This window comes from Pseudomonas corni (assembly GCF_057128765.1).
Genome location: NZ_JBSKHW010000023.1, coordinates 1 through 87,140, shown reverse-complemented (window position 1 = coordinate 87,140; position 87,140 = coordinate 1). Strand labels below are relative to the sequence as shown.

The window sequence follows — 87,140 nt, the reverse complement described above, 5'->3', positions numbered from 1 at the left end:
TTCAAGGTGACCGAGCCACCTTTCAGTGTCGCGTTATCCACGTCAGCCAGCGTGACTTTGCCATCCAGCGAAACGCCGGTCTGGCCTTCGGTGAAGGAAAACGGGCCTTCAATGGTAGCGGTTGGCGCGTCGTTGACCGGAACCACACTCACAACCGCATTGACCGGCACAGAATTGTTCTGGCCATCGTTCACGGTGATCGTGATGTTGCGATCAATCGCGCTTGGGTCTTGGCTGTTGTTGCTGAAGGTGATCGATTTGATCACGGCTTCGTATTCTGCCGCGCTCGCAGCGCCGCTCAGTGTCACGACCAGCGCGCCATTGACGGTAGAGGTGGTAACTGTGATCGCAGGGTTGCTGCTGCCGACCACCAGGCTGTCGCCGGTTTGCGGGTTGCCGAGGCTAACGGTCGCTCCGGTCAGGGTTGGGCTATCGACGTCGGTGATGCGCAGATCGCCAACGACCGGCACGCCGTTGTCACCTTCAGTGAAGGTCGTGGCGAAGTTGGTGCCGTTGGTGTTGTTGTCCAGATCCACCACGGGCAACGCGTCGTTGTCGATAATGGTCGTGGTGACGCTGCCTTGGGTTGGGCTGACTACGATTTGCTCGAAGTTGCCGCCGCTGATCGTGCCAATGGCGACGGTCAGGTTTTCAACGCCTTCGGGAATGGTGTCGTTGATCGTGCCGATGTCGAAGGTCACGCTGCTGGCATTGGCTGGCACTTTGACGCTGACTACTTGGGTGTAATCGCTGCCATCGGCCGCTGTGCCACTGTAGGTCAGGTTAATGGTGACTTCGGTCTGCGCCGGGTTGCTCAGCGTGATGGTGTATGTCGCGCTTTGACCTTCGATCACGGACGCGCTGCCGGTGATGCTGGCAGTCGTGGTGTCGATGGAGTCTGTAATGCCAACAACAGCAGGCGCCGGGTTCGGCACCAGGTTTTCGAAATTGCCGCCAGTCGCGCCAGTGATCGTGGTGCTGATGGTGGTGTTGGTGTTGTACACATCATTAGCTGGAGCAGGAACGCTGATGCTGCCAGTCGATTCACCGGCTTTGATAACGATGGTCGAACCGTCGGACAGGGTGACGGTGACCGGCGTTTGCGCCGGGTTAGTCAATGTCGCGGTGTAAGTGATCGACGTACCTTCAGTGCTGGTTGCGCTGCCCGCCGTCAGGGTGACGGTGGTGGTGTCTGGCGAGTCGGTGATGTTCACGACTGCTGCTGCCGGGTTCGGCACCAGGTTTTCGAAGTTGCCGCCGGTTGCACCGGTGATCGTGGTGCTGATCGTGGTGTTGGTGTTGTACACGTCGTTGGCCGGAGCAGGAACGCTGATGCTGCCGGTCGACTCGCCCGCACGGATAACGATGGTCGAACCGTCGGACAGGGTTACCGTGACCGGCGTTTGGGCCGGGTTAGTCAGTGTCGCGGTGTAGGTGATCGACGTGCCTTCGGTGCTGGTAGCGCTGCCAGCCGTTAGGGTGACAGTGGTGGTATCGACGGAATCAGTAATCCCAACCACAGCAGGCGCTGGATTGGGCACAAGGTTCTCGAAGTTGCCGCCGGTTGCGCCAGTGATGGTGGTGCTAACCGTGGTGTTGGTGTTGTACACGTCGTTAGCTGGAGCCGGAACGCTGATGCTGCCAGTCGATTCACCGGCTTTGATAACGATAGTCGAGCCATCGGACAGGGTTACCGTGACCGGCGTTTGGGCCGGGTTAGTCAGTGTCGCGGTGTAGGTGATCGACGTGCCTTCGGTGCTGGTAGCGCTGCCAGCCGTTAGGGTGACAGTGGTGGTATCGACGGAATCAGTAATCCCAACCACAGCAGGCGCTGGATTGGGCACAAGGTTCTCGAAGTTGCCGCCGGTTGCGCCAGTGATCGTGGTGCTGATGGTGGTGTTGGTGTTGTAGACGTCATTAGCCGGAGCAGGAACGCTGATGCTGCCGGTCGATTCGCCCGCACGAATGACGATAGTCGAGCCATCGGACAGCGTGACCGTCACTGGCGTTTGTGCCGGATTGGTCAGTGTCGCGGTGTAAGTGATCGACGTGCCTTCAGTGCTGGTAGCGCTGCCAGCCGTCAACGTGACGGTGGTGGTATCAGTCGAATCAGTAATGCCAACCACAGCAGGCGCTGGATTCGGCACCAGGTTCTCGAAGTTGCCACCAGTCGCACCGGTGATCGTGGTGCTGATGGTGGTGTTGGTGTTGTACACATCATTAGCTGGAGCAGGAACGCTGATGCTGCCAGTCGATTCACCGGCTTTGATAACAATGGTCGAACCGTCGGACAGCGTGACCGTCACTGGCGTTTGGGCCGGATTAGTCAGTGTCGCGGTGTAAGTGATCGACGTGCCTTCAGTGCTGGTAGCGCTGCCTGCGGTCAGAGTGACGGTGGTGGTATCCGGCGAGTCGGTGATGTTCACGACTGCTGCTGCCGGATTCGGCACCAGGTTTTCAAAGTTGCCGCCGGTTGCGCCAGTGATCGTGGTGCTGATGGTGGTGTTGGTGTTGTAGACGTCATTAGCCGGAGCAGGAACGCTGATGCTGCCGGTCGATTCGCCCGCACGAATGACGATAGTCGAGCCATCGGACAGAGTGACCGTCACTGGCGTTTGCGCCGGATTGGTCAGTGTCGCGGTGTAGGTGATCGATGTGCCTTCAGTGCTGGTAGCGCTGCCAGCCGTCAACGTGACAGTGGTGGTGTCAGTCGAATCAGTAATGCCAACCACAGCAGGCGCTGGATTCGGCACCAGGTTCTCGAAGTTGCCGCCCGTTGCGCCAGTGATGGTGGCGCTAACCGTGGTGTTGGTATTGTACACGTCGTTAGCTGGAGCCGGAACGCTGATGCTGCCAGTCGATTCACCGGCTTTGATAACGATGGTCGAACCGTCGGACAGGGTGACGGTGACCGGCGTTTGCGCCGGGTTAGTCAATGTCGCGGTGTAAGTGATCGACGTACCTTCGGTGCTGGTAGAGCTGCCAGCAGTCAACGTGACGGTCGTGGTGTCAGGCGAATCAGTAATCCCAACAACAGCAGGCGCCGGGTTCGGGACCAGGTTTTCAAAGTTGCCACCAGTCGCACCAGTGATCGTCGTAGAGATCGTGGTGTTGGTGTTGTAAACGTCATTAGCCGGAGCGGGGACGCTGATGCTGCCAGTCGATTCGCCCGCACGGATAACGATGGTCGAACCGTCGGACAGGGTGACGGTTACCGGCGTTTGCGCCGGGTTAGTCAGTGTCGCGGTGTAGGTGATCGACGTGCCTTCAGTGCTCGTCGCGCTGCCAGCCGTCAGGGTAACAGTGGTGGTATCGACGGAATCAGTAATCCCAACCACAGCAGGCGCTGGATTAGGGACAAGGTTTTCGAAGTTGCCACCCGTTGCGCCAGTGATGGTGGTGCTAACCGTGGTGTTGGTGTTGTAAACGTCGTTGGCTGGAGCCGGGACGGTAACCGTAGCAGCGGACTCGCCCGCACCAATGACGATAGTCGAGCCATCAGACAAAGTGACAGTCACTGGCGTTTGCGCAGGATTAGTCAGCGTCGCGGTGTAAGTGATCGACGTGCCTTCAGTGCTCGTCGCGCTGCCAGCGGTCAGGGTGACGGTCGTGGTGTCGACAGAATCAGTAATGCCAACCACAGCAGGCGCGGGGTTCGGAACCAGGTTCTCGAAATTGCCACCAGTTGCGCCAGTGATGGTGGTGCTAACCGTTGTGTTGGTGTTGTAAACGTCGTTGGCTGGAGCCGGGACGGTAACCGTACCAGCGGACTCGCCCGCACGAATGACGATAGTCGAGCCATCAGACAAAGTGACAGTCACTGGCGTTTGCGCCGGATTAGTCAGCGTCGCGGTGTAAGTGATCGACGTACCTTCGGTGCTGGTAGAGCTGCCAGCCGTCAGAGTGACAGTGGTGGTGTCGATGGTGTCGGTGATCTGGGTCACCGCAGGCGTCGGATCAGTCGTGACCACAATGCCGGCGCCGCCGGTGGTACCGGTGACGGTTGTAGAAATCTGGGTTGGATCAATGTACGGCGAATTGTTGCCCGGAATCTGAACCGAAACCGTCCCCGTAGTCTGGCCGCCAGCGATAACGATGGTCTGGCCGTTAGACAGGGTGATGGTCAGGTCGGTCGTTGGCGCCTGAGTGACGGTGGCGGTGTAGACCAGCGTGCCGCCTTCTTCGGTCAGCGTTGGCGTCGCCGTAACGCTAAGGGTCGAAGCGGTTGCCGGCGTGGTTGTATCGAGAATGCCAGCATCTTGCTGGACCGTAGCCGCGCGTTGATTGTCCGGGCCTGCAGTCTGAAAGCCGATGGTTGGATCAACCACGCCAGCCGTTTCGTTAAGCATGACGAAGCTGTGTCCGCCCCCGGCATCGCCGCCGCCAGTGCCAGCCTGACCTGCAGCAGTGGCTTCGAGGTCTTTGGTAGGGTCAGCGCCCGCAGCGATGGCTTGCTGCAATTCGGCAACCGATGGTGCGGCCTGCGCGGTGGCTTCCGACAGATTGACCGTAGATGTCGGGGTTTCCGAACTCCACTGGCTGTCACGGCCCATGTCCAGGGTGCGGCCATCAGGCAGTTCGAGCGTGACCGCTCCTGCCGGGCCAGTCAGCACCTGTTCCCCGGCAAACAACCGGTCCCCCTCGATCAGTACACGGCGAATCCCTTCCGGGGAGACTGCGACTACTTGGCCAACAATGCTTTTGACGATGGCAACAACACTGCTCATTGGGGGAACTCTCCGCGTTTACCGTTCAGTTGGTATCCATGATGCCGTCCGGCTTTTCTATGCGCCGCTTCATACTGGAGTACGTATTTTTTACACTATTATTTGACGTCAAATAATTAACTGATTGTTTTAATTATTATTTAAGTTTTGACGCCAATTTATTAACGCTGGGTTTACAGTTTGGGAATTAACTTTTAGCCAAACTATTGACCTATTCGGCGACATCCTAAACAATCGCTTCCGTAATGTCACATTGATATTCAATGGAATCGCGTCTTTCTGCTGTGTGATCCCAAGTCCCATTCAGAACACTCCGACAACGGTCCCATTCAATTGCCATTTTTATGATGCGGCGGCTGTACTGCTGCGTTTTGAACAAGAACGTTCTCGGGATCAAAAAACATGCGTGCGCACTTCCTTACCGTAATTCCATTCGCTCTTACCGCCACTCTGGCCCATGCAGAAAGCCTGCCACAGGCCATGCAGAAGGCGATGGACGTGCATCCCGAGGTTCAGGCAGGCGTTAACGCACGTATCGCTCAGGACTACGCCGTTCGTGCCGCCAAAGGTGGATACCTGCCGCGCGTTGACCTCACGGGAGGTTATGGTCGTGCAGGTTCTGACACCCCGAGCACGCGCGCGACCACCGGTAACAATGACTGGCAAACGCTCAATCGCGGCGAGTCGGCCATCCGCTTGCAACAAATGCTTTTCGACGGTTTTCAGACATCCAACGAAGTAGGGCGTCAACAAGCCACCGCCAATTCCCGTGGCTACTCGTTGTTGAACACAACTGAACGTACTGCACTGACAGTTGCGCAAGTTTATCTAGACGTAATGACCCAGCGTGAAATGGTCCGCCTGGCAGAAGAGAACTTGAAAAGCCACGAACGCATTTACGACCAGATCAAGTTGCGTACCAGTCGCGGCGTAGGCCGTATGGCCGACATGGATCAGGCCGATGCGCGTTTGGCTCAAGCGCAAAACAACTTGCTCACCGAAAAAACCAATCTTGCCGATGCGCAAACTAACTACTTGAGCGCAGTGGGTGTGTTTCCCGATCAACTGGAAGCGCCAGCGCCAGTCATGGCAATGATGCCGGCCACCCTTGATGAAGCGCGTAAGCAAATGCTGGAAAACAGCCCCGTGCTGCGTTCGGCCGAGTCCGACATCGCTGCGGCTGAAAAGCAGTACCAGTCTGCCAAATCGACGTTCTATCCACGTTTTGACGCTGAGCTTGGCCGTAACGCCGACAACAACATAGGTGGCGACGAAGGTCACAACAACGGCTGGGAAGCGATGGTACGCATGCGCTTCAACCTGTACTCCGGCGGCAGCAACAAGGCTGACCTTGAGTCCAAGTCGTATCTGGCCTCGCAGGCGCTGGACATCCGCAACAACGCGCTGCGTCAGTTGAACGAAGAACTGGGCCTGGCCTGGAACGCCTACAACAACGCCACCTCACAGATCCCGATTGCGCAGCAGTACGTTGATCGCACTGCCAGCGTTCGTACTTCGTACCAGCAGCAATTCGGCCTGGGCGAACGTACTCTGCTCGATCTGCTCGACTCCGAAAACGAGCTGTTCACGTCGCAGCAACGTCTGGTGCAGTTGAAGAACCTGCAGCAGTACACCCAGTACCGCATCAAGGCTGATATGGGCGTTTTGTTGAAAAGTCAGGGCGTCATGGCGCCAATGGCATCAGTTGTGCAGAACGATATAAAACCGACAGTTCAACTGCCGGGTATGAACTGATTTTTGACGCAATCGGTTTCTCCAACAGTTAGCGATATAAAGAGAGTGTCAGCGTGGATTTGGAATTACCTTCGGTTCAACTAGGCCATGATCCCCGCAGCCAGCACGATGATCCGTTACTGGATGGCCTGCTGACGCTCTGCGCGCTGCACCACAAACCCGCCAGTCGGGCGATGCTGACCACCGGTTTGCCATTGCCCGATCAACGACTGAGCGCCGATTTATTGCCGCGAGCGGCTGCCCGTGCCGGTTTGCAGGGGCGTTTGCTGCAACGCAAGCTCGATCAGATCCCTTCCATCGCACTGCCTGCGCTGTTGCTGCTCAAAGACGGCCGAAGCGCTGTGCTGTTGAGCTGGAACGATGACAGTGCACGTTTGCTGCTGAGCGAAAGCGATGGCGGCGAAGTTGAAGTGGCCCGTGAAGTGCTGGCCAAGGATTACAGCGGGCGGGTGTTCTTCGCCCAGCCGCAACATAAATTTGACGTGACCAAGGGTTCGCTCATTCCACGGGCGAAATCCTGGTTCAAAGACACCCTCAAGCGCTCGCGCTGGCTGTACGCCGATGCGATCGCTGCAAGCCTGGTGATCAACCTGATCGCCTTGGCTGCACCGCTGTTCGTGATGAACGTTTACGACCGCGTGGTTCCGAACCAGGCCACCGCCACACTGTGGGTACTGGCCGCCGGCATCTGTGGCGCCTACCTGTTCGACCTGCTGCTCAAGGGCCTGCGCAGTCTGTGCCTGGACCTGGCTGGCAAGAAAACCGACCTGATCATCTCCGCCACGCTGTTCGAACGCATCGTCGGCATGGCCATGAAAAACCGGCCTGCCCGGGTCGGCAGCTTTGCCCAGAACATCCATGAGTTTCAGGGGATGCGCGACTTCTTGACGTCGCTCACCCTGACCAGTCTCATCGATTTGCCGTTCACTCTGATCATCCTCTTGGTGATCGCGCTGCTGGGCGGCAATCTGGTATGGATCCCGATCATCGCCTTCCCGTTGGCGCTGGGTATCGGCCACTTCCTGCAAAAGCCGCTGACCGCCACCCTCGAACGCACTATGGCGCTGGGTGCCGAGCGTCAATCCAGCTTGATCGAAACCCTCGCTGGCCTTGATGCAGTGAAGGTCAACAACGCTGAAAGCGAACGTCAGTACCAGTGGGAACAGACCATCGGCACCCTGAGCCGGCTGGAGCTGCGGGTCAAGATTCTGTCCGGTCTGGCGATGAACATCACGTTGCTCATCCAGCAGCTGGCTGGCGTGGCGATGATCTGCTTCGGCGTTTACCAGATCATTGACGGCAACCTCAGCATGGGCGGCCTGGTGGCGTGTTACATGCTCAGTGGCCGCGCGCTCGGCCCGTTGGCTCAGTTGTCCGGTTTGTTGACCCGTTATCAGCAAGCCAAAGTGACGATGGTTTCCGTAGACCAGATGATGGAGCTGCCGCAGGAGCGCAACTTCGACGAGCGCCCGCTCAGCCGTCAGGTGCTGCAGGGCGCGATGGAGTTTCGTGGCCTGGATTTCACCTATCCCAATCAGCAAACCCTTGCGCTCAAAGGCATCAGTCTGGTGGTTCGGCCGGGCGAGAAGATCGGCATCATCGGCCGCAGTGGCTCGGGCAAAAGCTCGCTCGCCAAATTGCTGGTCGGTCTTTATCAGCCCGACGCCGGTTCTTTGCTGGTGGACGGCGTGGACATCCGCCAGATCGACGTCAGCGAACTGCGCCATAACATCGGCTACGTAGCTCAAGACATCCAGCTGCTGGCAGGCACCTTGCGCGACAACCTGGTTTCCGGCGCTCGCTATGTCGATGACGAAATGGTCCTTCAGGCCGCCGAACTGGCTGGCGTGCATGAATTCGCCCGGTTGCACCCCCAAGGTTATGAGCTGCAAGTGGGGGAGCGTGGACAGAATCTTTCCGGCGGACAGCGGCAGAACGTTGCACTGGCCCGCGCCTTGTTGCTTAACCCGCCGATCCTGCTGCTGGACGAACCGACCAGCGCCATGGACAACACCGGTGAAGAGCGCCTGAAACAACGCCTGCAGGCAGTCGTCGAGAGTAAGACCGTGATCCTTGTTACTCACCGAGCATCGCTGCTCAGTCTGGTTGATCGTTTGATCGTCATCGACCGTGGTCAGATTCTCGCCGACGGCCCGAAAGCCGCCGTCATGGAAGCGTTGAAGAAGGGGCAGATCAGTGTTGCTTAAGTCAGGTCCGGGACAATCCGGCGGCGGGATCTTTCGCTATTTCCGTGGCACTTCTTCGCTTGAAGGGCAGCCGCTGCCCGAAGTCGAAAAGGCGCTGGTCGACGACGCGCCGCGCATTGTGCGTCTGACCATCTGGGCGGTGATTCTGTTTTTCATGTTCTTGGTGCTGTGGGCCAATTACGCGGTCATCGATGAAGTGACCAAGGGCGAGGGCAAGGCCATTCCTTCGACCAAGGTGCAGAAAATCCAGAACCTTGAGGGCGGCATCGTCGCCCAGATCTACGTCAATGACGGCCAGATCGTCGAGGCCGGCGCTCCGTTGATCCGTCTGGACGACACGCGTTTTGCTTCTAATGTGGGCGAGACCGAAGCTGATCGGGTATCGATGGAGTTGCGCGTTGAGCGTCTGAGCGCTGAAGTCGATAACCGTCCACTGAACCTTTCCGCGGAAGCGCGCAAAACTGCGCCGAATCAGGCCGCCAACGAAGAGTCGCTGTACCAGAGCCGTCGTCAGCAACTGGCTGATGAACTCGGTGGCTTGCAGCAGCAATTGATTCAGCGTCAGCAAGAGCTGCGCGAGTTTGCGTCCAAGCAGGAGCAATACCGCAACAGCCTGGGTTTGCTGCGCCAGGAAATCGGGATGTCTGAGCCGCTGGTCAAGCAGGGCGCCGTATCCCCGGTTGAAGTGCTGCGCCTGAAGCGTTCGGAAGTGGAAACGCGCGGTCAACTCGACGGCACCACCCTGGCGATTCCTCGTGCGCAGGCAGCGATCAACGAAGTGCAGCGCAAGATCGACGAAACCCGTGGCAAGTTCCGCAGTGACGCGCTGACGCAGTTGAATGAGGCGCGGACCAACCTGAGCAAAGCGCAGTCCACCGCCAAGGGGCTGGAGGATCGGGTCAACCGTACGATGGTGACATCGCCGGTGCGCGGTATCGTCAAGCAGATGCTGGTCAACACCGTGGGCGGTGTGATTCAGCCCGGCAGCGACATCGCCGAAATCGTTCCGCTGGACGACACGTTGCTGGTGGAAGCACGCATTCGCCCGCAGGACATTGCGTTCCTGCATCCGGGGCAGGAAGCGATGATCAAGTTCTCGGCCTACGACTACACCATTTACGGTGGGCTGAAAGGCAAGCTGGAACAGATCGGCGCGGACACTATCCAGGACGAAGAAAAGAAGAACACGTTCTACGTCATCAAACTGCGCACCGACCGCAGCCACCTGGGCACCGATGAGCATCCGCTGCTGATCATCCCCGGCATGGTCGCCACCGTCGACATCATCACCGGCAAGAAAAGCGTGCTGAGCTACCTGCTTAAACCAGTGCTAAAAGCACGGGCCGAAGCGCTGCACGAGCGTTGATCCTGTCCGTCAACGCTCGCAAAAAAACAGCAGCGTGTTAACACGCTGCTGTTTTTTTTGGTTTGAAAAAGACGGTAGGGCCGATTGCGAAGCTATTGAGGCGAGTCAGCGCGGTACTCGGCATTGCGCATCATCATAGGCTGCTTCGCCTTCTCTTTTCCCGATAGCCACGACGAACACGATGATTTCGCTGTCCTGCACCTAGTAAATAAGCCGATAGCCTGAACTGCGGAGCTTGATTTTGTAGCAGTCGGGCAACCTGTAAAGGCGGTTTGCTTCGATGCGGGGGTTTAACAGCACGTCAGCCAACTTCTTTTTGAACTGCTGGCGCAGTGTATCGCCTAGCTTGTTCCATTCTTTCAAAGCACGCCGGTCGAATTCAAGGTTATAAGTCATCCAGACTCACTTTGACTCGCTGTGGATGGGCCAGACGCTTTGCTGCTTCAGCTAGGAGCGCTTCGTCTTCATCGGTGACAAGCATTGGCTTGAACGGCAACTTTCCACGTTCTGCAACGTATTGAAGCGTTTGTCGCAGTAGTTCGGACGGGGTGACGCCGAGCTTCTCCAGTTCAGCGAATGAACGCGTTTTGAGATCGTCGTCGATGCGGATATTAATAGAAGCCATGAGGCAGTCCTGTAATGACGTTTGCCGTTACGGTATAGCGCTTCTCCAGGGGTCGCAATCGGATTTTCCTGATTTCACGTGCTTTCGATCAATGGCAGATTTGATTGAATTGTCCTTGGCTGGCGCCACCGCAGATACGCTACTGACCCAAATCCTTCACCAACCCCGGCGTCAAATAATGCGGGCCGTCGAACAGGTACAGGGAGTAGCCGTCATAGGCGGCGATCTGGGGTTTTAGCTCGGCCGCTGTGGCTGAGCGGAAGCCGCCCCCGACTTTGGGGCGGAAGGCTTCGACGATGATTTTCACGCGTTTTTTGCCCAGTCTCTTGCTCAGCGCGTCAGCGTAGTTTCGAGCGACGGGGGCGGTGCGGGTGTAGACGCCGACGCCGTCCTGGAAGAACACGCCGATGTCGCTCGGCAACCAGCTTTTCAGCCAGTCGGCCGTCGCGTCAGGCCCGATGTTGGCGCCGTCGTAGACGCTGATCCACAACGGTCTCGGCAATTTTGCCAGTAATGCGGGCAACTCTTTGGCCCGACTCCAGCTTGGGTCTACTTCCGCCGGAAAGTACCAGCCAGTGACATTCAGCGGCGTTTTCACTTTCGCCAGCCGCGCCGACATCACGGCCAGCTCTTCAATGTTGTCCCGGGATTTGGTTTCGCTGAAAAATCCTGCCAGCCCCAGAATCACATCCTGCGCCCAAGGCGCTTTGGCAATCCTGCTCCAATCAGGCAGCACCGGTACCGTCGGCATCCCACTGTTGGGGACGAATGACTGGCCATCTACTGCCGTCCATTGCACCAACAACTCACGCGCGCCGAGCTTTTGCCATTCGCCGTTGATGCCGACGGTGGCGTTGTCCGGCTGCCAGACGATGCCAACCACACCAGGCCCTTTGGGCTGGGTCAGCTGATAAATACCCGTGGACGCCAGCCCGAGCACGCCAACGACCACCGCCGTCAGCGAGGCTTTCGCCAGCGTCGTGCGCGCGAGCAGACGGGTCAAAATGCTCAATGCACCTCCCGTCGCAAAACGCACTCAATCAGCATCACCACGAAAAAGTCATCCGCGCGAACACGCCTTCAGCGCTGTCATCGCCGAACACCTTCGCTCGGTATTGCACGGAAAAGTCCACGTAAGACTGCGGCGCCTTGTACTTGTCCTCGCGGAACCAGTAGCGCACGCCGGTGCCGACACCCACGCCGCCCGCATTGTCAGATGAGGTGTGGTTGCGACCGAGCGCGTCCACTTCGCTGTGCATCTTGGAGTCATAGTCCACGGCCGCCACCACATGCGGGAACACCACCAGCTTGGGGCTGATGCTGTCCAGTCGAAAGCTGCGCCCGACCTGCCATTCGCTGTTGAAGTAGTTGCGCTTGTCCTGCAGATAACGCCCGCCTTCGGCATACAACTGCGAGGTCCACCAGCTCGGCACATCCACCCGCAGATCAGTGCCGATGCTGGAACCATAGCCCAACCGGACCAGCCAATCGCCATCGACATTGGAATTGCCCAGGGGGAAGGTGCGCTCCAGTGCGCCTATGACATTCAGCCCGGTGAACGGCTTGATCCGCGCGCCGACAGCGCCTTGCAAGGCATCGGCGCCAGTGTCGGTGCTGCTTTCCTTGCTCCACAGCGTATCCGTGATGCGGCCGTACAGCTCGACGAAGCGCGCATCGCGATAGCCAAATGGACGCCAGAACACTTCCGTGCTGTTTTGCACACTGTCGTTATTGCTGCTCGGCGCGCCGTTCAATCCGCTGCTGGTGGCGGCGCCTCGATACGTGGTGGTGTTGGTCACACCCCATACGCGGGACAGGTCCGACACCGCGCGCCGGGTATCGAACACTTGCTGATCCGGCATCTTCAAATCGCCGGTCTGCTGATAGTCGAGCACGCGGCGGAAGTAAGCGATGGCTTGCACATCGTCTGGTGTGCGCATGGCGCTGTAGGCCGCGTCCTGAACTTCTGTCGGCTTGAGACCTTTCGTTCGGTCGATATGCTTGAATTCGGCCAATGCGCCTTTATCGTCACCGGCCTGACTCAAAAAGTAGGCGATCTGCACTTCGTCACCCGGTTGCAATTCCCCGGCGGCGCGAGCTTTTTGCAGGGTTTGCAGTGCTTCTTTGGGCTGTCCCATCGCCGCATGCAGCGACGCCTGTTCCCGCAGCGGCAGGTTGCCAACGGCCAGGGCCTGGGCGAAATCCTGCTGCGCGCCACTCTTGTCGCCCAGGCGCTGACGCATCTGGCCGCGCTGGACGAGCAACGTGGCGTCATTGCCGTTAAGCGCCAAGGCCTCGGTAGCGGCGGAACGTGCCGACGCGTATTGACCCTGCGCAATCAAGGCACTGACCAACAACTTGCGATAAGCCATTTCCTGGGGGAATTGACGGATCGCTTCCTTCGCATCACCCACCGCTGTTTCACTGTCGCCACGCGCCAGTGCTTCATAACCCTTGGCTGCGGTGTTGACCGCGACTTGTTCATGAATCGCTTGCAGACGTCGGGTTAATGCAGGCTGAGGACCGACGATCTGCACGGCGTCGTTGATCGCCATTTCTGCTTCCGGAAGGCGCTGCTGACGTTGCAGCGCCTCAATCAGCATCATTCGGTAATCGAGATTTTTCGGCGCTTGGCTGATGGCTTTGCGCGCGTAAATCGCTGAACTGTCGTAGTCACGATTGGCATAAGCACGCAGCGCGCGATTGCCCTCCAGATACCCAGGTTTTGTAGGAGCAACAGGGTAACGCCGAGGGTGATCGCGGCGCTCTTTGTCGCGCTCGGCCAGGGCGATCAATTTGCGCAACTGATCGGCATCGGCCCGTTGGCGCAGCGCCTCGTTGGCCTTGGCGATGGCCTCGTCGTAATCCCTGCGGTTGTAGGCGCTGTACGCCTCGTTGGCGATGGAATACGCAGGGCCGGTCAGCGGTAATGGAAGGATTTCTGCCCAAGCGAATGTGGAAGAAAAGCTTAAGCCAGTCGCCAGAAGCGGCAGGATGAAGGGGCGCTTCATAGTGGCTGCTCCGTGTGATCGTCTGATCGGTAATGGCTGTGCTGACGCGCCACTGCCTGTTCGATGGTTTCCCGTGGCAGCACGCCTATGTCCACCAGGTAATCGCCGATGCGGCCATGCAATTGCGGTCGATAGCCCAGCATCGCCTGACGGAAGACTTCGCGGTCGAGCAAGCCTTGCTCGATCAGCAAATCCCCCAGCAGCGGCGCCGAGGCGGGCAACGGCTGACCCTCGACGATCTGCAATTGACGCAGCTGCGCAACGATCTCGCTTTCACGGGCAATCAGTTGCACCGGTTCGGCGCCCATCTGCTCGGTGATCTGCCGCATGCCGTCGTCCGGCAGCGGGCTTGCGACCGCGAGTTGCGGGCGCCCTTGAACATCCATTGCCAAGGGCACAACACGCCAGCGCAGGCAGAACTCATCGGCCAGCGGGGAGTGCGGGTCAGCCTTGGCGGCTACATCGAATGCCCGCGGCAGATCATTTTGAAAGGCGATGGCTTCGGCCAGGGTTTCATCGTCGAGCCAGCCGTGGCTGAGCAGAATCCGCCCCAGCGGCAACGGACGGGTCTGCTGCTCGGTCAATGCGGCCTGCAGGTTTTCATCGTTGATCGCCTGCCAAGAGAGCAGAACGCTACCCAGGCGGCGCGGTGCAGCGGCGACCAGATCAGTCGAGGGAAAGTCGTGCATGGTCTTGTCCCAGACCAGTTTGCGGTTGAGCAACTTGCCCACCAGAAACATGCGCCAGGCCCGTGCAGCGGCCATGAAATTCACGAAATTACCGACGATCATGCGCGGCATCGACAGCAAACCGTGCTGCCAGCCGTACAACACGGTGGTGAAGTAACAGCGATGGGCGATGCGCCACAGCAGCGCGACACCGTTTGCCAGCAGCAGGTAACGGATGTACCCGTTGTTATCGAACGGCGCCGGAAAACTGGTGTTCCACAACCCACTGGCGCGCAACACAATCAGCGCCAGTAGCTGCGCGAGAATAACGTAGGCAATGATGCTGACGAACGACGTCACCACGCTTTTGCGGTCGCGAAACAGCAGATAGCGGTTGGCCAGCGAACCAGTCCAGCCCATTTGCTCCCAGCCTTGCAGGCCGATGCCCAGCGTCCAGCGGGCTTTCTGCCGGAACGCGGTACGAAAGGTGTCCGGGAAAAACTCACGCACGCACAACGGCATTTCCAGGGTCGATTCGTACTGTTTGCGAAACCAGGATTTGCGCAGCACGCGAAACTGCACCGGGAAACGCACGAAGATCGCGTTCATGCCGTATTTGGCCAGGCGCGCGCCTACGTCGTAGTCCTCGGTCAGGCTTTCGGTGTTGAACGGCTGGTTCTGGTTTTCTTCTGCCAGGACCATCAAGGCGCGGCGCGAGAAACAGGTGCCGACACCTGCTGACGGCACGGTATCGGTCATGCTTTCACGCACGACCAGGTCCTTGCCGTGCCATTCGGCGAACTCGTCCATGTACGTGCCCGCCACCCACTCGTACCAGTTGCGTTCCAGCGATACGACTGGCAGCTGAATCATGTCCTTGCGCGGCAGCAGGTAGTTGAACAGGCGCAGTTCCAGCGGGTGCAGCACGTCCTCGCTGTCGTGCAGCACCGTGCCGGCAAATTGCACGGCGTGGGTCTGCTCGTACAGAAAGATCGCCTGGATTATCCAGTTCAGGCAGTCGGCCTTGCAGGTCGGGCCGGCATGCGGCACTTCCACGCGGTGCAACTGCTTGTAGCGGCGGCGCATGCGCTCAACTTCATCGATGGTGCGCTGGTCGTTGATGTAGGTGCCGACGAACACTACGTAGTTCTGGTAATCGAGGGTCGTGACCATGTTCTCGATCATCGGCGCAATGACGTCGTATTCCAGCCACGCCGGTACCATGATCGCCAGCGGTTGCTCGTCGCGGGCCATCAACTGCTCGACGGTGAGCGGCCGATACCGGCGCTCGGCGGTGAACTTGCGGTAGATCCGGCGCGCCCAGTACCAGACGTCGATGATCAGGTCATCGACGCTGGAAATCAGGATCACCACCGCGACGACGATCGTCGCTACTTCCAGCACGCTGTAGTAATGGGCCAGCCAATACGGCCAATAAAGCGACGTCATCGAGGCTTCCCGTTACGAGCGATTGCGGCGAGCACGACGGCCAGCCAGCAACAGCAGAAGGAAGACGATGATCACGCCGGGAATCAGCCACAGCAGCGACGGTTGGCGCCAGGCATCGACGCCTTTGACTTCATCGTCATCGATCATCTGGCTGCCGGTTGGGTCCTTGGCATCGAAGGTGGTCAGCGCGCCGTCGTCACCCAGGATGGTCACATTGCCGCGTTCCAGCAGCACCGGCTTGGCGAACACCGGCGTTTGCCCGCCGAGGGTGCGATAGAGCACGCCGCGCTGGGTGCCGGACTCGACCACTTGCAGCGACGCCAGGTGGTTGAGGGTCTTGAGATCGAGCAGCGTCTGTTCTTTGTGATTGATCAGCAAGTGGCCGTCATTGCTGACGCTGACCGATTCGCTGCTGTCTTTGATCGGGACTTCGAACGCAAGAAACGACTTGTCGGGCGCCATCACGGTTTTAGGGTCAGCACTGACGCTCAGATTCGCGCGCAGCGGCGACACACCGGAGGTAGCCGCGATACGAATGACTTGGGGCAGACTGGCCGCCGGATGATCGAGGTAGCTCTGCGGTACCAGCAACTGTGTGCTGGTAGCAAAGCGCGCCGCCATGCCGGAGAAGTCGTCGTCCAGCGTCGATTTATCGAGAACAACATGGCTGGTCGGCAGCACGGAAATCGGGAACGCTTGGGGCGTCTCCAGACATTCGTTGCTCACCGGCTGACGCTGGAACGACACCCGCAGAGTGTTCTGCGCGGCCAGTGCGTAGCGCGGAATGCGCGCTTCGATACGCTCTTTCTGGCCGTTGGCGTCGAGCTGCTTAGCGCCGATCAGGTAGTCATTGAGAAACAAGGTCGCCACCGGCGGAGTGCCCGAGGCGCCTGGTGCCGCAGCGATGTCGATCACCGCTGTGACCGGCACGCGGCCGTCGTAGGCCACAGCGCCGAGCGGGAACGATGCGCTCCAATCGGTCTTGGCCAGCACATCCACGGTGCCCGGTTTGCCGCCCAGTCGGGTCAGCGCCACACGACCGTCTTCGCTGAGCGGCATGTTGGCTTCTTCGCCGATGGTCAGCTGACGATTGCGCGCCAGTTTGTTCCAGGCAGAGCTGAACAGACCAATGGCTTTGCCGGCCGATTCTGGCTTGATCATCAGCATCGGACGGGCGCCGAGCAATGCCAGGCGTACATCGTCAGTCCCGGTTTCAATGGCCGATTTGATGTGGGTTTCGCGCCACTGGGTCATGGCGCTGCCAGCACTGGCGTCCAGCCCTTGAGCCTGAGCTTGCAGGGCGTCGAGCGATTCATTGATCGCCTTGAGCAAGGCTGCGTCGCCCACCGCCAGGTCCGCCTGCAGCGACGGCGTCTGGCCGAGCAGCAGCAAAGCGCCGATCTCGGCCGGGTTAGCCAGTGTGTGCTGGCCCTGACCGTCGAGGGCCGCGAATGCCGGGATCTGCTTGAGTTCGGCCGGAATACGCAGGCCGCTCAGGTCGATGCTGTCTTGCAGCGAGGGGAAGGGCAGGATGCGCGCTTGTTTGCCGATGCGTTCCAGTGCAACGCCCAGACGCCAAGCAGCGTCGTAGCTGGCGCTGGACAAGGCGCCCGGCGCGACCAGAATGGCTGGCTTGCCAGGCAAGGCATTCCACGCTGCGCCCACGTCTTTCAGCTCGTTGGCGTTGTAGCTATAGGTCAGACGGGTGTGGGGATCGATGCGCAGCACATTACCGATGGCGCGTTCGTCTTCACACAGGACTTTGGAAATCACCGAGGACCAGGCGATGCCCAAGCGCAGTGAACCGCTTTCACGGGCAGCCTTGTCGACGCCCAACACTGTACTGGCGTTGCCTTCGGCTTCGTTGAGGCCCAAAGCGCGCACCGGGTAGCCGTCCAGCGATAATAGCAATGTGTTCCGACCTGCCTCACCGTTCAGGTAGCTGGCGTCGAAATTCAGCGTTGCATCGGTCAGCGGCACGTCCGCCGGGACCGGCAGGTACAGCTCACGGCGAGCGTCACTGGCATTGAGAATGATCGGTCGATCAATCCCCAGATCCTTGAGCTCGATGACACGCTCCTGGCGGGTGTCGGCATTGAGGCGGCTGATGGCCTGACTCAACGGCGTTTCTGCGGCGAAGGCCAAAGCAGGTGTCAGCGCGAGCAAGCTCATGCCGCAGGCAACGGCATTCAGCGCGCCCGCGTTTACGGAAACGGAAAACTTCATTCAGGTCGATCTCGGTCAAGGCTCAAGGCCAGTGGGGTCTTGATGTGCAAGAGGACGCCGCGAATGCCGAACTCAGAAGACTCATGAGTGCTGAGCGTTCTGATGCATTCGCGAGCATGTCCACTGCTACAGGGCGTTATTTCCCGTCGCTGCGGGGGTTCAAGCAGATAGCGTCACTATCGAGCAACTGCGCGCAGTGCCGCGGGCTGAGGCTTGACGTCGGCAGGTTCGAGCCGTCGACGCGGTGTTTGGGGGACAAATTCATCGACAGGCCGGCCCATCAACGCATCGACGATGCGTGCGCTGGCATTGCCGTCGCCATAGGGATTGGCTGCGCGGGATGCACTGCGCCACAGGTGTTCATCGTCGAACAACGCGCACACGCCGCGAACAATGGCGTTGGGCTCGGTGCCAACCAGGCGCACGGTGCCTGCTTCCACCGCTTCAGGCCGTTCGGTCACATCGCGCATCACCAGCACCGGTTTGCCCAGAGACGGGGCTTCTTCCTGCACGCCGCCGGAGTCAGTAAGGATCACGTGAGCGCGCTGCATCAACCGCACGAACGACAGGTAATCCAGCGGCTGGATCAGGTGCACGTTGGGCAAATCACCCAAATGCTCGGTCACCGGCCCTAGTACGTTGGGGTTCAGATGCACCGGGTAGACAATCTGCACGTCGTCGCGTTGAGCAAGCGTGCGCAGTGCTTTGCAGATGTTGAGGAAGCCGTCGCCGAAGTTCTCACGGCGATGTCCTGTCACCAGCAGCATTTTGCGTTCGGGCACCAGAAAACTGAATTGGCGATCAAGCGCCGTGCGCAGTTGGAGATTGCTGTCGATCCGTTGCGCGGTCATTTGCAGTGCATCGATAACCGTGTTGCCCGTGACGAACGAGATGCCTTGAAGGCGCTCGCCCAACACATTGCGACGTGATTGCGCGGTGGGGGTAAACAAATGATCCGACACCAGATCGATGCTGCGTCGGTTCATTTCTTCAGGCCACGGCTGATGGATGTCACCCGTGCGCAGACCTGCTTCTACGTGGCCGACCGGGATGCGTCGATGAAACGCCGACATGGCAGCGACCATCGCTGAGGTGGTATCGCCATGCACCAGCACCTTATCGGGCTGCATCTGCTCCAGGATCGGATCGATGGCCGCGTACAAGGCGGCGGTCAGGGAATTAAGCGTTTGCCCGGGCCGCATGACGTCGAGGCTGTAATCAGCTTTCAGGTCGAACATATCCAGCACTTGCTGGAGCATGCTCTGGTGTTGTCCGGTGATGCAGATACGCGAGTCGATGCCCGGTTCTTGCGCCAGCGCTCTGACCAGCGGCGCCATTTTGATAGCTTCAGGTCGGGTACCAAAAATTGACAGGATTTTGATTCTGGAGTCACGTTCAACCATGGATTTCCTCCCGCGCTAGAATAAGCGCCGCACAGCAGTTATTAAGAAAGCTATATGCCATCAGGTAACTAGCAAGTTGGTTTCTTTGTCGGGTAGGAGAGATCGGAATGGAGATTCGATGTTCACTTCAATGTGAGATGGCGCTATGACTTGTAACCCGAGCAGGTGCCGATTATTAGCGCAATAAACGGTCAATGCAAAAGTTTTGTATAACTTTTTTTAATTTGAAAAGTTTGAAACTTTTAAAATTTGAATCGGTCGGGGTTTGATTTTTTAGCTTGGGTATGTCGCATCCAGAGCTGCACGCTGACCAGTTAAAGAGGGTAGATAATGCGCTCAAGCCCAATGATTTCAAGGCTCTTGGGGCTTTTACAAATGCGTCACAATTTACTGTTAATTGTTTGCTCGTAGCTCGCGGGTTATTTTTTTGACGTTATTAAGTTGTCGCTGGTATATGGCTTTGCCATGAAAATGACGTTAGCTAAATGACGCTTTCGGCAGCTGGGGAAACTCGTTGCGTGAACTATTTCACACTTTTTAAATGAAATGGAACTGTAGTTGGGGGGTGAAGGTCCGGGCCGATACTAACAAAGATCATACGATGTCTACAGTCTTTCTCTTGGCAATCAATACTTCATGGGCACGTGCTATGTGTACCGCAAAGTTGGCTCCAGTGACTTACCGGGTGTTTCATTTGTGTAACACCCACGGGTTTTGAGGGTCTGGACTGAAGGCTCCATGGGCATTGTCCCTCGTAAAATCTGGCTCCTTTTAGACAAGAAAAGGTAATCTCATGCCGGGCCTAATCTTCACATTGATACTAAAAATACTATCCTGACACCCGGCTTCTCCAGGTCGCAGTGCGCCAGGCGGCGTCGGGTCCGATCCGTGCCACCGCTTTCTATTCATGCTACCAATCACAACGATCAGAACAAGGCATACGTGTAGGAATGAATATCGCGTCCAATGCGCTTCTCCACGCCCCCCGACAGCATGTGTCGCCCTATGGCTGGCTTTTACGGCTGGGTTCGGTGGCGATCACGCTCATCATCTTTCTGATCGACTGGCTGAGTACCCTCGACGTCGCGATTGCCGTGTTGTACGTGGTGGTCATTTTGATCTCCGGAGACTTGTTCACCCGCAAAGGTCTTCTGGTGGTGTCGCTGACCTGTGGGCTCCTGACACTGGCGGCGTACCTGCTGTCCCACGGCACGCAGTGGCTGACGCCAGCCTTCGCCCGTTGCATGGTCAGCCTGGCAGCCATCGTGATCACCTCCTTTCTGGCGCTGAAAAGCAAGGCCGCGAAAGACGCCCTGCAGGCGCAGGTCCATCTGCTGCATCGCAGCGAAGCGTTTCTGAGCGAAGCCCAGCGACTGAGCCTGACCGGCAGCATCGGTCTGAAGATGCCCAGCGCCGATATGTACTGGTCTGACGAAGCCAAGCGCATTTTTGAATTCGAGCACTTGCATCCAACGCTTGAATGCATGATTGGTCGGACCCACCCTGACGACACCGGCGTGCTCAAGTCAGTCATCGACATGGCGTACGCCCAGCACGCCAACCTGGAATCCGAATTTCGCCTGCTGATGCCCGATGGCAGCGTCAAATGCCTGCGCATGCTGGCCTGTCAGGTGCGCGACGCGGCCGGGGAGTGCGAATACATTGGTGCGCTGATGGACGTGACGGCGACCAAAAATGCCGAGGAAGCGCTGCATCGATCGCAGATGCAACTGGCCCACATCACGCGCGTTACTACGCTGGGTGAACTGGCCGCCTCTATTGCCCATGAGGTCAATCAGCCGCTGGCTGCCGTCACTACCAATGCCGAGGCCGGTTTGCGCTGGCTCAATCGCCCTGTACCTGATCTTGAGGAGGTGCGCGGCGCTACCGAGCGAATCATGAGTGAGGCGCACCGGGCCAGCGAAGTCATCCGCCGGATTCGCGCGCTATCACGCAAGACCAACCCCCAGCACCTGGAGGTTGATCTGCGGCAAGTGCTGCAGGAGTCGGTTGAACTGGTCCGGCGTGAGATTCAGCGCCATCGCGTCACACTTGAATTAAGGGTGGGTGATCGTCCGCTGTACGCCAGTGGTGATCGGGTTCAGTTGCAGCAGGTGGTCATTAATCTGCTGATCAATGCGATGCAGGCGATGTCGGGCATGCAGGGTAAAAGCCGAAAGTTGACCGTTCGGCTTTTTTCGACGCCTGCTGGCGCAGTGCAGCTTGACGTCCAAGACAATGGTCCGGGAGTAGCCGAGCAGAATCTGCCGAGCCTGTTCAATCCGTTTTTCACTACTAAGCCTGAGGGGATGGGCATGGGGCTGTCGATTTGCCGTTCGATCATTGAGGCCCACGGTGGGCGAATCTGGGTAGAAAGTCAGTTGGGGCATGGCGCGTTGTTGAGCTTTTCCCTCCCAGCCTGTGGGGAGATGCAGCCATGACCTCATCAGCACTTTTCCCAACGGTATTTGTGGTCGACGATGATTCTGCGCTACGCACGGCACTCGATAGCCTGCTGCGTTCGGAGGGCATGCGAGTGTTCACCTATGCCTCGGGTGATGAATTTTTGCAGCATCCCTTCGACGACGCCCCGGCATGTCTGGTTCTGGATGTACGCCTGCGGGGTGAAAGCGGGCTGGATTTCCAGGTGCGTCTGAGCGATCAGAAAGTCTCGATGCCGATTATTTTCGTCAGCGGCCACGGCGACATCGCGATGTCAGTCAAAGCGATGAAGGCCGGCGCGCTGGATTTCCTGGTCAAGCCGTTTCGCGATCAAGATCTACTGGACGCGGTGTCCGTGGCGCTGCAGCAGGACATCAAGCGCCGGGAGAACGGCAAGTCCGCCGCCAACCTGCAAGCCCGCTACCAGACCCTCACCCCTCGGGAGCAGGAAGTCATGGCCTTTGCGGTGACTGGTCTGATGAACAAGCAAATCGCAGGAGAAATGGGCCTTAGTGAAATCACCGTCAAAATCCATCGCGGCCATGCGATGAAGAAGATGCAGGCCAAAACCTTCGCCGATCTGGTGAAGATGTCGCAAGCGCTCACGTCGAGTTGAAGGAGGACGCGAAATCCCGCTGGTCGTCAGCTTTTACAGTTTTGCGATGAACGAGGCTTTGGTTGGTCTGTCCATGCGGTCAGGAAACGCTCCGTTGGTCGGTAATGGCCTTTAGTCATACGCCTGTATAGTTCTTTGTTGGTGGACAGCCCGGTACGGTGTCGGCAGCAGTCGTGTGCATCTGCGCGCATGTTTCTTTTGCCTGTAACGCTGAAGGTGTTCCGCTTGCCCAGACTCCCCCTGATCGCAGTCGTCGATGACGACACTGCGGTACGCGCCAGTATCGATAGCTTGATCCGTTCGCTTGGTTTCGTGGCTTGCCTGTTTGCGTCGGCGGAGGAGTTTTTGCTGTCCGAGGATCGTAATTACGCCGATTGCCTGATCACGGACGTGCAGATGCCCAACATGAGCGGAGTGGAGTTGCATGAACACCTGACGGCCCACGGATACAGTATTCCGACGATCTTCATCACGGCTTTCCCCGAAGACGTTATTCGTAAACGCGCGATGACGGGCAGTGCAGTGGGGTTTCTCGGCAAACCGTTTCAGGGTCAGGCGCTGATCGATTGCATCGAATCCACACTGAGCTGATTCGCGCGGCCCTTGATCGTTGCTCGCCCAACAGCAGCTGCAATCGCTGAATCAGCTATCTGTGGGTGATCGTGGACATCGCAATTATTCGATGCTGATTAAACTTGTATGCAGGTACGGATCGCATAGGCACTGGTACTTCGATATACGCCGGTTTATATCAAGCTGTGGCGACTCTAAATCCGTTATCAAGTCAAATCAGCGAAGGCTATGTGGATATATTGAATCATGCGGGAGTGTTGAAGGGTTTAGGTATGGCCTGAAGTAGCCATGTCGTGGCTACTTTAGATCATCCCTAAGCGCTTTGAATATGGGGTTTATGGAGCGCTTACTTTTAAACGCGTTACGCAGTGAGGCTGGAAAGTGCCCAGAAAAATCGAGACGATTTAAGCTTGTTGTTTTTTCAAATGGAATCTTTGCCCACCTAACAGCAATGTTGTACCTACGCCAAATAAACCAACAAAACACGTGACTGCCACTATGATCAAAGTCAACGAAAAACCGTATACATCTAATAGTCCACCGAAAACAGTATAGGAGATGCCGATAATAACTGAGTTAATTAGGTTTGCCACAGAGAGGCAAGAGGCACGGATACGTGACTCAACATTATCATGGATATAGGTTTCATAGGAGGTCTCGTAGATAGCAGGGAGCGACATGATTAGTAGAAATGTTACGACTGAGGTGATGGTTCCAATATTCAATGACAAGATGAACAGAAGAAAGGTAACAATAAGAGTGGTCGTGAAAGCAATGATGCCGAGCGAGAACCTAGTACAAATAAATCCAGCAGCCACGAACATGCCTGCTGAGATAGCTTCAACGGCAGCGTAAATGCCAGCAATGATAGGGATCTCTAAGCCTTGCATGGAGAAAAATGGCTGACCATAGATAAACAAAGGGATCGTTGAAAGTTCGAATAAAGCATATCCAACAAATAAAGGCATAAGAAAAGCGCCTTTTTTAGATCGGAAAAAATCAATTAATAAAATGAAAACACTGTCTGTTTTGTCGCTCATAGCACTGATTTTATGGGCATTGAGTGACATGGACGGGAGCTTGATTTCGGGAATGAGTGTTACAGCAATAGCGCCAACAAGCTTTGATATTGCAAAGAAAATATAGACACAGTTCCAAGACCAAGTGTCTTGTAATACGCCACCCAGCAGCATAGAGAAACCCAATGATACTGCACCAATGGCGCGGGCGCGCCCTAATATTTTAGGGTACTCTTCAGCGCGATTTTCAGCCAATAAGTTATCATACAATAATGCCCTGTCTGAACCGGAGCCCATAGCAATACTCGCACCGAAGAGGCAAAATATAAGGGCGAAAGGGATAAAGTCTGAAAACAGCAAAAAACCAATACCGCTTATAAATAACCCTAAAAAGCCGAGGATAAGAGAAATTTTACGACCGTATCGATCGGCGAGTAGACCAGACGGAATTTCCAACGCTACGGAAGAAAAGAATAAAAAAGATTGTAGAATGCCTATCTCTCCTTGTGTGATGCCAAGTTGCAGCAGGTAAAGCACGAATAAACTTCTCTGAACATCCAGGTTCATAAAGATCGACAAGGAATAATATAAATTATCGTTTTTGTTTTTGAAAAGATTCAATGCGCCCATTTTTATTTGAATACCTGTTTTTTTGTAAGTTCAAAAGAGTTGAAGTTCAAGTTCAAGGTGCACGCGTCTGCTTTTGAAGGCCCCATGTTTGCCAAATGCTGAAAAGCTTCCCACGCGATAAGGTTAGCAACAATCGAATTCGTTATTCCATTGGACGGAAAACGTGCAGGCACAATTGTTTTTTTACAAACGCTGCGTACCTTTCTAATCCAGCGTAGATAGGCCTGAAATGAAGATTTCTCTTTGAGAAGCGGCCCGAGTATCCCGTTGTTAATACCCACCGCCCCGAACAGCGCTGATGTGCCTGCTTTTACTGCGGCGTTAGCGACGTAGCTCTGAATAGCTCCTTTCGGTTCGTCAGCACAACAGATTATTAAATCCGCGCCCTTCGCTAGCGTCGCTAACTGCCTACTGGACGTTATCTCTGCGACGATGGGTTTAGCGTCGACTACTTTTTGATTTTCCATCAATCGTTGAGCAAGTATGTCTGCTTTATAATGACCAATATCGTGCGCACCAAAAACAAATTGACGATTAAGATTATTCATACTGACTTTATCGAAATCAATCAAAACAAAAGACCCTACACCTGAACCTGCAAGGCTTTGTGCAACTAACGCCCCTGTACCACCGCATCCAACAACTACGATTGATGAGTTTTTTAACTGCTGACTCATTTCTTGATTTGGTGCAACCGCTTCATTCCACGACCAATGCATAGCCTGTAACGGCGTCGTCCCATAAGGCGGGGCAGTGTGAATGAGATTAGCATCCTTTAGTTTTCGAAGAAGGCTTCCTTCTGGCTCATTCTCCAATTCTACCGCTACGCCTACGGTGCTCAGTAGACGAAGCAGTTTAGCAGTGTCCGAATTGGGTGACTTGATGCTTTTTATGCCATTCTCTGTGATCAATTTAAGTTGATTGTCATCACTAAGAATAACAACATCCCCGCGTAATACCCATTGGATTTCGTTTCTAAGCAAGGCGAGAATCCCCTGTTATATTCGTACCACTTATATTCTTAACAAACATAGCCATGGGTCTATAAACCGTTTCAGCCAACATCATGGGTAAAACGTCGTTGCTGGATTTTGCGTAAAGTTTTAGAAAAATAGATTTAATAAAACGTATCGACTCAGCGGAGGTGTCCAAGCCACATATTTTTCTTTGAAATAGCGCCAGACGCAAACTTTTCTCAATGGCGGCATCAACAATGAGCGTCTTCAACGTTTTCTTTTCTTCATCGGTGAGTTCTTGCCAGATGTGATTGCACTCCATCATGAGGTGAAGTGATTTTTTTTTGTTTTTTTGTCGTGGCTCAACAAATGCTTGAAGCAAGGTCTCTGCATGGCTCATGGTTTCAAATGGACTGTTTAAGCGTTGATAGCTTGCAAGAATAGGGAAGGCGTAATATGAAGAAAATGCAGACCATGATAATAGTATTTTGGTATTGGCATTAGGAATGACATCCAATTCCTTGGTCAGTCCAATGCCACGGTACTGTGGATGTACAATGACACGGAATGATTGCAATACATATTTATTGATGTCTGAAAACTCAGAAAATATGTCAAATGCTTTTGGCCACGGGCGAATACACAAATTAACACCCACCAATTCTCCGTTGGAGTAGGCAGTGACAACATGATCAACCAGAGGTGCTAACATATCAACGTCATTCGGGTTGTCATTTTCATAATGATAACGAGAAAGTTTTTTATAGTCGTCTATCGTGCCTTTTTTGATTTGTATTTCCAGGCTTTTTAGTAGGTTCGTGCTTTTAGGATTTTTATTGATAATACGGTGTTTGCCATTAGAGCAAAGTTCAATATGAAGATCAGGATTTAAGAAGTCGATAATGTCATCGTGGCAACTTGCGATAAAAGCACTTTGTTTGTTGGAGCGAAGGGTTTTCCCTACATTCATGGCGACAATTAGAGCAGTTCGCCTGTCCAGTCGTGTAGTAAATTCGTCAAGGATAAGGGGGCCGACTCCTTGGCGTAAAGCTAACGCAATAAGGAAGCGTTCTTTTTGTCCATCCGACAGGTGAGAAAAAGGACCAATCAAGATACGTGGTTCTCCCAACCCAAATTTTGAAAGATAGCGGATGACTTCGCCGGCATCTCCACACGGTATGATTTCCGCGATAGATTTCTCTTTGTCAATATTACTTGGTATTTCTCTCGTGTCTGGAAAGTGCCGAGAAATATCTTTTAATAGTAAACTTTTACCAACGCCACTTGCCCCCGTAATTAGAACAATCCCGTCTGCAGGGATATCTATATTTGATAGCGACTCCATCCACCCTTCTTCGGACAAGCCAAATGTTTTAATGATGTCTTCGCAAACCTTGCTGGAGCTATTTAGCGGAGGGATATGTATATCTACTTTTGTATGTATCATATTCATAGCAGGGTCCTCATTAGCTTATGAGTTGCAATGGGTGTGTCAGTTTTTAAAATTAACATTGCTCAAGCAAACGCTTGGAATGGCACCGATTATCACGCATGGACATAAGTCATCTAATAGATCATCAAGCAGCTGCCTGTGCTGATTGCTGAATATCGATGACTTTAATGTGTTGACATATAATTGTTGTGCTTGTGGTTCACTTCGCCAGACTGGGCATAATATGAGTGATGCATATCTGCCCCAGGCATCATTAGTCGGCCCGGAAACTATCATTAGTCGCATAGTTGCTTTAACTTTAGGCGCTGAATAGCTGTCAGAAATGGGCGTGCACGGTATGCCATGTTGGTGAAGAGTCGTCGCAATAGACCACGCGACTGTAGCATTGGGATAGTAGTCTGAATACGCTAAAGTAAGACCCTCTCTCGATGCTATAGGCGACCACTCTAAATGTATTAAATTTTTTAGCGGCACTGGATCATCAGACAGTGTAGAGGCTCTTGCCCAACCTACGTGCTCTCCGCAATTGGATTTTTCTAAAATTTTTTTAATTTCTTTGCGAAATAGTTTTTTGTCATCGCCAATAAGCTCATCTGTGAAAACTAGAACTGCTCTAAGCGATGTTTTTTTAACGACACGCTGTCCATTTGTTGATGGGGTTGAGTTGAATGGAGTCGCGGTGTCTGCGGTCTGATTAATAATGCCTTGTTCGAATAGCGTGATATTCTCTTCAGGGTTACGAACAACTTCTACAAGTACAGGTGGGATTCTGTCGTGAAGGCACGAAGCCTCCCACCGATTAGGGGCGATTTCACAGACTTGTCGGGCCCCTGGCCATTTATCAGTACGAAACGGTATCCAAGCAGGGGAGGATAGCAGTCCTTCAAAGGCGGGAACCTTTTCCTGAAAACTGATAACAGCACTGCCAGCGTGTGTTAACCCTAAAGTAGCTTTACTCATAATTAAATGACGGACAATGACGTCCTGACTGGCTAGATGATTGAGTCCATTTAAATAATCTTTTCCTGAAATATTTTCCAGGTTACGGCTACTGTTAGCGTTGGGAGAGAGAATGTAGGTATGCCCCTCATCTTTAATGTTTATATCACAGCCACCTTCTATGCTTATGTTTGGAAGCGGCGTGGACAATGGCGATCGTGGAGGAAGCGCTCCCAAACTCGCTAGTTGTAATGCTCCATAGTTGCGAGGAGACCTTAATGATCCAGGAGGTGCATCCACAGCAATTCTAATTGATTTTTCTTTTTTCGTCACACCGCATCCTTACGTAGTGTCAGCTTGCCAGGGATTTTTAATTATTATTTTTTTATGGGCCGTATCATTTGAACATAGCCTGGATAAGCGTTACTGAAAAATAGCGCGCAAATAATTATTTAGTCAATGTGTTCTCCGTTGTGGTCTGATGAAACCATTGTTTCTCAAGCACTGGAATTTTGCTGATGATAACCACTTAGGTAATCTTCGGATTTTTTGGCTGACTTTTTAAGAAATATAATATAGTTTTTTTCATGCTCAACAAACTCCCCGATCTTATGAGACAAGGGCGGGGGCAGTGTTTTTTCTACTTTAAATAATTCTTCCCTGGCCTCCCTTCCTAAGTCTTCGATTTTACTTAGCAGGGGTAGAACAAATCCACGCATCTGCTGTTCGAAAAGTGGAAATCTATAAGTATCTACATGCAAATTTTGAACGGCGATGGTGAATCCACAGTTGATTACGTTATGCCACCAACCAGGGGGAATATATAAGGCATCGCCCGCCGATATTGTGCCTTCAAAGATATCGGCACCGTGCCTGAATACTTCACCAGCAATGTCAGGATTAAATAAATCTTGTCCGTTCGAAACTGCGAACGTGTGATCTGGCGATACCAAGCGTGCTTTTTTTTCACCCACAATCATGGTTAATACAGAATTAACAAAAAAAGAATCTGTATGGAGAGGGCTTGATACTTGTTGATAGCCGATAAGCAAATTTGTTGGTGGTATTGAAATCGAAGAGGGTAATTTGTATAGCCAGTTATCAGGAAAGCAAGGTAAGCTCATGTCTATATCATTAAGTAGCTCAGGAAACTCTTTATGATAGATCCATCCACCCAGATAGGGTAGCTCAGCGTCATTATCAAAAGCGCTATTATTTTCTGCTAAATGTATATATTCTTCCAGTGGCATTTTAATTTGGTCTTCATACGCTTCCTGCCGTTTTGTCTTGTAGTAACAGACAGGTACTTTAATGTGCCCATAAGTATTTATGAAAAAGTCTGCAGACCAACGCTTAATGGCAGGCCAATCCTTACCCATCCCTTTTAGAATGACGGGCTTTTCATTCATGAGATAATTTTTTCGGAATAACACTACGTGGCTGGCATCAATGCTCTCAAGAAGAATTATATTTTTATTTTCCAAAGGAATAATCCCAACTCAATTAACTGCTGCTGGTTTTTTTAAAAAAGGTCAAACATAATGAATGACCTTTTTTTGTCATAGCCCTTGCGAGCTATTAACAGCGACTGAAAACAGCTTGAAGCATTAGCTCATCATCGGTTAAATCCATGAATAAAGAGACGTCTTCATTTTCACTCGCAGCAGAGAAAGCATTAGGGGTATCTGATTCTAATACGCATTCAATCACTTCTTCATTTTTCATTTTGTATTCTCATTGGTTAAAGGATGAGGTAGTACAATGATGGATGTAGCCGCCACTTATTAGTATTGCTTTTCGCTCAGGAATCAAACGGGAGGCCCTGTTCAATTCGGGCAGAACCGCATAATTTCAGAACCGGTCGGCTACTTTCTTAATAAAGACCATGTTCCAATATTACGCAAATGTACGCTTTGTAAATTTATGTGTCAGTTCATCCGTGACAGGAGAAACAGCTGCTGCAATACGCTTGCCGCGGTAAACATATGGCGGCCGCACAGACTGAGTAAAGTACCTGAAGTTTCCGATACGGTGCTGCACCCGTTCTCATCACGAAATGAGCACCGAAGAGCGCTCCTTCCGTTAAATCGGTGATGTCCAGCGCCCCAGCGTCGGATTGTAGGGATCGACCATCAACCGGGAGTTGCGCTGCAACCGAGAGGTCTTTGGTCGCTACTTGGTTTTCGGGGAGGGGGCAGGAAGTGGCGAGTATTTGTTTGGCCAATCTAAATAGACTGAACAACTGCGGCGCATTCTTTTCCAATCCGTGGTAACCAACGTTGCGGTGATTGAAGCGTGCCTCGTCACCTCGAAGAGATGCTCTACCCTGAATCGAGCAGAGCGCTGAGCTGAGCAATCTGTTGCTGCCACTCGCGCTTTATAATTCAGGTTTCTGGTGCTTGACCTTACGCGCTAGTTCCTCCTCCAGTTTACGTTCCAGATCCAACAGAGTTCCCAGTAGGAGCCTTTTTGTTTCTGGCAATACTAACGATCGTTCATCCTGTCCCGGCGCGGGTAACGTGGCGAGTACATGGGCATTTGCCAGAGTGGCATAGACTGGCGTTAGGGAACCTTTGAAGTACGCATCGGTTTTTGATGCCCTCGTGGTATGAGGTTCAAAAAACCTCGCCCGATCAGATCAGCAGATTTTTCTCGCTTTTAACTCATCGATTTCCTTTCAAACGGCAACTTTCTAAGACGTTTTTCCGCATTACAGGCGCACCTCTCCTATCGCAAGCAGCCGTTTTCGCACCATCCAATGGTTCGACAAGGCAAATAGGGTGGCCTGTTGCGCTATGCGCTGCTTGATAGCCGATGTCGTGAGCACCGTATTGGCTCATTCGGGCAATAACGCGGCAGGGCAGCTGCACTTTTTTATGGCTGTTCATGACGGTACATTCTCGTATTACCCCTGTGGGCATTGATCCGACTCAGGTGGTTAAAACAGTAAATGAGAGCACGGGCAATCTCAGTCCTACAGCCATGCACCGCAGTACTATTTGGGTTTGCCCATTTATATTTGTGTATATCCGGCCGCTCTTCGCGTATCTGTTGGGTAAGCCGAGGTTGCAAAGTAAAAAACAGATTTCAATCCGAATGCGCATGCCGACAGCTAGATAACTTTTGACGCCATAAAACAGGCACTTCTCTGCGCGCGGGCCTTTATCAGCGTGGACTTCAATGTGCAAATATGCCCTTTTGAATGGGTTCATCCCTGAGCACAAATATTGCATACAGAGCTGCATCGATACATTGAGGGGAAGAAATGACCCAATGTAGCTGGTTGATATAGATCTGAAAGATTTATCTGCGATGATCGCGCGAGGTATGTCGCACTTGCATGAATTGAACCGATACGTCGGGCTATGCCTGAAACTCTTTTGCAGTGAGAAAGTAAGCAATGCCCATGATTCCCCTGTTGATTTGCGACGATTCCAATATGGCGCGCAAACAGCTGATACGGGCTTTACCCGCAGATTGGGGCGTGTCAGTCACTACCGCAACCAACGGCCGCGAAGGGCTTGAAGCCATTCGCCAAGGCCTGGGACACGTCGTACTGCTGGACCTGACCATGCCCGATATGGACGGTTATCAGGCTTTGGCGGCAATCCGTGCCGAGAACCTGCATGCCAATGTCATCGTGGTCTCAGGCGATGTTCAGGAAGAAGCGGTGCGCCGGGTCATGGAATTGGGAGCGCTGGCGTTTCTCAAAAAACCGGCCGATCCGCTTGAGCTGCAACAAACTCTGGAGCGTCTGGGTTTGCTCGGCGAGCCCAACAAGGGTGTCGCTGTAGCGCCGAAAGCCGCGCACGCCGCTATTACCTTTCAGGACGCCTTTCGCGAAACCGTCAACGTTGCCATGGGCCGGGCTGCGGCGTTGCTGGCGCGAGTGCTGGGCGTGTTCGTTCAATTGCCGGTGCCTAACGTCAATATGCTGGAGGTCGGCGAGTTGCATATGGCGCTGGCCGATGCCCAGAGCAGCGATCGGTTGACGGCGGTGTGTCAGGGTTATATCGGCGGCGGCATCGCGGGCGAAGCGCTGCTGTTGTTTCACGATTCAGAAATCGCCGACATGGCGCAGTTGATGAAGCTCGATTCCGCTGGCGGGGCAGCGATTGAATGCTCTGACATGGAAATGCTGCTGGATCTGTCGTCCATTTTGATCGGCGCCTGCCTGAGTGGTATCGCCGAGCAGATCGATATCGCCTTCTCGCAAAGTCACCCGCAAGTGCTCGGCACCCAGGGCGGCATTGATGAACTGATCCTTATCAACCAGTTACGCTGGAAGAAAACCCTGGCCGTAGAGATCAGCTACAGCCTGGAAGGCCATAACATCCACTTCGATCTGCTGCTGTTGTTCACCGAAGATTCGGTCGAGCGGCTGTCGCGCAAACTCGCCTACCTGATGAGCTGATGGATGAACGATCGTATTGATGTGCGCGAACTGCATTGGCTGCTGACCATCACTCAGAGCATTGATGTGGGCGTGGTAGTGCTGGACCAGCAGTATTGCGTGCAGGTCTGGAATACCTTTATGGAAAATCGGTCTGGCGTGCTGCCTTACGAAGCGGCGAACCAGTCGTTTTTCGAGCTGTTTCCGGAGGTCAATCAGGCGTGGCTCAAGAGGAAGATCGACAACGTCATCACCCTCGGTACTCCCGCATTTACGATCTGGGAACAACGACCTTATCTGGTGCGCTTCAAGAGCTATCAGCCGATCACCGGGCAAGAAGATTTCATGTACCAGAACACCACGATGTTCCCGCTGCGCTCCACTACGGGCGAGGTAACACACGTGTGTCTGGTGATCTATGACGTCACCGATGTGGCGACCAACCGCCTGCAACTCCAGGCCGCGAATCTGCAATTGCAGAAACTCTCCAGCACCGATCGGTTGACCGGGCTTTATAACCGCGGGCATTGGGAAGAAGCGCTGCGTCTGGAGTACGCGCGGCATGTGCGCTATGGCACGTCGGCGGCGCTGGTGATGTTCGACATCGATCACTTCAAGCGGGTCAATGACACTTATGGTCACCAGTGCGGGGATCGCGTGATCCAGCGCGTGGCCGATGTAGTGCGCGAGCATATTCGCGATTCGGACCTTGCCGGTCGCTACGGCGGCGAAGAATTCGCCATCCTGCTGCCCGATACCGATAAATATGGCGCCGGTAAATTTGCCGAGCGTTTGCGCATCGCTATCGAAGCCGAGGAAATTGCCCATGAAGGCCAGGCGGTTCGTTGCACCGTTAGCCTCGGCGTTGCCGATCTGACGCTCCCGCTGGACGACCATAAAACCCTGATCGAATGGGCCGACCAGGCGCTTTATGCGTCGAAAAAGAATGGCCGCAATCAGATGTCGGTGTACGAGCCGGTGTAGCAATTTCGCGGGGATCTTTGGCTAGCCTCCAATCCGCAGTTGAGCAGCGCCGCGGGCCCCATGTGGGAGCGAACCTGTTCGCGAAGGCTCTTTATCGGACGCTAGATATCTGCTGTTTGTACGGGCCTTTTCGCGGACAGGTCCGCTCCCACGGGATCGTCGTTCGCCGCGCGACAGCACGGTGCAAAATCATTCCGGCAGGCGAATCAAGACAACTCCGCAAAATCGCTCAACACATCATCGCGCAGCGCAATGAACCGAGCATCGCTGCGGTTTCTGGGGCGGGGTAGGTCGATGTCGACGATGCGCCGGATACGCCCCGGATTGGGCTGCATCACCACCACCCGATCACCCAGATACACCGCTTCATCCACATCATGAGTTACATGGACCATGGTGATTTTTTCGTGCTGCCAGATGTGTTGCAGCTCACGTTGCAGGCGAGTGCGGGTCAGGGCATCCAGCGCGCCGAAGGGCTCATCGAGCAGCAACACGCTGGGGCGATTGACCAGCCCGCGTGCGATGGCTACACGTTGCGCCATGCCGCCGGAAATCTGATGCGGGTACGACGCCACAAAGTCCTGCAATCCCACCAGCTTGATGTGTTCAGCCACCGCTTCGCGTTTTTGGGCAGTGCTCAAGGGAGCGTTCTTCAAGCCGACGGCGACGTTCTGTTCCACGGTAAGCCAAGGGAATAAACGGTGGTCCTGGAACACAATGCCGCGCTCAAGCCCGGTGCCATGAATCGGCGTGTCACCCAGCAATATGCGGCCTTCGTAATCCTCGTCCAGCCCCAGGATCAGCCGCAGCAGCGTCGATTTCCCGCAGCCGCTGGCGCCGACGATAGTGATGAATTCGCCGGGCTCTATGTCCAGTTGTACGTTGTCGAGCACCTGCAATTGCGTGTCGTCGCCCGATGTGGACTGAAACCGCTTGCTGATGTTTTCCAGTCGAAGGCCATTCTTATTAGGTAAAGCACTGCTGAAAGAGCCGGCCGAGAGATTAAGTGCGTTGGACATGTTGTCGATCCTGTCTGAAAGCGATTAGCGCGGCGTGATGCCGTAGAGGTGCTGAATGCGGCGTTCGACCTTGCGTGCCAGTGTGTTCAACGCCCACCCCACCAGGCCGATGACCACCATCCCGAACAACACCAGGTCCATCATGAAATGCTCGCTGCCATCGATCAGCGTGTTGCCGATGCCATCGCCCGAGACCAATAAATATTCCGCGCCGATGGTGGCCAGCCACGAATACACCAGCCCCAGATAAATGCCGGTAAAGATCGAGGGAAGGGCGGCGGGCAACATCACGCCGATAACGGTTTGCCAGCGCGTGAAGCGATACACCCGCGCGACTTCCAGCAGATTGCCCGGCACGTTACGAATGCCGTCGCAGGTGTTGACCACCACCGGCACCAGCGCCGCTAGCGACAGAAACACCACTTTGGCGACGTCTCCCAGGCCAAACCACACCGAAATGAGCGGAATCCACGCGAACAGAGAGATCTGTTTGAAGGTATTGAAACTCGGCCCGACCAGACGCTCGAACAACCGGGAGAAGCCCAGCAGACCGCCCAATATCAGGCCCAATCCAGTGCCGATGAAAAAGCCGCTGAGATTGCGCACCAGACTCGCTGAAATCGCCCGCCAGAATTGCCCGGATGCCACCTGCGACCAGGCCGTTTCAGCGACCTTCTGCGGCGAAACCAGCAGCCCGGAAGTGCTCCAGCCCTGATTCGACGCCAGCCACCAGATGGCCAAACCAAGAATTGGCAGCACCCAGCCCCGGTAGCGTGTATTACTGTCTTTATGAGTCGAAGCCAAAGCGCTCATTGCAGCCTCCCGAGTGTTGCCGGACGGCCTTTGTTCAACCGTCGCTCCACTGCCTCGAAGCCGCGATCAATCAGCAAGCCCACTGCGCCGACTACCACGACAGCGGCCATCACCAGGTCCAGTTGAAACAACTGGCGCCCATACGCGATCAAGTAACCAAGACCTTCGCTCGACGCCAGCAATTCGACCACCACCAACGACAACCAGGCTTTGGTGAAGCCCAGGCGCAAGCCGGTAAAAATGGGCGGGATCGCGGAAGGGATCACGATGTCGGTGACGATCTGTCGCCGGCTGAAACCATAAGCCGCCCCCACTTCCAGCAGCCCTTTGGGCGCCTGTCGAAACGCTTGCAGCGTGCACAACGTGACCGGGATCAATGCGGCGTGAGCGATCAATACATATTTGAGCGGCTCACCAATGCCGAATAGCAGAAGCGCAAAGGGTAGCCATCCCAGCACTGGAATCTGTACCAGTGCGTTGAAGGTCGGAAACAGATAATCCTCGATGGTTTTTGAAAGCCCCATTGCCAAGCCCAATGTCATACCCAAACCCGCGCCGAGTACAAATCCGATCAGCACCCGTTGCAGGCTGGCAGACGCGTTCATCCACAAGTCGCCACTGGTGATCAGATCGGTGAGGGTTTGGTAGACGAATGCCGGGGGTGGCAGTACCTGCTCCGACAACCATCCGCGTTCGGTGCCCAGGTACCACAAGCCCAGCAACGTCAGCGGCAACAGCCACGGCAATGCGCTGTAGCTCAGCCAGGCGTGCCATTTTCCGGATGTGCCCGGTTTCGCCTTGATGCGACGCGCAGGTCGGGCAGGGAAGGTAGGCAAGCGCTCGATGGATGCGCTCGATTGCGGTACATCCTTATGCAGTTGGCGGGCGGTGGCGTGGGCTCGGGACATTGTTTCAGCCTCCGCTTGCTGGCGTTGCTGGTGGCGTGGTCGACGCTGTAGCAGTGTTCGCCGGCTGCTTGCCATCGGGGCCATACGGTGTCCAGTAGTGCTCCAGGCCTTTGTTTTTCAGCGCCGTTTCCAGGTAGCGGGTTTCAAACCAGCCGTCGACTGAAACCGGGCGACGAATCATTTTCTCTTCCTTGGCCTGGTCGGCTACGGCCTGATACCGCGAGCGCAAAAACTCATCCACCAGCGGCGAGGCACTGTCGCGCAGAGTCAGGTTGGCGAAGTCGGCCTTCAGAGAGTCGAGCGGCTCGTTGGTCTTGGCCCATTCATTCAGCACAGCGTCGCGGTTGTGATCGTCGGACTCCCACTTGGCCGCATCGACCAGCGTGTCGACGACCTTTTGCACGTTCTCGGGATGTTCTTTTTCATACGGTCCGCGCACCACTAACGCCAACTGGCGGGTGTAGCGCACGTCGTTGGTGGGGTTATCGAAGATGATGTCGATCAGGCCCTGGTCGCGCAGCTTGAACAGCTCGCGGCCGCCGAATGCGGCATCTACGCCCTTCGAGGCCAGCGCCGCCTGACTGCTGCCGCTGTCCAGATTGATGACCTTCAGGTCGCGCTCGGTCAGCCCGTGGTCCGCCAGAAGATTGATCGAAACCAGATGGGCGTTGGTGCCGCGAAAGACTGCGACTTTCTTGCCTTTGAGGTCTTCGATGCTTTTGATGTCCGAACCTTTTGGTACGGCCAGATAAACGTTCGCACGCACACCGATTGCTGCGAGCAGCTTGGTGTCCAGCCCGTTTGAGCGTGCGACCACTTGCGGCAGATCCCCTTCGTAGGCGAAGTCCAGTTGCTGATTGGACAGGGCCTCATTCACGGCCGGGCCTGCGCCTTTGAAGAAGAACCACTGAATCTCGGTGCCGGTGCCCGCGAAGGCTTTTTCCAGCAGTTGCTGGTTGCGCACGATGCTCAGTGGCGAACCGCTGAACGTGACGGGATCTCCGCCGCCTGCGTTCGCCACGCCGATGCGCAGGACGTCGGCCTGGGCCAAGGGAATCATCAGCAGCGCCGCCAGTGCGGTAGCTACGCTTTTTTTGCTGAACAACGATTGACGCTTGGCCTGTGCCATGACGGTTCCATCCTGTGAAAAGTGAAAAAGAGGGTCAGGCCGCCAGGTGTTTCTTGTCGGCTTCGGTCTTGGGCGAGAGGGTTTCAGGCGTGGGTTTGATAGCCTGGCTCAAGCGTCCGTCAACGCCGTACGGCACGTCGCCTGCAACAGTGGTGCGACGCACGATGCGCTCGGCGTCACCATAGTCGTTGATCGCGATATGTTGGGTGGCGCGGTTGTCCCAGATCACTACGTCACCGGCCTGCCAGCGCCAGCGCACGGTGTTGTCGACGTGGGTGATGCGATCGTGGAACAGGCGAATCAGCTGTTTCGAATCGTTGCTGCTGACACCCTGAATCTGCTTAACGAAGTGCCCAAGCAACAGGCTGCGCTCGCCGGTTTCCGGATGAACGCGCACCAGCGGGTGCTCGGTTTCGTAGACTTCGGCGGTGAACTGTTCGCGGTAGCGTTTCAGGCCCGCATCGCTGGTGTTGCGCGGGGCGGCGTAGTCGTAAAGGTTGGTGTGCAATGCGCGCAGGTTATCTGCCAGTTGTTTAAGCGGCTCAGGCAGATCGGCATAGGCGGAAGCGGTATTGGCCCACACCGTGTCGCCACCGTACGGAGGAATGACTACGCCGCGAAGAATGGAAAGCTTGGGGTAATTGGCGACGAACGTGACGTCGGTGTGCCAAGAATTGGCGCGCGTTTCTTTGGCATCTAGATGCAGGATGGCGCTGCTTTTTTCGGCGGAGCGCACGGTCGGGTGTGGCACTTGATCGCCAAAGCGGCGGGAGAAACTCTCGTGTTGCTCGTCGCTCAGAAACTGCTCGCGAAAGAACAGTACTTTGTATTTCAACAGCGCCGCGTTGATGAAATCAAAATCTTCGGCAGAAATGTCACCGGACAGTTGAACGCCACTCAACTGAGCACCGATCCTGCCAGCCACAGGGTTGATCTGAATCGCCATGTCTGAGCTCCTGGTTCAGGTTGTTGTGGCTCAGATCATAAAGATATAAATACGCGATTAGATAATCACATTTCGTTCTAAATATAGAAGCGTCTGTATGCGAGGGATTTATGAAGATAACCCAGAGATATAACGTTATGCGCAAACTCTGTAGGAGCGAACTTGTTCGCGAGACTGCTTTGAATTCAGTCGCATCTCAAGAGCCTTCTCGCGAACAAGTTCGCTCGTACAGGACGTGGTGCTTCAGGTATGGGTCGCATCAACAGGTGTCTGCGCCGGTTTGAAACCGTTCAACGACCGCCTTACCCGGCTGGCGAGCGAGCTGCTGCCGTGAACGTTGTGATAGTGAAACACTGCCGTGGCGCGTAACGCATCAGGGGCAACCGGCAGATTTGTGTGCAGCGAGCGGTAGCCCCAGAACAGATAAAGATTGCCTGGGAACATGCGAATCCGCGTAAACGCTTCGGCTTTATTGGCGAAACGCTTGGCCAGGCGACGCTGCATCCAGCGGTTATCCACCAAAAGTTTGTCCAGCAGGTTCAAGGCGTAGTTACGACGCAATGGACGGCGGCTGGGCAACATCAGAAGGTCGCCGCTTTCGCCTTCGTCGGGCATACACACCGGCATGATCGTGGTCAGCACAAATGAGTCGTAGTGAAAGATCAGCGATTCGCGGCGGCCGCCATCGCCCGTCAGGCAGCGCAGGGTTTGTTGCAATCCCGAGTCTTTGGATTGCTGCCCGGTTGCACCGGCAACGATGCGCCGACACAAATCGATGAACTCGCGTGAGTTACCCCACTCCTGGAGGGGGGTTCCGGCAACTGCTTCGTTGCCCGCCAGCGCCACGTAATTATTGCCCGCCGCGGTTACTGCGCTGACGACCAGATTTTGCAGTTGTTCGAGCTGTTCGCGGCTTGCCCAGTCGGGCAAGACCGCATAGCCGAATTGGTCAATGGTCTCGATCAGACTCTTGATCTGCGCCTCGGAAAAAGTCGTATAAGGCATAGCGCCTCCTCGGTAAAAACCACTGGTCAAGCATCCTTGCACTCACATTTGGTTAGCCCGGTACGACAGTGCCTGCGTGCAACCTTCCAGAGACTTGGAGGCGTGCGTACAACAACAAATGCCGGGTATGTAATCGATGTCATTCAAAGGTGTTCCATGGGAAGTAGGCCGTCCCGTTTCATGGTCCTGTTTCACAGACAACCGCTCAGGCAGCGGTGGAAAACCGGACTATCCAGATCACTCATCGCGGCCAGCGACGGAGCAGCAGATCGATGGGTTTCACCGTAATCACCGACGCCGAACGCGGTTTGTTACAGACTGTTTCAACGGCGGCAAGGCGAGATACTAGCAGCTAGCACAGCGTTCGCCCGTTGTTGAATGAAAATATTTCAAACTATTTCTCTTTGCGCTTTTTTCTTAAGAAAGTGTCCGATTCCGTTACAGATCGGGAAGTTTTCGCCGCATTTACTGGCTTCTTTTCTGTAACAGTGATGTGTCACTTTTTATTGCAGTGCGCGCTTTCCTAGCCTCGGATTGCGCTCTTTACGACACGGCAACGCAAAAAAAACCGCCCGGAACAGGGCGGTTGGTTTGTCGAAATAAAGCTTGGTGATTACAGCACCAGACTTGGCAGCCAGAGCGAGATCGCCGGGATGTAAGTCACTGCCATCAATACGGCGAATAGCGCCACGTAAAACGGCAGCAGCGCTTTGACGGTGGCTTCGATAGTGACCTTGCCCACGGCTGCGCCAACAAACAGCACCGCACCCACCGGCGGGGTAATGAGTCCGATGCCCAGGTTTACCAGCATGATCATGCCGAAATGCACCGGGTCGACGCCGATGCCGATAATCACCGGCAACAGGATCGGCGTCAGAATCAGAATCAGCGGCGCCATGTCCATGACCGTACCCAGCAGCAGCAACATGACGTTGATGCACATCAGGATCACGTAGCGGTTGTCCGACAGCGTCAGGAAGGCCGTGGTTATCTTCATCGGGATCTCCATCAGCGTCAGGATGTAACCGAAGCTGGCAGCGAAACCGATCAGGATCATCACGATGGAAATGGTGCGTACCGCCCGGTGCATCAGCTTGGGCAGGTCGCGCCATTTGTAATCGCGGTAGATGAACATGGTCACGAAGAACGACCACAGTACGGCGATGGCCGCCGATTCGGTGGCGGTGAAAATGCCCGACAGGATGCCGCCCAGGATGATCACCATCGCCATCAGGCCCCACAGCGCTTCCCCGGCGATTTTCAGCGCCTGGCGCAGGGGGATGACCTCACCTTTGGGGTAGTTGCGACGCCGGGCGAAGATCATGCACAGGCCCATCATCACTGCGCTGAGCAGCAAGCCCGGCATGATCCCGGCCATGAACAGCGAGGCAATCGAAACGGTGCCGCCCGCCGCCAGTGAATACAGCACTGAGTTGTGGCTGGGCGGCGTCAGCAAAGCCTGAACCGAACCGCTGACTGTAACCGCCGTTGAGAAATCGCGGGGATAGCCGTTGCGCTCCATTTCCGGAATCAGCACCGAACCTACTGATGCCGTGTCGGCCACAGATGAGCCCGAAATAGCGCCGAAGAACGTCGAGGCCACGATGTTCACCAGCGACAGGCCGCCACGTACGAACCCCACCAGCACCCCGGCAAACGCCACCAGTCTGCGAGACATGCCGCCTTCGGCCATGATCGCGCCCGCCAGCACGAAAAACGGAATCGCCAGCAGCGAAAACTTGTTCACGCCGCCTGCCACTTGAATCATCAGCGCGTCGAACGGAATCTCGATCCACCAAGCGCCGACCAATGCCGACAACCCCAGCGCGTACGCCACCGGCATGCCCAGCAGGATCAGCGCAATGAAGCTGCCCAACAAGATAAATGCGTCCATTTATGCGGCTCCTTCGCTTTCTTCGATGACGTCAAAACGCAGCACCCGGCGGTGGCTTTGATCGCCCAGAAACAGTTTTTCCAGCACGAAGATCAGGGTCAGAACGCCGCCCACCGGGATCGGCAGATACGAGATTCCTACCCGCAGCCCGGGCATTTCTCCAAGGAACTGATTCCAGGTGTTGAAGCACAGTTTGAAACCCTTGGAGATCATGAACACGCAGACCACGGCCATCAGCACCTGAACCAGAACGGCCGCGGCCTTGCGCACCGGGTCGGGCATACGGTCAACCGCCATGGCGACGGCCATGTGGGCACCGGCTCTGTAGCTGGCGGCGGCGCCGAAGAAGGTAAAAACCACCATCAGCAAAATGGCGGTGGGTTCTGGCCAGCTGGAGCCGCTGCCCAGGACGTAGCGGGCGAAGATGCCCCAAGGGATGATCAGCGTCATGGTCAGCACGGAGAGGCCCGCGATGCCGATGCACAGCTGGTAAATCCTGTCGTTGATGCGCAGCACGGTGTTTTTCATGGGAATCACCACGACGGCGGCGGCGAGCAGGTTTGCACCTGTCACCGCGGCGTTATCAGACAAAAGGGCTTACTGAACGGCTTCGATGCGGCTGATCAGCTCTTTGTACGGCGCACCGTATTTGTCGCGCACCGGCTGTGTGGCGTCGAAGAAGGCCTTTTTCTGCGCGGGGCTAAGCGTGATGAACTCAACGCCTGCCGCTTTGAGTTTGGTCTCGGCCTCAGCGGACTTTTTGTCCCACAGCACCCGTTCTTCAGCTTGTGCCTCACGCGCCAGGGTCTGCACCAGCTTCTGTTGTTCCGGGCTGAGTTTGCTCCAGGTGGCTTTAGACATCACCACCGGCTCCGGCAGGATCAAATGCTCGGTCAGGGTGTAGAACTTGGCGCTTTGGTAGTGGTTGTGCTCAAGCAGGGTGGGTGGGTTGTTCTCGGCGCCATCGATCACACCGGTCTGCAGGGCGCTGAAGATTTCGCCTGTGGCCATGGCGATGCCGTTGCCGCCCATGTCGTTGATGGTGTCGATGAACACCGGGTTGCCTTGTACGCGGATCTTCATGCCCTTGAGGTCGGCGATGTCGCGCACTGGTTTCTTGGTGTACAGGTTGCGCGTGCCGCCATCCATCCAGGCCAGTGCGACCAGGTTGAATTCGGAGTTGGTGATCTTATCGAGGATCTCCTGGCCAATTTCTCCGTCGATGATCTTGCGCATGTGCGCCTGATCGCGAAATACGAACGGCAGGTTGAACACGTTGACGTCCGGTACCACAGGGCCAACGATGCCGAGGCTGACCCGGGTCATTTGTACGGCGTTGCTCTGGACCTGTTCGACCACCTCTTTCTCGGAACCCAGCACGCCGCCCGCGAACATCTTGAAGGTGATCTCACCTTTGCTTTGTTCTTCGAGTTTCTTGCCCATTTGCTGTTCGGCCACCACCGGCGGGTAACCGGCTGGGTGGACCTCGGCAAACTTGATCTTGATTTCCGCCTGAGCCATGCCCGTGAGACCAAAGGCCAAGGGGAGAGCGACGACGAGCAACCTGCGTTTGAAGTCCATGGAGTTCTCCAGTGTTGTTATTTTTATGTTCCAGATGCAGCAGTGTGGTGACAGTGCAGGGCGTCAGCCCTTGAATTCAGGTTCTTCGAGCCCTTTTACCCCCGGTTGCAAGGCGAACACGCCGCCAGCCAAGGGCTGGTCGCTAATGTCGCCGCCAGGACGAATCGAGGTCACGAACAGTGTGTCGAGGTCTTTGCCGCCGAACGCGCACATGGCCGGTTTTTTCACCGGTACGGCCAGGGAGCGATCCAGTTTGCCCGCGGGAGTAAAGCGATGAATCAACCCCGCGTCGTTGCCGCAGATCCAGTAGCAACCCTCGGCATCGACCGCGCCGCCATCGGGGCGACCGGGGAACTGATTCATGTCGACGAACAGGCGGCGGTTGTGCGGCGTTCCGCTGTCGATGTCGTAATCGAAGGCCCAGATTTTCTGAACGGTGGGGTGAGAGTCCGAGAGGTACATGATCGTGCCGTCCGGGCTGAAGCCCAGGCCATTAGGCACGATGAAGTCGGTCAGTTGCGGTTGCAGCGCAGCGGTTTGCCCGGCGCTGTAGCGGTACATCGAGCCGACCACCGCATTGGCGGCCATGTCCATGAACATGGTCCCGGCCCAAAAGCGACCTTGCCGATCACAGCGCCCGTCGTTGAAACGCATGTCGCTGCGGGGGTGATCCACATCGATCAGGGGCACGGTATCAAGTGTCCCGTCGTCCTTGGGCCTGACTCGATACAGCCCGCTTTGCATCCCGGCGATCCAGCTGCCGTCGCCGTAGCGAGCGATGCAGGCGATCATCTCCGGCGCTTCCCAACTTTGTGCCACATTGTCCAGCGGGCTCCAGCGGTGCAGACGCCGCGCCGGGATATCGACCCAGTACAGCGCCTGCTCCTGCGGGTCCCATACCGGGCTTTCACCGGTGGCATTGCGTGCGTCGAGTATCAATTGAGCATGCATGGCGAATCATTCCGTGATTTTTCAGTTCCCCGGCCACTTGAGCCGAGGTTGTCGCGAGCTGCGATGGATTCACTCGTCGCCGAAGGGCCCGGACTCAACGAATGCGCCGCCCTGGTAAACCATCGCCGGGTCATTAGCGGCCGGCATCGGCTGAGCTTCGACTTTGGCGCGGAAAACTTCTGAGCTGTCCTTTGGCGCGTAGCCCAAGTGTTTGGCGAGCCGGTTGTCCCACCACAGATCACGGTTGTCGGAGGCGCCATACACAATCGTATGACCGACATTTGGCGTGGTCAGCCCTTTGTAGATCAGCTGGGTGAGGTCGTCGTAACTAAGCCAGGTGCTGAGCATTCGGCGGTTTTGCGGTTCAGGGAATGAGGAGCCGATGCGGATGCTGACGGTCTCGATGCCGTAGCGATCGAAGTAGAAGCTCGCCATGTCCTCGCCATACGACTTGGACAGACCGTAATAGCTGTCCGGACGGCGTGCCGAGCTGGCGTCGATGGTTTCATCCTGACGATAGAAGCCGATGACGTGGTTGGAACTGGCGAAGATCACGCGCTTGACGCCATGGCGGCGTGCGGCTTCGTAGATATGGAAGATACCGCTGATGTTGGCGCCGAGAATCTCTTCGAACGGCCGCTCAACCGACACGCCGCCAAAATGCACGATGGCATCGACGCCTTCTACCAGTTGGTGAACGGCGTGCTTGTCGGCGAGATCGCAGGGCTGAATTTCTTCATGGCTGCCGGTGGCGGGGGCCATTTCCGAGATATCGGACAGACGGAGAATGTTGGTGTAAGGGCGCAGGGTTTCGCGCAAGACTTTACCCAAACCACCTGCGGCGCCGGTCAGCAGCAGCCGATTGAAGGGAGTCTGGGCAGGCGTGGTATTGGTCATGAGGAGCCCTGATTCAGGTGTTGTTGTTATTGGCGTCATCTGTCGTCGTATGACATGCGCGGAATTATCGACAGGGCATGGAGGAAATGTCAACGCGACGAATGGCTGGGCCGTGAAGAGTCACGGTTACAAGCGAAACCGATGCATGCACTGCCGAGTTAAGTCTTGACGGGACACAGTTCTTCTCTCTGGTCAAAGTGCTCTGGTTGCTCGCGGTCCGGTAGGTTGTCCCTTTGCTGATCCTTAGACGCGAACCACTCATCCCAAACTTCCCCTGATCGTTCAGTGTTGGGACTATTAGTCATCTTTGCTCCATGAATTGATGAACAGTAAGGTCAAGAGAGTACATGGTCGGTCACCGTCGTAGCTCTCCCCTAGATATGCCCGTTGGATAATGGAACATAGTCCTCAGTGCCAGCATATTGCGAACCCCAAAATTCTCTGCTAGCTTTCAAAATGTTAACGATGACATTTCCGCTTTAACAATAAAAACAACGGGATTTTTCGCTATGACAACTCGCCCCAAAAAAGGCTTCTCCAAGGTCGTGTGCTCGCTTGCTTTTGCAATTGCGTGTGGCGGCGCAGTGACCGCTCAGGCCGCCGATGCAGCCAAGACCGGCCCGCTGAAAATCGGCGCCTCGTTCCAGGAAATCAACAACCCCTATTTCGTGACCATGAAGGCCGCCCTTGAGGACGCCACCAAAAGCATTGGCGCGACCTTGCTGGTGACCGACGCCCGTCACGACGTCTCCAAGCAGCTCAGCGATATCGAAGACATGCTGCAAAAGGGCATCGATATTCTGATCATCAACCCGACCGACTCAGTGGGTGTGCAGTCTGCCGTCAAGCAGGCCCATGACAAGGGCGTCGTCGTAGTGGCTGTTGACGCTCAGGCCGATGGTCCGCTGGATTCATTCGTCGGCTCGAAAAACTACGATGCGGGCGTTCAGGCCTGTGAGTACCTGGCCAAGAACATCGGCGGCAAAGGCGACGTTGGTATTCTCGATGGCATCGCTGTGGTGCCGATCCTTGAGCGCGTGCGCGGTTGCAAAGACGCTTTCGCTAAACACCCCGACATCAAGATCGTCAGCATCCAGAACGGCAAGCAGGAGCGCGATCAAGCGCTCAGCGTGACCGAGAACATGCTGCAGGCGCAGCCGAACCTGAAAGGTCTGTTCAGCGTCAACGACAACGGCTCGCTCGGCGCTCTGGCTGCTATCGAATCCAGCGGCATGGACGTCAAGCTGACCAGCGTCGACGGCGCGCCGGAAGCCATCAAGGAAATCCAGAAACCGGGCAGCAAATTCATCGCCACCTCCGCGCAATATCCGCGCGATCAGGTGCGTCTGGCGCTGGGCATTGCACTGGCCAAGAAGTGGGGCTCCCAAGTGCCCAAAGCCATTCCCGTCGACATCCTGCTGGTGGATCAGGCCCAGGCGAAAACCTTCTCCTGGTGATCCGCGTGTGAGCATCCGTCAGGCAGCTATTCTGCGTGACGGGGGTTCACTGTCCGAGCAAGCTCTGGTTTGACGAGGTGCGCATGAGCAGCCTTCTGCAATTGGAAAACATCTGTAAAAGCTACCCCGGCGTGCATGCGCTCAAATCGATCAATCTGCAGGTCGAACGCGGCGAGATTCACGCGCTGTTGGGTGAAAACGGCGCGGGCAAATCGACGCTGATGAAGATCCTCGCAGGGGTCGAGCATCAGGATCAGGGCAGCATCCGGATCGATGGCGCCGAGCAGCATTTCGCCACTTATAACGAAGCGATCGCGGCTGGCATCGGCATCGTGTTTCAAGAGTTCAGCCTGATCCCGTACCTCAACGCCGTGGAGAATATTTTCCTCGGCCACGAGATCGTCAACGGCTTCGGCCTGCTGCGTAAAAGCGAGATGCGCGAGAAAGCCATCGCGCTGTTCGATCGCCTGGGTGTGAGCATCAATCTGGATTGCTCGGTGCAGCATTTGAGCGTGGCCGAACAGCAGTTCGTCGAGATCGCCAAGGCACTGGCCCTTGAAGCGCGCTTGCTGATCCTTGATGAACCCACCGCAACTCTGACGCCGTCCGAGGCCGAGCTGCTGTTCGACATCATGCGCGAGCTGAAAAACCAGGGCGTGGCGGTGATCTTTATCTCGCATCATCTGGAGGAGATTTTCCAGGTGTGCGACCGCATTAGCGTATTACGCGACGGCAGCAATGTCGGCGCGTTGACCGTGGCCGACAGCGACATCGACACCTTGGTGGAGATGATGGTCGGGCGACGTCTGGAGTCCAGCTTTCCGGCCAAAACTTCCACGCCCACCAGCGAAGTGCTGCTGGAAGTGCGCGATATCCAACTGATCAAAAACGGTCCGCACAACAGCTTCAAGCTGCACAAGGGCGAGATTCTTGGCTTCGCCGGGTTAGTCGGTTCGGGGCGCACGGAGCTGGCGCTTGGCGTGATCGGCGCGTTGTCGGTGGTGAGCAAAGACGTGTTGCTGCGCGGCCAATCGGTCAGCCTGAGCGACCCTGCGGACTCGTTGGCCAACGGCATCGGCTTGCTGCCGGAAAGCCGCAAGAGCGAAGGGCTGATCGTGGATTTCAGCATCCGCGAAAACATTTCCCTGAACAACCTGGGCAAGTACGAAGGGCACGGGCACCTGCTTGATCGTCGCAAGGAAAACGACACCACGGCCGATCTGATGAAGCAGCTTTCGATCAAGGCGCCGACCTGTGAAAGCCGGGTGCTGAACCTCAGCGGCGGCAATCAACAGAAAGTGGTGATCGCGCGCTGGATCAACCACCACTGCGACATCCTGATCTTCGACGAACCGACCCGAGGTATCGACGTCGGTGCCAAGGCCGAAATTTATACCCTGATGCGCAAACTCACTGAGCAAGGCTTCGCGATCATCATGATCTCCTCGGAACTGCCGGAAATCATCGGCATGTGCGATCGCGTGGCGGTGTTTCACAAGGGGGCCATCGTCAACGTGCTGGAGGCGGCGAACGTCAACCCGCAAGAGGTGATGCGCCACGCCACCGGGAGTCTGAACAGTGAATACGTCCATTAAAACCATGACCACTCAACCCAGCCGAATGAAGCTCAACTTCGCCCAATTGATCCGCTCGCCTGCGTTTTACCCGTTCGTGGGGCTGGTGGTGGTGACGATTTTCATGATCTTCGCCAGTGACAAATTCCTCACCGGCGCCAACCTGGAAAACATCGCCCGGCAAGTGTCGATCAACGCGATCATCGCGGTCGGCATGACCTGCGTGATCCTCACCGGCGGTATCGATTTGTCGGTGGGGCCAGTGATGGCGCTGTCTGGCACCTTGACCACAGGGCTGATGGTGGCGGGGGTTCCGGCACCGATTGCGATCCTCATTGGTTTATTGATCGGCGTAGGTTTCGGCGTCGGCAACGGCATCTTCGTGGCGTACCTGAAAATGCCGCCGATCATCGTCACCCTGGCGACCATGGGCATCGCTCGCGGCTTGGGGCTGATGTACACCGATGGCTACCCGATTTCCGGCATGCCGGACTGGTTCTCCTGGTTTGGTCGCGGAACGCTGTTCGGCATTCAGGTACCGATTCTGATCATGCTCGCCACTTACTTTGTCGCTTGGGTGTTGCTGCAACACACCCGCGTTGGGCGGTACGTTTATGCGATTGGCGGCAATGAAGAAGCGGTGCGTCTGTCGGGTGTTCGTGCATCGCGTTTCAAGTTGCTGGTGTATTCGATCAGCGGCCTGACAGCGGCGATTGCCGGACTGGTGTTGTCCTCGCGCTTGATGAGCGGGCAGCCCAATGCCGGTGTCGGGTTTGAGCTGGATGCCATTGCGGCTGTGGTGCTGGGCGGCGCGTCGATTGCCGGTGGTCGCGGGGTCATTGTCGGGACGCTGGTCGGTGCCATGCTTTTGGGTGTGCTCAACAACGGCCTGAACATGCTCGGCGTCTCGCCGTACGTGCAGAGCGTGATCAAGGGCGGGATCATTTTGCTGGCGATCTTCATCAGTCGGCAGCGGCATAAATAGGGATTGAACAAACTCCTGTAGGAGCGCGCTTGCCCGCGATTGGGGTGTATCAGACGCCATCGCACTCTCTGGTCAATTGCATCGCGGGCAAGCGCGCTCCTACAAATCATCCAAGAACTTCACACAGGTAAATAGTCATGGAACAAAACACACAAAACACCATGCAAGCCGTCGTCTGCCATGCGCCAAAGGACTACCGTCTGGAGCGCGTCAGCATGCCTCAAGCCCGTGCCAATGAGTTGGTGATCCGCATCGGCGCCTGCGGCATCTGCGCCAGTGACTGCAAATGCCATTCGGGCGCCGCGATGTTCTGGGGTGGCGAAAGCCCGTGGGTCAAGGCGCCGGTCATTCCGGGCCACGAGTTCTTCGGTTACGTTGAACAAGTGGGCGAGGGCGCTGAAGAGCATTTCGGCGTGAAGGTCGGTGACAAAGTCATCGCCGAGCAAATCGTGCCCTGCGAGAAGTGCAAATTCTGCAAAACCGGCAAGTACTGGATGTGCGAAGTGCACAACATTTTCGGCTTCCAGAAAGACGTTGCCGAGGGCGGCATGTCGCAGTACATGCGCATCCCGAAAACCGCCATCGTGCACAAGATTCCTGAATCCGTTTCCCTGGAAGACTCGGCGCTGATCGAGCCGATGGCCTGCTCCATTCACACCGTCAACCGCGGCGACGTGCAACTCGATGACGTGCTGGTGATTGCCGGCGCTGGCACCCTGGGCCTGTGCATGGTGCAAGTTGCCGCACTGAAAACGCCCAAAAAACTGGTGGTCATCGACATGGTCGATGAGCGTCTGGAACTGGCGAAGAAATATGGCGCGGACGTGGTGATCAACCCTAGCCGCGACGATGCCAAAGCAATCATCAACGGCCTGACTGACGGCTACGGCTGTGACGTCTACATCGAAACCACCGGCGTGCCGATTGGCGTGACTCAAGGTCTGGATTTGATTCGCAAGCTGGGTCGTTTCGTTGAATTCAGCGTGTTCGGCGCAGAAACCAGTGCCGACTGGTCGATCATCGGCGACCGCAAAGAACTGGACGTTCGCGGCGCGCACCTTGGCCCCTATTGCTACCCGGTGGCCATCGACCTGTTCGAGCGCGGGCTGGTCACGTCCAAAGGCATCGTCACCCATGACTTCGGTCTGGACGACTACGCCGAAGCCTTCGCCCTGGCCGATTCCACCAAGTCGATCAAGGTATTGCTAAAACCGGTGACCGGCGCCTGATTTTGCGGCGTCGTTAATGGCCTCTTCGCGGGCAGGTCCGCTCCCACGGTTGAATCTCGTTTTACCTGTGGAAGCGGACCTGTCCGCGAAGACGTCAGTTGAGGCACCGCATGCCTGTAACAAGACTAATAACAAGAGAGACCACCCAGATGGACTACGTCATCGGCGTCGACATCGGCACCCAGAGTACCAAAGCCCTATTGGTGGACGCCGAGGGACGCATCGTCGCTCAGCACAGCCACAGCTATAAAGTCGATACCCCGAAACCCCGCTGGGCCGAGCAATGGCCGCAGGTCTGGCTGGACGCTGTAGAAATCTGCGTCGCCAACTGCGTGCGTAAAGCCGGTGTGCCCAAAGAAAGCATCAAATCCCTGTGCATCAGCAGCCTGTATGGCGGCTCCGGCATTGCGGTCGATGCGCAGATCAAACCGCTTTACCCGTGCCTGATCTGGATGGACCGTCGGGCGGGCGAACAAGTCGACTGGGTCAATCAACACATCGATCTTGAGCGCCTGTATGACATCACCGGTAACTCGGTGGACAGCTATTACGGCTTCACCAAGATGCTCTGGCTCAAGCAAAAACAACCGCAGGTCTGGGAGCAAACCCGCTATCTGCTGCCCCCCAATAGCTACATCAACTATTGCCTGACGGGCGAAGTGGCGGTGGACCACAGTTCAGCGGGCAATATCGGCGGTGTGTACGACGTGGCCGAGCGGCAATGGTCGGTCGAGATGCTCGATGCGCTGGGCATACCGCGATCAATGATGCCCGAGCGATTGGTGCATTCTGGCGATGTGGTCGGGGGCTTGCTTGCAGAATGGGCCGACAAGCTCGGGTTGGTGGCGGGCATTCCGCTGCTCGGCGGTGGCGTCGATGCTGCCATGGCAACCTTCGCTGCAGGCGTCACCCAGGCGGGCAATCACGTGGCCATGATCGGCACCAGCATGTGCTGGGGCTACCTGAATCAACAGGTCGATGCTCGCCACGGATTGGTCAGTTTTCCCCACGTCTACAACGGCGCCAAAGACCTCTACATCTTCGGCGGCGCGATCACGGCGGGCGCCTCGGTCAGTTGGTTTCGCGAGCAGTTCTGTCAGGGCGAAGAGCAACAGGCCCGCGAGACCGGCGAAGACAGTCACGCCATTCTCGAACGCGCCGCGAACAAGCTGCCCGCCGGTAGCGACGGCCTGGTGTTTCTGCCGTACCTGATGGGTGAACGCAGCCCGGTCTGGGACGCCAAGGCCAGCGGCAGTTTCGTCGGGCTCAATCTTTATCACACCCGCACCCATCTTTATCGCGCGGTACTGGAAGGGGTGACATTCGCCCTGCGCCACAACATCGAAGCCGGCACCCGAGGTGCGCAATCCCTCGATCCACGACTGATCGTCGTAGGCGGCGCGAGCCATTCGGATCTGTGGATGCAGATCATCGCCGACGTCACCGGCTACCCGGTCTACACCATCGTTCAGGAAGTAGAAGCAGCCCTGGGCGCTGCGTTGTTGGCAGCCCACGCGGTGGGTCTGGTGGACGACGAGCAAGTGCGAAAAGGCTGGGTGGAGCTTGAAATGCGCGCAGAGCCCAATGCTGAAAATGTCGCGCTGTATTCCACGGTGTTCGCCGAATACGTCGCGCTATACCCGGCGCTGAAACCGATCATGCATCGCCTGCAAGGAGTGTCATCATGATTGTTCACCAACAGCCGAACGCCAGATTCGATTTCAGCGGTCAGCGTGTGCTGGTGACCGGTGCCAGCAGCGGTATCGGTTGGGAGGTGGCGCAGCATTTGCTCCGCAGCGGCGCCGCAGTCTACGCCATGGGCCGGGATGCGTCGGCTCTGGAGAAACTGGCCGGCCAGGGTTGCCACGTATTGCAGGTAGATATGGGCGACAGTGCGCAACTCGCGGCCGCGTTGGAGGCGTTACCGGTGATGCAGGGGCTGGTCAATTGCGCGGGTGTTTCGGTACTGGAATCAGCGACCAACGTGAGCGTTGCGGCATTCGATCAGGTGATGGCGGTCAACGTGCGCGCAGCGGCCCTGGTAGCCGGGTCAGTGGCAAAGGGCATGATCGAATCAGGCGAGGGTGGCAGCATCGTCAACGTGTCGAGCCAGGCCTCGTTAGTGGCGCTGGATGATCATTTGATCTACTGCGCATCTAAAGGCGCAATGGACGCCATGACCCGCGTGCAGTGCGCTGAATGGGGCAAATTCGGGATCAGGGTTAATAGCGTCAACCCCACAGTGACCCTGACGCCCATGGCGATCATGGCCTGGAGCGAGCCGAGCAAACGCGACCCGGCACTGGCGGCGATTCCCTTGGGGCGCTTTGCCGAAACCGCAGAAGTGGCGGCGCCGATTTTGTTTCTGCTGAGCAGCGCGGCGTCGATGATCAGCGGCGTGTCGTTGCCGATTGATGGGGGGTATACCAGCCGATAACACCACTGTCTCATTCTGCCTGATTGATATTTTGTGGAAGGGAGCTTGCTCGCGATGAAAGTGTTCGCCGTCAAATGTGTGTCGGCTGAACTGGCCCTTCGCGAGCAAGCTCCCTCCCACATGATGCGTGGTTTATGAGTCTCGCGCCGATTTAAGCAATCCCCATCCGCCGCTTCGCACGATGAATCGACGCATTGCGCACGGCCCAGCGCAGCACCGGCGCGCTGCGATTGATGCCCGCTCGGATCATTTTGCGTTTGAGTGTCGTCTGGCGGATACCAAACATCACGCTTGCCCACGCAGGTAGCAACTCGATCCCGGCCTGCATCATCAGGTTGCCCATGGGTTTGGCCATGCGGCTGGGCGCGGGCGCGTCCTTGAGTACACGCATGACTTCAAGCGTTCTTTCGCCACATTCCAGTTGCGGGCGCATGCGGTGGAGATAATCTTCGATGGCTTGCCGGGATGTAGGCACGTTTACAGCGCCCAGACGCTCAGCGACCATGGCCGTTTCGGCGTAGTACTTGTCTTGATCTGCGAGCGATAGCTGCGGGTTGAGATAGCGCAGATGCGCGGCCATGAAGCTGCTGACTTCCGCCACATGCACCCACGTCAGTAGGTCCGGGTCGCTGGCGGCGTAGTGAGTGCCATCGGGCGCAGTACCGGTGACTTGCAGGTGAATGGTGCGAACTTTGTCGATAAGCCAGTTGGCGTCCTTGGTAGAGCCAAAGGTCGTGCCGGAAATGAACTGCCCGGTCCGACGTAGCCGACCGAGCATGTCTTCGCGAAAATTGGAATGGTCCCACACGCCCGCCAGTACGCGAGGGTGCAGCATCTGCAGCATGAGGGCGCAGATGCCGCCGATGAGCATGCTGGGGAAGTCGCCGTGCACCCGCCAGCAGATCGCCTCAGGCCCGAACAGACCTGGGTCGCCTTTGGGGTTTTCCATGTCCAACTGACCCAAGGCCAGTCCGGTCATGCTCATGACTTGGGTTTCGATGCGCGTGCGGATGAATTCCATGGAGGCCTGCGGCTGGGGCTGATCGGAGTGTACGAATCGGCGGGCCAGCGTTGTAGGAGCGCGCTTGCCCGCGAAGGCAATCTACCAGACGCCGGAGATAAAAGACTTCCGATGGCCGCGGGAGGGAGCTTGCTCGCGAAAGAAAGGTCTGGCACTAGAGATGCGCGGTATGTCCCGGCCCTTTCGCGGGCAAGCTCGCTCCTACAAGACATGCGACGGTTTCGGCTTACCGATTCAGCCGCTTCTCGATCAACCCCTCCACCACGCTTGAGTCCGCCAGCGTCGAGATGTCCCCCAGGCTGTCCAGCTCGTTGCAGGCGATCTTGCGCAGAATACGGCGCATGATCTTGCCCGAGCGGGTTTTTGGCAGCGCAGGTGCCCACTGGATCAGCTCCGGTTTGGCGAAGCTGCCTATTTCTTTGCTGACGTGGGCGAGCAATTCTTTCTTCAGCGCTTCACTTGGCTCAACGCCGTCCATGACCGTCACGAATGCATAAATGCCAACACCCTTCACATCATGGGGGTAACCCACCACGGCGGCCTCCGCGATGCTGTTGTGCAGCACCAGTGCGCTTTCAACCTCAGCCGTGCCGATCCGGTGTCCGGAGACGTTGATAACGTCGTCCACCCGCCCGGTTATCCAGTAATGACCATCCTGATCGCGGCGCGCGCCATCGCCGGTGAAGTAATAACCGGGGTAGGGTTTGAAATACGTATCGACCATCCGTTGCGGGTCGCCATACACGCCGCGGATCTGTCCTGGCCAACTGGCCTTGATCGCCAGCAAACCGCTGGTGGCGCCTTCGAGTTCTGCGCCTTTGTCATCCAGCAACACCGGCTGCACGCCGAACATCGGCTGCGTCGCGCAGCCGGGCTTCAGCGGATTTGTGCTGACCAACGGCGTCAGCATGATCCCGCCGGTTTCGGTCTGCCACCAGGTGTCAACGATAGGGCAGCGCTCTTTGCCTACCTGATGGAAATACCATTCCCACGCCTCGGGGTTAATGGGCTCACCCACCGAACCAAGCAGTCGCAGGCTTTCGCGCGACGTAGACTGTAGTGGCGTCGATCCTTCGCGCATCAGCGCACGCAAGGCGGTCGGCGCGGTATAGAAGATATTGACGTGGTGTTTGTCGATCACCTTCCAGAAGCGCGAGCTGTCCGGGTAATTGGGCACGCCTTCGAAGATCAGCGTGGTGGCGCCGTTGGCCAACGGGCCATAAACGATGTAGCTGTGGCCGGTGACCCAACCCACATCGGCCGTACACCAATAGATTTCGCCATCGCGATAATCGAACACGTACTTATGGGTCATGGCCGCTTGCAGCAAATAACCACCGGTGGTGTGCAGCACGCCTTTGGGTTTGCCAGTGCTGCCGGAGGTGTAGAGGATGAACAACGGGTCCTCGGCATCCATCGGCTCTGGCGGGCAGTCGGCGTTCATGCCATGGAGCGCTTCGTGGTACCAGATGTCACGCCCTTCGAGCCAATCCACCTCGCCCTGAGTCCGCTCGACGACCAAAACAGTGCTGACGTCAGGGCAGCTTTGCAGCGCCTTGTCGACATTCTGTTTGAGCGGTATGTACTTGCCGCCTCGTACGCCTTCGTCTGCGGTGATCACTGTTTGGCAGCCAGCGTCGAGAATCCGGTCGCGCAGCGAGTCCGGCGAAAAGCCGCCGAACACCACTGAATGCACTGCGCCAATCCGTGCGCAGGCCAGCATCGCGTAGGCCGCTTCGGGCACCATCGGCATGTAGATGCACACCCGGTCGCCCTTCTTCACGCCGCGACCTTTCAATACGTTGGCGAGGCGCGAGACGTTGTGATGGAGTTTTTTGTAGGTGATTTCAGCAGATTCGGAAGGATTATCGCCCTCCCAGATGATCGCCACTTGCTCGCCGCGATCCTTCAGATGGCGGTCGATGCAGTTGTAACTGACATTGAGCGTGCCACCCTTGAACCATTGGGCCTGGCCTGTCTTCATGTCCGAACGTTGAACCTGATCCCAAGGTGAAAACCACTCCAGAAACTTATTGGCTTGGTCGGCCCAGAACTCGTCGGGTTGTTCAACAGATTGGCGGTAGAGACGGGTGTAGTCATCAGCGCTGAGTTGAGCCGCTTTGCGCACTGCATCGGCTTGTGGGAAATCGCTGAGATTGAACATGGCCTCTCCTTATTCTTTTGAGCAAAACATCCCATCAGAGTAGTAGGAAACGACGGGGGGCAGATGCACAAAACCCGCCGGCTCTTGCGAGACGGCGGGTTTGTGGGCAACGCTTAAAGCTGGATCAGCCGCGGTGACGACCACGGAAATAATTGATCAGGCCCTGAGTCGATGGGTCTTCTGCCACTTCCTCGTTGGTGCCGGTGAGACGCGAGTACACGCCTTTACCCAACTCCTTGCCCAGCTCCACACCCCATTGGTCGAAGGCGTTAGTGCCCCAGACCACGCTTTGCACAAACACTTTGTGCTCATACATAGCCACCAGCGCGCCAAGACGACGCGGGCTGATGCGTTCGACCACAATCGTGTTGCTCGGACGGTTGCCCGGAATGACTTTGTGCGGCGCAACACGCTGAACTTCTGCCTCGGGAACGCCCTTGGCACGTAGCTCGGCTTCGGCCTCAGTGCGTGTCTTGCCCAGCATCAGCGCCTGGCTTTGCGACAGGCAGTTGGCGTACAGCCACTGATGGTGGTCGGAAACCGGGTTGAAGCTGACGATTGGCACGATGAAGTCAGCCGGGATCAACTGGGTGCCTTGGTGCAGCAATTGGTGGTACGCATGCTGCCCGTTGCAGCCCACACCACCCCAGATAACCGGGCCGGTGTCGGTATTGACCGGCGTGCCGTCCTGGCGAACGCTTTTGCCGTTGGACTCCATGTCCAGTTGTTGCAAGTGCTTGGTGATGTTGCGCAGGTAGTGGTCGTACGGCAGGATCGCGTGGCTTTGCGCGCCCCAGAAGTTGCCATACCAGACACCGAGCAAGGCCAGCAGCACCGGCATGTTCTGCTCGAACGGAGCATTTTGGAAATGCTGGTCCATGGTGTAGGCGCCGGACAGCAACTCCTTGAAGTTGGACATGCCGATGGCCAGCGCGATAGGCAAGCCGATGGCCGACCACAGCGAGTAACGACCGCCGACCCAGTCCCACATCGGGAAGATGTTCTCTTCACGGATGCCGAAAGCCACGGCGGCAGCGTTATTGCTCGATACCGCGATGAAGTGGCGATACAGCTCAGCCTCGGAACCACCCTGAGCCAAGTACCAGGCGCGTGCCGCGGTGGCGTTCTTGAGGGTTTCCAGCGTAGTGAAAGTCTTGGACGAGACGATGAACAGCGTGGTCTCGGCGCGCAGCTTCATGGTCAGCTCGTGGAACTCACTGCCGTCGATGTTCGCCAGATAGTGACAGCGAACGCCTTTCTGCGCGTAGGACAGTAGCGCTTCGGACACCAGCTCCGGCCCCAGAAACGAACCGCCGATGCCGATGTTGACGATGTCAGTGATCGGCTTCTCGGTGTAGCCGCGCCACAGACCGTCGTGGATGCGTCCAACCAGATCAGTGATCTGATTCAGCACTTTATGCACGTCGGGCATGATGTTGGTGCCGTTGACCAACAGCTTGTCGCCGACCGGGCGACGCAGCGCGGTGTGCAGGGCCGGGCGATTTTCGGATGAGTTCACCAATTCGCCGTCGTACTGCGCCTTGATCGCGTCTTTGAGGCCCACTTCATTGGCCAGATCGATCAGCAGCGCACGGGTTTCTTTGGTGATTAGGTTTTTTGAGTAATCGAGAAACAGCCCGGCGCTGCTGAGAGTGAAATCACTGAAACGCTGCGGGTCTTCATTGAACGCCTCGCGCATGCTGAAATCTTGCATGGCTTGGCGGTGTTGATCGAGTGCCTGCCAAGCGGGCAGGGTAGTCACGTCTTTAGGATTGCGGTAGTACGCCATCGCTGCGGGTTTCCTTGTACTTGAACTGCCTTTTGGACACAAAAGCCAGGTTGAACACAGACTCGAATACTTGCAACGGAGGTTACGCCCCCGGACGCACTGCTGTCTGCGCCTCGCTTCACCTTTACTCGGTACTATTTTTCACCGGTACGGCCACCATCAAGGCGAACTGTACCGATATGGCATTGCCGGTGTGGCTTAGTTCACTGGTTGGCCCGCTCACTCTGCACCCGGCGCGAAGCCTGCGAGCTGAAACTGAGGCTTGAGCATAGATATTTATTCGCGATTGAGATGCAGGTTATCGATCAGGCGTGTGGTGCCCAAGAAGGCTGCGCCAAGAACAACCAGATCGCGATCCTCCGCCGTGGCAGGTCGCAGCGTCACGGCCTGACGGATTTCCAGGTAATCAGGCCGGAACCCTGCGGCCTCCAGATCACGTTTGCCGCTAACCAGTAACTGCTCAAAGTTGCTGTCACCGCTGCGTACCGCGTCGGCTATCACATTGATCACCCGGTAGAGCGCAGGGGCCGCAGCACGCTGGGTTTCGTTCAAGTAGCCGTTGCGCGATGACAGCGCGAGGCCATCTGCAGCCCGAACGGTAGGCTCGCCAATGATCTGGATCGGCATGTTCAAGTCACGCACCAGCGCGCTGACTACGGCCAGTTGCTGGAAATCTTTCTGGCCGAACACCGCGATGTCTGGCTGGACCATGTTGAAAAGCTTGCTGACCACCGTTGAAACACCGTCGAAGTGCCCAGGGCGACTGCCACCGCACAGGCCCTCGGACACCACTGGCACTCGGACGATGGTCTGATCGGCCATACCGTGGGGGTACATTTCCTCTACGGTCGGTGTGAACAATAGATGACAACCGGCTTGCAGGAGTTTTTCCTGATCGGCAGCCAATGTGCGGGGGTAGCTGGCAAGATCTTCGTTGGGGCCGAACTGCAGTGGATTGACGAAGATGCTGGCGACCACGAAGTCGGCCCGTTGAGCAGCTTTCGTCACCAGCGCAATATGGCCGCTGTGCAGATTGCCCATGGTGGGGACCAGCGCGATGCGTTTGCCTTCAGAGCGGGCGCGGGCGAGGGCAGCACGCAGATCACGAACGGCTTTTACTGTATTCATGCCGAAAATCCGTGTTCGGTGGCTGGAAAACTCACGTCTTTGACGGCGGCGACATAGGACTGGATCGCTGACTGAATGTCGGGCTGGCCGGTCATAAAGTTCTTCACGAACTTGGGCACGCGGCCCGTGATCGACAAGCCGAGCATGTCGTGCAGCACCAATACCTGGCCGTCGGTGCCGCTGCCGGCACCGATGCCAATCACCGGAATCTTCACCGCGTGGGTGATTTCCACAGCCAGCTCACTTGGCACGCACTCCAGCAGAATCATCGCCGCGCCTGCTTGTTCCAATGCTATGGCGTCAGCGCGCATCTGCCGCGCCTGCGACTCCAGCCGACCCTGCACTTTATAGCCGCCAAGCACGTTGACCGATTGCGGCGTCAGGCCCATGTGCGCGCACACCGGAATACCGCGCTCAGCCAGCAAACGAATAGGCTCTGCCAGCCAGACCGCACCTTCTACCTTGACCATGTGCGCACCGGCCTGCATGAGCGCAGCGCTGTTGGCGAATGTCTGCTCAAGCGTGGCGTAGGCCATGAAAGGAAGGTCGGCGAGAATCAGTGCGCCATGATTGCCACGTTTGACGCAGGCAACGTGGTAAGCCATATCGGCGTTGGTCACCGGCAGCGTGCTGTCGTGGCCCTGGAGGACCATGCCCAGCGAGTCGCCGACCAGCAACACTTCTACGCCAGCCTGGCTGGCGGCATGGGCGAAGGTCGCGTCATAGCAGGTCAGCATGGTGATTTTTTCACCTTTGTGCTTGAGGGCCTGCAGGGACGTAACGGTGATATCTGGCATCAAAAAGTCCTCATTCAGGCGCTGTGAACACGACGGCAAGCTACGCGTGATTCATGCTGAAAAAGCAGGCACATCGTCGTTTCGCGATGTTTGCAAAGGCCTGTTTCGCGCCTTTTGGCCGGTAGTCCGGCTTTGGGACGCTTATCTTCGTGAGGAGGGGGCGGGAAGTCAATTCCGGGTGTTACCGGTTTTGTCTGGATGTTACCGGGAAGGTAGCAGCGGGCGGTGTGCCCCTGTGAATTGTAGGGGCGCGCTTGCCCGCGATACCGTTCGCCAATTCGACATTGGCGGCGCAGGCGTATCCGCAATCGCGGGCAAGCGCGCTCCTACAGGCACTAGGCCGGTAATCGCTCCAGGCCTTCGAAGGGGCAATCGGCGAGCAGGTGATTCAATTCTCGACCATCGGCCAACACCGATCCAGGCGCCAGCTCCGCCAGCGGGTACAACACGAAGGCGCGCGCTTGCATGTGGTAATGCGGGACTTTCAGACGGGGTTCGTCGATTACGCGATCACCAAAAACCAGAATATCGAGGTCCAGCGTACGCGGGCCCCAGCGTTCGTGACGCTCGCGGCCCTGATCGTTTTCGATGGCTTGCAACGCGTCCAGCAGCGTCAGCGGCTCCAGGGATGTGTCCAGACCGGCCACCGCGTTGGTGTAACGCGGCTGACCGGGGAGCAACGAATCACTGACGTAAAAAGAAGACACGCCCGACAGGCTTGTGTCAGGCAGTTGCGCCAGCGACTTGATCGCTTCGCGCAACTGCTCGGCGGGCTCGGCCAGATTGCTGCCCAGGCCGATGTACACACGTTCCATGCTCAAGACCTAAATCATTCGCCCGAAGCGCTGGAGGCATCGGCGCCCGTGCGCTTGCGTTTCGCGCCACTGCTGCGGCGACGTTTGCGCGGACCCTGGCCGGTTTCAGACTTGCTGCCCAGGTCGCGAATCATGTCGCGACGGCCGCTGTCGTTGGCTTCCTGATACTCAGTCCACCAGTCGCCCAGGCCATCGGTCTCTTCGCCTGCGGATTCGCGCAACAGCAAGAAATCGTAACCGGCCCGGAAACGCGGATTGTCCAGCAGCAGGTCCGCACGCTTGCCGGAGCGGCGCGGTAGACGCTCCTGCATGTCCCAGATCTCGCGGATCGGCATGGTGAAGCGTTTTGGAATGGCGATGCGCTGGCATTGTTCGGCGATCAATTCGTGCGCAGCTTCCTGCATGGCTGGAATCGGCGGCATGCCTTTCTCCTGCAGGCGCAGGACGCGAGCGGGCAGGGCAGGCCACAACAGCGCGGCAAACAGGAACGCCGGCGTCACTGGCTTGTTCTGCTTGATGCGCAGGTCGGTGTTGGCCAGGGCGTCGCTGATCAGCGTGTGGGTGTAGGTCGGGTTGTATTCCAACGCTTTGTTGCTGGCGGGGAACAGCGGCTCGAACAATTCGAGATCGACGAGCATTTCAAAGGTGGCCTCGGCGTATCCCGACAGGAACAGCTTCAGGACTTCTTCGAACAGTCGCGCGGAGGGGATATCTCGCAGCATCGGCGCAAGTGGACGAATCGGCGTGGCGCTGTGTTTTTCAATGCCGAAATCCAGCTTGGCGGCGAAACGCACGGCTCGCAGCATGCGCACCGGGTCTTCTTTATAGCGCTGCTGCGGATCGCCAATCAGCCGAATCAGACGATTACGGATGTCATGCACGCCGTTGGCGAAGTCCAGCACTCGTTCAGTGACCGGATCGTAATACAGCGCGTTGATGGTGAAGTCGCGACGTTGCGCGTCCTCTTCCAGCGTGCCGTAAACGTTGTCACGCAGGATACGGCCGCTCTCGTTGCGAGAGGACTGATTGCTGTCCTCCTCTTCATCATCTTGGGGATGATTAGCGCGGAAAGTAGCGACTTCGATGATTTCACGACCAAAATGGATGTGAACCAGCTTGAATCGACGGCCAATGATGCGGGCGTTACGGAATTCGGCGCGGACCTGCTCAGGCGTTGCGCTTGTGGCAACGTCAAAGTCTTTGGGTTCGATATTCAGCATCAGGTCGCGAACGCAGCCGCCAACCAGATAGGCCTGATAGCCGGCAGTTTGCAAACGCTCGACAATGTTCACGGCGTAGCGACTGAATTGATTGCGCTGCAACGAATGCTGACTGCTGCTGAGCACTTCAGGCGTTGTACGCACGTGTTGCTGCGGTTTGCGCAGAGGGGAACGGAATGACTGGAACAGCTTCTTCAGCATGGGATGCACTGTTTGAAGGGATATTCGGCCAATTTCAAAGAATGACCGCATGATGGGCGGGGATTCTAGCATTTAGTCGGGGGATGGTGTAGGAGGCTGCGAAAAGCAGCTGGTTAAGCGGAATGTGGGGATTTGCAGCGTTTTGTTCTGGAAGCTACTGGGGGAGCCGAAGCTCCCCCAAAGTATGTGCTCTTATTCTTATTGTCTGTTGGGCTTTTTGTTTTTGTTGAGTGCCCAATTCACGGCTTTCGCCTGTGAAACCTCCCAATCGGGAGTCAAGAGCAAACGGATTGCTTTGGTCGCTGTGTAGCAATGATCAATCGATCCAACCAGTTCAGGCTCTACCTAAGGGTAGTTTTTGTTGTTCTCGGCCTGGTCGCGGGACAAGTCCCAAATGCAACGCCTCTCCAAAAGAATCAGTTAGCTGCGCCTCCGCCGTCTTGTTTTTATTATGCGTGAGTCGATTCATCTTGTTTTTATTGTGTTGTTTTGCTGGTAACTGGTTTTTGTTGTTCTTGTACGAGTAGATATAGCAGGACCTGTGCCAACTTCCTGGAAATACGCTACAGCCCATGAAATGCAGGGGTGTGGCAAATTGACGCTATTTTCGATGGCCAAAAAAAAGCCGGGGGTTCGTTACCGTACGCCCCGGCTCTTGTTACGTCCCGGTGCCCCGGTAACAGTTTTTTACATAGGCCGGGAGACCGCGTGCCAGAGCCTCCCGTCGGTATCACTTTATGTTTCGCTGGCAACACCCGTTTTACGACGGGGAATACCCAGTCGCTGACGACGCTCCCACAGACACTTGCGGCTGACGCCTAATTTGCGCGCCAGTTCGGTCTCGGTCATGTGATCTTGATGCTCAAGTACGAAGTGCTGGAAATAGTCTTCCAGGGAAAGGTCTTCAGTGGGCTCGTGCGCGGTTGGGCTGGCGGACGCCTGTTGGGGCGCCAGGCCTATGAATTCCTCAACATCTATGTCGCTAAGCTCAATATCGATACCCAGCAGATCGGCAGAAATGTCCGGGCTTTCGCACAAGATAACCGCGCGCTCGACGGCGTTTTCCAGCTCACGAACGTTACCCGGCCAGGAATAGTGACGAATCGCCTGCTCGGCGTCCGGCGCGAATTTCAGATCGGTACGACCGATCTTCGCGCTTTGTCTGGCAAGAAACGCGTGGGCGATTTCGTTAACGTCCGGCCCACGCTCACGCAGCGCTGGCAATTTAAGGGCGATCACGTGCAAGCGGTAGTAAAGGTCCTCACGGAACTGGCCAATTTTCGCCAGACCTTTGAGGTCTCGGTGGGTCGCTGCTATCAGACGCACATCGACTTTTTGAGACTGCACTGAACCCACGCGGCGAATTTCGCCTTCCTGAAGCACGCGCAGCAGCCGAGCCTGGGCTTCCAGCGGCAGTTCACCGATCTCGTCGAGAAACAATGTGCCGCCATCAGCCGCTTCCACCAGACCGGCACGACCAGCGCTGGCACCGGTGAACGCGCCTTTTTCGTGGCCGAACAGTTCAGATTCAATAAGGGTTTCCGGGATGGCCGCGCAGTTGACCGAAATCATCGGGGCTTTGGCTCGGCGGGACAGGTTGTGCAAGGCGCGTGCGACTAGCTCTTTGCCGGTGCCTGACTCGCCCTGAATGAGAACGTTGGAGTCAGTGGGCGCCACTTTACGGATCTTGCTGTAAAGGTCCTGCATCGGCGGGCAAGAACCGATGATGCCGATCTCACCGTTACTGTTGTCGACCCCCGACTTGTCGCCGCCGGGCAGCTTGGCAGTAGCAGCGCGTTCGGCCTGCATGCTGACGACGGTTTGCCGGTCGCGCAGGATTCGCGAAACCGCTTGCAGCATTTCGTCGTGGTCGAAGGGTTTGGCAATGTAGTCCACCGCGCCCATTTTCATCGAGTCCACGGCGGATCGCAGGCTGGCATAACTGGTCATGATCAGCACTGGTTTGCCCTGACCCAGCTTGATCAGCTCGGTACCCGGAGCTCCGGGCAAGCGCAGATCGCTGACGATGAGGTCGAAAGAGGGAATGCTGAATCGCTCCTGTGCCTCCTGCACCGAGCCAGCTTCGCTGACCTGGTATTGGTTACGTTCCAACAGGCGACGCAAGGCAGAGCGGATGATGGTTTCATCTTCGACGATCAAAATGTGAGGCATTGATTCGATTCTCTCGACGGTCTCAGTTCACGGCGGACGTCGCTTCGACATGTCGCGGTAGTGTCACCCGAATTCGGGTTCCGCGTTGATGCTCGGCGTCAGCCGGGCTGTCGATGGTGATTTGTCCATAATGCTCTTCAACGATGGAATAGACCAGTGCGAGGCCCAGCCCTGTCCCTTCGCCTGGATCCTTGGTGGTGAAGAACGGTTCGAACAAGCGGTCCATGATTGCTTTCGGAATTCCAGTGCCTTCATCTTCGACGATCAAATCGACCGTGTGTTCAGAGGCTTCGCTTTTGACGCGCACGGCGCTGCCCGCAGGTGAAGCGTCGCGCGCGTTGGACAGCAGGTTAATCAGCACCTGCGCCAGCCGTTGTGGGTCGCCATCGACCCAGTGTTCGGGGTTGCACAGGTTATAGAATTGCACTTCAAAATTGCGCCGATTGAGCGCCAACAGACCAATGGCATCCTGAGCGACCTCGGCCAGACACACCGCTTCGTCGTTGTGCTGATGCCCGCCCGCATGGGCAAAGCTCATCAGCGACTGGACGATGCGCGATACTCGCTTGGTCTGCTCGATGATCTGGCTGCTGATTTCAGTCAGCTCGCTGTCGTCCTCGCGTTCTTCGCGCAGATTTTGCGCCAGACACGCGATGCCGGTGATCGGGTTGCCAATCTCGTGGGCCACACCGGCGGCCAGACGGCCAATGCTGGCAAGACGCTCGGAATGCACCAGCTTGTCCTCCAGCATCTGGGTATCGGTCAAATCCTCGACCAACAACACCAATCCGGTATTACCAGGCGCCAAGGGCTCGTCGATTGCGGCTTTGTGCAGATTGAGCCAACGGGTTTGGCCATCCAGCCCCAGGCGTTGTTTGTGCAAGTGCTCGTCGGGGATGTTGATAAAGCCCATCAACAGCTCTTTCCACGGGTCTGCGATGGTCGCCAGTCGTGAGCCCACCACGCGTTGGGCGCCAATCCCTGTCAGCTCTTCCATGGCCTTGTTCCACATCAGAATCTCCTGATCCTTGGCCAGGGAGCACACACCCATCGGCAACTCTTGCAGCGTCTGACGATGGTAACGGCGTAACGCGTCGAGCTCGGCGGCAAGGCCAGTCAGCCGGGAGTGGTAGTCCTCGAGCCGGCTTTCGATGAAGTGGATGTCTTCGGTGACGTAGTTTTCGCTTCCAGACTTGTAGGGCAGGAAGGTCTCGACCATGTCTTGGGCCACGCTCGGCCCCATCAAACCGGACAGGTTCGCTTCGATCCGGTCACGCAGGCGGCGCAGCGCGTAGGGTCTGCGCTCGTCGAATGGCAGATACAAATCACGCAGGGCCTGCTCGACTTCTTTTTGCGCGGCTTTGGCGCCCAACGGCTTGGCCAATTGAGTCGCGAACTCCTGAGGCGACACAGCGTGCAGTTCCCGACGCTGTGGTCGGCGCACGTTGTCCACCGCGCACGCCTCGGCAGCACTGGCCTCTTCGGGGCTTGGATTGCTGAACAAAGAAATGAGGGTAAACACCAATACGTTGGCAGCCAAAGAGGCAATTGCCGCCATGTGCCAACTGGTGTCGTCCAGCACGTAAATCATGTTCAGCAGCGGGATATAGAAACCCTGGAGATTGCCAATCAGCGGCAATAGCATGCTGACGACCCACACCGCCATCCCGACCAGTAACCCGGCCATGAAGCCACGACGGTTGGCGGCGGGCCAGTACAGAACCGACAGCACCCCTGGCAAGAACTGCAAGGTCGCGACGAAGGCGACGATCCCGAGATTCGCCAGATTCTGCTGCGCCCCTAGCAGTAAGTAGAAGCCGTAGCCAGCCATGATGATCGCGACGATCAGTGCGCGGCGTGTCCATTTCAGCCAGCGATAGATATTGCCCTCGGCTGGCGGCTGATAAAGCGGGAGCACCAAGTGGTTGAGCGCCATGCCGGACAGCGCCAGGGTTGTGACGATGATCAGCCCGCTCGCCGCCGACAGTCCGCCGACATACGCCAGCAAAGCCAGAGCCTTGCTGTTGGCGGCGATACCGATGCCGAGGGTGAAATATTCCGGGCTGGTGGTGGCGCCGAGCTTCAGGCCTGCCCAAAGGATCAGGGGCACGGCCAGGCTCATCAGCAACAGAAACAACGGCAAACCCCAACTGGCGCTGACCAGCGCGCGCGGATTGAGGTTTTCGGTGAAGGTCATGTGATACATGTGCGGCATCACGATGGCTGAAGCGAAAAACACCAGCAGCAGCGTGCGCCATGGTCCCTCTTGCAGCGGCGTGTGCAGCGCGGCGAGGGCGCTCTGGTTCTGCAGTAACCACTGCTCTAGCTGTTGCGGTCCGTCGAATACGCCGTATAGCGCGTAAAGACCGATACCGCCGATAGCGACCAGTTTGATGACTGACTCGAACGCGATCGCGAACACCAGCCCTTCATGCTTCTCGCGGGTAGCAATGTGGCGCGAGCCGAAAAATATGGTGAATAAGGTGATCAGTGCGCAGAACGCCAGCGCTACACGGTTCTGAACTGGTTCGCGGGTCAGGATGCCGATTGAGTCAGCCACGGCCTGAATCTGCAGCGCCAATAAAGGCAGCACGCCGATGAGCATGAAGATGGTAGTCAGCGCGCCCGCCCACGTGCTGCGAAAGCGGAAGGCGAACAGATCGGCCAGCGACGAAAGTTGGTAGGTACGGGTAATTTTCAGGATGGGGTAGAGCAGCACTGGCGCGAGCAGGAAGGCGCCGGAAACCCCGAGGTAACTCGACAGGAAACCGTAGCCGTATTCGTAAGCCAGGCCGACGGTCCCGTAAAACGCCCAGGCACTGGCGTAAACACCCAGCGACAGGGTGTAAGTCAGTGGATGGCGAATGATCCAGCGTGGGATCAAACCCCGTTCGCTGATCCACGCCACGCTGAACAGCACAGACAGGTAGGCGGCACTGACCAGAATCATCTGGGTCAGGCTAAAGCTCATCGGCATCTCGTTGGCTCTGCAGGATAAACGTCACCACAATGAGAATCAGCCACAGCATGTAGGGCCTGTACCAGGCGCCTGTTGCGTCGATCCACCAGTCCATGATGGCCGGGGAGAAAAGGTAGATACCTACCACCAGAAGCAGGACCAATCGGTATATGTACATTTGGCCTCCTACCGTGAATGACCGAGCCTGGACAGCCCGAAGGTGCGGCATGGTAACGGATGCGGATCAGGCTGCAAGTGGCGTTTCGGCCACCTTCGCAGCGCAGTGTGGAGCAACCGCGCAGGGTCAGTCTATTCGGGCTTCTTCCAGGGTGCCGACACGGGGAATTAAATTGGCACTCCAGTGCTCGATGGCCCAGTCCAGTACTTCGCGCGGGGCGACGTATTTGAGTTCATCGGGGGCGGGTTGCCCCAACGCTCGCAACGCTCGAAGCAGCAACGGGGTTGCCTGATCGGCTGACAGCGGCGGGGACCGGTAGGATTTGCCCAACTTGTGACCGTCTGGCTGGGTGATCAGTGGTACGTGCAGATAACGCGGTTGAGGCAGACCAAGCAGTTCCTGCAGATAAAGCTGGCGCGGCGTGGAGTCGAGCAAGTCGGCGCCGCGGACGATGTCGGTCACTCCTTGCCAGCCATCGTCCAGCACCACCGCCAGTTGATATGCATACAAGCCGTCGCGCCGGCGAATCACGAAGTCACCGACGTCGCGCCCCAGATGTTGCCGAAACTCACCTTGCACTCGGTCAGTGAAACGGTATTCCAGCTCAGGGACGCGAATCCTGATCGCTGCGTTTTCCGGCGAGTGACCCGCATCCCGGCAGAAGCCCGGATAAATACCTGCGAAGTCTTCAAGTTGTTTGCGCGAGCAAGTGCAAGCGTACGCCAGGCCATAACTGAACCAACGATTGATGATGTCTTGATAGGCGTCGTGACGATCACTTTGTCGTACCAATTCACCTTCCCATTCGAAGCCGTAGGCTTCCAGTGTCTGGAGAATGGCGGACTGGGCGCCCGGTACTTCACGCGGTGGGTCGAGGTCTTCCATGCGCATCAGCCATTTCCCACCGACCGAACGCGCATCGAGGTAGGACGCGAGCGCTGCGACCAACGAGCCGAAATGCAGGTAACCGCTGGGGGTTGGCGCAAAGCGCCCTATATAAGAAGAGGGTTTCATGGGGCGATGGTACTGCACCGGAACTGAACTGTAGGAGCCAACTTGTTGGCGAGGCGATATCTGAAACGAAAAGCCTCGCGAACAAGTTCGTTCCTACAGAAGGCCAAACTAAAACAATAAAAGGCGCCGAAGCGCCTTTCATTAGAGAAAAATCAGATCACTTACCGACCTGTTTTTCCTTGATCTCAGCCAGTGTCTTGCAGTCGATACACAGATCGGCTGTAGGACGGGCTTCCAGACGGCGAACACCGATTTCAATACCGCAGGATTCGCACCAGCCATATTCTTCGTCGGTGATCAGCTGCAGGGTCTTGTCGATTTTCTTGATCAGCTTGCGTTCGCGATCGCGGGCACGCAGTTCGAGGCTAAATTCTTCTTCCTGACTGGCGCGATCCGCCGGGTCAGGGAAGTTGGCGGCTTCGTCCTGCATGTGGTGCATGGTCCGATCAACCTCTTGCATCAAATCCTGCTTCCACTTGTTCAGGATTTTGACGAAGTGTTTACGCATGGGCTCGCCCATGTATTCCTCACCCTTTGTTTCAACGTAGGGTTCGAAACCACTGATCAGTTGACTGCTTTTTTGCTTTTCTGGGGTGGGCATGAAGGGACCGCCTCTCACTCATCTATCCATTGCGCAGGAATATCATCCGTTGCCGACACCTGCCGGCCCTGCGGCTGCAAGCGGGCGAACTTACCAGATCAAATCGGAGCGCGCTACTCCCGGTTGTCGAGCGTGGCTCTACAGCGCGCCTGTGGCTATGACCACAGCACGGGCGAGTTGGTTTTAAATTAATGAAGTGGACTGAGTCTAGCTCTCGTCTGGTGCCAGCGTAGGATTTATCCTCGCTGAGCCAGCATCTGGCCATTGCCGTTTTTAAACCTGTATCGACGTGAGCGGTTGGGTAGAATCTCGCCGTTGCTCCAGCCCCTCTTAAAGGAAGAACAATGCCTCAGCCCTACAGTGCGCGCAGTCGCGCCATCGAACCCTTTCATGTCATGGCGCTGCTGGCGCGGGCCAATGAACTGCAGGCGGCGGGGCATGACGTCATCCATCTGGAAATCGGCGAACCGGACTTCACTACGGCCGAACCGATCATCAAGGCCGGTCAAGCTGCACTGGCCGCTGGCAAGACCCGCTACACCGCAGCCCGAGGTCTGCCGGAATTGCGCGAAGCCATCGCCGGATTTTATGACCAGCGTTATGGCATTAGCGTTGATCCAGAGCGAATTCTGATCACCCCGGGCGGTTCTGGCGCGCTACTGCTCGCCGCCAGTCTGTTGGTCGATCCGGGCAAGCACTGGCTGCTGGCCGACCCCGGTTACCCCTGTAATCGCCATTTTCTCCGGCTGGTGGAGGGCGCGGCGCAGCTAGTGCCCGTCGGTCCCGACGTGCGTTACCAGTTGACGCCGGATCTGGTGGCCCGACATTGGGATAAAGACAGTGTCGGTGCGCTGGTTGCTTCCCCTGCCAACCCTACCGGCACGCTGCTCCATCGCGAGGAACTCGCCGCTCTGTCTGCTTCACTCAAGGCGCGCAAAGGTCATTTGGTGGTGGACGAGATCTACCACGGCCTGACTTACGGCACCGATGCCGCCAGCGTTCTTGAAGTGGACGACGACGCGTTTGTCCTCAACAGTTTTTCCAAGTATTTCGGCATGACCGGCTGGCGGCTGGGTTGGCTGGTCGCGCCCGAAGACGCGATTAGTGAGCTGGAAAAGCTTGCCCAGAACCTCTACATCAGCGCGCCGAGCATGGCGCAAAGCGCCGCGTTGGCCTGCTTCGAGCCGCAAACCCTGGAGATTCTCGAAGCGCGTCGGGCTGAATTTGGCCGTCGTCGGGATTTTCTGCTGCCCGCTCTGCGCGAGCTGGGCTTCACAATCGCGGTTGAACCTGAAGGCGCGTTCTATCTGTATGCCGACATCAGCGCGTTCGGCGGTGATGCTTTCGCCTTCTGCAGGCACTTTCTTGAAACCGAGCATGTCGCGTTCACGCCAGGCCTGGATTTCGGGCGTTATCAGTCCGGACATCACGTGCGCTTTGCCTATACCCAAAGCCTGCCGCGCCTTCAGGAAGCGGTTGATCGCATTGCGCGTGGTTTGCGGAACTGGCAAGGCTGATGCGGTTTTCTCCAGAACTCGAAGAAGGTCGTCTGCTGATTCGTTACAAACGGTTTCTGGCCGACATCGAAACCGCTACCGGCGAACGCCTGACTATTCATTGTCCCAATACAGGCTCGATGTTCAATTGCATGATGCCGGGTGGACGCGTGTGGTTTAGCCGCTCCAACGATCCCAAGCGCAAGCTGCCGGGGACGTGGGAAATCAGCGAAACACCCCAGGGACGCTTCGCCTGCGTCAATACTGGCCGTGCGAACAAACTGGTGGAAGAAGCGTTGCTGGCAGGCGTGATCACCGAGCTGAACGGTTTCACCGCGCTCAAGCGTGAAGTGGCGTACGGCGTGGAAAACAGTCGGGTCGACTTTCGTCTGGATCATCCCGATGGCCCGCTATTTTTGGAGGTGAAGAGCGTCACCTTGGGCTTTGACGATTCGACAGTTGCAGCCTTCCCCGACGCCGTGACCCAGCGTGGCGCGAAGCACTTGCGCGAGCTGTCGGCATTGGCCAGAAACGGCGTTCGCGCGGTATTGCTCTATTGCGTCAATCTGACCGGCATCGACGCAGTACGTCCCGCCGAAGAAATAGACGCTGCCTACGCCAATGCGCTACGTGACGCCGTCGATGCGGGTGTTGAGGTGCTGGCGTATGGGGTACAACTGACGCCGGAAGAAGTACGAATCGACCGGCGTTTGAAGGTTCATCTGGACCGCGCGATAGCACTCAGTCCGCTGCGGGCGCAGTGACCCAAATGCCCTGAGCGTCTTCGCGACAGGCTAGGGCGGTCAGGGATTTTCCTTCGCAGGGCCCGGCGATGCATTCGCCGTCTTCGATCAAAAACAACGCACCGTGAGTGGCGCACTGAATCAGGCTGGCGCTGGTGTCCAGAAACTGGTCTGGCAACCACTCCAGGGCAACGCCTCGATGGGGGCAGCGGTTCTCGTAGATGAATACCTGCCCGCCACGTCGCACGGCCAGCAGTTGAATGCCAGCTATTTGGAAACCGCGGCTTTGCCCTTCAGGAACATGGCATCCTTCACACAGAAATCTCAGGCGGGTCTCCTAGACGCTTGAAGCGTGAATGCTAATAATTATCAAACGGGACTGGCGTCAATGCCCGCGTAGTTTGGCACTTCTTGCGTACTACTGGGTTTCACTTTGTCACGTACTCGATTCGACGCCTTCTTCCTCGCTACTTGTTAGGACTATTACTGATGCGCCTCACCGCCATCCTGATCGGGCTTTTGTTAACAGGTTCAGCGTCCGCCGACGCGCAGCGGATCCCACGTTGGGTCAATGCAGGCGGTGCGTTGACCGAGTGGATTGTTGCCCTTGGCTCAGAGCCCCGTCTGGGTCTCGACACCACCAACCAGCATCCGCAGTCACTCGCAAAGCTGATATCTGGAAAGGCGGCTTCATTTCTATGAACACTCGCTTACGGCCGAGAACGTTGTTCATTTGGCTGTCAGTTGCCTGCTTCCTGGCGTTCTGGCTGTCACTGGCTTTGGGGCCGGTCCGCTTGCCCCTTGGAGATTTGCTTCGTGCCTGCCTGCACCTGATGGGATTCCCAGTGACCGATGACAATCTGCAGCAGGCTGAGCTGATCCTCGGACAGATTCGTCTGCCGCGAACTTTGCTGGGATTGGCGGTGGGTGCCGTGCTGGCATTGGCCGGGGTGGCGATGCAGGGACTGTTCCGAAATCCGCTCGCTGATCCGGGGCTGGTCGGCGTATCCAGCGGCGCGGCGCTGGGCGCTGCGGTGGCCATTGTTGCGGGCGAATCCTTGGGCGGGCTTTCCGAAGTCTTCGCGCCCTATCTGCTATCAGCTTGTGCCTTTGCAGGCGGGCTGGGTGTGACGGCGATGGTTTATCGGCTCGGGCGGCGGGATGGGCAGACCAGCGTTGCCATCATGCTGCTGGCGGGCGTCGCGATGACGGCGCTGGCCGGATCGATCATCGGCTTGCTCACCTATCTGGCAGACGACGCTACCCTGCGCACGCTGACATTCTGGAACCTTGGCACCCTGAACGGCGCCAGTTACGCGCGTCTTTGGCCACTTCTGATCGTGTGCGTTCTGGTCATCGTCTGGCTGCCGAGAAGGGCCAAGGCACTCAACGCACTTCTGCTGGGTGAGTCGGAAGCACGGCATCTTGGCATCGATGTCGAGGGTCTCAAGCGCGAGCTGATTCTGTGCATCGCATTGGGCGTTGGCGCGGCAGTAGCGGCGGCGGGGCTTATCGGTTTTATCGGTTTGATTGTGCCGCATCTGATGCGTTTGCTGGTGGGGCCGGATCATCGAGCGGTATTTCCGGCGTCCGCGTTGGCGGGGGCGACATTGCTACTGTGCGCCGACATTTTAGCGCGATTGGTGCTGGCGCCTGCCGAGCTGCCGATCGGCATAGTCACGGCCTTTCTCGGCGCACCGTTTTTCCTCTTTTTGCTGGTCAGGGGGCGAACCTGATGCTGCGAGCAGAAGGCCTGACGATTAAGCGAGGCGGGTCGGTAGTGTTGAAGGATGTCAGCCTGAGCCTGCAGCCTGGTGAAATACTCGGGGTGCTTGGGCCTAACGGTGCGGGTAAGAGCACGTTGCTTGGCGCGCTGTGTGGTGAATTGAAAACCGGGCAGGTTTGGCTGGATGAAAAACCGCTTGAGCGATGGGACGCTGTGCAACGCGCGCAGCGTGTGGCCGTGCTACCTCAAAGCTCCACGCTCAGTTTCGCGTTCAAGGTGCAGGATGTGGTGGCGATGGGGCGGTTGCCTCATGGCACTGGGCAGCAACACGATGCTGAAATCATTCGCGCGGCACTCGACGCTGCTGATGCGACTCATCTGCTTGATCGCAGCTATCTGGCGTTGTCTGGCGGTGAGCGGCAGCGGGTGCATCTGGCTCGAGTGCTGGCGCAGGTGTGGCCAGGCGAATGCGGGCAATCGCTGCTGCTGGACGAGCCCACTTCGATGCTTGATCCGCTGCACCAGCACACTACATTGCAGGCCCTGCGCCAGTTCGCCAATCGCGGCGGCGCGGTACTGGTCATTCTGCATGATCTGAATCTGGCTGCCCGCTATTGCGACCGGTTACTGCTGCTGGACAGCGGGTTGCCCGTGGCTTTGGGATCTCCTCAAACCGTATTGGTCCCCGATACGCTGGAGGCGGTTTTCGGCCTTGAGGTGCTTGTGCAGACCCACCCGGAACGCGGTCACCCGCTGATCATCGCTCGCTAAGATCCAGTAGCGGGGCGCTTGCGCAGTCGGTTGCAGGAAGTTTCCTAAGGACATTTCCTGCAATCATGTCGTCCTTGTCCTTTGTCTTCGCCGAGCGGCTCACGCCAGGCTTGCGTCGTTTATGGTTCGCCCCTGATGTGCAGCGCTTTCAGGGGAGATGCAATGAGCGATAGCAACGAGGATGTAGCACGGCAAATCATTGGTTTGCTTGAGTTGACGTCACTCAACAATGACGACACTGCGGAGCGGATCATCGCGGTCTGCCAGCGCGCGATGACGCCCTACGGTCCAGTCGCTGCGGTGTGCGTTGCGCCCCGGTTCGCTGGACTGGCGCGGCGGGCGCTGGACAGTTGGCAGGCGCGGGATATCAAAGTGGTCGCTGCGATCAATTTTCCGGGTGGCACGGGCAGTATTCAGTCGGTTGAATCCGAGACCCAGGCGGCACTGCTGGCGGGCGCAGATGAAATTGACCTGGTTTACCCGTTTCGGGCACAAATGGCGGGTAACAAAACGGCGGGGGGAGAAATGGTTGCCGCCTGTAAAGCGATATGCCGTAGCCGGGCCCCACTCACCGTGACGCTGGAAACCGGAGTGCTGAGAGATCCGCAGATTACCCACGACGTTTGCAGGCAAGTCATTCATGTCGGCCCTGCGTTCATCAAGACCAGCACAGGCAAGGTGCCCGTCAATACGACCCCGCAAGCTGCGCGAATCATGATCGAAGCCATTGCCGAGGTGGGCGGGCAGATCGGATTCAAGGCATCGGGCGGAGTACGCACGCTGGCCGAAGCAAAGGTTTATCTGGCAATGGCGAGGGCGCGATTTGGCCCGCTTTGGTTACAGCCAAACAGGCTACGCATCGGCGCGGCGAGTTTGCTGGATGACTTGCAAGCGCACCTTGGGCTGTGTGAATAAGGTGTGAATCACGAATGGAGAGGGGCTTGTCAGGGATTGTTGAAGGCAAAAAAAGACCCGGCAAAGTGCCGGGTCAAAAACCGTGATTAGCCTGATGAGGAGATAATCTGAAAGTCCGAACCAAGGAGCCTTTCAAGTTATCGTCCAGTCTCGCGACTGGATGTGATAATCATAGTGATTCTCATTTGTAAGTCAACAGGCATCGCAAAACTATTTTCATGAGCTGATCTGGTCTAGACATTTTATCGATCGATTTCCAGCTTCAACGCGTTTTTTCTTTCGACGGGCAGCGCGCTCCAGTGTTGATCCTGCAGAGCACCTTCAATCGCATACAACAGCGTTTTCGAAACATTGAAACCTCTGGTCCTCACCGCGCGGTACGCTTGAACAGCCCCTAGCCGGCGCAAATCGGCAGTACTGTGAATCCCGGCCGCGTGCAGCCACTGCGCTGAGGTTTTGCCAAGGTTTTTCAGTTGTCGCAGTTCATCGTCCATTTAGCCTCCATGCGTTTTGTTGCTCCATTGACACGCGATGGCCTGTGACTACCTGCACAACCAAGCCTGAAATAAGTGTAGGAAATGCTGATCGGGATCGTTAGCCGCCACAGCGTTCAGGCGCCAGACGGTAAGCACAACCGCCAGCCTGTAAGCATTCTGGGGCCGGGCCGCAATTGGAGGCGGTCAGCGAGGCTCAGCGTGTGCGGTAGCGCAGACGGGTGCCGAAGTTGACGGACATCAGGATCTCGTCGGCACTGAGTTCAGCCGGGAAGTAGGTGCCTGATATCTGCGCATGGGCAATGCTGGCGCCTTCGAGCAATGAGGTGCGCAGGTCAACGCCACGTAGGTCCGCCGAGCGGAAGTAGGCATCGGTAAAGTCGATGTCTGCTGCATTCAGTTCGCGCAGATCCAGCCCGCGGAAGTCACCCGCTGCCATATCGACCGTGCCTGATTCAGGACGCTGGCTATTGAAACCTGCGATATCGTCTTTATGCAGTAACTCATAAAGCAGGGAATCAAGTCGTTTGGGATGGCTCATGAGGCGTCTCCATTGTTGGAATTATGGCGCCACTATAATGCCACCACTGTCGCGTCGTGAAGAGGCTTCCTGCACGACGCGACTGCCGGTAGCTAACCAGATTAAAGCCCTGGGAGACGCTGGCGAATATGCGCTACCAAGCCGTCCAGATCTGAGCTGACATTGGTTTCGACGTGCTTGCTGCTCAATACTTCCTCATCCGTCAGCGGTTCACGTGTGGCTTGTTGGGTCTGGATAACGGCGAGTGTTGCGTCGGACGGATCCTCATTTATCGCCTGACGTTGCTTCAGCCATCCCTCGATCACCGCTTGTGGGGCAGAGCAATCCAAGATCAAGAACGGCGCGCCGGTGGCTTCCGCCACTTTAGCGGCACCGTCGCGCTGAGAGTGCTTGAGGTAGGTTGCGTCGATCACTACGGGGAAGCCTGCGTGCAATACGATATCGGCCAGCTTATGCAGACGCTCGTAAGTGGCGACACTCACTTCCTCACCGTAGAGGTCGTCTCTGCCTGCGAACAAACGCTTGCGTTCGACATCCGAGCGCAGGCGAATCACGCCCAACGCTTCTACCAGGCGCATGGCAACGTGGCTTTTACCCACTGCCGAGACGCCGTGGGTGATCGCCAGAAATTGCGAAGGAATGGCGCTGTAGCTTTCGGCCAGGTTGGCGTAGTTGCGGTACTGACGCATGGTGGTGCCGCGCTGCACCGCATCGGCGTCGGGAGATAGACTAAAGAGCGAAACCTTCGCGCGCACCAGTGCGCGGTAGGCTTTATAAAAGTTCAATAACTCAAGGCCTGCGTAGTCGGCGGTAATTTCCAGATACTGGCTGATCAAACGGCGCGAGTGGACTTTCAGACCACGGTCTTCCAGGTCCATCGCCAGGAACGCGATGTCCGCGTAGACATCGGTCATGCGGAACGGCTCGTTGAACTCGATGCAATCGAAGATCACCACCTTGCCATCGATCAAAGTGGCGTTGCCCAAGTGGATGTCGCCGTGACATTCGCGAATGAAGCCGTCGGTCTTGCGTTGCTCCATCAGCGGTTTTAGCCGTTCGAAATTGGCGTCGGCCCAGGCTTGTAGGGCTTCTAGCTGAATGATGTCGGCTTTTTCGGTAAGGAATGGGCGAATCTGCTCGAAATTTTGAGTGACTGGCGCCATCACCGCTTCCGGTGTGCCCAACGGGTTATCGAGTGGAACGCGCGGGGCGTTGACATGAAATTCAGCGATCTGAGTGGCGAGCTCGTCAATCTGCCCCGTGGTCAGCTCTCCGTTGGCTTGAAGTGTGCTGAGCAGACCTTCCTGCGGGAACTGACGCATCTTCAATACGTATTCGATCGCTTCGCCCGTGCCGCCAAGTTGTGGAGTATCGACACTGCCGGTGACAGGCAGCACTTCCAGATACAAATCCTGAGTCAAACGTTGATTGAGCCTCAGCTCTTCATGACAGAAATGCTCGCGCGCCGAAAGAGTGGTGAAGTCCAGAAAACCGAAATTGGCTGGCTTCTTCATTTTGTAAACGTAAGGGCCAGTGAGTAGAACCCACGAGATATGCGTCTCGATGACCTGAAAACGCTCGATCGGGTGAGAGAACAGGGCAGGGTTCTGCAGTGCGGCGATCAGGGACTGGCTCACGGGCGATCCTTCAAAGGGTAATAGTCGATAACAGACGGCTAAAAAGAGGGCCATTATGGCCGCTCGGCGCATCGCTGCAAACCGCTGTGAGGGTGGTCTGTCGATCACCTTGAAAGTGCGTATAATCCGCCGCCATGACCCGAACCCGCACCCCCAAGAAGTCCCAAAAACCCACCAATAGTCGCCTGCGCTCCCTGCTGGGATGGGCCTTGAAGCTCAGTCTCGTCGGCCTGGTGATCCTCGCCTGCTTTGCCGTTTACCTCGATTCGATCGTGCAGGAGAAGTTTTCCGGCAAGCGCTGGACGATTCCGGCCAAGGTTTATGCGCGCCCGCTCGAGTTGTTCGTCGGACAAAAGCTGTCCCGAGACGATTTCCTCATCGAACTGGATGCTTTGGGCTATCGCCGTGAAAGCGTGGCCAACGGTCCCGGCGCAGCTGCTGTCAGCGGCAATACCGTGGACCTCAACACCCGGGGCTTCCAGTTTTATGAAGGGGCCGACGCGGCTCAGCAGATTCGCGTGCGTTTTTCGGGCGACTACGTTGCCGATCTGACCTCCGCCAACGGCGCCAAGCTTGCCGTTGCGCGACTGGAGCCGCTCCTCATCGGCGGCCTGTACCCGAAGAATCTCGAAGACCGCATTCTCATCAAGCTCGATCAGGCACCGCCTTACCTGCTCGACACACTGGTGACAGTGGAAGATCGGGATTTCTACCATCACTTTGGCGTGTCGCCGAAGTCGATTGCGCGGGCGTTTTGGGTCAATGCCTCGGCGGGGCAGATGCGCCAGGGCGGCAGTACGCTGACTCAGCAGTTGGTGAAGAACTTCTACCTGACCAATGAACGCAGCCTCACTCGCAAACTGACCGAGGCGATGATGGCGATCCTGCTGGAGATTCATTACAGCAAGCAGGAGATTCTCGAAGCCTACCTCAACGAGGTGTTTGTCGGTCAGGACGGCCAGCGTGCGGTTCATGGTTTTGGCTTGGCCAGTCAGTATTTCTTCAGCCAGCCATTGTCCGAGCTGAAGCTGCATCAAGTCGCGCTTTTGGTCGGTTTGGTCAAGGGGCCGTCCTATTACAACCCCCGTCGCAACCCTGAGCGCTCGCTTGAACGGCGTAATCTGGTGCTCGACCTGCTTGAACAGCAAGGTGTCGCGACGCCAGAAGCTGTCGCGGCGGCCAAGAAAATGCCGCTGGGCGTGACCAAGACCGGTTCGCTGGCAGATAGCTCATTCCCGGGCTTCCTCGATCTGGTCAAGCGTCAGCTGCGTGAAGACTATCGCGACGAAGACTTGACCGAAGAAGGCCTGCGGATCTTCACCAGCTTCGACCCGATCCTGCAGATGAAGTCGGAATCGGCGATGAAGGAAACCTTCGCCCGTCTTGCAGGGCGTAAGGGCTCGGAAGAAATGGAAGGGGCGATGGTCGTGACCAACCCTGAAACAGGGGAAGTCCAGGCGCTCATCGGCAGTCGTCAGGCAGGATTCGCCGGGTTCAACCGCGCCATTGATGCCGTCCGGCCTATAGGCTCGCTGGTCAAACCGGCGATCTACTTAACCGCGCTGGAGCAACCGAGCAAGTACACGCTGACCAGTTGGGTGGCGGACGAACCATTCTCGGTCAAGGGCGCTGACGGTCAGGTGTGGAAGCCGCAGAACTTCGATCACAAGGCCCACGGCAACATTTTCCTGTACCAGGGCCTCGCGCATTCTTACAACTTGTCCAGCGCCAAACTGGGCCTGGACCTGGGCGTACCGACAGTGTTCAAGACCTTGAACAAGCTGGGCGTCACTCGCGAGTGGCCGGCTTATCCATCAATGCTGTTAGGCGCGGGCGCGTTGAGCCCGATGGAAGTTGCGGTCATGTATCAGACCATCGCCAACGGCGGCTTCAATACGCCGATGCGCGGGATTCGTAGCGTGCTGACTGCCGAGGGCGAGCCACTCAAGCGTTATCCTTTCCAGATACAGCAGCGTTTCGATCCGGGCTCGATCTATTTGCTTCAAAACGCCATGCAGCGGGTGATGCGAGAAGGTACGGGCAAGTCGGTCTACAACACGTTGTCGGCTAATCTCAATCTGGCGGGCAAGTCCGGCACAACTAACGATTCTCGCGACAGCTGGTTCGCAGGCTTCAGTCAGGATTTGCTGGCCGTCGTCTGGCTCGGCCGCGACGATAACGGCAAGACACCGTTCACGGGCGCTACCGGGGCATTGCAGGTCTGGACCAGCTTCATGAAGAAAGCCGATCCCCTGCCGCTGGACATGGCGCTGCCAGATAACGTGGTGCAGGCCTGGGTGGATGCAAGCACCGGGCAGGGCAGTGACGCCGGATGCCCGAACGCCGTACAGATGCCGTATATTCGCGGCAGTGAGCCTCAGCCTGGTCCTGCGTGTGGTGGCAACTCCGCGCCCGCCGAGGTGATGGATTGGGTCAAAGGCTGGTTGAACTAAGCAAAGAGGGTGTGAAGTGAACAAGTGGTGGATTCCAGCTCTAACGGCTCTGGCTTTGCTCAACGGTTGCGCCAGTCAGACGCGCAGCGCGATCCCGGTGGTTGACGCCGGCTCGCGTGTTTCCAATGGCGAGCGCGTGTCCGCGACTCGTAACAACACTTATCCTGCGGCCGCGCAGACTCGCGCGCAGCCGCAGACGATTACCGAAGATTCAGGTGTCGTCGTCATGGTGCCGGGCGGTGGTGCGACCACCAGCGCTGCGCCGATTCAGTCGTTTACCCCACCGATCAACACGGCGCCGATCAATACCGCGCCTATCGACACCTCCCCGGTCAATCAAGCGCCGGCTGGCACGACTTACAACATGCCCGCCCCGGTAAATAACACATACAGCGCGCCGGCCCCCACGGCGCCAAGCGGTATTCCGTCTTCGGGCGGCTTGTCTGCCGATGAGCAATTGGATGGCCCGGTGCTGGCGCTTTTGACGACGGCTCAAAAGCAGCAGAGCAGCGGCGACCTTAATGGTGCTTCGTCCAGTCTTGAGCGCGCCCAACGTGTCGCGCCTCGTGAGCCGCAGGTGCTTTATCGTCTGGCTCAGGTTCGTCTGGCGCAAGGCGATGCGGCTCAGGCGGAGCAGTTGGCCCGTCGCGGTTTGACCTATGCCAATGGTCGGGCCAGCTTGCAGGCCAGTCTCTGGAACCTGATTGCTCAATCCCGCGAGAAGCAGGGTGATGCGTCGGGCGCAGCGCTTGCACGTCAGAAAGCCAAGGTTAGCCTCTGATGGATAAACGGTTTCCGCAAATTGCTGAACAGCTGCTGTTGATCGAGCGTGAGCTTCGCGTGCTGGGTATGTGGAAAGCGGTCCCGCCTAGCGATGAAGATTTGTCCAGTCGTGAACCGTTTTGCGTCGATACGCTGGACTTCGATCAGTGGCTGCAGTGGATATTTCTGCCGCGCATGAAGACGATTCTGGAACAAGACCTGGCACTGCCAAACGCATCGGGGATTCTGGAAATGGCGGAGATGATCTATGCCAGCCGGCTCGGGGAGTTCCGAACCCTGCTATCGCTGCTGGCGCAATTCGATCGTCTGATTACCGAAGCAGTCTGACGTTTACAGGCAGTTCTCGGTGATGGCTTGCTTGAGCTCAGTGATGCGAGCCTGGCGCTCCTCTTCGGTGAACCGTTTGAGTTCACCGTTCACTTCCTCGCGTACCCGAGGATTGTTCTGGAACTGCGCCAGATTGGTCCGGGCATTGGTGCAATACTCGGCGCGCTTGGCTTCCTGATCAGCAACCTGCTTTTTTACCTTGGCGTCGATAGCCTGTTGTTCGCCATTGGGGTCAGCTACAGGCTGTGACGCCGGGGCAGGCGCTGGCACCGGTCTTTGCGTGTCGATCTGCTGAACTTGCTGGCCCACCGGCGGCTGTGCATCGAAATGAGTAATGCCCTGAGCGTCGACCCATTTGTAGATCTGGGCCGCCTGCAAAACCGAGCTGGCGGCCATCGCCAACGCCGCCGCGAAAATCATCCAGCGCATACTGCTTCCTTAACTTCGATGTCGAGAACGGTGCCTTGGCACGCTATCACAAGCGTGGCCCTGCAACTGCCATTGGGTGCGATTTCATGTGCTTGCACAGAAGAAAGCTCAAGGATGACTTGACTTGAGAGGGTCGAATCACAACAATCCAAAGTTCGCTGTAGAAGGACTGCCAGAAGCAGGCCATCTCGGTAGATCATGAGGCGCACACCCGCGCCGACCTGTTACACCCGCAACGCGTTACCTCGCGCTGGGTGGGAAAGCCCCGAAACACTTATGGGGGGATCCCAATACTTGCTCAGTCAGTGCTGACGTAGTCGGCGACCACCGTCGCTCATGCTCTGCTTTGCAGTAAACCTATTAAGACCCGTCTCCCCAAGTGTGGACGGTATTCTGGCGTTTTAGAGGTGAACAACGTGGAGCTTTTATCTGGCGCTGAAATGGTCGTCCGCTTTTTGCGTGACGAAGGCGTTGAGCACATCTATGGGTACCCAGGCGGTGCCCTCCTGCATATTTACGATGCGCTGTATAAAGAACCGGCACTGAGCCACATCCTCGTTCGTCACGAACAGGCTGCTACTCATATGGCGGACGGTTATGCGCGCGCCACCGGCAGAGCAGGTGTGGTGTTGGTGACATCCGGCCCGGGTGCGACCAACGCGATCACTGGCATTGCCACGGCCTACATGGACTCCATTCCAATGGTGGTCTTGTCCGGTCAGGTGGCGAGCACACTGGTCGGCACCGATGCGTTCCAGGAGACCGACATGATCGGTATCTCCCGCCCGATCGTGAAGCACAGCTTTATGATCAAGCACCCGTCGGAAATCCCGGAAGTCCTGAAAAAAGCCTTCTACCTGGCCCAATCCGGTCGTCCTGGTCCTGTCGTCGTCGACATCCCGAAAGACATGACCAACCCGGCCGAGAAATTCGAGTACGTATTCCCCAAGAAAGCCAAGCTGCGCTCCTACAGCCCGGCCGTTCGTGGGCACTCGGGACAGATCCGCAAGGCCGTGGAAATGTTGCTGGCCGCCAAGCGCCCGATCATCTATGCCGGTGGCGGCGTGATCATGGGCAACGGCTCTGCGCCTTTGACCGAACTGGCCCAAGCGCTGAACGCTCCGGTGACGAACACGCTGATGGGTCTGGGTTGCTATCCAGGTTCCGATCGCCAGTTCGTCGGGATGCTCGGCATGCACGGGAGCTACACCGCCAACCTGACAATGCACCACGCCGATGTGATTCTGGCTGTTGGTGCGCGCTTCGATGATCGTGTAATCAACGGCGCCTCGAAGTTTTGCCCGAATGCCAAAGTCATTCACATCGATATCGATCCGGCTTCGATCTCCAAAACCATCAAGGCCGACGTACCTATCGTTGGTCCGGTCGAAAGCGTCCTTACCGAAATGGTCGCCACTCTGAAAGAGATTGGCGAAACGCCAAACAAAGAGTCGGTCGCCAGTTGGTGGAAGCAGATTGAAGAATGGCGTGGTGATCGGGAGATGTTCCCGTACAACCACGGCGACGGCAGCGTCATCAAGCCGCAGACGGTCATCGAGACCTTGTGCGAAGTGACCAAGGGCGATGCCTACGTTACTTCCGACGTGGGTCAGCACCAGATGTTCGCTGCTCAGTACTATCGCTTCAACAAACCTAACCGCTGGATCAACTCTGGTGGTCTGGGCACGATGGGCTTCGGTTTCCCGGCGGCAATGGGCGTCAAGCTCAGCTTCCCGGAAGCACACGTCGCATGTGTCACCGGCGAAGGCAGCATCCAGATGAACATTCAGGAGCTGTCGACCTGTTTGCAGTACGGGCTGCCGGTCAAGATCATCCTGCTCAATAACGGTGTGCTTGGCATGGTCCGTCAATGGCAGGACATGAGCTACAGCGGTCGTCACTCGCACTCCTACATGGAGTCATTGCCTGACTTCGTGAAACTGGTCGAAGCGTATGGCCACGTGGGCATGAAGATCACTGATCTGAAAGACCTCAAGCCGAAGATGGAAGAGGCCTTTGCCATGACCGATCGACTGGTGTTCCTGGATATTCAGGTTGATGTTTCCGAGCACGTTTATCCGATGCAGATCAAAGACGGCTCCATGCGTGATATGTGGCTGAGCAAGACGGAGCGGACTTAATCATGCGGCACATTATTTCGCTGTTGCTGGAAAACGAACCGGGTGCTTTGTCTCGTGTGGTCGGCCTGTTTTCGCAGCGCAACTACAACATCGAAAGTCTGACCGTGGCGCCAACCGAAGATCCGACTTTGTCGCGTCTGACGTTGACCACAGTCGGCCACGATGAGGTGATCGAACAGATCACCAAAAATCTCAACAAGCTGGTGGAAGTGGTCAAGCTGGTCGATTTGTCGGAAAGCGCGCACATCGAGCGTGAACTGATGCTGATCAAAGTGAAGGCCACTGGCGCTCAACGCGCCGAAATCAAGCGCACCACGGATATCTTCCGCGGCCAGATCGTTGATGTCTCCGCCAGCGTTTATACCGTGCAGCTGACCGGTACGAGCGACAAACTCGACAGCTTCATTCAGGCCATTGGCACTGCCGCCATCCTGGAAACAGTACGCAGCGGTGTTACGGGCATTGCCCGTGGCGACAAAGTGCTGAGCATCTAACTCAATTTAGCGAATGGCCTGAACGGCCAAGATAACAGGGGTATTTCATGAAAGTTTATTACGACAAAGACTGCGACCTTTCGATCATCCAGGGCAAAAAAGTTGCCATCATCGGTTACGGTTCTCAGGGTCACGCTCAAGCGTGCAACCTGAAAGACTCCGGCGTTGATGTCACTGTTGGCCTGCGCAAGGGTTCTGCCACTGTCGCCAAGGCTGAAGCCCACGGCCTGAAAGTGACTGACGTCGCTTCTGCCGTTGCTGCTGCTGACCTGGTCATGATTCTGACCCCGGACGAGTTCCAGTCCGCGCTGTACAAGAACGAAGTCGAGCCGAACCTGAAGAAGGGCGCAACCCTGGCCTTCTCCCACGGTTTCGCCATCCACTATAACCAGGTTGTGCCACGCGCTGATCTGGACGTAATCATGATCGCGCCGAAAGCCCCGGGCCACACCGTGCGTACCGAGTTCGTGAAGGGCGGCGGTATTCCGGATCTGATCGCGATCTATCAGGACGCCTCGGGCAACGCCAAAAACGTTGCGCTGTCCTACGCTTCGGGCGTTGGTGGCGGCCGTACCGGCATCATCGAAACTACGTTCAAAGACGAAACCGAAACTGACCTGTTCGGCGAACAAGCCGTACTGTGTGGCGGTACCGTTGAGCTGGTCAAAGCTGGTTTCGAGACTCTGGTTGAAGCAGGCTACGCGCCAGAAATGGCTTACTTCGAGTGCTTGCACGAACTGAAGCTGATCGTTGACCTCATGTACGAAGGCGGTATCGCCAACATGAACTACTCGATCTCCAACAACGCCGAATACGGCGAGTACGTGACCGGCCCTGAAGTCATCAACGCCGAATCCCGTCAGGCGATGCGCAATGCTTTGAAGCGCATCCAGGACGGCGAATACGCCAAGATGTTCATTTCCGAAGGCGCCACTGGCTACCCTTCGATGACCGCCAAGCGTCGCAACAACGCCGCCCACGGCATCGAAATCATCGGCGAACAACTGCGCTCGATGATGCCTTGGATCGCTGCGAACAAGATCGTCGACAAAGACAAGAACTGAGTCTGGTTCTGGCTTAGGGCTACTGATTGAAGCCCGGCAGAAAAACGCGACCCCAGGGTCGCGTTTTTTCGTTATGGGGGCTCATCTGGTATAAAGCTGCATCGTTTGCCGACGTAGCGTCGCAAGCACCAGTCGAAAATTCACAGCTGCAAGGTATTGTTTATGAGCGAACGTCCCGAAGAGCCAAACAAGGCCTCTGACGCCGAAAGCCTGTTACCGATTGATGAGCATATTGAAGAAGGCCACGATGACGAAGGTCGCAAGGTCCGCCATCGCGGCATCTACTTACTGCCGAATCTGTTTACCACCGCCAACCTGTTTGCCGGTTTCTACGCGATCATCAGTTCCATGAGCGCTCAAAGCGCGATGAGTGCGGGTGACCCCGCTGGCGCTAGCAAGTACTTCGCGTTCGCTGCCATCGCCATCTTCGTCGCGATGGTGCTCGACGGTCTGGATGGTCGTGTCGCTCGCATGACCAATACGCAAAGCGCGTTCGGCGCTGAGTACGACTCTCTGTCCGACATGGTGGCCTTCGGTGTTGCACCGGCGTTGCTGGCTTTCGGTTGGGCGTTAGGCGACATGGGTAAGGTGGGCTGGATGGTCGCTTTCATCTATGTAGCGGGAGCGGCCTTGCGGCTAGCCCGTTTTAACACTCAGGTGGGCAAGGCTGATAAACGCTACTTCATTGGTCTTGCCAGCCCTGCCGCAGCCGGCGTTGTTGCAGGTACGGTCTGGGCATTTAGCGACTTCGGCATTCAGGGCTCGAAAATGTCCTTCTTGGTCGCGCTGTTGGTGGCTGCAGCGGGGATGCTGATGGTCAGCAACATCAAGTACAACAGCTTCAAGGAGCTGGATCTCAAGGGGCGTGTGCCGTTTGTTGCGATTCTTGCGGTGGTGCTAGTGTTCGCTGTGGTGTTCAGTGATCCGCCGCGTATCTTGCTGCTGATATTTCTCGCCTATGCCGCATCCGGTCCGGTTCAGTATCTGCTTCGCTTGCGTCGGCAGAAATAAAACATAGATTCAATTTCCCGCATACTCCGCAGTCTATTGGTGCATCAGTTCCCTTTAGTTGCGGAGTTATCATGCTGATCAAATTACCCTCAACGTCCGACTGTAAAGAGGCGGACGTCACGCCCGAATCCATCTATCTCTCTCGACGTGCGCTTCTTGGCGCTTCTGTTGCCAGCCTGGCTGTGAGCGCATTGCCGCGCTGGGCGAGCGCCGCCGACGCGTCCCAGTATTCTGACGTTGAGCCTGGCGCCGCGCCTCACTGGTTCAAGGACAAGCTGCAGTCGACAAAATGGCAGGCTGTCACCGTCAACGACGAGGCAATCACTCCGTTCAAGGACGCCACGCACTACAACAACTTCTATGAGTTCGGGACCGATAAGGGTGACCCTGCTCAAAATGCTGGGTCTTTGAAAACGGAGCCTTGGAGCGTGGTAATCGATGGTGAGGTAGGTAAGCCTGGCCGTTACGCGCTTGAAGACTTCATGAAGCCTTATCAATTGGAAGAGCGCATCTACCGGTTGCGATGTGTGGAAGCCTGGTCGATGGTGATTCCCTGGATGGGCTTTCCTATTTCCGAACTGCTCAAGCAGGTGGAGCCCACTTCCAACGCTAAATATATCCGCTTTGAAACACTTCAGGACCCGAAGGTTATGCCTGGGCAGCGTTCAGGCTTCGCGCTGATCGACTGGCCTTACGTCGAAGGTCTGCGTCTGGATGAAGCGATGAACCCGTTGGCCATACTTGCCGTTGGTATGTATGGACGCGAGTTGCCCAATCAAAACGGTGCCCCGCTAAGGTTGGTCGTGCCATGGAAATACGGATTCAAGAGCGTGAAGTCCATAGTCCGTATCAGCCTGGTGAGTGAGCAACCCAAAACGACTTGGCAGAGCATCGCGGCTAACGAGTACGGCTTTTATGCGAACGTGAACCCTACTGTCGATCACCCTCGTTGGACGCAAGCACGAGAGCGTCGTCTGCCAAGCGGGCTCTTCAGTCCTAATGTGCGTCAGACGGAAATGTTCAACGGCTATGGGGAGGAGGTTGCTTCTCTATATACAGGGCTAGATCTGCGGAAAAATTACTGATGCGCTTTCTGTTCTGGCGGCTGGGTGTATTTGTGGCGTGTTGCGTTGCGCCCGTTTTGTGGGTTTATCAGGCATGGATCTTTGCGCTGGGACCAGACCCCGGAAAGGTTCTTGTGGACCGACTGGGGTTGGGGACACTCATCCTCCTTTTAATTACCTTGGCAATGACGCCGCTGCAGCGTCTGACTGGATGGCCGGGATGGATTGCGGTGCGGCGTCAGTTGGGTCTTTGGTGCTTTGCCTATGTGGTGATGCACATGACCGGTTACGGCTTCTTTATTCTTGGGCTGGATTGGGGGCAGCTAGGCGTCGAGCTGGTAAAGCGGCCCTACATCATTGTGGGCAGCTTGGCGTTTTTATGCTTGCTGGCGCTCGCCGTGACATCCAATCGATACAGCCAACGACGCCTTGGAGCTCGTTGGAAGAAACTGCACAGGCTTAGCTATGTGATATTAGGGTTGGGTTTGCTGCACTTTCTTTGGATTGTCCGAGCAGATTTAAAGGAGTGGTCCTTATATGCCGTGATTGGCGCATTGTTAATCATTGTGCGAATTCCCGTAATTGCTAGGCGAATCCCCCGTCTCGGTGGTCGTAAGCCTTTGACCGGAACAAAAGTTTAAATTAACTGTTGACGGCCCTCAGGATCTGTCTATAATTCGCCCCACTTCCGGCGCAGACGAAACGGAAAACTTCTTGTTAATCAA

The 87,140-nt window shown here is 56.7% G+C and carries 70 protein-coding genes and 2 pseudogenes; 29 read left to right on the top strand and 43 right to left on the bottom strand.

Going from position 1 to position 87,140, the window contains the following annotated elements:
- Window positions 1–4,727 (bottom strand): retention module-containing protein (locus ACWKV9_RS26685; protein ID WP_483839102.1); only part of this gene is annotated, 4,727 nt, incomplete at its 3' end.
- A gap of 402 nt (window positions 4,728–5,129) precedes the next feature.
- Here ACWKV9_RS26685 and ACWKV9_RS26680 point away from each other — a divergent pair.
- Genes ACWKV9_RS26680 through ACWKV9_RS26670 form a run of 3 tightly spaced genes read left to right on the top strand, consistent with a single transcriptional unit; the run spans window position 5,130 to window position 10,055 of the window.
- Complete coding sequence (locus ACWKV9_RS26680) at window positions 5,130–6,482, top strand: TolC family outer membrane protein (protein ID WP_483839101.1); 1,353 nt, start codon at window positions 5,130–5,132, stop codon at window positions 6,480–6,482.
- A gap of 53 nt (window positions 6,483–6,535) precedes the next feature.
- Window positions 6,536–8,689, top strand: a complete 2,154-nt coding sequence (locus ACWKV9_RS26675; protein ID WP_483839100.1) for a type I secretion system permease/ATPase — start codon at window positions 6,536–6,538, stop codon at window positions 8,687–8,689.
- Complete coding sequence (locus ACWKV9_RS26670) at window positions 8,679–10,055, top strand: HlyD family type I secretion periplasmic adaptor subunit (protein WP_483839099.1); 1,377 nt, start codon at window positions 8,679–8,681, stop codon at window positions 10,053–10,055. Before ACWKV9_RS26675 ends, ACWKV9_RS26670 begins: the two co-directional genes overlap by 11 nt.
- 105 nt (window positions 10,056–10,160) lie before the next feature.
- Here ACWKV9_RS26670 and ACWKV9_RS26665 read toward each other — a convergent pair.
- From ACWKV9_RS26665 to wecB, 7 genes and pseudogenes are all read right to left on the bottom strand, one after another.
- Window positions 10,161–10,451: pseudogene (locus ACWKV9_RS26665) on the bottom strand (type II toxin-antitoxin system RelE family toxin).
- The gene (locus ACWKV9_RS26660; RefSeq protein ID WP_483839098.1) at window positions 10,441–10,680 is read right to left on the bottom strand and encodes a type II toxin-antitoxin system RelB/DinJ family antitoxin; all 240 of its coding nucleotides are present in this window, start codon (window positions 10,678–10,680) and stop codon (window positions 10,441–10,443) included. The pseudogene ACWKV9_RS26665 and the gene ACWKV9_RS26660 overlap by 11 nt, the downstream one beginning before the upstream one ends.
- 139 nt (window positions 10,681–10,819) lie before the next feature.
- Window positions 10,820–11,692: an alpha-amylase family protein gene (locus ACWKV9_RS26655; protein WP_483839097.1), complete on the bottom strand. Its 873-nt coding sequence runs from the start codon at window positions 11,690–11,692 to the stop codon at window positions 10,820–10,822.
- Between the two features lie 34 nt (window positions 11,693–11,726).
- Window positions 11,727–13,691, bottom strand: a complete 1,965-nt coding sequence (locus ACWKV9_RS26650) for an NfrA family protein (RefSeq protein ID WP_483839096.1) — start codon at window positions 13,689–13,691, stop codon at window positions 11,727–11,729.
- Complete coding sequence (locus ACWKV9_RS26645; protein ID WP_483839095.1) at window positions 13,688–15,808, bottom strand: glycosyl transferase family protein; 2,121 nt, start codon at window positions 15,806–15,808, stop codon at window positions 13,688–13,690. Before ACWKV9_RS26645 ends, ACWKV9_RS26650 begins: the two co-directional genes overlap by 4 nt.
- A gap of 12 nt (window positions 15,809–15,820) precedes the next feature.
- Window positions 15,821–18,034, bottom strand: coding sequence for a cellulose biosynthesis cyclic di-GMP-binding regulatory protein BcsB (locus tag ACWKV9_RS26640; RefSeq protein WP_483839094.1), 2,214 nt, complete (start codon window positions 18,032–18,034; stop codon window positions 15,821–15,823).
- Window positions 18,035–18,210: 176 nt separating this feature from the next.
- Entirely contained in the window at window positions 18,211–19,437 is a 1,227-nt protein-coding gene (gene wecB, locus ACWKV9_RS26635; RefSeq protein WP_483839093.1) for a non-hydrolyzing UDP-N-acetylglucosamine 2-epimerase, read from the bottom strand.
- A 950-nt stretch (window positions 19,438–20,387) separates the two neighbouring features.
- Here wecB and ACWKV9_RS26630 point away from each other — a divergent pair.
- From ACWKV9_RS26630 to ACWKV9_RS26620, 3 genes are all read left to right on the top strand, one after another.
- The gene (locus ACWKV9_RS26630; protein ID WP_483839092.1) at window positions 20,388–21,878 is read left to right on the top strand and encodes a PAS domain-containing sensor histidine kinase; all 1,491 of its coding nucleotides are present in this window, start codon (window positions 20,388–20,390) and stop codon (window positions 21,876–21,878) included.
- Window positions 21,875–22,495 carry a response regulator transcription factor gene (locus ACWKV9_RS26625; RefSeq protein ID WP_483839091.1) on the top strand — a complete coding sequence of 207 codons (621 nt, stop codon included), beginning with the start codon at window positions 21,875–21,877 and terminating at the stop codon, window positions 22,493–22,495. Before ACWKV9_RS26630 ends, ACWKV9_RS26625 begins: the two co-directional genes overlap by 4 nt.
- A 225-nt stretch (window positions 22,496–22,720) precedes the next feature.
- Complete coding sequence (locus tag ACWKV9_RS26620; protein ID WP_483839090.1) at window positions 22,721–23,086, top strand: response regulator transcription factor; 366 nt, start codon at window positions 22,721–22,723, stop codon at window positions 23,084–23,086.
- Window positions 23,087–23,472: 386 nt separating this feature from the next.
- Here the strand turns inward: ACWKV9_RS26620 and ACWKV9_RS26615 are convergent, their stop codons facing one another.
- The 7 genes and pseudogenes from ACWKV9_RS26615 to ACWKV9_RS26585 form a co-directional block, all read right to left on the bottom strand.
- Window positions 23,473–24,717 carry an MFS transporter gene (locus tag ACWKV9_RS26615; RefSeq protein ID WP_483839089.1) on the bottom strand — a complete coding sequence of 415 codons (1,245 nt, stop codon included), beginning with the start codon at window positions 24,715–24,717 and terminating at the stop codon, window positions 23,473–23,475.
- Between the two features lie 2 nt (window positions 24,718–24,719).
- Entirely contained in the window at window positions 24,720–25,700 is a 981-nt protein-coding gene (locus ACWKV9_RS26610; protein ID WP_483839088.1) for a HesA/MoeB/ThiF family protein, read from the bottom strand.
- Entirely contained in the window at window positions 25,693–27,126 is a 1,434-nt protein-coding gene (locus ACWKV9_RS26605; RefSeq protein WP_483839087.1) for a hypothetical protein, read from the bottom strand. Before ACWKV9_RS26605 ends, ACWKV9_RS26610 begins: the two co-directional genes overlap by 8 nt.
- 39 nt (window positions 27,127–27,165) lie before the next feature.
- Window positions 27,166–28,398, bottom strand: coding sequence for a hypothetical protein (locus tag ACWKV9_RS26600; protein WP_483839086.1), 1,233 nt, complete (start codon window positions 28,396–28,398; stop codon window positions 27,166–27,168).
- 164 nt (window positions 28,399–28,562) lie between these two features.
- Window positions 28,563–29,549, bottom strand: a complete 987-nt coding sequence (locus tag ACWKV9_RS26595; protein WP_483839085.1) for a cupin-like domain-containing protein — start codon at window positions 29,547–29,549, stop codon at window positions 28,563–28,565.
- 94 nt (window positions 29,550–29,643) lie between these two features.
- Complete coding sequence (locus ACWKV9_RS26590) at window positions 29,644–29,790, bottom strand: hypothetical protein (RefSeq protein WP_483839084.1); 147 nt, start codon at window positions 29,788–29,790, stop codon at window positions 29,644–29,646.
- Window positions 29,791–30,268: 478 nt separating this feature from the next.
- Window positions 30,269–30,399, bottom strand: a pseudogene (locus tag ACWKV9_RS26585) (IS5/IS1182 family transposase); the annotation flags it as partial.
- Between the two features lie 1,066 nt (window positions 30,400–31,465).
- Here ACWKV9_RS26585 and ACWKV9_RS26580 point away from each other — a divergent pair.
- A complete protein-coding gene (locus ACWKV9_RS26580) occupies window positions 31,466–32,479 on the top strand; it encodes a response regulator (RefSeq protein WP_483839083.1) in 1,014 nt (337 codons plus the stop codon).
- Window positions 32,480–32,482: 3 nt separating this feature from the next.
- Window positions 32,483–33,442, top strand: coding sequence for a GGDEF domain-containing protein (locus ACWKV9_RS26575; RefSeq protein ID WP_483839082.1), 960 nt, complete (start codon window positions 32,483–32,485; stop codon window positions 33,440–33,442).
- Between the two features lie 206 nt (window positions 33,443–33,648).
- Here ACWKV9_RS26575 and ACWKV9_RS26570 read toward each other — a convergent pair whose 3' ends face one another.
- The 11 genes from ACWKV9_RS26570 to ACWKV9_RS26520 all read right to left on the bottom strand — a co-directional run bounded on the left by ACWKV9_RS26570 (window position 33,649) and on the right by ACWKV9_RS26520 (window position 44,585).
- Window positions 33,649–34,461, bottom strand: a complete 813-nt coding sequence (locus ACWKV9_RS26570) for an ABC transporter ATP-binding protein (RefSeq protein WP_483839081.1) — start codon at window positions 34,459–34,461, stop codon at window positions 33,649–33,651.
- A 24-nt stretch (window positions 34,462–34,485) separates the two neighbouring features.
- The gene (locus ACWKV9_RS26565; RefSeq protein ID WP_483839080.1) at window positions 34,486–35,274 is read right to left on the bottom strand and encodes an ABC transporter permease; all 789 of its coding nucleotides are present in this window, start codon (window positions 35,272–35,274) and stop codon (window positions 34,486–34,488) included.
- A complete protein-coding gene (locus tag ACWKV9_RS26560) occupies window positions 35,271–36,182 on the bottom strand; it encodes an ABC transporter permease (RefSeq protein ID WP_483839079.1) in 912 nt (303 codons plus the stop codon). Before ACWKV9_RS26560 ends, ACWKV9_RS26565 begins: the two co-directional genes overlap by 4 nt.
- 4 nt (window positions 36,183–36,186) lie before the next feature.
- Window positions 36,187–37,311 (bottom strand): ABC transporter substrate-binding protein, encoded by a 1,125-nt coding sequence (locus ACWKV9_RS26555; protein WP_483839078.1) that lies wholly within the window; start codon window positions 37,309–37,311, stop codon window positions 36,187–36,189.
- A 34-nt stretch (window positions 37,312–37,345) separates the two neighbouring features.
- A complete protein-coding gene (locus ACWKV9_RS26550) occupies window positions 37,346–38,257 on the bottom strand; it encodes a TauD/TfdA dioxygenase family protein (protein ID WP_483839077.1) in 912 nt (303 codons plus the stop codon).
- Between the two features lie 243 nt (window positions 38,258–38,500).
- Window positions 38,501–39,262, bottom strand: a complete 762-nt coding sequence (locus ACWKV9_RS26545) for a hypothetical protein (protein WP_483839076.1) — start codon at window positions 39,260–39,262, stop codon at window positions 38,501–38,503.
- Between the two features lie 613 nt (window positions 39,263–39,875).
- Complete coding sequence (locus ACWKV9_RS26540) at window positions 39,876–41,156, bottom strand: TRAP transporter large permease (protein WP_483839075.1); 1,281 nt, start codon at window positions 41,154–41,156, stop codon at window positions 39,876–39,878.
- Window positions 41,157–41,684: a TRAP transporter small permease gene (locus tag ACWKV9_RS26535; RefSeq protein ID WP_483839106.1), complete on the bottom strand. Its 528-nt coding sequence runs from the start codon at window positions 41,682–41,684 to the stop codon at window positions 41,157–41,159.
- A gap of 69 nt (window positions 41,685–41,753) precedes the next feature.
- Window positions 41,754–42,737 (bottom strand): TRAP transporter substrate-binding protein, encoded by a 984-nt coding sequence (locus tag ACWKV9_RS26530; protein WP_483839074.1) that lies wholly within the window; start codon window positions 42,735–42,737, stop codon window positions 41,754–41,756.
- A gap of 63 nt (window positions 42,738–42,800) precedes the next feature.
- Complete coding sequence (locus ACWKV9_RS26525; protein WP_483839073.1) at window positions 42,801–43,688, bottom strand: SMP-30/gluconolactonase/LRE family protein; 888 nt, start codon at window positions 43,686–43,688, stop codon at window positions 42,801–42,803.
- 69 nt (window positions 43,689–43,757) lie between these two features.
- Window positions 43,758–44,585, bottom strand: a complete 828-nt coding sequence (locus ACWKV9_RS26520; RefSeq protein ID WP_483839072.1) for an NAD-dependent epimerase/dehydratase family protein — start codon at window positions 44,583–44,585, stop codon at window positions 43,758–43,760.
- A gap of 509 nt (window positions 44,586–45,094) precedes the next feature.
- Between ACWKV9_RS26520 and ACWKV9_RS26515 the strand changes: the two genes are divergently transcribed.
- The 6 genes from ACWKV9_RS26515 to ACWKV9_RS26490 all read left to right on the top strand — a co-directional run bounded on the left by ACWKV9_RS26515 (window position 45,095) and on the right by ACWKV9_RS26490 (window position 52,267).
- Complete coding sequence (locus ACWKV9_RS26515; RefSeq protein WP_483839071.1) at window positions 45,095–46,042, top strand: substrate-binding domain-containing protein; 948 nt, start codon at window positions 45,095–45,097, stop codon at window positions 46,040–46,042.
- 83 nt (window positions 46,043–46,125) lie between these two features.
- Window positions 46,126–47,637 carry a sugar ABC transporter ATP-binding protein gene (locus ACWKV9_RS26510; protein ID WP_483839070.1) on the top strand — a complete coding sequence of 504 codons (1,512 nt, stop codon included), beginning with the start codon at window positions 46,126–46,128 and terminating at the stop codon, window positions 47,635–47,637.
- A gap of 4 nt (window positions 47,638–47,641) precedes the next feature.
- Entirely contained in the window at window positions 47,642–48,601 is a 960-nt protein-coding gene (locus ACWKV9_RS26505; protein ID WP_483839105.1) for an ABC transporter permease, read from the top strand.
- A gap of 137 nt (window positions 48,602–48,738) precedes the next feature.
- Window positions 48,739–49,830 carry an alcohol dehydrogenase catalytic domain-containing protein gene (locus ACWKV9_RS26500; protein ID WP_483839069.1) on the top strand — a complete coding sequence of 364 codons (1,092 nt, stop codon included), beginning with the start codon at window positions 48,739–48,741 and terminating at the stop codon, window positions 49,828–49,830.
- Between the two features lie 149 nt (window positions 49,831–49,979).
- Window positions 49,980–51,518, top strand: coding sequence for an FGGY-family carbohydrate kinase (locus ACWKV9_RS26495; protein WP_483839068.1), 1,539 nt, complete (start codon window positions 49,980–49,982; stop codon window positions 51,516–51,518).
- Entirely contained in the window at window positions 51,515–52,267 is a 753-nt protein-coding gene (locus ACWKV9_RS26490; RefSeq protein WP_483839067.1) for an SDR family oxidoreductase, read from the top strand. Before ACWKV9_RS26495 ends, ACWKV9_RS26490 begins: the two co-directional genes overlap by 4 nt.
- 151 nt (window positions 52,268–52,418) lie before the next feature.
- Here the strand turns inward: ACWKV9_RS26490 and ACWKV9_RS26485 are convergent, their stop codons facing one another.
- The 12 genes from ACWKV9_RS26485 to dksA form a co-directional block, all read right to left on the bottom strand.
- Window positions 52,419–53,288: an oxygenase MpaB family protein gene (locus ACWKV9_RS26485; protein ID WP_483839066.1), complete on the bottom strand. Its 870-nt coding sequence runs from the start codon at window positions 53,286–53,288 to the stop codon at window positions 52,419–52,421.
- Between the two features lie 226 nt (window positions 53,289–53,514).
- Window positions 53,515–55,452 carry an acetate--CoA ligase gene (gene acs, locus ACWKV9_RS26480; protein ID WP_483839065.1) on the bottom strand — a complete coding sequence of 646 codons (1,938 nt, stop codon included), beginning with the start codon at window positions 55,450–55,452 and terminating at the stop codon, window positions 53,515–53,517.
- Between the two features lie 124 nt (window positions 55,453–55,576).
- The gene (gene pgi / locus ACWKV9_RS26475) at window positions 55,577–57,241 is read right to left on the bottom strand and encodes a glucose-6-phosphate isomerase (protein ID WP_483839064.1); all 1,665 of its coding nucleotides are present in this window, start codon (window positions 57,239–57,241) and stop codon (window positions 55,577–55,579) included.
- Window positions 57,242–57,517: 276 nt separating this feature from the next.
- Window positions 57,518–58,369, bottom strand: a complete 852-nt coding sequence (gene panC / locus ACWKV9_RS26470; RefSeq protein WP_483839063.1) for a pantoate--beta-alanine ligase — start codon at window positions 58,367–58,369, stop codon at window positions 57,518–57,520.
- A complete protein-coding gene (gene panB, locus ACWKV9_RS26465) occupies window positions 58,366–59,166 on the bottom strand; it encodes a 3-methyl-2-oxobutanoate hydroxymethyltransferase (protein WP_483839062.1) in 801 nt (266 codons plus the stop codon). The genes panC and panB overlap by 4 nt, the downstream gene beginning before the upstream one ends.
- Window positions 59,167–59,501: 335 nt before the next feature.
- Window positions 59,502–59,981: a 2-amino-4-hydroxy-6-hydroxymethyldihydropteridine diphosphokinase gene (gene folK, locus ACWKV9_RS26460; RefSeq protein WP_483839104.1), complete on the bottom strand. Its 480-nt coding sequence runs from the start codon at window positions 59,979–59,981 to the stop codon at window positions 59,502–59,504.
- Window positions 59,982–59,995: 14 nt separating this feature from the next.
- The gene (pcnB, locus tag ACWKV9_RS26455; RefSeq protein WP_483839061.1) at window positions 59,996–61,402 is read right to left on the bottom strand and encodes a polynucleotide adenylyltransferase PcnB; all 1,407 of its coding nucleotides are present in this window, start codon (window positions 61,400–61,402) and stop codon (window positions 59,996–59,998) included.
- A gap of 735 nt (window positions 61,403–62,137) precedes the next feature.
- The gene (locus tag ACWKV9_RS26450; protein ID WP_483839060.1) at window positions 62,138–63,574 is read right to left on the bottom strand and encodes a sigma-54-dependent transcriptional regulator; all 1,437 of its coding nucleotides are present in this window, start codon (window positions 63,572–63,574) and stop codon (window positions 62,138–62,140) included.
- Window positions 63,575–63,596: 22 nt separating this feature from the next.
- Window positions 63,597–66,551, bottom strand: a complete 2,955-nt coding sequence (locus tag ACWKV9_RS26445; protein ID WP_483839059.1) for a sensor histidine kinase — start codon at window positions 66,549–66,551, stop codon at window positions 63,597–63,599.
- Window positions 66,535–66,711: a hypothetical protein gene (locus tag ACWKV9_RS26440; protein ID WP_002552060.1), complete on the bottom strand. Its 177-nt coding sequence runs from the start codon at window positions 66,709–66,711 to the stop codon at window positions 66,535–66,537. The genes ACWKV9_RS26445 and ACWKV9_RS26440 overlap by 17 nt, the downstream gene beginning before the upstream one ends.
- A gap of 126 nt (window positions 66,712–66,837) precedes the next feature.
- Window positions 66,838–67,725 (bottom strand): tRNA glutamyl-Q(34) synthetase GluQRS, encoded by an 888-nt coding sequence (gene gluQRS / locus ACWKV9_RS26435; protein ID WP_483839058.1) that lies wholly within the window; start codon window positions 67,723–67,725, stop codon window positions 66,838–66,840.
- Window positions 67,726–67,882: 157 nt separating this feature from the next.
- Window positions 67,883–68,326 (bottom strand): RNA polymerase-binding protein DksA, encoded by a 444-nt coding sequence (dksA, locus tag ACWKV9_RS26430; RefSeq protein ID WP_483839057.1) that lies wholly within the window; start codon window positions 68,324–68,326, stop codon window positions 67,883–67,885.
- Between the two features lie 344 nt (window positions 68,327–68,670).
- On the opposite strand from dksA, the gene ACWKV9_RS26425 reads away from it, so the two are divergent.
- Entirely contained in the window at window positions 68,671–69,843 is a 1,173-nt protein-coding gene (locus tag ACWKV9_RS26425; protein ID WP_483839056.1) for a pyridoxal phosphate-dependent aminotransferase, read from the top strand.
- Window positions 69,843–70,586: a DNA/RNA nuclease SfsA gene (gene sfsA, locus ACWKV9_RS26420; protein WP_483839055.1), complete on the top strand. Its 744-nt coding sequence runs from the start codon at window positions 69,843–69,845 to the stop codon at window positions 70,584–70,586. The genes ACWKV9_RS26425 and sfsA overlap by 1 nt, the downstream gene beginning before the upstream one ends.
- On the opposite strand, the gene ACWKV9_RS26415 is transcribed toward sfsA, so the two are convergent.
- Window positions 70,564–70,893 (bottom strand): Rieske (2Fe-2S) protein, encoded by a 330-nt coding sequence (locus tag ACWKV9_RS26415; RefSeq protein WP_483839103.1) that lies wholly within the window; start codon window positions 70,891–70,893, stop codon window positions 70,564–70,566. The two genes, sfsA and ACWKV9_RS26415, sit on opposite strands and share 23 nt — an antisense overlap.
- Before the next feature lie 161 nt (window positions 70,894–71,054).
- Between ACWKV9_RS26415 and ACWKV9_RS26410 the strand changes: the two genes are divergently transcribed.
- The 4 genes from ACWKV9_RS26410 (at window position 71,055) to deoC (ending at window position 73,977) form a co-directional block, all read left to right on the top strand.
- Window positions 71,055–71,267, top strand: a complete 213-nt coding sequence (locus ACWKV9_RS26410) for a hypothetical protein (protein ID WP_483839054.1) — start codon at window positions 71,055–71,057, stop codon at window positions 71,265–71,267.
- A complete protein-coding gene (locus ACWKV9_RS26405; RefSeq protein WP_483839053.1) occupies window positions 71,264–72,301 on the top strand; it encodes a FecCD family ABC transporter permease in 1,038 nt (345 codons plus the stop codon). Before ACWKV9_RS26410 ends, ACWKV9_RS26405 begins: the two co-directional genes overlap by 4 nt.
- Entirely contained in the window at window positions 72,301–73,062 is a 762-nt protein-coding gene (locus ACWKV9_RS26400) for a heme ABC transporter ATP-binding protein (RefSeq protein WP_483839052.1), read from the top strand. The genes ACWKV9_RS26405 and ACWKV9_RS26400 overlap by 1 nt, the downstream gene beginning before the upstream one ends.
- Before the next feature lie 162 nt (window positions 73,063–73,224).
- Window positions 73,225–73,977, top strand: coding sequence for a deoxyribose-phosphate aldolase (deoC, locus tag ACWKV9_RS26395; protein ID WP_483839051.1), 753 nt, complete (start codon window positions 73,225–73,227; stop codon window positions 73,975–73,977).
- 242 nt (window positions 73,978–74,219) lie between these two features.
- Here the strand turns inward: deoC and ACWKV9_RS26390 are convergent, their stop codons facing one another.
- From ACWKV9_RS26390 to ACWKV9_RS26380, 3 genes are all read right to left on the bottom strand, one after another.
- Window positions 74,220–74,471 carry a TfoX/Sxy family protein gene (locus ACWKV9_RS26390; RefSeq protein WP_483839050.1) on the bottom strand — a complete coding sequence of 84 codons (252 nt, stop codon included), beginning with the start codon at window positions 74,469–74,471 and terminating at the stop codon, window positions 74,220–74,222.
- Between the two features lie 196 nt (window positions 74,472–74,667).
- Entirely contained in the window at window positions 74,668–75,012 is a 345-nt protein-coding gene (locus tag ACWKV9_RS26385) for a pentapeptide repeat-containing protein (protein ID WP_483839049.1), read from the bottom strand.
- 101 nt (window positions 75,013–75,113) lie between these two features.
- Window positions 75,114–76,649 (bottom strand): bifunctional aminoglycoside phosphotransferase/ATP-binding protein, encoded by a 1,536-nt coding sequence (locus ACWKV9_RS26380; protein WP_483839048.1) that lies wholly within the window; start codon window positions 76,647–76,649, stop codon window positions 75,114–75,116.
- A gap of 134 nt (window positions 76,650–76,783) precedes the next feature.
- Between ACWKV9_RS26380 and mrcB the strand changes: the two genes are divergently transcribed.
- The 3 genes from mrcB to ACWKV9_RS26365 are packed head-to-tail and all read left to right on the top strand — an operon-like array spanning window position 76,784 to window position 80,212.
- A complete protein-coding gene (gene mrcB / locus ACWKV9_RS26375) occupies window positions 76,784–79,102 on the top strand; it encodes a penicillin-binding protein 1B (RefSeq protein ID WP_483839047.1) in 2,319 nt (772 codons plus the stop codon).
- 16 nt (window positions 79,103–79,118) lie between these two features.
- Entirely contained in the window at window positions 79,119–79,883 is a 765-nt protein-coding gene (locus ACWKV9_RS26370) for a tetratricopeptide repeat protein (protein WP_483839046.1), read from the top strand.
- Complete coding sequence (locus tag ACWKV9_RS26365) at window positions 79,883–80,212, top strand: YqcC family protein (protein ID WP_483839045.1); 330 nt, start codon at window positions 79,883–79,885, stop codon at window positions 80,210–80,212. The genes ACWKV9_RS26370 and ACWKV9_RS26365 overlap by 1 nt, the downstream gene beginning before the upstream one ends.
- A gap of 3 nt (window positions 80,213–80,215) precedes the next feature.
- Here ACWKV9_RS26365 and ACWKV9_RS26360 read toward each other — a convergent pair whose 3' ends face one another.
- Window positions 80,216–80,641 (bottom strand): DUF4124 domain-containing protein, encoded by a 426-nt coding sequence (locus tag ACWKV9_RS26360; protein WP_483839044.1) that lies wholly within the window; start codon window positions 80,639–80,641, stop codon window positions 80,216–80,218.
- A 416-nt stretch (window positions 80,642–81,057) separates the two neighbouring features.
- On the opposite strand from ACWKV9_RS26360, the gene ACWKV9_RS26355 reads away from it, so the two are divergent.
- The 6 genes from ACWKV9_RS26355 (at window position 81,058) to msrQ (ending at window position 87,056) form a co-directional block, all read left to right on the top strand.
- A complete protein-coding gene (locus ACWKV9_RS26355; protein WP_483839043.1) occupies window positions 81,058–82,782 on the top strand; it encodes an acetolactate synthase 3 large subunit in 1,725 nt (574 codons plus the stop codon).
- A 2-nt stretch (window positions 82,783–82,784) separates the two neighbouring features.
- Entirely contained in the window at window positions 82,785–83,276 is a 492-nt protein-coding gene (ilvN, locus tag ACWKV9_RS26350; RefSeq protein WP_032625001.1) for an acetolactate synthase small subunit, read from the top strand.
- Window positions 83,277–83,323: 47 nt separating this feature from the next.
- Complete coding sequence (gene ilvC / locus ACWKV9_RS26345; protein WP_268799538.1) at window positions 83,324–84,340, top strand: ketol-acid reductoisomerase; 1,017 nt, start codon at window positions 83,324–83,326, stop codon at window positions 84,338–84,340.
- Window positions 84,341–84,502: 162 nt separating this feature from the next.
- Window positions 84,503–85,351, top strand: a complete 849-nt coding sequence (gene pssA, locus ACWKV9_RS26340) for a CDP-diacylglycerol--serine O-phosphatidyltransferase (protein WP_483839042.1) — start codon at window positions 84,503–84,505, stop codon at window positions 85,349–85,351.
- Between the two features lie 71 nt (window positions 85,352–85,422).
- Entirely contained in the window at window positions 85,423–86,436 is a 1,014-nt protein-coding gene (gene msrP, locus ACWKV9_RS26335) for a protein-methionine-sulfoxide reductase catalytic subunit MsrP (protein ID WP_483839041.1), read from the top strand.
- Window positions 86,436–87,056, top strand: a complete 621-nt coding sequence (gene msrQ / locus ACWKV9_RS26330; protein ID WP_483839040.1) for a protein-methionine-sulfoxide reductase heme-binding subunit MsrQ — start codon at window positions 86,436–86,438, stop codon at window positions 87,054–87,056. The genes msrP and msrQ overlap by 1 nt, the downstream gene beginning before the upstream one ends.
- The last annotated feature ends 84 nt before the right edge of the window (window positions 87,057–87,140 follow it).

Excerpts from the sequence above, each read along its gene's own strand:
- ACWKV9_RS26550 (WP_483839077.1), bottom strand. The coding sequence starts at position 38,257 with ATGGCGATTCAGATCAACCCTGTGGCTGGCAGGATCGGTGCTCAGTTG.
- ACWKV9_RS26450 (WP_483839060.1), bottom strand. The coding sequence starts at position 63,574 with ATGCCTCACATTTTGATCGTCGAAGATGAAACCATCATCCGCTCTGCC.
- ACWKV9_RS26570 (WP_483839081.1), bottom strand. The coding sequence starts at position 34,461 with ATGTCCAACGCACTTAATCTCTCGGCCGGCTCTTTCAGCAGTGCTTTA.
- ACWKV9_RS26615 (WP_483839089.1), bottom strand. The coding sequence starts at position 24,717 with ATGGGCGCATTGAATCTTTTCAAAAACAAAAACGATAATTTATATTAT.
- pgi (WP_483839064.1), bottom strand. The coding sequence starts at position 57,241 with ATGGCGTACTACCGCAATCCTAAAGACGTGACTACCCTGCCCGCTTGG.
- pcnB (WP_483839061.1), bottom strand. The coding sequence starts at position 61,402 with ATGCTGAAGAAGCTGTTCCAGTCATTCCGTTCCCCTCTGCGCAAACCG.
- mrcB (WP_483839047.1), top strand. The coding sequence starts at position 76,784 with ATGACCCGAACCCGCACCCCCAAGAAGTCCCAAAAACCCACCAATAGT.
- ACWKV9_RS26580 (WP_483839083.1), top strand. The coding sequence starts at position 31,466 with ATGCCCATGATTCCCCTGTTGATTTGCGACGATTCCAATATGGCGCGC.
- ACWKV9_RS26445 (WP_483839059.1), bottom strand. The coding sequence starts at position 66,551 with ATGCCGATGAGCTTTAGCCTGACCCAGATGATTCTGGTCAGTGCCGCC.
- ACWKV9_RS26400 (WP_483839052.1), top strand. The coding sequence starts at position 72,301 with ATGCTGCGAGCAGAAGGCCTGACGATTAAGCGAGGCGGGTCGGTAGTG.
- ACWKV9_RS26365 (WP_483839045.1), top strand. The coding sequence starts at position 79,883 with ATGGATAAACGGTTTCCGCAAATTGCTGAACAGCTGCTGTTGATCGAG.
- ACWKV9_RS26540 (WP_483839075.1), bottom strand. The coding sequence starts at position 41,156 with ATGGACGCATTTATCTTGTTGGGCAGCTTCATTGCGCTGATCCTGCTG.
- panC (WP_483839063.1), bottom strand. The coding sequence starts at position 58,369 with ATGAATACAGTAAAAGCCGTTCGTGATCTGCGTGCTGCCCTCGCCCGC.
- ACWKV9_RS26575 (WP_483839082.1), top strand. The coding sequence starts at position 32,483 with ATGAACGATCGTATTGATGTGCGCGAACTGCATTGGCTGCTGACCATC.
- sfsA (WP_483839055.1), top strand. The coding sequence starts at position 69,843 with ATGCGGTTTTCTCCAGAACTCGAAGAAGGTCGTCTGCTGATTCGTTAC.
- ACWKV9_RS26500 (WP_483839069.1), top strand. The coding sequence starts at position 48,739 with ATGGAACAAAACACACAAAACACCATGCAAGCCGTCGTCTGCCATGCG.
- panB (WP_483839062.1), bottom strand. The coding sequence starts at position 59,166 with ATGCCAGATATCACCGTTACGTCCCTGCAGGCCCTCAAGCACAAAGGT.
- ACWKV9_RS26590 (WP_483839084.1), bottom strand. The coding sequence starts at position 29,790 with ATGAAAAATGAAGAAGTGATTGAATGCGTATTAGAATCAGATACCCCT.
- ACWKV9_RS26660 (WP_483839098.1), bottom strand. The coding sequence starts at position 10,680 with ATGGCTTCTATTAATATCCGCATCGACGACGATCTCAAAACGCGTTCA.
- ACWKV9_RS26490 (WP_483839067.1), top strand. The coding sequence starts at position 51,515 with ATGATTGTTCACCAACAGCCGAACGCCAGATTCGATTTCAGCGGTCAG.
- ACWKV9_RS26485 (WP_483839066.1), bottom strand. The coding sequence starts at position 53,288 with ATGGAATTCATCCGCACGCGCATCGAAACCCAAGTCATGAGCATGACC.
- ACWKV9_RS26440 (WP_002552060.1), bottom strand. The coding sequence starts at position 66,711 with ATGTACATATACCGATTGGTCCTGCTTCTGGTGGTAGGTATCTACCTT.
- ACWKV9_RS26545 (WP_483839076.1), bottom strand. The coding sequence starts at position 39,262 with ATGCCTTATACGACTTTTTCCGAGGCGCAGATCAAGAGTCTGATCGAG.
- ACWKV9_RS26555 (WP_483839078.1), bottom strand. The coding sequence starts at position 37,311 with ATGGCACAGGCCAAGCGTCAATCGTTGTTCAGCAAAAAAAGCGTAGCT.
- ilvC (WP_268799538.1), top strand. The coding sequence starts at position 83,324 with ATGAAAGTTTATTACGACAAAGACTGCGACCTTTCGATCATCCAGGGC.
- ACWKV9_RS26495 (WP_483839068.1), top strand. The coding sequence starts at position 49,980 with ATGGACTACGTCATCGGCGTCGACATCGGCACCCAGAGTACCAAAGCC.
- ACWKV9_RS26560 (WP_483839079.1), bottom strand. The coding sequence starts at position 36,182 with ATGTCCCGAGCCCACGCCACCGCCCGCCAACTGCATAAGGATGTACCG.
- pssA (WP_483839042.1), top strand. The coding sequence starts at position 84,503 with ATGAGCGAACGTCCCGAAGAGCCAAACAAGGCCTCTGACGCCGAAAGC.
- ACWKV9_RS26525 (WP_483839073.1), bottom strand. The coding sequence starts at position 43,688 with ATGCATGCTCAATTGATACTCGACGCACGCAATGCCACCGGTGAAAGC.
- ACWKV9_RS26605 (WP_483839087.1), bottom strand. The coding sequence starts at position 27,126 with ATGAATATGATACATACAAAAGTAGATATACATATCCCTCCGCTAAAT.
- ACWKV9_RS26385 (WP_483839049.1), bottom strand. The coding sequence starts at position 75,012 with ATGAGCCATCCCAAACGACTTGATTCCCTGCTTTATGAGTTACTGCAT.
- ACWKV9_RS26515 (WP_483839071.1), top strand. The coding sequence starts at position 45,095 with ATGACAACTCGCCCCAAAAAAGGCTTCTCCAAGGTCGTGTGCTCGCTT.
- msrP (WP_483839041.1), top strand. The coding sequence starts at position 85,423 with ATGCTGATCAAATTACCCTCAACGTCCGACTGTAAAGAGGCGGACGTC.
- ACWKV9_RS26565 (WP_483839080.1), bottom strand. The coding sequence starts at position 35,274 with ATGAGCGCTTTGGCTTCGACTCATAAAGACAGTAATACACGCTACCGG.
- dksA (WP_483839057.1), bottom strand. The coding sequence starts at position 68,326 with ATGCCCACCCCAGAAAAGCAAAAAAGCAGTCAACTGATCAGTGGTTTC.
- msrQ (WP_483839040.1), top strand. The coding sequence starts at position 86,436 with ATGCGCTTTCTGTTCTGGCGGCTGGGTGTATTTGTGGCGTGTTGCGTT.
- ACWKV9_RS26425 (WP_483839056.1), top strand. The coding sequence starts at position 68,671 with ATGCCTCAGCCCTACAGTGCGCGCAGTCGCGCCATCGAACCCTTTCAT.
- ACWKV9_RS26645 (WP_483839095.1), bottom strand. The coding sequence starts at position 15,808 with ATGACGTCGCTTTATTGGCCGTATTGGCTGGCCCATTACTACAGCGTG.
- ACWKV9_RS26510 (WP_483839070.1), top strand. The coding sequence starts at position 46,126 with ATGAGCAGCCTTCTGCAATTGGAAAACATCTGTAAAAGCTACCCCGGC.
- acs (WP_483839065.1), bottom strand. The coding sequence starts at position 55,452 with ATGTTCAATCTCAGCGATTTCCCACAAGCCGATGCAGTGCGCAAAGCG.
- ACWKV9_RS26410 (WP_483839054.1), top strand. The coding sequence starts at position 71,055 with ATGCGCCTCACCGCCATCCTGATCGGGCTTTTGTTAACAGGTTCAGCG.
- ACWKV9_RS26640 (WP_483839094.1), bottom strand. The coding sequence starts at position 18,034 with ATGAAGTTTTCCGTTTCCGTAAACGCGGGCGCGCTGAATGCCGTTGCC.
- ACWKV9_RS26625 (WP_483839091.1), top strand. The coding sequence starts at position 21,875 with ATGACCTCATCAGCACTTTTCCCAACGGTATTTGTGGTCGACGATGAT.
- ACWKV9_RS26535 (WP_483839106.1), bottom strand. The coding sequence starts at position 41,684 with ATGAAAAACACCGTGCTGCGCATCAACGACAGGATTTACCAGCTGTGC.
- ACWKV9_RS26650 (WP_483839096.1), bottom strand. The coding sequence starts at position 13,691 with ATGAAGCGCCCCTTCATCCTGCCGCTTCTGGCGACTGGCTTAAGCTTT.
- ilvN (WP_032625001.1), top strand. The coding sequence starts at position 82,785 with ATGCGGCACATTATTTCGCTGTTGCTGGAAAACGAACCGGGTGCTTTG.
- ACWKV9_RS26390 (WP_483839050.1), bottom strand. The coding sequence starts at position 74,471 with ATGGACGATGAACTGCGACAACTGAAAAACCTTGGCAAAACCTCAGCG.
- folK (WP_483839104.1), bottom strand. The coding sequence starts at position 59,981 with ATGGAACGTGTGTACATCGGCCTGGGCAGCAATCTGGCCGAGCCCGCC.
- ACWKV9_RS26405 (WP_483839053.1), top strand. The coding sequence starts at position 71,264 with ATGAACACTCGCTTACGGCCGAGAACGTTGTTCATTTGGCTGTCAGTT.
- ACWKV9_RS26680 (WP_483839101.1), top strand. The coding sequence starts at position 5,130 with ATGCGTGCGCACTTCCTTACCGTAATTCCATTCGCTCTTACCGCCACT.
- ACWKV9_RS26630 (WP_483839092.1), top strand. The coding sequence starts at position 20,388 with ATGAATATCGCGTCCAATGCGCTTCTCCACGCCCCCCGACAGCATGTG.
- ACWKV9_RS26505 (WP_483839105.1), top strand. The coding sequence starts at position 47,642 with ATGACCACTCAACCCAGCCGAATGAAGCTCAACTTCGCCCAATTGATC.
- ACWKV9_RS26360 (WP_483839044.1), bottom strand. The coding sequence starts at position 80,641 with ATGCGCTGGATGATTTTCGCGGCGGCGTTGGCGATGGCCGCCAGCTCG.
- wecB (WP_483839093.1), bottom strand. The coding sequence starts at position 19,437 with ATGGTTGAACGTGACTCCAGAATCAAAATCCTGTCAATTTTTGGTACC.
- gluQRS (WP_483839058.1), bottom strand. The coding sequence starts at position 67,725 with ATGAAACCCTCTTCTTATATAGGGCGCTTTGCGCCAACCCCCAGCGGT.
- ACWKV9_RS26530 (WP_483839074.1), bottom strand. The coding sequence starts at position 42,737 with ATGGACTTCAAACGCAGGTTGCTCGTCGTCGCTCTCCCCTTGGCCTTT.
- deoC (WP_483839051.1), top strand. The coding sequence starts at position 73,225 with ATGAGCGATAGCAACGAGGATGTAGCACGGCAAATCATTGGTTTGCTT.
- ACWKV9_RS26520 (WP_483839072.1), bottom strand. The coding sequence starts at position 44,585 with ATGACCAATACCACGCCTGCCCAGACTCCCTTCAATCGGCTGCTGCTG.